This is a genomic window from Halorussus amylolyticus (assembly GCF_004143485.2).
Taxonomy (GTDB): Archaea; Halobacteriota; Halobacteria; order Halobacteriales; family Haladaptataceae; genus Halorussus; species Halorussus amylolyticus.
The window spans coordinates 1-93,254 of record NZ_ML974138.1; the positions used below are offsets into that span (position 1 = coordinate 1).

Here is a 93,254-nt window from a genome sequence, read left to right on the forward strand (position 1 = left end):
GGTCGAAAAACACCTTCAACCTCAACACCAAGCGCGCGCTCGTCGAGAAGGGCGGACGCATGGAGTGGGTTTCGGGCAGTATGGGGTCGAAAGCCACCATGCTCTACCCCTGCTCGATTCTGAAGGGCCCCGGAGCCTCTGCGAACCACATTTCGATTGCGTTCGCGGGCGAAGGCCAAGACATCGACACCGGTGCGAAGGTCTACCACAACGCGCCCCGGACGAAGTCCACCATCGAATCGAAGTCGATTTCGAAGGACGGTGGCCGCACGAACTACCGCGGGCTGGTCCACATCGCTGACGGCGCGGAACACTCCTCGACCTCCGTCGAGTGTGACGCGCTGATGTTCGACAACGAATCCACGTCCGACACCATGCCGTACATGGAAATCGAGGAATCGAAGGTCGACGTCGCTCACGAGGCGACGGTCGGGAAAATCGGCGACGAGGACGTCTTCTACCTCCAATCGCGTGGACTGGACGACGACGACGCCAAGCAGATGATCGTCTCCGGCTTCATCGAACCACTGACCGAGGAACTGCCCATCGAGTACGCCGTCGAGATGAACCGCCTCATCGAACTCGAAATGGAAGGCAGTCTCGGATAGTCCGACTCGACCGTTCGACGTCGAGTCGGCGTCTTTCCGACTTTTCGACTACCTGAAGCGGGTCTACAGCGACCCGTACCCTGACCATGCAGGGTATTTTTACGCCCTCGACCGTTCGAATGCGACAACCGTTTAGGGGAGAAAGAAGTGGACTCGAATATGTCAGACGATTCCGCCGCCGGCGACGACGGAAATATCGACCGCGGCGGGTCGGCCCTCGAAGTCGGCGAGGTCCTCGAACTCCTCAGCGAACGCTACCGACGACACGCCGTGGCGTGTCTCGACGGACAGCCCTGTCCGGTGCCCATCGAGCGACTCACCGACCAAGTGGCGGGCCGAGAGTTCCAACAGCCGCCGAACAACGTCTCGATGATAAAGCGAACTCAGATAGCGACCGCGCTCCACCACAGCCACCTGCCGAAGCTCGAGGCCGCCGGAATCGTCGTGTACGACACCGACAACGGGCAGGTCACGTCGGTCACGATAGAGGAGCCGCTCGAAAGTTTCCTCGACAAGATTCGGCGACACGAGGGCTGAGTCGCGGTATCAAGGCGTCCACAATCGTCGAGACGATTTTTTCGGGTCGCAGTTTCGAACCCGTTTGCGAAGCGTCACGCTCTCGATTCGTTCCGGAGCCGAGCGGTCCTGCGCAACCGATAAGTACATGAACGTTGTTGACAATTACCATGAGTTCGGGTGTCGGAGCGTCCGTCCCCGTGGGGGTACTCGTGGAGTCCGTCGGAATACCCGCACAGTCGGGAGGCGGACTCGTTCCGCGGGGGAGCAGGGTCGAAGTGTTCCAGCAGATATTCGAGGTGTTTCTGGTACTCGGAACGCTCGTCGGAGTGGTCGTCGTGGGCTACATGACGTACAACGCGTACAAGTACCGCGACCGAGACGACAGGGGTGACGCGGACGACGGCATCGACGCGCCGAGAGTCGGCGAACTCCCGACCGGGAGCGGCGGCGGGCGAAAGCTGTTCTACTCGTTCGGACTGAGCACGATACTCGTGGTGTCGCTCATCCTCTGGACCTACGGCACGCTGCTCTACGTCGAGCAGGACCCGCCCGGCGACGCCGAGGAGGACCTCGAAGTCGAAGTCGTGGGCTACCGATTCGGCTGGGACTTCGTCTACCCGAACGGCCACACCAGCGAGACCCTTCGAGTTCCGGAGGGTGAGACCGTCCACCTCGAAGTCACCTCCGACGACGTGTTCCACACGTTCGGAGTGCCGGAGTTGCGGGTGAAGACCGACGCCATTCCCGGCCAGCGCACCAGCACGTGGTTCGTCGCGAACGAGACGGGAAGCTACGAGGTGCGGTGTTTCGAACTCTGCGGCGCGGGCCACTCCTACATGACCGCCGACGTGGAGGTCGTCGAACCCAGGACGTTCGAATCGTGGTACGCCGACACCTCGAACGAGTCGGAGACCGCAAACGAGTCGAATAGCTCCGCGCGCCCGCCCGAGGAGGTGGTTGGATGAGCGCGGAAGCCGAGCAGTCCACCGACCACGGACACGGCCTTCCCCCGGCCTCCAGCGTGAAGCGGTGGCTGGTCACGACCAATCACAAGGACGTGGGCATCCTCTACACCGTGACCGCGCTGTTCTTCCTCGTGTTCGGGGGCGTGCTGGCGCTCCTGATGCGAATTCAGCTCTGGACGCCGGGGGAGGGGTTCCTCGCGGCGGTGTCGTACAATCAGGCCGTCTCGGCCCACGGTCTCATCATGATTTTCTGGTTCCTCTCGCCGTTCGCGTTCGGGTTCGCCAACTACGTGGTTCCGCTCCAAATCGGCGCGAGGGACCTCGCGTTCCCGCGACTCAACGCGCTGTCGTACTGGCTCTACCTCTTTTCGGGGATTCTGTTCGGCGTCTCGTTCTTCCAAGGCGGCACCTTCGCGGGCGGGTGGACGATGTACGCGCCGCTGAACATCCCGGTGTACACGCCGAACATCGGCGCGAGTACCGCGGTGCTCGCGCTGGTGCTGTTCGTCGCGTCGGTTACGGTGTCGTCGGTTAATTTCCTGACCTCGATGCACCGGATGCGCGCCGAAGGGATGACGCTCCGGCGGATGCCCTTGTTCTCGTGGACCATCCTGCTCACGGTGTGGATGATGCTGTTCGCGTTCGCCGCGCTGCTCGCCGCCCTGCTCATCCTCTCGTCGGACCGCCTGCTCGGGACTCAGTACTTCGCGGCGACCGACGCCGGCGGGTCGCTGCTCTGGGCGCACCTGTTCTGGTTCTTCGGCCACCCCGAGGTGTACATCGTCTTCTTCCCGGCGCTCGGCGTGATGGCCGAGACGTTCCAGACCTTCACCGGACGGCGAATCGTGGGGCGGAAGTGGTTCATCGCGGCGATGGTGCTGGTGGCGCTCCAGAGCTTCGTGGTGTGGATGCATCACATGTTCCTGACGAGCATCAATCTCCAGATAAAGACGCTGTTCATGGCGACCACCATCGGCATCTCGCTCCCGTTCGATTTGATGGTGTTCGCGCTCATCTACACCCTCATCAAGGGGCGAGTCCGGTTCACCACGCCGTTCCTCTTCTCGTTCGGCGCGCTGGTGCTGTTCATCATCGGCGGCATCACGGGCGTGTTTCTGGGCGCGGTCGTCCTCGACTACGAGTTCCGGGGCACCTACTGGGTGGTCGCGCACTTCCACTACGTGATGGTCGGCGGCGTCACGGCCCTCTTCGGCGGCCTCTACTACTGGTTCCCGAAGATGACCGGCAAGATGTACGACGAATTTCTGGGGAAGGTCCACTTCGCGCTCTACTTCGTCGGCTTCAATCTGCTCTACTTCCCGATGTTTCTCGCGTGGGAGACCCCGCGCCGGGACTTCGTCTACCCCGAGGCGTTCGTGTCGCTGCACCAGCTCTCGACGGTCGGCGGATTCATTCTCGGCGCGTCGTTTCTCGTGATGTTCTACAATCTGTCGAAGAGCCTCCTCGTGGGCGAGGAGGCGGGAGACAATCCGTGGGCCTACTCGGTCACGACCGAGTGGGCGCTCCCGTCGCCGCCACCGCTCGAAAACTTCCCCGGGCGACCCACGTTCGAGACCGGAATGCTGGAGTTCCGTCGCGGGCCGGGTGGGACCGAGAGATCCGGCGTGGAGGCCGCGGACGGCGGCGAACCCACCGCGGACGGAGGTGAACCGAGCACCGACGGCGGGGCCGCCTACGTCGCCGAAATCGAAGCCGAATCGGGCCACGACGAGGACCACGCGAGTCCGTGGCCGTTCGCCATCGGACTCGCGTCGTTCGTCGCGCTCCTCGGCTTCTCCGGGCTTCAGCAGGGCGGCTTCCCGACAGGTCTCAGCGGCGGCTTCTACGCCGGGCTAACGGGGGGCGGTCTCGTCCTGCTCGGGTGGACGCTCGTGCGACTGGCCCGCGAGCGATTCAACGGCCCGGTCGGACCGTTCGGCGAGAGTTGGCCGTTCGAGAACGTCGAAAACACCAAACTCGGCGTCTGGCTGTTTTTAGCCTCGGACGTGGTGCTGTTTGGCGCGTTCATCGGGTCGTACGTGTTCATCCGGGTCGCCCACGGTTGGACCGACTGGCACGACCTCATCCCTGAAGCCCACGTCGTGCTGCCGGGGCTGATAAACACCTACCTCCTGCTCACGAGCAGTTTCGCGGTCGTCCTCGCGCTGGTCGCCGCCGAGCGCGAGAGTCGGTGGGGACTGGTCGCGAGCCTCGGACTCACGTTCGCGCTCGGAGTCGCGTTCCTCGTCAACAAGGCCTTGGAGTGGCTCCACCTGTTCGACCTCCACGGCGGAGCGTTCGCGGGCGGGTGGCTCCCGAGCACGAACGTCGCGTCCTCGACGTTCTATCTCACGACCGGGCTTCACGGTCTGCACGTCATCGCGGGCCTGTTCATCTCGTTGTATCTCATCGCCCGCGCGTGGGGCGGCGCGTACCTCGACGACGAGCGCCCGGTCGAGTACTTCGGGCTGTACTGGCACTTCGTGGACATCGTGTGGCTGTTCCTGTTCCCGCTGTTCTACATCCTGTAACCATGAGCAAGCTCAAACTCTACACCGCGATTTACGTCGTGCTGTTCGTGCTGGCGACCGGCCAGACCCTCGTGGAGTTCGCGGGTCTCGACTACTGGGTCGGCCTCTGGGTGATACTCGGCCTGTCGTTCGTCAAGGCGCTGTTCGTGGCGGTGTACTACCAGCATCTCCGGTGGGAGCCGCGGTCCGTGTCGTTCGTGATGCTCGTGGGACTGCTGGCGGCGCTCGCGCTCACCATCGCGGCGTCGTACTCCATCCTCTAGCAATCGGAGCGACCTTTTGACCGCTAACTCCCGGCGAAGACCACAGGCGATAGCGATTCCATCGGTGAATCTGACTAGTCACATAATCGCTTGAAAGACGAGTATCAGACCGACCAGTACAAATTATCTACTTACCAACCAAGCCATTGTAGGCCTCGGTCTATGCAGTACCTTAGAAAGATTACTACGACACTCTGGGATCAAATTATTTTGGTGTAATAATAACTTCCGTACCGAGGGTGCCGTTTTTAGAGGATAAGTCATTTTCAAATCCATGTGGATTACTGAGTTCACGATCAGGGTCGTATACAAAAACGAATAATTTCTCACAGTCCGGGTGTTGTTTGTAATGCTCCTTGTCTTCTGATATTTCGTTCTTCAATTTCTTTTCTGTATGACCAGCATAAGCAATCTTCACTTCCAGTCCAATACTTTTCTTTTTGAGTAGGAAATCAATCCGAGAGGCACTACCAGCGTGGCTCGGAGCATTTTCTTCGTCTCGAATATCATCGAATTCTAGCCACAGTAATGAATGAAGAAGGTCTTGGACATCATGTTCGTCGTTTATTCTCAGAGTTTCACGGCTATTATGTCGATACTCCAGCTGTTGGGATACTAAGTAAAATCTATTAAATATGTTTTTCAGCTTATCGCCTATGGTAGCATCACCTGTATTTTCAGAATCATTTCTATCTGTGGCTTCGTTTTTTCCTAATTTTTCCCGTATATTATCGGGTAGATATGGCCGCGAAACTGAAAGTGACGCTTTAAACCAATCTTCGGGTCGTACAGTTAATTTACCGGGTCTCGGAAGAAGTATAAGACTGCCATTTCCTGTTCCTTCAATGCCCTCAAGTGCTACGCCACAAACTCTTCCCTGTTCCCCCCGTTGTATTAGCTCAGTGAGGGTGTCAAAATTGTGAGTATGATACGAAGGATAGCAGCTAGATGTATTTGCAATATTTATGTATTCGTGTAACCGATCTTCGTCAAAGACTGGTGTGCAGTCGTACTCGCGTAAATTGCCGATTTCAAGACTGACACCCACCTCTTTGAGCACGTCTCTATTATAAATATATGACCCTCCCTCATCTCTATAATTGGTGAAATAAATCGGTTCTGAGTTGAACGCAATTACAGCACCGTCTGATCTGAGAAACGGTTCAATGCTTTGTTTCGCATTATTTAATTGATCTGCAATGTCGGCGGCTTTATAATGAGAATAAGATGATTTGAATTCAAAGTCCAAGAATAGGAGATCACAATCGAAGGATATTGACGAACTGCTTTGCCATTTGGATAAACTCACGTCCCGATATGGAAGATTGATGTCACCCGCATACTCGCTAATTACTTTAACATTCATGTTCATTCCTATGCCCTATATATAGTGTTTAGCAGCATTTCAAATATAGGGTTTTAACTGAGGTAGGTTAGTTTATGCTTTATATTTGCATAACCCACTTACCAATTCGGCCGTGCCAGTTTCTCCCGTCATTCCGACTACAGAAACCGTACTACGGACTACTAAAACCGTATCACCGACTACTGAAGGTCGTTCCACGGTGCACCCTCGGAGTCAACTTTTTCGCTCCCGGCGCACACCGCCGGGTCGGTGTTCTCGTACGTGCCGATTCCGATGTCGGGGAGTTGGTCGGCCATCGCTCGACGGTTCGAACGCCCACGTGAAGGATTTTTCCGGCGGTGCGATTTTGCCGTCGTCGTCACCCCGGTGCCTGCATCAGCGACACCGCCATGTACGCGAACACGAAGAAGGCGTACAGTCCCACGAGCGCCGCGACCACCTTGAGGTGGTAAATGAACAGGTCATCGTCTTCGTCCTCGCGCGCATCGTCGTAGGCCGCGCGCTCGTCGCCGGTGCAGATTTCGGGGTGGGACTCGCCGAGGTGGAGCGCGCGCAGACGCTCGCTCCGGAACGGTCGCCCGCAGTGGGGACACCGCGCTGGCGTCTCGCCCTCCGGGATTCGTAGTTCGCGGTCGGAAAGCGCCATTCTCAGCCCCCCAGAACGAGGTTCACCGCGACCACGACGACGAACAGCGTGCCGAACACCCACGCGCTCAGGAGCGCGGCGTACGCGCTGTGAAGGCCCCGGAACCGAGCCGAGTGGTACGTCCCCCAGAGGAGGTACCCGAGCAGGAGGGCGACGAACACCCCGACCAAAATCGTCGCGTTCCCGGCGATTCCGGCCGCCAGCGTGCCCGCGAGCGCGCCGTCGCTGACGATTAGGACCGCGCCGCCTCCGGCCACGAACGCCGCGACGAGGAATGCCGCGGTCCACATCGCCGGCGATTGGGTGAGTCGAACCGTTCGGTCTCGACCGGCGAGGTCGCCGACCTCGCCGGTCGAGGCGTCGTTGTGCCGCCAGTTCGGACCGCGAGCGACGACCGTCCAGACCGCGAGCAGGAGGAGTCCGGTGACGAGCGCGCTGGCGAGGTATGCGGATTCGGCCATGTGAGCCACTCCGTGAAGGTATTGTTAGACAGTAACAATCATAAATGTTCGTTTGAGAAACGCGGTCTGGAGCAGTCTACGAGACTCGGTACCATCCTTCAGTCAGTTTTAATACATACCCGGCAGAAGGATGGGATACATCAGTCGCCCGGAACGGCCGGGCGCGAGGTGAACCCCATGAAGATGCCACTCGATTGGACCGGCGTTGTCGGCGTTTCTCCCGACACTGCTAGGTCCGGAGTTTCGGCCAATTGCGCCGAGCGGGTGGACTTCGTGGGGGCGATTTATCGCCTCAATCGGACCGCCCCGACCGCGTAAGGCGTTGACCGAAACGCCGGGTCGGCTCGCTTCCTCTCGAATCCAACTCGGAAGCGAGTCGCACGCGTCGGTCGGGGAGTCCCCCTTCTCCGGCGCACCGACCCGGTAGCTCGGCCCGTCTCGCGAGTCGGAATCAAACGACCAGACACATCTGCGCTCCCGACAGCGCCGCGTCTCGCGGCCTCGGGCTCAGACCCGCCGGGAGTACCACACCACCCATGACCGAAGCCACAATCGACGCGACCGCCGACCTCGAACTCCAGGTGCCTCGCGGGCGCGACGGCACGCTTCAGGACGGCATCGTCACCGTCCTCGGCAGAGCCGCCGCGGTTGACCAAACGGAAGTCGTCGCCATCTCGGGCGTCACGCCGACGCTGAACGACCTCCGGGTCGAGGCCTCGGTGCGCCTGCACGTCCACCGCGACGAATCGACCGACGACGCCGGAACCGCCGTCCGCGATGCGGTCGCCGACCAGTTCGGCGTCCGCGCCGTCACCCAGGTCGAGACCGACCGCTCGGCGTGACCGACCGCACCGACTCGAACCGACTGCACGCACCGCGCACGACCGACCGCGCTGTTCGGTTGGCTCGCGAACCGTACGCCCGCCCGAACCACGATGCGATATACGCTCTCCGCGTCGTCCCCCGAGTGGACGACACCGACCCGCCGAACCGCCTATCGAACCACCCGCCGAGCAGGCCGACGGCTTGCGAGGAGCGCCGCGCTCGCGAGCGCGGCGCTCCTCGCGGCCACCGCGGGCGCGACTGCGCTCGCGCTCGCGGCGGCCGCCACCGTCGCGTTCCTGCCCGCTCACCCCGCCGTCCTGCTCGCACTCGCAGCGGTCGGCACCGTCGCGCTCTACACGCTCCCGCTCGTCGCCCTGCGGGGTGTGGCGCGGGCGCTCGAAGCGACGACCGAAACCGAGTAAGCGACTCCCTACTGGCGCTCAAGCCCACCGTACACCCGTCTAAGGCTCACCATAACAATGAGAATGGAGTGTAGACGATACGGTGACGCATGGATTTACTCAAAGGCATCACCGAGGGACTACAGGGTCGCGGCGACCGCGATTCGGCGGGCGACCGCGATGGGAAACCGTCGAGTCGGGAGTCGAGTTCGAAGACCGAATCGGACACGAAATCCAAATCGAGTTCGACAGCCAAATCGACCGCGACCGAGTCGAACCGACGGGAACGAGCGCGCGACGACGAACACGTCTGCGATTTCTGTGGCACCGACTTCGACGCGAACCTCGGAGCGTGTCCCGACTGCGGCGCGGAGATAATCGTCCGTGGACGGCGCTGAAATCGTCCGCAGACGGCGCTGAGTCCGAACGCGCGGGTGCACTTCTCGCCGACCGCGACGGTTACGAGTGAGCCGCGAGGTAGACCACCGCGAGTTCGTGAAGTGCGGGATGGGGCATCGCGTGCGGCCGAGCGTCCTGAACGACCGCGAGCGCGTCGCGGAACGGCGTCTCTTCTTCGGCGGCGATTGCAGTCGCCGCGAGCGTAGTGCTGCGCGAAATCCCGGCTTTGCAGTGAATCAGCACCGACCCGTCCCGGCGGTACAGACGCCGGGCGGTATCGACCGCCGCCTCGAACGCGGACCACGCGTTCCCGCGGCCGTCGGTCAGCGGGCGGTGGTGCGTGGTGAGCGGGTGTTCCTGGCTCGTAGCCGACAGGACGTACTCGAAGGAGTAGTCGCCCTCCTCGGGGTGAGCCGCGAGTTCGTTGCCGAGGAAGAGATTCCGGTCGCCGAGACGGCGAACGATAGGCTCGTCTTCGACGTACCCCTTCGGACGGACGAACAGTTCCGAGTCGGGGTCTCGGTCCGAGTCGTTCCGGTCGCGCCGACGCATGTCGAGCGTTCGAGTCTCGAAGCTGATACGTCTTTCCGAATATCGCCGATAGTCCGGCCGAAATCGGCCATTACGGGCGGCGACACGGCCGACAAACTGCGAAACGTAAGTACACTTTTAGGGAGCGGTGCGGCGTGGCACGGTCAATGACGCGTCGGTACACGCGCCGACAGTTTCTGGGAGCCAGTTCGGTGGTCGGACTCGCGGGCGCGAGCGGATGTTCCCTGCTCGACGCCAGTCCGAGTCGGTCCGGCACGGACGGCACCCGGAAGCCAACGCGGCGCGAGACGAGCGAGGCGGAGACGACCGCCAGCGAAGAGATACTCCAGTCGAGCGCCGACCCGATAGACGTTCGGGGCGCGCTGTACGTCCCCTCGCGGGCGTGGAACACCTACCAGATGTGGGCCGACTACGACGAGTCGGTCGTCGAGCGCGATTTGGGCTACGCCGAGCGGGTGAATCTCAACGCGGTCAGGACGTGGGTGAGCTACGAGCGGTGGGAGGAGGACCCCGACACGCTCGAACGCGACATCGACCACTTTCTGCAGGCCGCCGACGACCGGGGGATTCGGGCGGTCCTCGGCCTGTTCGAGAGCGTCGGCAAGGAACCGACCGAGGAGAATCTGACGAACACCGACCCCCTGACCGCACCGCCCTGCCAGTCACCGTCGAGTACCATCATCAAGAACTCGGAACTCTGGGACGAACCCCGCGAGTACGTCCGGTGGTTCATGGACCGCTGGCGCGACGACGACAGACTGCTCGCCGTCGAGTCGATGAACGAACCCGGATGGCTCCCCGACACGAAATCGTTCGCGGGAGATATGTTCGAGACGATGGCCGAGGAGCGGGGGTCGGTCCCGCTGACCGTGGGTTCGACCAGCCTCGCGAACAACGCCGAGTACGTCGATTTGGGCTGTGACATCTTCCAGTTCCACTACAATTTTCCGAACGACACGGACATCTACCGCGACCTGTTCGCCGACGCGAAGCAGCTCGGCGACGACCTCGACGTGCCCGTCTGGCTGACCGAGTGGCAGCGCGTGGCGAATTACGGGTGGGGCGGCTCGGACACCGTCGAGCAGTGGCAACCCGACTACGCCTCGCTCGCGCCGACCATCCACGAACACGGCGTCGGGAACTTCTTCTGGTCGCTGATGGTCAAGCCCGCGTACGTCCGGTACATGCGCAAGCGCGGCATCATCAACGGCCTGTTCCACGAGGACGGCACGGTGTGGAACGCCGAGGACGCCAAGGCCATCAAGGCGATGTCCGGCGACCCCGAAATCGCGGTCGAACAGCGCCGCGAGTGGCCCCAGTGGGCCGAACCGGTCAGAGAACACGCCCACGGAAAATGAGTCGCAAGCGCGCGGGAACTCGGTACCGACCGCGCGAAACTCAGTAGAGTTCGCCACCCACCGGGACTTCGTCGTCCGGGCCGACGAGGACGGGATTCCCGTCCTCGTCGGGAACACCGACCGTCAGCGCCTCGGATTTGAATCCAGCAATCCGAACCGACCCGAGATTCGTCGCGCAGAGGACCTGCCGACCCACGAGGTCGTCGGGGTCGTAGTTGTAGCCGGTCTGGGCGACCGACTGGACCTCCTCGTCGCCCAAGTCGATACGGAGTTTCGCCATCTCGGGCTTGTTGGTCTCGGGGAACGATTCGGCGTCGAGCACCTCGCCGACGCGGAAGGTCGTCTCGAACGGACTCTCGACCATGACGGCGCTACGAACTCGCGGGTCTTAAAAGTCGAGCGACTCGGACGCTCCGATTCGAATCAGACAGCGCTCGGCCGACCAAATTGGGTGGAATGAAAGGGGCCGCCCGGTCGCGCGTGCCTTGGTCGTCTGACCGGCCCCTATCCGCGCCGGTGCGATGCAGTGCGGTAGGCGCGGATATGTCGGTCAGCGACCGTTTCGTGAGTGAAACGAACGAAACCTCGAAAGTCGCAGCCGAGGAGCGAAGCGACGAGGACCGTCTTTCGGTGGCGACCGGGCGGGGGCTTTCTGGCTGTTCAAAATTCTCGATTATCTGCTGTTCAGAACCCCCCAAACCACTCACACCGACTCGTTCTCGACGCCCCGCACCGAAATCTCGTTGCCCGACAGGTCGTTGTCCGAGACCGAGATGCTCCCCTCGCCCGTGGCTTGGATGCCCACGAGGTTGTCCTCGACGGTGTTGCCGGAGGCCGACGAGTCGGTCGCGTTCTGGAACCGGATGCCGTACGCGTTGGCCGAACTCGTCACCTCGACGACCGACGCCGACCCGTTCTCGACGACGACGCCCTCGTGCCAGTCGTGGACGTGGACGTTCCGAACTGTGACGTTCGTCGCGCCGACGACCGAGACCGCGCGAGTGTGGCTCTCGCCGCGGCCGCCGATTGCGTAGCCGTCGCCGTCGAAGGTCACGTCGTCGGCCCGGATTTCGATGCATGCCTCGGAGATGGCGGTGTTTCCGGCGTTCTCGATGTCGGCGGTCAGGACGTACGTCCCGGACTCGGTGATGGTTCGACACGAGTCGAGCGCGGTCGCTGACTGCCCAACCTGGACGGAATCGGTCGAAGTCGGTGCAGTTGCGGACGATGCAGTCGCGACCGCACCGACGGCGGCGACGAGCGCGAGCGTCAGGAGACCGGCGGCGACGGTGCGTCCGCCGTCGCGCGTGAGCGTGTCGCGAGGAATCATACCCCGACCGAACCACCGACAGGTAGTTATAGCCCGGTGGCGGTTCGACCGAGAACGGTCGCGAGCGAAAGGATAGGCCGGGGCTACCGCCGCGTAAGAAGTCGTAACGGCGCGCTCGAACGGCGTTCGAGCGCGGGTCCGACCGGGGTGTCGTCGGCTATCGCCGCACTGTCGGCGGCCTCCCACGCGCTCGGTGGCATCCGCCCGCATCGCATCGCGCCGTGTCGCTCGGGGGAGACGACTCAGCGACCGTCAGTTCGGCAGTCCTCGCAGACGGCCACCTCGGCGGCGATAGTCGCGTCACGGGGCGCGACTTCGACGACCGTAATCGGGACCCAGTCCCGACAGTACGCACAGCGTTCGATGGCCGCAATCTCCGTATCCATACACGCTCCCTCAAACCCATACTATTCAAAGCTTGCCCTGATTGTCAGGTACCGAATAAAAAACCTTGTGGCCGTTTTTCCCGCGGATTCGAGTCGGCGAATCGGAACGCAAACCGTTTGTCCGTCGCTCTCCTACCGCGATTCAGTGACCGACACCGAGAACGACGCTCCCGATTCGGACGCGAACGACGGCCCGGACCCGTCCCCGACCGGCGCGGTGGACGTGGAAGCGTTCCACGACGCGGTCGAATCGTTCGGCAGACCCGTCGTGACCGCCGAGGAGGTCGCGCGGGCGCTCGACCGCTCGCAGGCCGAGACCGCCGAAGCCCTCGACGGACTCGCGGACGGCGAGGGCGTCGAGAAGCTCGACGTGTCGGCCGACCCGGTGGTGTGGTATCCGACCGACTGGGCCGCGCTGGCCGACCGCGAGCGCGTCGTGGTGTTCCCGAAGCGCCGCGAACTGGTGGTGGACCAGCCGACCCAGTTCACCCGAGCGCAGCTCTCGCAGTTCGCCCACCTCGTGGACACCACTCGCTCGGGCGGCTACCTGTACGAGATTCGCCAAGAGGACGTGTGGGCCGCGCCTCACGACGATTTGGAGGGCCTGCTCGGCACCGTTCGCGACGTGCTTCCCGAGCGGTCGCCCCACCTCGAAGACTGGATAGAGAGCCAGTACAAGCGCGCCCGCCAGTTCGTCCTGAAGACCCACGACGACGGCTACGTCGTCCTCGAAGCCGCGAGCGAGGATTTGATGGGCAACGTCGCCCGCCAGAAGTTGGACGGCGGACAGCTTCGCGCCCCGATTTCTGACACCGAAAGCTGGGTGGCCGAGGAGTCAGTCGCCGAAGTCAAGCGCATCCTCTACGAGGCCGGATACCCCGTGCAGGACGACCGCGACCTCGAAACCGGCGAGGACCTCGACGTGAGCCTGAATCTCGACCTCCGGCCGTATCAGGCCGACTGGGTCGCGGAGTTCGCCGAGAAGCAGTCGGGCGTCCTCGTCGGTCCGCCCGGAAGCGGGAAGACGGTCGCCGGGATGGGCGTGCTGGAGGCGGTCGGCGGCGAGACCCTGATTCTGGTGCCGAGTCGCGAACTCGCGACCCAGTGGCACGAGGAACTGCTCACCCACACCACGCTCACCCCCGAGCAAATCGGCGAGTACCACGGTGGCACGAAGGAAATTCGCCCCGTCACGATTGCGACGTACCAGACCGCCGGAATGGACCGCCACCGGCAGTTGTTCGACAGTCGCGAATGGGGACTCATCATCTACGACGAGTGCCAACACATCCCGTCGAACGTGTTCCGGCGCTCCGCGGACCTCCAGAGCAAGCACCGACTCGGCCTCAGCGCCACGCCCGTCCGCGAAGACGACCGCGAGGAGGACATCTTCACCCTCATCGGGCCGCCCATCGGCACCGACTGGGACGCGCTGTTCGACGCCGGATACGTCCAAGAGCCAGAGGTCCAAATCCGATACGTCGCGTGGGACGACGACACCTACCGAAACGAGTACGGCACCGCCCACGGCCACGAACGCAGGCAGGTCGCCGCGAGCAACCCCGCGAAAATCGACGAGATTCGCCACCTGCTCGCCGAACACCCCCAGTCGAAGGCCCTGATTTTCGTGGAGTACCTCGACCAGGGCGACCGAATCGCAGCGGAACTCGGCGTGCCGTTCATCTCCGGCGAGATGCGTCACGTCGAGCGCGAGCGACTGCTCCGAGAGTTCAAGGCGAACGAACGCGACACCCTCGTCGTCTCGCGGGTCGGCGACGAGGGCATCGACTTGCCCGACGCCGAATTAGCCATCGTGGCGTCGGGTCTCGGCGGGTCCCGACGGCAGGGCGCACAGCGCGCCGGGCGGACGATGCGCCCGACCGGAAACGCCCGGATGTACGTGCTGGCGACCCGCGGCACGACCGAGGAGGACTTCGCGCGCCAGCGAATGCGCCACCTCTCGGCGAAGGGCGTTCGCGTGACCGAGCGCGACGCCGAGGCCGTCAAGCAGGAGTAAGCCGGGATTTCGGGCGCACCGAGTTCGCAAATCGCCGAATAACAATTCTACGAGGTGTGGAACGACGGGTATGCGCCCCGCGATTGGGAAGTCCCGAACGCTCCTCGCGATAGCTCTCACTGTAGTAGTCGTCGCGTCCGCACTCGCAGGTGCGTCTGCGCCCGCGCCAAGCGCGGGCGCAGACGCGGGCGAGGAGAGCGGGAGGATTGTCACAAACGAGGTGAGCGACGGCGAACACGCCGCCTCGGCGGTCGAGCAGAGCGAACCCACCCGAATCGACTCCTGTACCGAACTCTCCGAACCCGGCCGATACATCCTCACCGACGATATCGAAGCCGACGACGCGAGCCAGTGTCTCCGTATCCGAGCGAGCGACGTGGTAATCGACGGCGGCGGCCACACCGTGAACGGGACCGGCGCGTTCGGCACCGCGGGCGTGTCGGTCGGGACGTGGCAGACGGGCGTCTCGAACGTCACCGTGCGAAATCTGACGGTCTCAGGGTGGGACGACGGCGTTCTGATTCGGAACGCGACCAGAGGAACCGTCGCGAACGTGACCGCGACCGAGAGCCGAATCGGCGTGCTGGCGATGAACACCTCCCGAACGCGATTCGCCGGCGTTCGGGCGGTCAGCAACGCGGTCCACGGCGTCTCGCTCGCCGACGCCAGCCGCGGAAATCGGCTCGAAAACGTCACCGCCGCCGGAAACGCGCTGTTCGGCGTCCGTCTCGGGGCCGACGCGTCCGGGAACGGGGTTCGGAACGCGACCGCGCGCGGAAACGAGTACGGCGTGGTCCTCGCGGGCGCGAGCGGGAACCGACTCGTCGGCGGCGAAGCCACCGAGAATCGAATCGCGGGCGTCTGGCTCTCGCTCGCCACCGATAACCTCGTCGCCGACCTTCGAGCGTCGAATCGGTTCTACGGCGTCTTTCTGGCGGACGAGTCGGCGAACAACACCGTTCGAAACGTCTCGGCGGTCGGCAACGCGGTCGGATTTCGACTCCGGTCGGCCCACGAGAATCGCCTGCTCGACGGCGTCGCGACCGACGGCCGGGACGGACTGCTGCTGATTTCGAGCGACGGGAACCGAGTGGTCGGAAACCGCGTGACCGACAACGGTCGGGGCGTCTCGCTGTTCGACTCGGACGACAACGCGTTTCGCGGCAACGAAATCCGGGAGAACCGTCGGGACGTGACTGTGCGACGCGGGAGCGAGAACAACACGATTTCGGGTGCGACGGACCGCGAAAACGTCCCGCGTTCGGGAGACGCGCTCGAAGAATGAGCGGAGGTGTGACGGCCGAGGAGACCGGCGGCGAATCCCGACCGATTCGGGAACGGATTCGAGAGTCGATACTGCTCGACGGCGACCGACTCGCCGTGACCGGCCTCGCGCTGTTGGTCGCGTTCGTTCTCCGAACCGCGACCGTGACCCAGCGCACCGCCGCCACGCTTCCCTTCACGACGCCCGAGCAGTGACTCGTCCGAAATCGAGGAGCAGCGCGACGGACCCGCCTTCGAATCCGTCGCACGACCAAATTCCGGAGACAACGCGAAGCGACGGCGCGCGCCGTCGCTTCGCGGCCATCGCCGCAGCGTTGGCAACCCAAACGGCCGAAATCCGCGTCGAATAATAAGAGCTATTATTCGATGGATGCTTGATTAATACATGACGGTCGTCAGTATCTCGATGCCAGACGAACTACTTGACCGGGTGGACGAGTTCGCCGACGAACACGGCTACACCGGGCGGAGCGAAGTGTTTCGCGAGGCAGCCCGAAACCTCCTCGGCGAGTTCGAGGACAAGAAACTCGAAGACCGCGACCTGATGGGCGTGGTCACGGTGCTGTTCAGCTACGAGGACACCACCGTTGAGGAGCGGATGATGCATCTGCGTCACGAGTACGAGGGACTGGTCGCCTCGAACGTCCATAATCACGTCGGCGACCACTACTGCATGGAACTGTTCATCCTCGAAGGAAGTCTGGCGGACATCTCGACGTTCGTGGGGAAGATTCGGGCCACCCAAGACACCCTCACGGTGGACTACTCGGTGATTCCGGTGGACGGCGCGGGGCCGTTCGCGCGGGTGGAGTGAGACGGGTCGCCGGTCGGTTCGGACCGGCCGAATCAGTCGTCGGTCGCGTCGGATTTTCTGCCGTCCGCATCGGCCGCCTCGCCCTCGCCGCCGTCGGTAATCGCGGTCTCGCGCTTGCGCTCGAACCACGCCCACTCCTTCGAGAGCAGGCCGTCGTCTTCGAGGTCCCACGGGTCGCCGGACCCGACTTCGGGACCTTCGAGCCACGAGACCACGATGTTCCAGACGAAGATGAGTTGGCCGACGCCCATGAGTAACGCGCCGAGCGTAGCTACCTGGTGCATATCGGTGAACTGCGGGAGATAGGTCGCGTAGCGTCGGGGCATGCCGCCGTAGCCCAGAAACAGCAGGGCGAAGAAGGTCACGTTCGACCCGACCATCGTGAGCCAGAAGTGGATCTTGCCGAGGGTGCGCTGGTACATTCGGCCGGTGTAGAGCGGGAACCAGTAGTAGATGCCCGCGAACCCGGCGACCGCAATCGCGCCCATCACGATGAAGTGGAAGTGCCCGACCACGTAGTACGTGTCGTGGACGACCAGATTCACGGGGACTGACGCGAGGAAGACGCCGGTGACGCCGCCGATGATGAAGTTCTGGACGAATCCAATGCAGAACAGCATCGGCGTCGTGAGTCTGATGTGCCCGTTCCACATGGTGGTAATCCAGTTGAACGTCTTGACCGCGCTCGGCACCGCGATAGCGAGCGAGACGGCCATGAACGACGCTCGAATCCGCGGGTCCATTCCGACCGCGAACATGTGGTGTGCCCACACGCCGAAACTCAGGATGCCAATTGCCAGCGTAGAATAGACGACGAACTTGAACCCGAACAGCTTCCGGCCAGCGAATCTCGGGAGGATGAGACTCACCAGTCCCATCGGCGGCAGAACGAGGATGTAGACCTCCGGGTGGCCGAAGAACCAGAACAGGTGCTGCCACAGCAGGGGACTGCCGCCCTCGACCGCGAAGAACGCGGTGCCGAAGTTGCGGTCGAGCAGGAGCATCACGAGCGCACTCCCGAGCAGGGGAAACGCGAACAGAATCAGCCCCGACTGGGTTATCATCGTCCACGAGAAGATGTCGAGTTCCTCCCACCCAACGTCCTCGCCGCGCTCGGTGAACACGGTCGCGATGAAGTTTATCGCCCCCATCGTCGCCGAGACGCCGGTCAGGTGGAGTCCGAGGAGCATCAGGTCCACGCCGGGGTTCACCTGCTCGGCCGACAGCGGCGTGTACATCGTCCAGCTCGTCTGCGAGGGTTCGATGCCCACGCCGAGCGGCGCGAAGAAGAAGCCCGCCCAGATGAGAAGCGCTCCGGGCGGCAACAGCCAGAACGCGATGGCGTTGATGCGCGGGAACGCCATGTCGTTCGCGCCGATGAGCAATGGGATGAAGTAGTTCCCGAACGCCGCGATGATGGGCGTCCCGAACAGGAACAGCATCGTGATTCCGTGGGTCGTCAACAGCGAATTGTAGAAGTTCGCGCCGATGAGCGTGGATTCGGGCGTGGCGAGTTCGACCCGCATCAGGAGGACCGCGATGCCACCGAACGCGAAGGCGATGAGTCCGTAGAGACCGTACAGCATCCCGATGTCCTTGTGGTCCACCGTGGTGAGCCACCGAGCGAGACCGCCGGGTTTCTCCTCGTGGACGACATCCTCGGTCTCCCCGAATCCGCCCCCGCCCGCGGTAGACGTGTACGACCGCCAGTTCTCGGCGCGCGCGAGGAACGCCGCGACGCCGAGTAGGAGCACTCCCATGACGACCGTCAGCGCGAGCAGTTCGGCTTCGACCATGTGGGGACGAACGGCCGAGAGCTACGTGGGTTCTCGGTTGGCGTGCGCCGAAATCCGTCGCGCGACGGTCAACTTCGAAATCGCCCCGACGCCGTCGGGGCGATTTCGAGAGAGACCGCGCGACAGGTCTCTCCTTCGACGCGTCTGAGGTCGAAGCGTCGTCAGCCACCGGACATAACTCGGCGTGCGCCGAACGAGCGGTATGCGAGTCCTGTCGTTCGCCCTCGACTACGATTCGGGGGCCGACCCGGTGGCCGACGCGTTCGGAGCGAATCCGAACGCGTCGGCGCGCTCGCTGGCGTGCGCGGTCACGCCCGACCACTGCTGGCGCGTGGACCGAATCGTCGGCCCGGATGGGAGTCTCGACCGGGTGCAGGCCGCGGTCGAAGACCACGGCCACGCCGCCGACTGCCTCGGGGCAAGCGACTGCGAGACGGACCACCGGACCGCGGTCCTCCACCGCGACCCGACCAGCCGAATCCTGTTCACGTCGTGGGCGAAGACCGACCGATGCAGTTCGGTGCCGCACCTCGCGCTTTCGCACCTCGGGCCGGGCGTTCTGTTCGCGACCGAACGCCGCGGGCGTCGGTACGAGTGGCGCGTCCTGATGCCGAGCGGCGCGAACCTCGGGCCGCTGTACGACGCGCTCCGGGACGCCTGCGGCGAAGGCGTCGGTCTCGACCTCCGGCAGGTCACCGACGAATCGGCGTGGCTGTCGGCGTACACCGGTCGGCCCGCGCTTCCTTACGCCCACTACGAGACGCTCCGCGAAGCCGTCGAGCGCGGCTATTACGAGACCCCGCGCGAGATTACGGTCGAGGAACTGGCCGACGAACTCGACGTTCCGCGCTCGACGCTCTCGTACCGACTCCGACGCGCGGAGGCCGAACTGGCGACCGAGTTCGTCCGGCGCGAACGGTAGGAGAGTCTGGGAGAGTCGAGAAAACGACGTGCGATTCAGAGGCCCCGAGTGCCGCGAGCAGTGCGCCTTTAGGCGCGCACATCCAATTCGCGGGTATGAACATGCTCGTAAACGGAGAGTGGCGGGTCGGCGCGTACGAGAGCACGAACGACGAGGGGGAGTTCGACAGGCAGGAGACCACCTTCCGGAATCGAATCGAGGACGACCCGGACGCCGAGTTCCCGGCCGAGTCGGGTCGCTACCACCTCTACGTCTCGTACGCCTGCCCGTGGGCGCACCGGACCCTGCTCGTCCGGAGTCTCAAGGGACTCGAAGACGCGATTTCCGTCTCAGTCGTGGACCCGTTTCGCGAGGACGACGGCTGGGAGTTCAGCCCCGAGAAGGAGGGGTGTACCGAGGGCCACCTCCACGGCTACGAGTACCTCCGGGACGTGTACACCGAGGCCGATTCGGAGTTCACCGGGCGCGTGACGGTGCCCGTGCTGTGGGACAAAGAGCGCGAGACCATCGTGAACAACGAGTCGCGCGAAATCATGCGGATGTTGGATACGGAGTTTGACTCCGTGGCGAACTCCGATGTTACCCTCTATCCCGAGGGCGACCGCGACGAGGTAGACGAACTCATCGACAACATCTACGACCCCATCAACAACGGGGTCTACCGGGCGGGGTTCGCTGGCGGACAGGAGGCGTATGAGCGAGCTATCGACGACCTGTTCTCCGCGCTCGACCGCTACGACGACCTGCTCGAAGACCGGCGGTACCTCGCCGGGCCGGTCCTCACGGAGGCCGATGTGGCGATGTTCACGACGCTCGTGCGATTCGACGCGGTCTACTACACCCACTTCAAGTGCAACGTCCGCCGGATTTCGGACTACGAGAACCTCGGGCCGTACCTTCGCGACCTCTATCAGACGCCGAAGGTGGCGGAAACTGTGAACATGAGCCACATCAAGGAACACTACTACCGGAGCCACGCTGACCTGAATCCCAAGCGCATCGTCCCGGTCGGCCCCGAACTCGACTTCGAGGCGAGTCACGACCGGGACGAACTGCCGGGCGGCCCGCCCGAGGACGTGGAAGCCCCGGCGCGCTGATTCGCGAGTGTTTCGTAGCGAACGGCGACACAGGCCACCGACGGCGGGAATGAAAGGGGCCGTCCGGTCGCGGCCGAAGGCCGTGGTCGCTTGCGCAGGCAACTATTCGCGCCGCGCGGTGTGGAAGGCGCGAATATCCTGCGCAACGACCGCGACCACCGGAAGACAAACCGCGTCTTCCGAGGTCACGCTCGCTCCGCTTGCGTGACCGGGCGGGGGCTTTCTGGCTGTTAATAGCCCGTCGTGTTCTGCGGTTCGTTCCACTTCCACGGTCGCGTCGCCTGTTCGATTGCAATCCAGATTACCTGACGCCACCTCCACCACCCGAATCTATTTTTCCGACGCCGAACAACTCCCAGTCATGGTAATGAAAGAGTCCGAGGCCGAACTGGAGCGCGGCGACCCGGTGCCGAACTTCGAACTGCGGGGCACCGACGGCGAGACTCACACCCTCGCGGACTTCGCCGACTACGACGCCCTCTTGCTCGTGTTTACGTGCAATCACTGCCCGTACGCGCAGGCGAAGTTCGACCTGCTGAACGACATCGCCGCGGAGTACGACGACGCCTCAGTCGTCGGCATCAACCCCAACGACGCCGAGGAGTACCCCGACGACTCCTTCGAGAAGATGGTCGAGTACGTCGAGGACGGGACGATTCGGTACGACGCCTACCTCCGCGACGAGACCCAAGAGGCCGCCGAGGCCTACGGCGCGGTCTGTACGCCTGACCCGTTCCTGCTTCGCAACGAGGGCGACACCTTCACGCTGGCGTACCACGGCCGCCTCGACGACGCGATGAACCCCGACGACGAGGCGACCGAGTTCTACATCCGCGAGGCCATCGACTCGGTGCTGGCGGGCGAGGACGTGGACTTGGAGTTCATGCCCTCGCGCGGGTGTTCCATCAAGTGGAAGTGATCGAGGTGGAAGCGAGCGCGGCCGCCTTCATCGAAGCGTTCGGACACGACCCCGGATGAACAGAAGACTTTTTTCGGAACGGGACACACCGACACCTATGGCAGAGCCCTCCCCGTTCGACCCGGAGTCGAGCAAGTACAACATCTCCACGGTCGAACTCGACGACGACAGCTACGAGGTCAAACAGTCGGCGATTCGGAACAAGTACGCCGTCCGCGACAGCAACGGCGACGTGGTCCTGCGCGGGAAACAGAAGCTCTTCAAGATGAAAGAGGAGTTCCCGTTCGTCACCGGCGACGACCGAGAGGCGTTCACGGTGAAAGCTGGCGGTATCTTGGACGTGGCGGGGAACTACACCATCACGGACGCGGGCACCGGCGAGGAAATCGTCGTCCTCGACGAGGACTTCTCGCTGTTCGTCGAGAACTGGACGATTCGAGACCCCGACACGGGAGACGCCCTGGCGACTATTCACTCGAAGGGCAAAGTCCTCTCTGCGCTCCGACATCTCGTGAGTATCGCGAACATCTTCCCGAACAAGTACGAGATACTCGACGCGGACGGCAACCACGTCGGCGACATCGACGGACAGTTCTCGCTTCGAGACACCTACACCGTCAGCATCGACGACGCGAGCAACGTCCCGAAGGAAGCGGTGGTCGCCGCCGCGTGCATCCTCGACGCCCTCGAAAATCAGTAAGCCGAAGGCCGCTCCCGGAGATCGGTCATTCGGTCGCCGTTTACGCCTTCGTTTTCGATATCGTAAACGCTAGCTCGACCCGGAAAGTGAAACCTCCCCGGAATAGGCGGTCAGCGAGTCGGCGTACCCCATCAGCGTGGTTCCGAGGATGCTCATCAGCAGGACGTAGCCCACCGCGAACGCCGGAATCGTCGTTCCCAAGGCTCCCGTGCCGACGCTGGTGGCGAGCGCCGCGATGACCAGCGAGAACTCCCCGCGCGGGACGAGACCCACGCCGACCCGGAGCGAGCGCCGACGATTCAGACCGTAGAGAAATCCCCCGGCGGTCCCGCTGGCGAGTTTGGTCAGCGTGGTCGCCACGACTGCGACCGCGAGCAGGGCCGCGACCCCTGCGATGACCGTCACGTCGGTCGTGAGACCGATGGAGAAGAAGAAGACGGCGGCGAACAGGTCCCGCGCGGGAGCGACCACGGTCTCGATGCGGTGGGTGTGGCCGGTCGTACTGAATGCGGTGCCGACGAAGAACGCCGCGACCGCCTCGCTCACGCCGAGCGCGAGCGCCCCGCCCGCGACCAGCGTCGTGACGCCGAGGACCCGGAGCAAGAACAGTTCGTCCGAATCGACCGTGAAGGCGCGCTCGACGTACTCGGTGCCGTACCACGCGAGCAGGGTGAGACCGCCGAGGAACGCGAACGCGATGCCGACCGAGATTGCGGCCTCGTCGAGTCCGCCGCCGCCGAGCGCGACGGCCGAGAGGACCGCGAGATACACCGCGATGAGGATGTCTTCGAAAACGAGCGTGCCGAGAATCGCCTCGCTCTCGGGGTTGGCAATCCACCCGCGGTCGATGAGCGACTTGGTGATGACCGCGCTGGAGGAGATGTAGACGATGCCCGCGACGAACAGCGTCTCGATGAGCGTGAACCCGAACGCGAACCCGATTGCGATGCCGACGCCGAAGTTCAGCACGAAGTCCACGGTGCCGATGCCGACGAGCTTGTTCCAGCCCTCCACGAGGCGCTCGATGTTGAACTCCAGTCCGAGGAAGAACAGGAGGAAGACGACGCCGAGTTCCGCCAGCACGTCGATGAACTCGTGGTTCTCGACCAGCGTGAGCGGAATCGGCCCGAGCGCGGTAGGGACGTTCGGTCCGACGAGGATGCCCGCGACGATGTACATCGGGATGACCGACTGATTCACGCGGACCGCGAGCGCACCGCCGATTGCGAGCGCTGTGAGCGCGATGCCGACTTCGATGAGGATTTCTCCGGCCATCTACGCGGCGAGTAGGTCGTCCAGGGCCTGTTGTTCGTCGCGGGTCCCGAGGGTGACGAGGATGTCGCCCGCCCGGAGTTCGAACTCCGAGCCGGGATTGGCGACCGTCTCGTCGTCGCGCTGAACCGCGATGACAGAGGTACCCGTCCGCTGGCGGATTTCGGCGTCCCGGAGGCTCTCGCCTTCGAGCGACGAGCCAGCGGGAAGGTCGGTCCACTCGATGATGGACTCGCCGAGCGGCACGTCCACGCTGTCCAAATCGACTGGCTGGAAGTACGCGCCCTCCAGAATCGTGCCGAACTCGCGGGCCTGCTTGTCGTTGAGTTCGAACAGTTTCGTGCCGTCGGCGTCCTCGGAGGGTCGCCGGAACACCTCGCGCTTGCCGTCGTGGTGGATGAGCACGACGAGGCGGTCCTCGCCGTCGAGTTCGTACTCGAACTTCCGGCCGACGCCCGGCACGTCGGTTTCGTAGACTGTCATGGATGTGAAGAGGGCGAATAGGGTCTTAAACGTGGGGTGAGGCGAATCGGGGGCTGGAAGAATGAGGCTGCGATTGGTATCTCCGGTTCGCAGCAGCGAGAAACCACACCGGGGTTACTCTCCACGGTCGCCGTACGTTCCCTCACCCCAATCATACTCGGACGGTTCGTCGTTCCGTTCGAGGTAGTCTTCCAGCACCTCCTGCACCGTCCGGCCGAGGTCGTCTAACGAACCGTCAATCATCGAAACCGTGCTCGAATCGAGCGATTCGGTCGAATCTCGCTCCCGCCAGTCGTCCGGAATCGTCGGGGCGTCGAAGCGAAGCCTATCTTCGGTCGGGTCCCAGTAGAAGTCGAACGCCTGGAACAGGCCGAGGTCGCTGACGATTCGGACCTGCTCTTCGTCGAGATTCGTGTACTCGGCCCACTCGTTGAACCCCTCTTTCCACGCACCCTCCTCTAGCAGGTCTTCGATATCCTCGCGGTAGAAATCCTCCGACCCGAGCGTCTCTTCTTGCCACTCGAACTCGCGCGGCATCCCTCGGTTCGAGAGGTCTGGTGATTCCGGTACCGCTACATCGAGCGTCATACCAATAGTGCCACTGGGAACACAATAAAGCCTCAGACCAGTCCTCGACGAGGGAGATACTCTCTCAAAAGAACATCCCGTTTCTGAATAACGAATCTGTATTGCTGACTCCTGATAATGAGAAGCGAAAGCGGACGCAGAACGAGAATAGAAAGCAGACGCAAAACGAGAAACAAAAGCAGACGCAAAACTGTGGAGCCAGCTAGCTACTCCCGGTACCTATGAGGACCGCACCGCAACCGCGACGGCCACACACCTCCCCAACCGACTGCGGTCCTCGGTTAGTCGCTCCCTTCGGTCGCTCCTTCCTGCGGTCCTCATCCCTCGCGCGACTTGGGCGCGGCATAAAGCCGCGCCAGCACGCGCCGGGTGGACTGATTCGCCGTAGCTTTCCCCGAAAGTCCAGCCGAGACGTGGCTCTTGGATTTCGGGACAACGCTTTCCCCGAGGGCCGCCGAAGCCGAATCCGACGTGCCAGCACTCGAAGACTCGCTCGAAATCGGCGGTCTGATGGTTCCGAACCGGCTCTACCGCGCGCCGCTCCTCGAATGCGCGGGCAACGGCCCGGACGCGGTCGAAACCCTGATTCGGGAACTCGAACCCGCCGCGGCGGCCGGGGCCGGACTCGTCTGTCAGGGCGCGACCATCGTTCGCGAGGAGGGCGGATGCGCCGCGCCGGGGATGACGAGCGTGGCCGACCCCGAGTTCGTCGCCCGACTGTCTCGACTCACCGACGCGATTCACGACCACGGCGCGAAAATTTTCGTCCAACTCGAACACGGCGGTCTCCGGAGCATGGAGACGTGGCACGCCGAGTACCGCGAGGAGCATCCCGATTTGGGCCAGCTCGCGGTGTCCCGACCGCCGGGACTCCTGCGCGCGCTCGACCGACTCGGATTCCTGAGCTACGACGCCTGCGTCCTCTCGACCGACGAGGTGTACGACCTCGCCGCCGACTTCGGCCGCTCGGCGAAGTACGCCGCCGACGCGGGCTACGACGGCGTCCACATCGCCGGAGCGAACATGGGCATCGTCCAGCAGTTCCTCTCGCCGTTCTACAACCGCCGGGACGACGAGTTCGGCGACGGGGTGCGATTTCTCGAACTCGTCCACGACGAGATTCGAGCGCGAGCGGGCGACGTGCCCCTAATGGCGAAGGTGCCCGCCGAGACCGAAGCGCCGCCGTTCGTTCGGCAGAGACTCGGGACCGAGGACGCCGTGGAAATCTGCGCTCGCCTCGACGAAATCGGGTACGACGCAGTTGTGCCCGTGACGGCGTCGGTCTTCTGGGACATGAGCATCGTCCGCGGGGAGTTTCCGGAGGCCGCGTGGCGCGACGACCGCTTTCGCGCGGGCTACGCCGCGGCGTTCGGAAGCAGGTGGCGGGCCGGACTCGTCGCAGCGCTCAATCGACTCGAGGCGTTCGAGTACGGCTTCGAACCGGCGTGGAACCGCGACCTCGCGCGTCGAGTCCGCGAGCGCGTGTCGATTCCGGTGCTGCTCGAAGGCGGGGTTCGGACCCGCGAGCAAATCGACGGACTGCTCGGAAGCGATTGCGACGCGGTCGGCATGGGGCGGCCGTTCTACGCCGAACCTCGGCTTCCGGCCCGGATTCTCGGCGCGGACGACGCCGAAGTTGTTTGCGAGAACTGCAACAACTGCACCGTACCGCAGGTCACGGGCGCGCGCGGCGTCTGCCGGACGCCCGAAGTGCTGGCCGAGAAGGGCGAACTGGAGCGCGAGGGAGCGTACGAACGGGAGTAGCCAGCGTTACGTGCCGACCGGCCCAATCGCCGACATGGCCCGCGAAGTCACGCACGAAGCGACTGGCCCGGTGCGACTGGACGAGGACGACTTGGACGAGGAGTACGGCGACATCGCGGTCTGTCTGTGCGGCCTCTCCGAGGAGTACCCGTTCTGCGACGGCTCGCACCGAGCAACAGAGGACGAGGACGACGGGGCGGTCTACAAGTACGAGGACGACGATGCAAGCCGCGAACGCCGCGAAATCGAGGACATCGTCTTCGCCGACGAGTAGAATTTACGACGGCCAGGCTACTCCGTGAGCGCCCGGAGTCGCTCGGGAAGGTCGTCCAAATCGACCGTCTCCGGGTCGGTCCCTGCATCGCCGAGTTCGCGGAATCCGGTCCCGGTCAGGACCGCGACCGCCTCGTCGTCCGCCGCGAGGTCGCCCGATTCGGTGAGTTTGCGGATTCCGGCCAGCGAGGTCGCCGACGCGGGTTCGACGCAGAAGCCAGCGCCCTCGGCCAGTCGGGCCTTCGCGTCCAGAATCTCGTCGTCCGTCACCGAGAGAACCGCGCCGCCGGTCTCACGGGCCGCCGCGAGCGCGCGCGTGCCGCTCGGCGGGTCCGAGTTTGCGATGGAGTAGGCGACCGTTTCGTCCGCAGTGGTCGCAGTTACTTCGTCGGCCCCTTCGCGGTAGGCCTGCGCGATGGGGTCGCAGGCCGCGGCCTGTACGAAGTAGAGTCGCGGGAGCGAATCGGCGCCGAGCAGGCCCGCGGCTTCGAGTTCGCGAAGCGCCTTCCACGACGCGCTGGCGTGGCCGCCGCTACTGGTCGGGACGACGATGGCATCGGGCGCGGCGCGGTCGGCGACCGCGCCGCGCCGGGCGAACGCCTCGCAGATTTCGAGCGCGGTGGTCTTCTGGCCCGCGACTCGAAGCGGCGTGTCGGAGTTGACGAACTCGACGGGCGAGTCCGTTTCGAGCGTGTCGTAGTAGAGTCGGCCGTAGTCGCCCGCGATTCGAAGGACCTCGGGACCGTACTGCGCGATGGCAGTGAGTCGCTCGGTCGAGATGTCGTCGGGCACGAGGACGACGCACTCGGCGTCGGTTCCGGCGGCGTGGGCCGACACGCTGATTGCCATGTTACCGTGCGAGACGGTGCCGACCCACTCTCGGCCCGCCGCAGCGGCCCACGCTACGCCCACCGCGCTCCCCCTATCCTTGAAGCTCCCAGTGGGGTTCTCGCTCTCGTCTTTGAGCCAGAGGCGACACCCGGCGTAGTCGTCGAGTCCGTTCGCTCGGACGAGCGGGGTGTCGCCCGCGGCAGACCCGACGCCCTCGCGATGTTCGACCGGCAGGAGGTCGGCGTAGCGCCACGGGCCGGAGGTGCGGCCCGGCCCGTCGCCTTCCCGACCGACACTTTCGGGCCACCCGAAGTCTTCAGATTCGGTGTCGAACCAGAGCGGTTCGCCGCAGTCGCATCGCTTGCTGTCAGGGAATGTGGCGGTCGCGCCGCACCGATAGCAGGTCAGACCGAGAGTGTCAGTCATCGCATCGCGTCCTCGTACGTGGTGTGGGCGCGCTCGGCCCCTTCGGCGAGGTAGCCAGCGTCCACGCCGACGACCTGATAGTCGTAGCCGTAGTCGGCCCAGAGCCGAATCTCGTCGGTGTTGGTCGCCAGCGTGCCGACCGGCGTGTCGCTCGCGTGGGCCGCGTCGATAACGTCGGCCACCGCGTCGGCGAACGTCTCGGACTCGTACTCGCCGAAGGCGTCGAGCGACCCCGAGAGGTCGGCCGGGCCGACGAGCAGGGCGTCGATACCCTCGACAGCGGCGATATCGGCGGCGTTCCCGACCGCGCGCTCGGTCTCGATTTGGACGATGGTCGCGAGGTCGTCGCCCGCGGATTCGACGGCCGAGTCGAGTTCTCGGCCGTAGTCGTTCGCGCGCGACCCGGCGATGCCCCGGATTCCCTCCGGCGGGTAGCGGACGGCCTCGACCGCCTCGCGCGCCTCGTCGGCCGTCTGGACCATCGGGACGAGGACACCGGAAACGCCGGTGTCGAGCACGCGCTTGATTCGGACCGGGTCGTTCCACGCCACGCGGGCGATTGGCTCGGCGTCCCCGGCGGATTCGACGGCGCGCGCCGCGTTCGCGACCGATTCGGTGTCGGTCGTCGCGTGCTCGGTGTCCACGACGACGAAGTCGGCGTCCCGGCCGCAGAGTTCCGCCACGGTCGGGTCACCGATGGAGAGCCACTGGCCGACGACCGGTTCGCCGCTTCGGAGTTCGCGCTTGAAGTCCGTCATGGCAGAACCCTCGGGCGCACCCGGCAAGTAGGTTTCCGACGCGGCAGGCGAGCGCGGCGCGGTGCGCCGCGCTCGCCGCAACGGGGCGCTGGAATCGACTGGTGAGACAGTCCACCGGGAATCGGCCGGTGAATCGACCGAAGGGAGGGAATGAAAGGGGCCGCCCGGTCGCGTTTACTGTAGTCGTCTCACCGACCCCTATTCGGCGCGGGCGGTGGTCACGCGAGCGGAGCGAGGGTGACCTCGGAAGACGCGGTTTGTCTTCCGGCGCGGAGAGCGCCGAATATGTCGGTGAGCGACCGCGACCGGGCGGGGGCTTTCTGGCTGTCGTTGGTTCTATAATTTCCGCGATTCAGAGAGCACACCGGAGTTTTCTGGCTGTCGGGATGCTACAAGTCGTTGTCCGGGCCCGAGTGAGCAGACGAACGGTTCCGAATCGAGGTCAACGCACGTACGGGGAAAACGATTCCAAAAACGACCCCTAGTTCGCACGAACGCTGAAGACGATGAACAGATACCCCACAGTCGTCACGGCGTAGTTCACCGTCAACAGCGTGCGACTCTGCGAAAAATCGGTCATGAACGCGCTGAACGTAGTGGCGACCGCGGCGGCGACCACGAGCGAGAACCCGACCGCGAGCAGGAGCATCGACTTGCGCTCGGTCTCGACGTACGCGCGCGTCGCCATCGCCACCAGCGTCAAACCGACGATTACGAGGGCGGCGCTGAGGACGACGTAGACCGCTTCCATCGGTTGCATTCGATTCCCGGAACGCTACTCATTCCAGCAATTTAAAGATAGGTAGTTGTTATCAACAGGGATAATCAGCGGGCGAGCGCGGCCGCCAACCGTTCGACGGGATGGGCCGGTCGCTCGTCGTGGAGTTGCGACCGGCAGGATGCACCCGGCGCGACCACGGCCTCGGCGTCCGCGTCGCCGAATTGGTCGCGGAGAATCGAGCCGATAGCCTGCGAGAGGTCGTAGTGTTCGGCGTGGTAGCCGAAGCTTCCGGCCATGCCACAGCATCCCGAATCGAGCGCCTCGACCTCGTAGCCCGCGCGCCGAAGGACCGCGGCGGCGTGGGCGTCGGTGCCGACCGCCTTCTGATTGCAGTGGCCGTGGTACGCGAGTCGGTCGCCGGGCGCGTCGAAGTCGAGGCGGTCGTCGAGTCGCTCTCGGTCGATGTACTCGCAGACGCCGTAGGCGTTCTCGGCGACCGTCTCCACGTCGGGACCGTCCAACAAGTCGCGGTACTCGTCCTGCACCATCACGGCGTCGGAGGGTTCGACGTACACCACCGACCAGCCCTCGCGGACTCGGGGCGCGAACTGTTCGACGTTCGACGCGGCGCGTGAGCGCGCCGCGTCGAGCAGGCCCTCGGAGTAGGCAGGCCGCCCGCTCGATTCGGCGTCGGGCACCTCGACCCGGACGCCCGCGGCTTCGAGGACCTGCACCGCGGCCCGGCCCGCCGCCGGGTAGACGTAGTTGGTGTAGGTGTCGGGGACGAGCAGGACGCGGTCCGTCGCGTTCCCGACGGGAACGCGCGGACCGCCGCGCGCGTCGAACCACGATTCGAACGACTGGTCGGCGAACTCCGGCGGGTCGCGCTCGCGGGCGACCCCGACCACTTTTTCCGCGACGAGGCCGCTTCCGGGGAGGTCGGCCAGCCAGTTCGAGACGGGCGCGAGCGCGCTCCCAACCCGTGCGAGGCGGTCCACATCGGCGAACAGGCGCTCACGGAGACCGACGCCCTCGCGTTCGTGGTAGCGGTGTTTGACCTCGGCTTTGAGTTTGGCCAAATCGACGCCCGTCGGGCAGTCGCTCTGACAGCCCTTACATCCAAGACAGAGGTCGAGGACCTCCTGCTGGAATCGCTCGGAGTACATCTCGTCTTCCGAGAGTTCGCCGGAGATGGCGGCCCGGAGCATGTTCGCCCGGCCGCGTGTGGTCGCCATCTCCTCGTTCATCCCGCGATAGGAGGGGCACATCACGTCCGAGTCGGTCTGTCGGCAGGTGCCACACCCGTTGCAGAGTTCCACGAGATGCGAGAAGCCGCCCTCTTCCGAGAAGTCCTGCTCGGTGGTCGGTTCGAGCGACGAGTACGCTGGGCCGTACCGGAGATTTTCGCGCATGTCGGTGGGGGAATCGTCCCGAAACACCACCTTGCCGGGGTTCATCCGCCAGTCGGGGTCGAACACGGTCTTGAGTTCCCTGAACGCCGACCAGAGTTCGGGACCGTACATCTTGGGGTTGAACTGCGTCCGGGCGAGACCGTCGCCGTGTTCGCCCGAGAACGACCCCCGGTGGTCCAGCACGAGCGAGGTCACGTCCTCGGCGATGGACTGCATCTTCTCGATGCCCTCGCCGTCCTTTAGATTCAGTACCGGCCGGATGTGAAGCGTGCCGCTCCCGGCGTGGGCGAAGTAGGCCGCCGAGGTGTCGTGGGCTTTCAGCACGCCCATGAACCCCTGGACGTACTCGGCGAGTTCGTCCGGCGGGACCGACGCGTCCTCGATAAACGGGTAGGGCTTCGGGTCGCCCTCCATGCTCATCAGGAGCGGAATCGCGGCCTTTCGGAGCTTCCAGAGCTTCGCCTGTTCGTCGGGAGCGTAGGCTTCCAGCACGTCGAAGGCCGCGCCCGCGTGGACGAAGTGAGCCGAGGTTTCCGCGATGGCTCCTTCCAAGTCGTCGGTGCCTTCCGAGTCGAACTCCAGCATGAGCGCCGCGGCGGCACCCTCGGGAATAGGGTCGGCGTACTCGGCGTACTCCGACGACTCGCGGGCGAGTCGGAACACCTCCTCGTCCATGAGTTCGACCGCGCTCGGGTCGAATTCGAGCGCTTCGGGCACCGCCTCCATCGCGGTCACGAGGTCGTCGAAGCAGTAGAGCGCGAGCGCGGTCTCCTCGGGTCGCGAAACGAGCGAGAGGGTCGCCTCGGTCACGACGCCGAGCGTCCCCTCCGCGCCCACGAACAGCTTGGAGAGATTCACACATACGTTTCCGTTTGCGTTTTGGTAAACGACTTCGTGGAGGTTGTACCCCGACACCGACCGCTTGAGGTCCGGATAGCGAGACTCGATTTCGTCGGCGTTGGCCTCGACCAACTCCCGGACCGTCCGATACAGGTCGGCCTCGCGGTCGTCACCGGACACGATTTCGTCCCATTCGGGACTGTCGAGAACGATTTCGCGGGCGTGGACGGGCGTGCCGTCCGCCAGAACCGCCCGGACCTCCTCGACGTAGGCGTCCGTGATTCCGTACCGGACCGAGTGCGCTCCGGTGGAGTTGTTCCCGATGCCGCCGCCGATGGTCGCGCGATTCGAGGAGGCGGGGTCGGGCGCGAACTTCAGACCCCACTCCGCGAGGTGGGCGTCTAGATCGTCCTGCACGACTCCGGGTTGGACCGTCGCGCGCTCGGCGTCGGGGTCCACGTCCAGAATCGCGTCCATGTGCCGCGAGAAGTCGAGGACGACACAGCCCGGCCCCACCGTCTGGCCCGCGAGCGACGAGCCAGCGCCTCGGGGCAGGACCGGCGCGTCGTGGTCGGCCGCGACTTCCATCGCGGTTCGAACGTCGGCCGAATCGGTCGGGAACACGACGCCCGCCGGGCGGGCCTGATAGATGCTCCCGTCGGTCGCGTAGAGGATTTGGGTGTACTCGTCGAACCGAACCGCACCGTCGCAGGCGCTCCGGAGGTCGGCCGCGAGTTCGGCGTGGGCGGGGTCGTCGGGCGCGTCGATGTCGAGCGACTCTCGGAACGCCTCGAAATCCGGGGCGTCGGACCGGGAGGGAGAAGACATGGTACATTGTGGCACGCGAGAGGGCTTAAATCCGAGGTGCGAACCGAGAAACTGTGACCCGACTCGCGAGCGAACGACCGACTCGGCCACACGACGAAGCCAACGCGGCGGCTCTGTCGAAGTCCTCTTGTTCAAGAATAAAATCGGGTGAAACACCCGATTGATGGAGACTGCGAATTGACCGCGGAGAGTCCTATCAGTTACAGATGATGTTCGGACCGTGCACTATAGTTCCCCATCTCATTTATTGTCGGAAATTAATGCCGGTCAAGTGAACTCAGTGGTTATGAAATGAAATAAATGGCTACCGAGCAAATGTGTAGGTAGATGGGAAAGAGCAGTCTGGCGGGAGTTGTTAAAACGGCTCCCAGAGTGCTCAGAGAGTCCCGTGATTTCGTTTCTGGGTGCGTTCTGAACCTTGCGCTTATCCTTGGAGTGGTTGTATTCGAGTGGAGTCTTGTTGAAATCGCGTTCATATATATCATCGAGATAGCGATTATCAATGTCCTGTTCCTCTCTGTCGCGTTATTCACATCACAGTCGGTGGATGCTCTTGATGGGGACGCTTGGGATAACGACCCCACTCCACTCCAGCCGATTGCTCTAATACCGCCTATATACTGGCGGAATATCAAATTCGTTCTGAGAAGAGCGATTATCGCAGCTTTCCTTATTGGATTAATCATGAGACCTATCGTTTCCAGTTATGATTTGGATTCGGGACTTCCCCTCTCAGTTGGGCTCGCAATTGCCGGCACTGTTTTCTTTCAGCTGACGCGCGTCTGGCGCTACTTCATCGCCAACCGGTCATATCGAGACAAGTCACCGGCGGACGCGCTTGAATTTGCGTTTGTTCCAGTTGTTGAATTGTATCTGATGTTGGTCTATGTGGCCCCTCCAATCACCATCGTGCTTGCGGGTATCGTATTCGGCACAGATACCAATCTGACTTCACGGGCCTGGTTGTTACTCTATTTAGTTCCAATGGGGGCGATTAGGGCGTGGATGGGGAGTTTAGACCCCCGGACAGACGATTTTGAGATCAATGTCAACTGAGACAGGCGTAATTGCGTTTCTACTTTTCAACTCAGAAACTCAGCGACGGACCGAGCATATCAACGGATACACCGCTATCGAGATGACCAACGCGGCGTTTCTATCCAGACAGGCACACAGATACGTTTTCGTTTTCGGAAACGATTACGTAAACGAATTCGAAAACGAACTCGGCCGCGAGACGAAACCGGGCGCACAGGTCCGCGCTAAACGACTTACCCGCCGAACAGGAGGCGCGTAACAAAGGCCGTTCGCCGAGTTTGAACAGGCATGTCAGTCCGTAGCGCCGACCTGACCGAAAAGTGGTACGAGTACGTGTACCGCGATAGGGCCGAGTCGGTGCGTCAGTTCGTGGACGCGTACCCCGACCGGCGCGCGCTCTCGGTGAGTTGCAGTCGGTTCGGTCACGACTACCGGTTCGTCCGACCGCTGCTCGCCGACCCCGACGAGGTCCTTCGCGCGGGAAAGGCCGCACTCGGGCGGTTTCTCGGCGAAGCAGACGGCCGAGACTTCGAGGACGCCTACCTCCGCGTCACCGACTTGCCCGCGAAAAGCGACATCTCGCTGTCGGAGATTCGCGCGCGACACCTCAACGAACTCTACACGACCCACGGGATAGTCGCCGAAACGGGTCCCATCCGCCCGAAAGTCGTCCGAGCGGCGTTCCGGTGCGGGAAGTGCGAGGCGGTCACTCGCCACGTAGCCCAACCGGGGCGCGAACTTCGAACGCACGAGAAGTGCCCGCGGTGTAACTCCGTGGGCTACCTCTCGTTCGCACCCGAGGACAGCGAGTACGTCGATTCCCAGGAAATCGCGCTACGGGACCCCGACGCCAACGCAAACGGGGAGGGCGGGCCGACCCCGAAAGCGATGACAGTGCTGCTCGAACACGACCTCGCCGGGTCGGTGTCGAGCGGCGAGCGCGTCCAGGTGGTCGGCATCCCGCGGGCCGACAGGTCGGGAGATTCGACAGTCAGCGAGACGTGGGTCGAATCGGTGAGTATGGAACGCTTAACCGAGTCGAACGCGTAGCCTCCCGCGATTTTCGCGTTGTTCGGACGTGACACGTCCACCGAGGCCTGAAACGGCCACCACTCTTTTGTCGGTTCGATGACTTCCTTGTAACAGGGGAAACGATGTACGACTTGACGGGGTTCCAGCGCGACCTGCTGTACGTCATCGCGGGATTAGACGAACCGCACGGTCTCGCCATCAAAGCGGAACTCGAAAATTACTACGAGAAGGAGATTCACCACGGGCGACTGTACCCGAACCTCGACACCCTCGTCGATAAGGGGTTCGTCGAGAAGGGCCAGCGCGACCGCCGGACGAACTACTACACGCTGACCCGACGGGGGACCCGCGAACTCGAAGCCCGCAGGGAGTGGGAAGCCCAGTACGTCGATTCGGAGTCGCTACAGCCGACCGCGGAACCGTAGGACCGCGAGACCGCAGAACTACGGGTGGGACGCGGCGAGCGCCGCGCCGACGACCGCGGCGTCGGCCGACTGCACCCATCGCAACACGGGACTGTCCTGCACGAGAAGATACTCGTCGCCCGATTCTTCGAGCACCGAGAGCTCCACGAGCTGTTCGACGTGAATCCACACCGCCTTTCGAGAGACGCCGGTCAGCCGGTGGACGTCCTCCTGCGTGAGCGACCGGTCGGGGTCGGCCGAGACGAGCGCGTCCACCATCACGCGCACCGAGTCGAGTCGCGAGAGGTGACGGAATCCGGACTTGTCGTCGGGTGCGCCCGTGGCTTCGACCGCCGCCGAGAGCTTTCGAACCGCGTGGAGCACGACGCTGTGTTCGTTCACGCGATACGTCCCCTCGTCTGCGAACAGCACGCCGAGCGAGATGAGCGAATCGACGACCGAATCGACGGCCTCGGGGGTCCTGTCGGCCATCTCCGCGAGGTCGTCGGTGCCGTACCGGGCGTCGGTGTCGGCGTCGCGGAGCGCGTCCACGAGCGCGCGAATCGACTCGTCGCCGGTCAGCCAGAGCCAGCCGCTCGGGTAGGCCCGTCTGGCCTCCGAAACGTCGCTCTCGTCGGCTAGCTCCCACATCTCCGCCTCGGTGTCGGTCGTGCGCAACTGGCGGTCGTCGTCGGTCGTGGGGAGGCTCATTAGGTTTGGGGTATCGCGGAGGCGATAAAAAGCTAGCGGGCGATTAGTCGTCGGACGTTTCGCACTCGACGCGCCACGACCACTCGCTCTCCGCGCGAATCCGGTCGTACAGGGATTCAAGCGCCGCCGACGCGGTTTCGGGCAGGACGTGAAATTCGACCGTGCCGTACCGCACGACCACCCGGAACGCGGTGGCGTGGCGTTGGTCGTGAACGAGATACACCGGCTTCGGGAGTTCGAACCAATCACCGTAGGTGTACCGCTCGGCGGAAAGTACGCCTTCAACGAGCGCCGCGAGTTCGGAGTCCGGCGTCTCGACGTCGGGCGAGAGGTGGAAGACGGTTCCTCCCTCGTGCTCGACGCCGCCCTCGCGCGGATAGCTCCGCGTCGGGCGGCGCGGAATGTCGAACGTCGGCGCGTCGTCGGTCATCTGAACCGGATTACGTCGGCATCACTTATCAATGTCCGCGCCGCCCGAGCAACGGCCGCATTCGATTTCGACATCGTTTGCGTTTTCGTTTACGCAGACGTTTCCGGGGAACGGTGGCGAGTTTCCCCGGAAGGCGATGGCGTACCGGCGAGCGACTGCGAGTTCGCAAGCGAACTCGCAGTCGTGGTTGCGAACAGCGTACTCGAAAACGTATACGCAAACGTATCCGAAAACGCGTTCGTGTTCGAACGCGTTTTCGGATACGATTAGAATCGGGGGAACGAGATAATAGAGGACAGAATCGAGTCGAACGAAAACACTCGACGAGAGACCGGCGAGATAGCCGTTTACGAAAACGTAAACGCTAACGATAGCTCAAACGTTTCTGCGAGCGTGCTCGGCCGACGCGTCGGCGAGGAGGTCGAGATACGAAGGAGCCGCCTCTCGGAGGCCGAGTCGGACCGCGAGGCGCACGATTTCGCTTCGGTCGAGCGACGACGAGTCGATGTCGCGGCCGAGCGCCTGCTGGAGCGACGTGCCGACCTCCGCGAGTTCGTCGTCGTGGTTCGCGAGAACCGCCAGGAGTGCGGTCACCGATTCGTCGCGGGCGGCGAACGTCTTCGCCTGTTCGCCCGACTCGATTGCTTCGAACGCTTCGACCAGTTCCTCCACGAGGTCGTCGCCGTCGTCCTCGACGCGAGACTGGTCGAGGCGGTCGGTGCGCTGGGTCTGCTGGCGGAGTTCTTCGAGGTCGGGGTCGCTCACGCCGACTCACCCCGGTCGGTCGAGTCGCCGCCGTCGGGTCTGACCGCCCTCGCGTCGGCGAGTCGCTCGGCCAGCACCTCGGCGTTTTCTAGGAATGCTTCGCGTGCGCGCGCGGCGGTCGTGGACGGCTCTTCGAGCGCGAACGCGGTCCGGCCCTGCTCGGCCGCGTTTCGGATGTCCTGACTCACGGGGACGTGAGCGGGCGCGACGGCGTCGGGGTAGGCCTCCCGAAACGCTTCGAGGTACTCCTCGGCGAGCGTCGTCCGGGTGTCGACCTTGTTGGGGAGCACCATCGCGAGGTTCACGTCCACGTCGAAGTTGGCCGCGATTTTGTCGAGGTCCGCGCGGAGCGCCTCGGCCTGCTCGGACTCGAACGGTCCCATCTCGACCGGCGCGATGACGTTCCGAACCGCCCACAGACCGTTGTAGCTCACGTTGTTCGTCAGCCCCGGAAGGTCGATGAGAATCGCGTCGTAGCCCAGCGGTTCGATGTACTCGTCTAAGAACGAGTCGAGTCGCGAGTAACGGTCGTGGGCGTCGTCGATGTTCCCGAGTTCGGCGTCGAGGCTGTCGAGACCGGGATGGGCGGGGATGAGGTCCACGCCCTCGTCGGTCTGGAGGACGAGGTCCTCAACCGCGGCGTCGCCGAGCTTTTCGGCGATGGCGGCCCACTGGTCCTGAAACACGGTCGAGATGTTGGGCCAGTCGTTGTCGTCGGCTATCTGGCGTTCGACCGTCTCCCAGCACCCGAAGTGCTTGACGAGGTCGCCCTGCTTGCCCGCGAGGTCGATGAGCAACACGTCCTTGCCCTGCTCGGCGAGCGCCACGCCGAGGTGGGCCGCAGTCGTCGTCTTGCCCGTGCCGCCCTTATCGAGGAACGTACAGGCGCGGATGGACCGAGGCATGATTTGCGTTTGCGCAAACGCAAACGGGCTACTTAATCCTTCGTCAGACGCTCGCGCGAGAAATATATTTGCGTTTTCGTTTTCGAATTCGTAAACGGAAACGCAAATAGACTGGCGGAGAAGCCGCGATTTCGCGGGTCGCGGGACGCCTACTGGCCTGACGGGCAGCTTTTTGACCATCGGCGGAGTAGCAGACATCCATGAGACCGCACGCCGCGCTCCTGCTCGGGGCGCTGGTACTGCTCGGCGGCTGTCTCGGGGGCGCGGGAGTCATCGACGACGGCGTGGGCGACGAATCCGTGACCGATTCGGAGAGCACCTCGACGACCGAAGAGACGACGCTCCCGGCGACGACTGACGTGGAGGAGAACGTCACCGCCACGTTCGTCGTCGAGGGGAGCGAAAACCCCACCGTCTCGCTCGAAGTCGCCGACGAACCCGAGGAGCGCGAGAGGGGGTTGATGCACCGGCCGTCGCTTCCCGAGAACCACGGCATGGTGTTCGTTTACGACGACGCCGGTCCCCGGAGTTTCTGGATGAAGAACACCCTCGTCGCGCTCGACATCATCTTCGTCGCGCCGAACGGGACGGTCCTGAACGTCGAACACGCCAGGACTCAGCCCGACGCCTCCGACTCGGAGCTCGACAGCTACGCGAGCGAGGGCGACGCGAAGTACGTGGTCGAACTCGAACGCGGCTTCGCCAATCAAACGGGCGTGGGAGCCGGGACCGAACTGAAGTTCAACGGCTCCGCTCCGGAAGCCGAAAGCAGTGCGTCGTGAGCCGGTACGGATGGACGGCTAGAGACACCGCGCGTCCGGAGTTCCATCGGTGTTTGCTACCTTTTGGCAGTGAACTGTCGGCAAAATCCGGTTAGTAAGCACAAAGCATTTATGGAGTGGGTGAGACCGCAAAAATACCTCGGGTAGGGGTACGCGAGGTACATTCTTTCGAAGCCAATCGAGAGCCGTGGCTCTCTCGGGAAAAGAGTCGGGCGGGGGAAATCACAGCCTCCGTTTCCGGATTCGATATCGAATCCGGAAACGGAAGCGTAAACGCAAACGTAAATGCAATCTCGCAGTTCGTCCGACGGCAAAGCCCAAGACCACCGGGTTCCCAAACCGAAATATGACGCTTCTGCTCACCGGCTACGAACCGTTCGGCGACCACACCCGGAATCCGAGCGCGACTGTCGCCCGCGAACTCGACGGCAAGGAAATCGCGGGCCGCGAGGTCGTCGGGCGCGTCCTCCCGGTGGAGTTCGACCGGACGGGCAACGAAATGGAGGAGCTGATTGCGAAGTTCGAACCGGAGGCCGTCGTCGCCACGGGCCTCGCGGCGGGTCGGTCGGCAATCAGCGTCGAGCGCGTCGGAATCAACGTCGCTGACTGTGGGGGAACTCCGGACAACGCCGACGCTGAGCCGCGAGACGAACGGATTTGCGCCGGGGGTGACGACGCTCTCTTCGCGACGATTCCCGTGGTGGAAACCGTCTCGACGCTCCTCGATTCCGGGATTCCCGCACGCGTGTCGAACACCGCTGGGACCCACCTCTGCAACAACGTCCTGTACCGGACGCGGGCGCATCTGGAGCGCGAGGAGATGGACGTGCCGATGGGGTTCGTCCACCTCCCGCTGACGCCAGCGGGAGCCGCGGAGAAAGCCCAAGATGGGGAGGCGACGAGCGGCGGGAGCGTACAGCCGAGTCTCCCGCTTGCGATGCAGAAAGAAGCCGTGACGCGAGCGTTCGAGACGACGGTTGGGAACTGAACCGCGGGCGTCGAAGTGGGTTCGATTTCGAGACGGCGCGGTCAGTCCGACTCCGGACCGACGCAGTCAGTCCGACTCCTGCGGAGTCGAGCCGGTTCCGGCGTCGTCGGTGGCGGGACCGTCGTCCGCGACCGGGTCTTCGCCGACCGGGAAGTAGCACGCCGCCGACTGATTGGGACCGCCCGCCGCGTCGAGACCGGGTTCTTCTCTGTAGCACTCGTCTTGGGCCTTCGGACACCGCGGGGCGAACGCACATCCCGATGGGAGGTCCACCGGATTCGGAGGTTCGCCTTCGAGCAGTACCCGGTCGCGCGATACCGAGGGGTCCTTCTCGGGCGCGGCCCGGAGGAGCGACTCGGTGTAGGGGTGTTTCGGCGACTCCACGATTGCCTCGGTGTCGCCCTGCTCGATGATACGACCCAGATACATGATAGCGAGGCGGTCGGACACCTGCGTCAGACTCGCGAGGTCGTGAGAAATGTAGATGATGCCGATGTCCTCCTCGTCGGCGAGTCGCCGGAGGAGGTTCAGCAGATTCACCTTGAGCGACACGTCGAGCATCGACGCAGGTTCGTCGCAGACGAGGAAGTCGGGTTCGAGCACGAGCGCCCGCGCGATGGCGACCCGCTGGCGCTGGCCGCCCGACAGTTCGTGGGGATACTGGTCGAGGAACTTCTCGGCGGGCGTCAGCCCCACGCGTTCGAGCGTCTCGCGCACGCGCCGGGCGCGCGTGTCGCGGTCGCGGTCGTGGATTGCGAGCGGTTCGCCCACGAGTCGCCTGACCGTCTGGCGCGGATTCAGCGAATCGAACGGGTCCTGGAAGATAATCTGGGCCTTCTCGCGGAACGCCTTCATATTCCCGTCCTGATACTCCTCGATGTCGGTGTCGTCGAAGGTAATCGACCCGCCGGTCGGTTCTTCGAGGAGCGCGACGGTCTCGCCGAGCGTGGACTTGCCACACCCCGACTCGCCCGCGATGCCGAGGACCTCGGACTTCCGGACCGAGAGCGAGACCCCATCGACCGCCCGAACGTGGTTCGGTTCGTCGCCCCGGATTCGGTCGAGGAGCGACTGACTCTGGGTGTACCACTTTTCGAGGCCGTCGGTTTCGAGGATGACCTCGCCGCGCTCGTGGTCGCCGTCGGAGGCGGTGTCGGTTTCGATGCCCCACGTCCGGGGGTCGCCCGCGTCCCGGCGCATCTGGGCGGCGTTGTCCACGTAGTGACACGCCGACCGGTGATTGCGGTTCGGAAGGTCCACGAGGTCGGGATGGGATTCGTAACATTCCTCGTCTGCGAACGGACACCGGTCGCGGAACGCACACCCGGTCGGCGGTTCGCTCAGGTCGGGCGGCGACCCCGGAATCGAGACGGGGTCCTCGTCCACGTTGTCGATTTCGGGGAAGGAGTTCTTCAGCCCCATCGTGTAGGGGTTCGTGGGGTTGACGAGGACGTTGTCCACGCTCCCCTGCTCCATCACCTTCCCGCCGTAGAGGATGGAGAGTTCGTCGCACGTCTCGGCGATGACGCCGACCTCGTGGGTGATGAGCAACAGCGAACTGTCGATGCGGTCCTGAATCTCGATTATCTTGTCGATAATCTTGTCCTGAACGATAACGTCCAGTCCGGTGGTCGGTTCGTCGGCGATGATGAGGTCGGGGTCGAGCGCGAGCGCCATCGCGATAGTGACGCGCTGGCGCATCCCGCCCGAGAACTCGTGTGGGTAGTCGTCGATTCGGTCGGGGTCGAGTCCCACCATGTCGAACAGTTCCTGGACCCGGTCGCGGGCCTTCGACTTGGTGACGTTCCGGTGGGTCTGGATGGCTTGGCGAATCTGCGCGCCGGTCGTCATCACGGGGTCGAGCGCGTCCATCGCGCTCTGGGGGATGTACGCGATGTCCTCCCAGAGCACGTCCCTGCGCTCGCGTTCCGACAGCGCGAGCAGGTCTTGACCCTTGAACGTGACCGACCCGCTCTCGACCGTGCCGTTCTCGGGGAGCAGGCCGAGGACCGCCTCCGCGGCGGTCGATTTTCCGGACCCGCTCTCCCCGGCGAGACCGTAGTTGACGCCCTCGTCGATGTCGAACGAGACGCCGTTGATGGCGTGGACGGACCCGTCTCCGGTACTGTACGTGACGTGTAGGTCGTCGATTTCGAGCAGGCTCATTGTTCGGTCTGGATTTCGGGGTTGATGATTTCTTCGTAGGCTCTACCGATGAGGAACACCGAGGTAGTGACCGCCGCGATGCCGATTGCGGGCGGGAACACCCACCACCACGCCACCCGGATGTTGCCCGAGTCGAACACCATCCGGAGCATCCGGCCCCAGCTAGTGGTCGTCGGGTCGCCGAAGCCGAGGAACGCGAGGCTCGCGGCGGCCGCGATGGCCCACGCGACTCCGTACGCGGTGTAAAGGAAGCCGATTGGTAGGACGTTCGGCGCGACGTGGAAGAACATCGTCCGGAGGTGGCCCGCGCCGCTCGCCCGCGCGGATTTCACGAACGTCCGCTCGCGGAGGGTCAACACCTCCGCCCGGACGACCCGCGCGGGCATCTTCCAGAGGAAGCCCGCGATGATGACCGTGATGAGCCAGATGCTCGGCGTGACGAACGTCAGTAACAGCAGTGCCATCGGCATGAACGGCAGCGAGAACGTGAGGTCGGTCAGCCGCATCAGCACCTCGTCGACCCACCCGCCGTAGTAGCCGGAGACGAGACCGACCAAGAATCCGAGCACCCCGGTTCCCAAACCGCCGAACAGGCCGACGATGAGCGTCGGGCGAGCGCCCGCGAGGAACTGGCTCAGGATATCCTTGCCGTAGACTGTCGTCCCGAGCGGCGCGACCGAACTCGGCCCTTCGAGTCGGAGCAGGTCACCCTCGTCGTCGCGGATGTCGTCCTCGATGGGGTCGTGGGGCGCGAGCATCGGCCCGAAGACGCCGAGGAACACGAACGAGACCATGACGAGGACGCCGACGAGCGCCATCCGGTCGCTCAGCACGAACGCGAGTTGATTCTGTACCTTCTCGCCGACGGTCGCGGCGCGGTCGCGCCACGTAATCGTCTCGGTACTCATCACGCACCACCCCCGCTGACGCTGACCGTCGGGTCGAAGTAGGCGTACAGCACGTCGGCGACGAGGTTCATGATGATGACCGCGAGCGCCATGATGAACACCGACGCCTGCACAAGCGGGTAGTCCTGCTGTTGAATCGCCAGCACGAGCGCCCGGCCGATACCGGGCCACGCGAACACCACTTCGAGCAGGATGAGACCCTGGAATATCATCCCGAGTCTGAGCGCGAAGTACGTGATGACCGGGAGCATCGAGTTCCGGCCCGCTCGCATGAGCTGTTCGTTCTCGGACAGCCCCTTCGCGCGATGGAGTTTGAGGAACTCAGACCCCTTCTTCTCGACCACGCCGTTGCGCGCGAGCAGCAGGAAATCGCCGCTGTAGAACAGCACCGTCACGGTGAACGGCAGGATGTAGTGGTGCAGGAAGTCCATCGACATGTAGGTGTCGAGCAGGCCGTCAGGCGTGGCGGTTATCGACCGCATCCCGAACGCCGGGACGAGGTCGAGCGTGTACGAGAAGATGATGACGAAGAAGATGGCCGTGATGAACACGGGCGTCGAGCGCAAGAACGTCGTCCCGATGATGCTCGCGGTCTCGGCTTTCGAGCCGCGGTTCCAGCCGACGTACATCCCGAGCAGGGTGCTCACCACCGCGGTCGTCACGAGCGCCGGGACGAGCAGGATGAGCGTGTTCGCCAACTTCGGCGCGAGGATGTCCCAGACGGGCTGACTCTGGAGAATCGAGTAACCGAACTGGAACGTCAGGATGTTCCGGAGGTAGATGAGATACTGCTGCCAGATGGGCTTGTCCAGCCCGTAGAGCGCCATAATCTCGTCCACTTGGCCCTGCGTGAGATTCCCGGCCGTGATGAGCGACTCGAACGGGCTTCCGGGGAGCATCCGGAGCACGACGAAGATGATAGTCACCGCGATGAGAGTGAGTCCGATGGCGATGCCGATTCGCTTGGCGAGGAACCGCTGGAAGTCGCTCACGAACTCACCCCCGTAATCTCCTCGTGGCGAGCGAGAACGGTCTCGTACTGCTCCACGATGGCGGTGTCGAGAAACACCCCATCGACCACGATAGAGTCCTTCGGCGATTCGGCGAACGTCTCCACGAATCGTCTGGCCTGTTCGACTTCTTCGTCGGTAGGTGTGTACACGTCGTTTAGCACCTCGATTTGTGCGGGATGGATGGCCTTCTGGCCGACGTAGCCGATTTCGCGGGCGCGCTCGGCGGCCTCGCGAAGGCCCTCGGTGTCGCGGAAGTCCTGATAGACGGTCGCGAGCGGCGCGAGTCCCGCGCTCGCGGCCGCACCCACGACCTGCAGATTCGCGTGTTCTCGGACCCGGGCGGGGCGTCCCGTCGCGCCGATGGCGTTGGTGTAGTCGCCGAATCCGAACGAGAGCGCGGTGACTTCCGAGAACGCCGCGCCGCGGTCGGCGATGTCCTCGATTGCCGACAGCCCTCTCGGCGTCTCGACCGTGGCGACGAACTCGGGCGTCGTCCCGTCGGCCTGCCGGGCGACCGATACGAACGTTTCGAGTTCGCTCGGCGTCTCCAGCATCGGCAGAATGACGGTGTCGATTCCGGCTTCGACCGAACCCAGCAGGTCGTCGAGCCACATGTCGGTTCGGTAGCCGTTGATTCTGACGCACGTCTCCGTCCCCCCGAAGGAAGCGTCCGCGAGAACGTCGCCGACGTTCTCGCGGGCCCCGGGCACCGCGTCGTCGGGCACCGCGTCTTCGAGGTCGAAGATGACCGCGTCGGCGTCGGTGTCGGCGGCCTTCGCCATCATCTCGGGGTCGTCGGCGGGCGTGTAGAGGAACGACCGCCGGAGGCGGTCAGTCATCGGTCTCGCCTCCCTCGGCGGACGCCACCCCTTCGGGGTCGGCGTCCGCCGTGACGGCGGTGACGCCCTCCTCGGCCAGTCGCCGAATCTCGTCGGGCGAGCAGTCGGCGAGGTCGGTCAGAATCTCTATCGCGTGGTCGCCGAGGTCCGGGCCGGGGTGGTCGATTTTCCCGGGCGTCTCGGAGAACTTGGGGAAGACGCCGCGCATCGCCACCTCGTCGCCGTCGTCGTCCTCGACGTTCACGATGGCGTCCCGGGACTCGAAGTGGGGGTCCTCGAAGATGTCGGCCATGTTGTTGACCGGGCCGATGGCGGCCTCGTTCTCCTCGAAAGCGTCCACGATTTCGTCGCGTTCGTGGTCGGCCATCCAGTCGGCGATGATTTCGTCGAGTTCGTCGGCGTGTTCCAAGCGGTCGTCCATCGTCTCGAATCGGGGGTCCTCGGCGAGGTCGTCGCCGCCCACGATTCGGAGGATTCGGTCGGCGATGCTCGGGGCGCTTCCCGAGATGGCGACCCATCGGTCGTCTTTCGTCCGGTAGGCGTTCCGGGGCGAAGTCCGGCGGCTTCGGTTGCCCGACCGGTGGTGGTCGGTCCCCTTCTCGGCGTGTTCGATGACGTGGTCGCCGAGCAGGCCGAACATGTTTTCGAGGATGGCCGAGTCGATGTACTGGCCCGTGCCGTCGTTCACGTCGCGCCAGTAGAGCGCCATCATCGCGGCGTACACCGAGTGGAGCGCACACACCGAGTCGGCCATCGCCACCGGCGGAAGCGTCGGCGGGCCGTCGGGTTGGCCGGTCGAGTACGCGAATCCGCTCATCGCCTCGACCAGCGTGCCGAATCCGGGGCGGTCGCTGTACGGGCCGGTCTGACCGAACCCGGTGGTCCGGACCATGACGAGGCCCGGATTCACGTCCGAGAGCGTCTCCCAGCCCACGTTCCACTTTTCGAGCGTACCGGGCCGAAAGTTCTCGACCAGCACGTCGGCGTCGGCCGCGAGTTCGCGAAAGAGTCGCTGGCCCTCGTCGGTGTGGAGGTCGAGCGGGACGCTCTTCTTGTTGCGGTTGACCCACTTGTACGACAGCGATTCGTCGCCGTCGCCGAAGTCCCGGAGCGCGTCGCCCATCTGGGGGTGTTCTACCTTGATAACGTCAGCGCCGAAGTCGCCGAGCATCATCGCCGACAGCGGCCCCGCGTACAGCGAGGCGGCGTCGATGACGGTGATTCCGTCGAGCGGTTGGTCCTGTTTCGACATTCGTATGTAAATTGAAACGGTTAATCGGGAGTCGTTACGAGAAGTCGGGCTGGTCGAGCTCCTCGCGGCGGCTGTGAGTGTTCTCGGGCTGGATGCGCTCGACGAACGCGCCCCACGCCTCGCCGTTCGGGAACCGGAGGTTTCCGTCGTCGTCCCACGTGTATCCGGCGCGTTCGAGGATGGCGCGCGCCTCGTCCACGTCGTACTCGTAGGACTGGGTGTCCTCGTGATACCACTGGGTGAGTTCGGAGATGTAGTTCTCGGACGGCGAGACGGTCGCCCGGTCCTGCAGCACGTCCGAGACGAAGCCCTCCTTGTCGGTCGCTTTCGCCAGCGCGACCCGGAACTCCTTGTCCCGAATCAGCGGACACGAGTGCATGAGTTTGACCGCGACCGGCGAGAAGTTCTCCGCGACCCGCTTTTCGATGCCGCTGGTCGCGGCCGCGCGCTCGGCCTGCTCGTTCGAGAGCGTCGGGGTCGCGTCGATTTCGTCGTTCTGGAGCGCGCCGATGAGCGCGTCCACGTTGCCGACGTTGACCCAGACCACGTTCTCGATGCCGTCGCCCGACGTGGCCTGGTCGCCGAGCACGTCGGCGCGCCAGTCGTCGTCGAACATCCAGTGGTCGTCGTTCCGGGACGCCTCGAACCGCGAGCCCTGGTCCCAGTCCTCGAACTGGAACGGGCCGGTCCCGACGGGTTCGTCGGGGTTGTGTTGGGAGGGGTTGTCCACGTCCTCCCACTTGTGCTTGGGAATGATTGCGCTCCGCACGACCCGCTGAGTCATGAACGAAGCGTCGGGGTCCGAGAGATTGAACTGGACCTCGTGGTCGCCGAGTACCTCTGCGCTCTCGATGGGTTCGTAGAAGGTCGCCTGCGAGGTGGCGGAGTACTCGTTGTAGAGGTCCACCGTGAACTTCACGTCCTCGGCGGTGAAGTCCTCGCCGTCGTGCCACTGGACGCCTTCGCGGAGTTGGAACACGACCGTCGTGTCGTCGGTGAACTCCGCCTCGGTGGCGAGCGCGGGCACGACTTCGAGGTCGGGCGTCGCGTCGAACAGGCCGTCGTAGATGAAGGTGAGGCGCTTCTCCTCGATACCGCCCGCGGCCCACGGGAGATTGAGGGAGTTCATCGACGAGGTCGCACCCTTGACGTAGGTGGTCTCGCCGGATTTGGGCTGGAGGTTCACCTCGGTCCACGGGAAGGCGTCGCCCGTCGGGCCGTTGCCCGGCGTCATCACGTAGCCCTCGAACTTGTTGGTGTTGAGCGCGGTAATCACGTCGGGGAACAGCGTGATGAGGTCGCCCACGTCCTCGGCGTAAATCTCTTGGGCCTCGTTCACCAGTTCCTGTCGCGCCTCCTGGTCGCCGGTGAGTTGGGCCTGCTCCTGGAGAACCTCGCTCATCTCGGGGTTCCAGTAGTTGTTGTAGTTCGAGAGGTTCTCCTCCTGAAGCCGCATCAGGAACGGGTTCGGGTCGAGACCCCGCTGAGGGTCGGGACCGTGGGAACTCATCGACATCATGCGTTCGAGACCCTGCGTCGTCCAGCTCTCGGCGTAGAGCTGATTCAGCGGGCGGTCGGTGAGGTCCACCGACGCGCCGAGGTCCTGAACCGCGGTCTGAACCATGAGCGCGTGTTCGCGCATCCACGGTTCTGCCTCGCTGGAGAACTCCATCGTGATGGTGTCGAGCGCCGCGCCCGCACTCGCGGTGTAGTCCATCGGGGGTTCCTCCTCGTCGATGGTCGGCCAGTCGTTCCAGTACTGGGTCTCGACCTCCTCGGGGACGCCCTCCGGAACGTCTGCCTCGGCGTCCTCGGCGTCGTCCGCACTCGAATCGTTGGAGCTGTCCCCGACGTCCTCTGCATCGTCCGACGTCCCGCTCGACGAGTCGTCGCTGTCACCGCTACACCCAGCGAGCGCGGTCAGGCCGCCCGTACCCGCGAGCGCGGACGCCTGTAGATACCGACGCCGCGAGAGCGGCGAGTCGTTGGTTTGCCGGTCGTTCGTGTCGTCCGTCTTCCTGTTTTTCGCCATGAGCCATGTGGCCCAATAGCAAGTGATACAAAAGATATACTCCCGATGCCGGACGATACATATCGCGCTTTATAAGGACCCGAAGAGAGTCGTTCAGGAATCGGGGCGAGATACCGAGGCATCCACAAAATATAGAGATTTATTCGAGGATGAGTCAACGAAGCCGGTCTGAGGCCGTCACGGCGAAATCGTGGCGTCGCTCGACCCGTAAATCAAATCGAACAGTCGATGTTGGGCGGTTCGCAGGCGCTCGCTGAACGTCGATTGGCTCACCCCGAGGACGTCCGCGACTTCGGTCGCGGACGCCCGCCGCGGCACCTCGAAGTAGCCCATGTCGTACGCCGTCTCGATGGTCTCGATTTGGGTGGTGGTGAGCTTGGTGATGAGAATCTCGGAGAGCCGACCGCTGTCGAGGGGTTCGCCGGGACGGTCGATGTTGGTGACCTTTTCGAGGTCGAACTGGCCGAGCTTGTCCTGCACTTGGTCGGCGAGGCCCCGGAACTGGTCCCAGTCGCCGACGGTCGCGACGACCGAGAATCGGTCGTCGCGGAGGACGATGCGGTTCGGAATCGCCTCGTGACGAAGCACGATGCCGAGGATGAAGGGGTACGACTCGTTCGCCAACAGCGTGACTCTGCGAATCGCGGTCTCGGTCGGCCCGGTCGGGATTTCGTGCGTGTGAAACAGCGACGCGCCCGAAACCGACTCGACCGCCTCGGCCACGTCGAACGCGGCGTCCGAGGAGATTGTGAGCGATTCTATCCACGTCCCGTCTTCGACGTAGAAGGCGTTGTCGAGTTCGATGCTCCGAACGCTCCCGAGTTGGCGTTCGAGGCGTTCGAGAACCCCTGTCGGCTGCGTTTGGAACGCTATCCGAAGGATATCACATCACCAGACGTGACACAGTGGCAAAAGCATGCATAAGGAACTACCGCATTTCCGCGGCAGAACTCCGCGTTACTTCAGCGGGCCGCTTCCGGTACCGGAAGTGTCCGCGATTCGAAAGTTCGCCGAGACGCTCGTCCGCGACCCACACCATTACGTCGGTCGCCTCCCACTGATACGCCATGACAAGCCTCGTTGGACGATTCGAGTGCGAGGCGGCCGACGCGGGGTGCGAGGTCCGCCGGACGCTCGCCGCCGACTTCGCCGACGCGCTCGCAGAAAGTGTCGAGCGTCCCGCGGTTGGCGCGCCGCTCCCCTTTACGAGCGTTTCGCTTCCCGAGTACGTTACCACCGACCCGACGCCCTCGGACCTCGACGCCGCCGCGACCGGAATCACGCCCGCGCAGTTCGCGGTGGCGGAGTACGGGTCGGTCGCGATTCGGTCCACGGGCGGAAGCGACGAAGCCGCGAGCCTCTACCCCGAGCGTCACGTCGCGGTCCTCGCCGAGAGCGACGTGGTGGGCGACATGACCGCCGGAATCGAGCGAATGGGAAAAATCGTCCGAGCGGGCGGTGACGCGGTGTTCGCCACCGGGGCGAGCGCGACCGCCGACATGGGCGAACTCGTGGTAGGCGCACACGGCCCCCGCGAGGTCACAGTCGTGGTGGTGGAGGACCGATGAGCCGAGCGACCCGCGAGGGAAAAGAGACCCGCGAGGAGAAGGCGGCCCGGATTCGCCACCTCCTCGCGACCGAAGGCGAGAGCGTCGAGCGAAACACGAAGGGGTTCAACGCCGGGCGATACGACGCGGTCCGCGAACTGTCCGACTACGAGGAATTGAAAGACGAAGCGCGGGCCATCAAGGAGGACGCCATCTCACGCCTCCCGGAGCTAATCGAGCAGGTCCGCGAGACGGTCGAGGAGAACGGCGGGACCGTCTACCTCGCGGACGACGCCGCCGACGCAAATCGCTACATCCGGGAGGTCTGCGACGACGCCGACGCTGAAACCGTGGTCAAGAGCAAGTCGATGACCACCGAGGAAATCGACGTGAACGACGCGCTCGAAGCCGATGGCACCGAGGTCTGGGAGACCGACCTCGGGGAATTCGTCGTCCAAGTCGCCGACGAAGCCCCGAGTCACATCGTCGCGCCCGCCGTGCACAAATCCCGCGAGACCATCGCGGAGCTGTTCGAAGCCCGGTTCGACCCCGACCGACCGCTCGAAACCGCCGACGACCTGACCGCGTTCGCTCGGGAGTTTCTCGCCGAGAAAATCGCGGACGCCGACGTGGGGATGACCGGCGCGAACTTCGTCGCGGCCGACACCGGCACGCTCGCGCTGGTCACGAGCGAGGGCAACGCCCGGAAATCGGTGGCCGCGACCGACACCCACGTCGCGGTCGCAGGCGTCGAGAAACTTCTGCCCCGATTCGAGGACCTCTCGCCGTTCGTGGAACTCATCGCCCGGTCGGGGACGGGCCAGTCCATCACCTCCTACGTGACCTTCCTCACGCCGCCGGGTGACGCGCCGACCCTCGATTGGGACGCTGACACCGCGGGCGAGGGCGACCGAGACTTCCACCTCGTCCTGCTCGACAACGGCCGGACCGACCTGCGCGGGGACGACCAACTTCGGGAGACGCTCTACTGCATCAGGTGCTCGGCGTGTCTGAACTCGTGTGCGAACTTCCAGCACGTCGGAGGCCACGCCTTCGGCGGCGAGACGTACTCGGGCGGCATCGCCACCGGGTGGGAGGCGGGCGTCCACGGGATGGACTCGGCCGCGGAGTTCAACGACTTCTGCACGGGCTGCACGCGATGCGTGAATCAGTGCCCGGTCGGAATCGACATCCCGTGGATAAACACCGTGGTCCGGGACCGCCTGAACCGCGAGGGTGACGACCGAAACTTCGATTTCCTCGTCGAGGGGCTGACGCCCGACGAGGAATCGGGGCGTCTCGACCTCCAGAAGCGCTTCTTCGGCAACTTCTCGACCGTCGCGAAGTGGGGGAGTGCGACCGCGCCCGTCTCGAACTGGCTCGCGCGCACACCGGGTGTGCGCGCGCTGGCCGAGCGCGCGCTGGGGGTCGATTCGCGGCGCGACCTCCCCGAATTCAAGCGCGAAACGCTCCGAAAGTGGTTCGAATCGCGGGGCGGCACGCGCGTCGAGGGCGCGAACTCCGGCGGCACCGCCGCCGGAGTTCGCGAAGCCGTCCTCTACCCCGACACCTACACGAATCACGTCGCGGTCGAGCGCGGGAAGGCCGCAGTTCGGACGCTGGAGGCGCTCGGGGTCGCCGTCAGAATCCCCGACGTTCCCGATTCGGGACGCGCGGCGCTCTCGCAGGGGATGGTTTCGAGCGCGGAGGCGCAGGCGCGCGCCTGCGCCTCCGCGCTCGCGCCCCACCTCGACGCGGACCGAGACGTGGTGGTCGTCGAACCGAGCGACCTCGCGATGTTCCGCGCGGACTACCGAAAGCTTCTGCCCGAAACCGAGGCCGAGCGAATCGCAGACAACAGCTACGAACTGTTCGAATACGTCTACGGCCTGCTGGAGAACGGGGGCGACGCCGACGCGCTCCGAGGCGCGGAGAGGGAAACCGAACGAGGCGAGCAAATCGGCTACCATTCCCACTGCCAACAGCGCACGCTCGGACTGGAACGGTACACGACCGCGGTCCTCGAAGAACTGGGCTACGACGTGTCCACCTCCGACGCGGAGTGCTGTGGAATGGCGGGGAGTTTCGGCTACAAGCGCGAGTACTACGAACTCAGCATGGAAGTGGGCGAATCGCTCCGCGAGGAGTTCGCCGGCGACGCGCAGGTGGTGGCGAGCGGCACGTCGTGCTGTGAGCAACTGACCGCGCTCCGTGACGACGACGTTCCCCATCCAATCGAGCGAATCGCTCCTCGAAACTGAGTTCTCGAAAAGACTGTAAATAGAGTCTTATCCCGGATTACCCGTTAAATACACTTAGGTCTGTCGGTAACTCTAAACGCTACCCTGAGCCATTTTACCCCCGGAATTCAACGGAATATCGCAATGAGCCGAACAGTCCAAGACGTGCTTGCATCGCAGACGGACGACTTCGAAGTTCACCACAAACTCCACGACGTAGACCCTCACGCCGTGTACGAAGTCACGTTCGAAGGTCGGAAGGCAGTCTGTAAGGTCTCTCGCGGCCCCAGAGGGGCCGCGACAATCGAAGGGCGCGTACTTCGGTACGTCGGCCGGGAGACGACGATTCCGGTGCCGGAGATACTCACGGTCGGAGCCGAGGGATTCGTCGCAGCGTACTGCGACGATGCGCCCGAGGAACCCGACCCCGAGGAGCGACGTCTCGACTCGGAGTGGCTTCGCGTCGCCGGGCGCGCCCTCGCGCGACTCCACGACGAAGCGACCTTCGACCGCCCGGGACTGTTGACCGTAGACGGTGACTCGGCGGATACGAACACCGGAATCCGTGTCGATGCGGACGCGCGAGCGACGTGGAGCGATGCGTTAGACGACCTCCTCGCGGTGTACCACGGTGCCTTACGAGGGACCGAATACGCGACGACCGTCGCGGACGCACGCGAATTTCTCTCGAACCACGCCGACCGATTCGACGTATTTCAGTCCCAAGAGCCGAGTCTGTTACACGGGTGGTTCAGCCCGGACCACGTCGCAGTGTCCGACGGAGCAGTCAACCGCGTCATCGACTTCGAGCATGCGCTAGTCGGCAGCAGCGAGTGGGACTACTGGCGAACCGCGATGCCGTTGTTCGAGGGAGGCGGCTGGGAACAGCCTACAGACGCCCGAGAGGTGTTCCGGAGCGGCTACGAGTCCGTGCGTCCGCTCCCGGATGGATTCGAGGACCGAGCCGATGCGTACCGAGCGTTCGTGGCGGTTTCCCACCTCGACTCGTTACACACGCAACGAGGAATCGACGACGGCACGCGGGAGATTGCCGAATTCCTTCGGAGCTACGTCTCCGATGCGCTCGGCGAACTTCGAACCGAGTGGGATTGAGGTGTCTCACGACGGCGACAGAAAGCGGCTGAACACCACTACCTGACGAGAGCGAAGAAATCCCAACCGCGAATCACAGAATCAGAGGTCCTGGAACGCGCCCACGAAGTCTTCGTGGTCCGAAAGCTCGCTCCGGGTGGAATCGACTTCCGACCGGAGCGCCTCGATTTCGTCGGTGAGTTCGGCGTACTCCTCGCTCGCTTCGAGGGTTTGGGCGTCCTTCTCGGCTTCGAGGACCGCGCGCTTCGAGACGAGCGAGTAGAACTGTTGGAGCTTCGTGTCGTAATCGACGCGGGTGAGCATCCGGGAGACGATTTCGTGAAGGTCGTCTTTCGACACCGGCTTCACGATGTAGTCGTCGAACCCCATTTCGAGGATGTCGAAGTCGGGCTTGACCGCGGTGACCATCACGACGCGGCAGTCGAGGTCCTGTTCGCGGATTCGGGAGAGGACCTCGTCGCCCGACTGGCCCGGCATCCGGCGGTCGAGGAGGACCACATCGACGGACTCGTCGAGAACGTCGAGCGCCGTCTCACCCTCGTAGACGCTCTGGACTCGGTAGTCATCCTGCAGCCACATTGTGTACAGGTCAGCAACGTCTTGCTCGTCGTCCACGACGAGAACTGTCGATTGGGTGGGGGACATAATCGGGAGTCGGGCGCGGTTCTTGTAGCCTCTCAGTTAGTGAATGAATCATTCGACAAGATGACCTTATATCTTGTGATTATGGCAGGGAAAACAGGGTACTCGGAGAAAGCGCGTGTCACCGTACCAATCGGCGTCGTCGGGCGAATTCTCGGGATTTCGTGACGCCTCGTGTGAAATCTCACCGGAGGAATCGAGCGCCGGGCTGTGTGGTTCCCACATCTATATTTCATATCTCTCGCCTATCGAAACAATTAATTACGGGTGACGCATAGCCGCAGGTGGCTATGTCGAAGACCAGTGATCGCTTTTGTCACGGGCAGTGAGGCGGAAACGACTCCCGAGCAGCGATTCGAGCGACTTCTGAACCTGCCGCCGAGTTCGAAACTCGTCTACAGGGTGCTGGAGGAAGACGCACCGTTGACCCAACACCAGATACGGACGCGGGCGCTCCTCCCCGCGAGAACGACCCGGGACGCGCTGACGAAACTCAAAGACGAGGACATCGTCGAAGAGCGGATGTACGTCCCCGACGCGCGAAAGCGACTGTACGCCGCGCGGTCGGTCGCCGAACCCGACGACCGGGATTTCACCGCGTGAAGCGCCGCAGTGGCTTTTAAAGAGGTAGCTATGCCATGCAGTAAACCTATCCGGATATCGGACACATCTGCAACTGCCTGTAGGGAGCAGACAACCCGATACGCAGGCGAGGGAGTCGGAAATTCTGTGCCTCTGACAGCAGGGGCGGTGCGAACCTTGCCGCCCTGATTTCCGTCCGAACCGTTGCGGAGCCTCGCCGCTCCCGATACTTCCTCGCGGGAGACACGTAGCGATACACTTGCGACACGGTACCACGTAGAGGGTACCATGCCGACGAACACGCGCGAACGGCGACCCGACTCCGAGACCGAACGACTCGCCGAGCAGGTGGCGACCGTGAAATCGCGGCTTCAGTCGGTTCCCGACGAGCGGGAGTTGCAGGCCGAGTTGGCGGCGCTCCACCGACGACTCGACGAGGTGGAGAGCGCAATCGAATCGCTCCAGCGGCGGGTGCGGACGAGCGCCCGACGGTCGTCGCTCCGGGCGTGCGACCTCTGCGGGACGGTCTGTGTCAGGTACGACACGGGGAACGTCGCGAGATGTCCCGCCTGCGGAAACAACGGACTCCAAGTGCTGTAGTTCGATTTCGGCGGTCGGGGGGGGGGGGGGGGCGGCCAGCGGGGGGGGGGGGGGGCGCCGCCCCCCCCCCCCCGGGGGCCCCCCCCCCCCCCCCGCCGACAGAGCTACGACGCCAACAGAGTCACGATGCCGACCAAGCTACGACGCCGACAGTCCCACGACGTTCTGCTGGAGTCGAATCGTCGCAGTGATGAGGAACCCCGCCACCAGCACGACGAAAACGCTTCGAACCGCGTCCACGACGACCGGTGACGCGCCCACAAACGTCCCGAGGTCCACCACGCCGACCGCGCCGAGACAGACCAGCACCGGCACGAGATGTCGCCGGAGGGTGTCGAGCGAGGTCCCGCGAGCCACGGCTTCGAGTTTCTCGGCGAACACTACGCCGTACGCCGCGAACGCGAGGCTCCCCCCGGCCTTGACGAACTGCGCGACGACCAGTTGCTCGATGAGCAGGACGCCGAGCCACTCCACCGCGATGACGACGACGAAGGCGGTTTCGACCCGTCTGAGCGTATCGAGCGAGAACCGGCGTTCGTCCGGAGGAGGCGCGAGCGCCGAGTTGTAGTACACCTCCCGCATCGAGAAGGCGAGGAAGACGATGCACAGCAGGAGCGCGCCGTGACCGAACGCGGTCAGGAGTCGCGACTCGACGGCGATTTCGGCGACGCCGAGCAGGCCGTACATCGCGGCAGTCGCCCCGACGAGCGCGAGGTACCGCCAGAACGGTCCCTGCGATTCGAGCCGATTCAGTCGGAGGTTCGCGACCGCGTAGAAGCCGAAGACGAGCGCCGCCACCGCAATCAGAACCGACCCCAGAAACGCGACGACCGCGGCGCTAGGGTCGGAGGCGGGCGCGGCGAGCGGTGTCACGGCCATCCTCTTTTCTGACCGCAGGAATCGGAACTATATAAAACGCGTGCTACTCGGTCACGTCGTTCGGGACGGCCACTCGGTGCAGCGTCGAGACGATTCGCCACGGCATTGATACGGTTCGCACCCGAAGTAACGAACGAATGCACTCTCACGACCCGGACGAAGTCGCGTGTCCGGTCTGCGGACAGCCCTACGACGAGCGAATCGTGGTGGAGCGCGGCGACCGGTGGGCCGACGCGTTCGGCGGCCAACCGCTGTCGTTCCTCAAGCGATACCGGCGTCGGTGCGCGAGCAGGCAGGACGCCGAGCGCGAAACCACGCTCGGAGAGGGCGCACGCGTCGTCTACTTTCACGACGACGGCGGGGTCGCCGGGCGACAGTAGTCACCAATCGTCACGACCGTACTCGGCCACGAGGACCTCCAATTCGCGCTGGAAGTCCTCTGCGGTTTCGAACCGAGCGGGCTTGGACTTCGTGAGCGCCCGGTCGAGCAGGTCGGCGACAGCGTCGGGGACCGACGCGAACGCGGTGACGGGCGCGGGGTCGTCGTCGCGCACGCTTCGCGCGACCTCGCGGGAATCGCCGACGAACGGCGGTCGCCCGGCGAACACGGCGTAGGAGAGCGCGCCGAGTTGGTACACGTCGGTCGCGTGGTCGGGCGGGCCGAATCGCTCGGGGGCGACGTGCTCGGGCGCGGCGAATCCGGGCGGCGTCGGGAGCGACGCCGCCTCGGCCAGCACGTCGCTGAACCCCCAGTCGCGGACCTTGGGAACCGCCCACCCGTCGAGCGTCTGGGAGAGACCGACGACGCCGGGCCGGAGCGCGCCGTGAACCACGCCGCGACTGTGCGCGTGACACACCGCCTTGGTGACGCAGTGGAGACACCAGAGTGCGCGTTCGAACTCGAAGCCACCCGCCGACGCGAGCGTGCCGCCGTCCATGAACTCCGTAGCGAGCCACGGCCGAGGAACGTTCCCGCGGGCGAGGACGGGCGCGACGTGGTCGTGGTCAGACACCCCCGCCCACGCGCGGAGCGCGGTCTCGACCGTCTCCGGAGCCACGTTCGCCTCGGGTCGGAGCGTCCGGAGCGCGACGACGACGTGGTCGCCGCGAGCGGTCGGAGCGCGCACTTTCTCGGCGGTCGTCACCGGGTCCGAACCGAGTTCGGCGAGGCGGTCGAACTCCCGAAAGCTCGCGCGGACGTCCGGCGGTGACGGAATCCGGGCGGGCGGGGCGTCCCCGCCCTCGATTTCGAGGGGTCTGGCGGTCGAGAGTCCGCCGTCGGTCTCGTCGGCGTCGTCCGACTCGCTCGAGTCGTCGCCCACTCGGACCGCGGGCGCGTCCTCGTCGTCGGTCACCGTGACGACACCGGCGTCACCGGGAAGGAGGTCGGCGACGTCGGACGTCGTCTCGACGGTCTCGGGAAAGCCGCTCTCGTCGAGCGCGACCACGAGACTCCGGAGGGTCTCGGCGGCGTAGCGCTGGACGAGACCGTCACCGTCGCGGGCGAGGTCGGCGAGTCGGGACAGCGCGGGTTCGGCCGCGTGAGGGTATTCGGACGCCACCGACGCGAGCGCGATGACGTTGTTCTCGCGCACGAGCGGGTCGTCGTCGGTGAGTCCCGCGGTGACGTTCCCGACGGCGCTCCGGCCGCGTTGCGGGCGGTCCTCGGCGACGGTGGCGAGCGCCCACGACGCCCCGCGTCGGACCCATCGGTCGTCGTCTTCGAGCAGCGACGCGAGCTTCGTCTCGACCGGAAGCCGCCACGACCGGTCGGCGTCGCTCGCGCGCTCGGCGAGCGCCCACGACGCCTCGGCGCGCTCGTCGGCGTCCGGGCTGTCGAGCATCGCGACGAGTTCGTCTACGTCGGCGGTATCGTCGTCGCCCCACCGCTCGCGCGCCATCTCTCGAAGTCGTCGAAGTCGCTCCTCGTCGGCACCCGATTCGGCCATCGTACGACGAACTGATGTCGCGCGTTCGATAAAAATGTTCAGTTTGCAGGTCCGCACCGGGCGGAGACGTGACCGCTGGCGACGGACAACTGACGACGATTGGGGACCGCTAGCAACGGAACGCCCGAACAGTCAATCGGTTGTCCGACTACTCTCCGAGAGTTTATCTTAAATTGCCTAAATCATATTGAACTAAAATCGGAACGTTATTAGAGGGGTAGTGAGCGCCTTCCAACTGCATGGCACGCGACGAAGCGGCACGCGAGCAGAGAGTAGACCGCAGAACGTATCTCAAATTAGCTGGCGCCGGTGTCGTCTCGGCGGCGGCGGGCGGTGCGGCGACCCAGACCGTGGCCGCGGCACCCACCGCGGGGTACGGTGCGGGCGGATTCGGCGTCGGTGGCTACGGCGTGGCGGAGTCCACGCCCCCGAGTGTGACCGCGCTGAGCGCGTCGAGCGTCGAGCAGACCGAAGCGACCCTCGGCGGGTCGCTCGTTGACCTCGGCGGCGCGGACTCGGCGACGGTGTACTTCGAGTACCGGGCCACGGGCGCGAGCGGGTGGACCGAGACCGACGGCCAGACCCGGACCTCGACCAGAACGTTCTACCGGACGGTGGACGGACTGAACGCCGACACCGACTACGAGTTCCGCGCCGTCGCGGAAGCCAGCGACGGCGACATCGACACCAGCGAGTCCGAGACGTTCGCGACCGACTGGAACACGCTGGTCATCGACGGGAGCGACGCCCCCCAGTCCACGTCCTCGTACTCGTTCGCGGTTGACGGCGAGGTCGAAAAGAGCGGTTCGCTCGGGTCGATACAGAGCAACGACGTGATTTCGGACGGTAACGTCTCGGGCGAAGTTGGGGAAGGAACCGACGCCTACCGCTTCACCGGCGACATCGAGTGGTTCCACGTCTTCGGGTCGCCGAGCGTCTCGCTCAACGACGAGTCGGTGGACCTCGGCGACCTCGGTGACGAGCCGCCCCTGCCGAACAGCGTCGTCATCGACGGGAGCAACCGCCCGAACGCCAAGAGTTCCTACACGCTCGAATTCTCGGGCGCGGTCGCGAAGGCGGGCGAACTCGGCTCGATTCAGTCGGACGACGTCATCGACGGGAGCACCGTCACCGGCACCGTCGTCGGTGGGAAGGACGCCTACCGCTACTCGGGCGACATCACGCGAGTCGAAATCTCGGGTCCTGCGGTCTTCGAAATCGAGGACAACGACGGATAGCCGTTCCGCGGGTCTTTGTCATCGACGCAGGACATCTTTTTGCGTGAACTCCGCGCCGCAGTTCGAGCAGCGGTACCGCCCGATTCCGGCCTTTCGGACCGGGCGCTTTCGGCCGCAGTTCGGACAGCCGATGTCCACGACGAGCGTCATTACCGGACGTTCGGGAGTGGTCGTCTTGAACGTCGCGCCGGGGCGGGTGGCGCGCGAGGAGCGCGGGTTCGAACTGCGAGACGCCCAAGTAGAATCAGTCGTCGAATGGTCACAGAAAAGTTACGCCGCTTTTATGAAGTCCGGTCGGAGTTCCCACCTATGGGTCGATGGGGCGAACTCGCGACGCGATTCCGCGGGACCGACGCCAAGGCGGGACCGCCCTCGCTGGAGGAGTTCATCGAGTCGAACCACCAGCTTTTCACCATCATCGGGATGTTCGGCGCGCTCTCGGTGTATCTCATCGAGTTCCAGCAGTCGGCGGGCGTCTCGCGGGGGTCGGTCGGCGCGGTGCTGGTCCTGTTCCTGCTCACGTCGGCGCTCGCTGTCCGAAACTCGTATCTGTGTACCGAGCGCGCCCGCGACCACGGCGAGTACCTGCTCGTGTTCGGGTTCGCCGTCTTCATGTACGCGTTCGTGACGCTCGCGGTGTCGGTCACCCTCGTCATCGCGAGCAGGTACGCCGAGGGCGCGGAGAACGTCATCGGGTCGAGCCTCATCTACGCGCTGGTGTTCATCTACATTCCGTTCGTGTTCCGGGCCGACATCTTCACCGAGTTCGACGGGTCGGCACACGCGGCGGCCGCGATTCGATACGCGCCCCACCTCGGTGCGGGGGTGTTGTCGTCGTGGTACGCGGTGAAGTGGCGACTCGGCGCGCTCCCGGACGTGGAGTTCGGGAGCGCGGCGTACGGAATCGGCTTCGTGCTGAGTCTGCTCGGGAACCATCTGGCCGTCACGGGCGTCGTGTTCGGAGCGGTCTGGACGGCGGACAGGGTCGCGCGAGTCGTTCGTCGGATGCGGTAATCGCGGCCTGAAACGCTTCAGGACGCGCATAACAATACTCGTGGCGAGTCTACGACGAGATGCACCCGGCGGCCGGGTGCGAGCGACTCTCACCGCGCGCTGGTAGTGTAGCGGTATCACGCGAGCGTCCCACGTTCGCGACAGGTGGTTCGAATCCCCTCCAGCGCATTCCCGTCGCCGACAGCCATTTGTCAGCCGACGTTGGGACTACGGACGAATGTTCAGAGCACAGCTTTCGGACGGCGAACAGATAGACTGCACCGACTACGAATTCGGCGAGCGCGGCGTGACCCTCTCCGACGCCGACGACGACTTCCTCGCGTTCGTGCCGTACAATCACCTGTTGTGGCTCGGGATGGTGGACGACGACGGCCGGACGAAGTGGTGAGCGCGCATGGACTTCAGCGTCGTTCAGGGAGACATCGCCGAACAGCGCGCGGACGTGCTCGTGAACGCCGCGGGAACGAGTCTCCGAATGGGGAGCGGAGTCGCCGGGGCGCTCCGCCGAAGGGCGGGCGAGGCGATAAACGAGGCGGCGATAGAGCAGGGGCCGGTCGAACTCGGCGACGTCGCGGTCACGGACGCCTACGACCTCGACGCCGAGTACGTCGTCCACGCCGCCGCGATGCCCCACTACGGCGACGGCCGGGCCACCGCCGAGAGCATCCGGTCGGCGACCCGAAACGCGCTCGAAGCCGCCGCCGACCTCGACGCCGAATCGGTCGTGATTCCGGCGCTCGGATGCGGAGTCGCGGGGTTCGACCTGCGTGACGGTGCCGAGGTCATCTGCGAGGAGATACGCGCGTTCGACTCCGAGACGGTGACCGACGCTCGATTTATCACCTACACCGACGACGAGTACGAGGTGGTTCGTCGCGTCACGGAGCGAGCGTAGGTTTTGTGAGCAAATACCACTATTTTTAAGGACGCGGCGAGATACTCTCGACCGAGCCGTTATTTATGACGAATCGTGGGAGGAGAGTCGGTTCGAGACGCACGACACGCGAGTCGAGCCTCCCGCCAACGAATCTACCGCGACGATGGAGAAACATATTTTTAGGGTACACAGCGATTAATCACAACAGAGAGTGGCGGCGGGCGACGTCGTCGGGAACGAAACGAACACGAGGCCATGAACGACCAGCTACGTGAAGAAAAGCGAAAGATAGAGGAGCTACACGGAGTCGCGTCCGAGATGGAAGCGTGTCACTCCAGAGACGAGGTGTACCGCCTCGGTGTGGACGCCGCAGAGGGTATCCTGGAGTTCGACATCTGCGGTATCGACATCGCGGAGGGCGGCTATCTCGTCCCGAAGGCGACTTCGACCGAGATGCCGAACGACGGGTACGACGCGCTCGAAGTGGACGAGGGCCTCGCCGGTCGCACGTTTCAGAACGGCGAGTCGTTCGTCATCGCGGACGTGCGGACGATGGACGAGGCCGAACCCGTCCAGGAGCAGTATCGCTCGATTCTCAGCGTCCCGCTCGCGGATTACGGCGTGTTTCAGGCCGGGTCGCGCGAGGCCCACGCGTTCGACGAGGAGGACCTCGAACTCGCCGAACTCCTGATGTCCCACGTCACCGAAGTCATCTCGCGCATCGACTCCCAATCGGCGCTCCGAGAGAGCGAGGAGAAGTACCGGACGCTCGTCGAAGGGAGCCACGACGCGATTTTCATTCACGGCGGCGACCGCTTCCAGTTCGTCAACGACCGGACCGCCGACCTCACCGGCTACAGCCGCGAGGAACTCGTCGGGATGCCGGTGTGGGACGTGGTCCACGAGGACGACCGCGACCGGGCCCGGAACCTCATCGAGCGGAGAGAAGCCCAGGGCAAGACCCCCCACTACGAACTCCGCATCCGGACGAAGGAGGGCAACGTCCGGTACGTGGAGATGAGCGTGCAGGTCATCTCGTACGACGGCGAGGTCGCGCATCTCGGCTCCGCGCGGGACGTGACGAAGCGCCGCAAGCGCAAGCGAAAGGTCGAACGCCAGAACGAGCGACTGAAAGAGTTCGCCAGCGTGGTGTCCCACGACCTCCGAAACCCCCTCAACGTCGCACAGGGCCACCTCGAACTCGCACACGAAACGGGCGAGGACCGCCACTTCGAGAAGACCGACGCCGCGCTCGACCGGATGGAGTCGCTCATCGGAGACCTGCTGACGCTGGCCCGACAGGGCCAAGACGTGAGCGACACCGAGCCGACGGACCTCGAATCGGTCGTCCGACGGTCGTGGGCGACGGTCTCGACCGGTGGGTCGGCGCTACGCGTGGACGGCGACCTCGGGAGCATCGAGGCCGACGACGGCCGCCTTCAGGAGCTGTTCGAAAATCTGTTCCGAAACTCGGTCGAGCACAGCGACGGCGACGTGACCGTCTCGGTCGGCAGGTCCGGCGACGGTTTCTACATCGCCGACGACGGCCCCGGAATCCCCGAAGCCGAGCGCGAGAAGGTGTTCGAACACGGTCACACCACCGCCGAGAACGGGTCGGGTCTCGGTCTCTCCATCGTCAAGGGCATCGTCGAGGCCCACGACTGGGAAGTATCGGTCGGCGAGAACGAGGCGGGCGGCGCGCGCTTCGACATCACGGTCGCGTAACGGGGTGCTCGCGGGCCGGTCGAGTCGCTATCTGAAACCGCGCACGTCGGAGATAGCCAACGGACTCGCCGGGAGGTCGTCGGCCGGGTCGGGGTCGTTGTAGCCCGAGGGGGCAACGTCGTTCGGTGAGTCCGGGTAGAACAGCGACGCGAACAACTGAATCTGTCTGCGGCCCACGTCGAGTTCGAACTGCCCGCCGCCATACATCCGGATGTCGCGGGCCTCGCAGTGTTCGACGACTTCGAGCAGCGACGCGACCGACCCGAACCGCGACGGCTTGACGTTGAGCCACAGGGGTTCGAACGGGAGGTCGAGGACGCTTTCGAGGTCGGTGATGGGGTAGTCCCACGAGACGCGGTCGTGGACGGTCCGGAGTCGGGCGCTCGTTTCGTCAGTCCACGCGGGGTCTTCGAGAATCGCGTCGGGGAGTCCCTCGGCGACCCGGCGGTAGAGGTCGGCGTCGTCGCTCCCCGCCACGTCGCTGTCCTCGTAGTGAGCTTTGAAATCGACCACGCGCACGCCCCTCCCCGCGAGGTCGGCGACGAAGTCCGCCGACCACGCCTCGTCGGCGTCGAGTTTGAATTCGAGGTCCGGGGTTCGCTCCCGGAAGCGGTCGAGCGCCTCGACGCTCGGCGGGTCGCCGAGCGGCGGACTTACGACGAACTCGACCGGGTCGTACCTGCGGTCGAGTGCCGCGCCGAGATGGGTGTCGGCCTGCCGGAGCGCGAGGTCGAGCGCGGCGCTCTCGAATCCCCATCGCCGATAGTGGCGGAACGCCTCTCGTTCGGGGTCGGCGTCGGGAAACAGGTCGCGGTCGCCGACCGCGCTCGAAAATTCGTCGAGCGTGTACTCGCCCGCGAGGTCGAAGCTGTCGGGAATCGGGTGGAGGTCGGCGTCGTAGGTCACGTCCTCGCCCCGGCCGGTCTCGCCGTCGCCCGAGAGCGAAACCACGGTGGTCGCGCGGGTGAACTTCGAGGTCTCGCGCTCGCGGCGCTCGAACGTCACCGAGTCGATGGAAACTGAGAGGTCGGCGAGTCGGTCGTAGAGACTCATAGAATGTATGTGGAGCGCCACCGAGAAAGTCGTTGGCGTGTCGTGTCTGCGAAGCGAGAGCTATCGGCTTTCGAGCGGCGAAAAATCGAAGCGACGTGTCGAACCGCTACTCGGTGACGACCGTCACCGGCCCGTCGAAGTTGAGGATGATAGATTGGGTGAGGTCGCCGAACAGCGCCTTTCCGGTAGGCGAGCGCTTCTCACCGGCGATGAACAGGTGGTCGCAGTCGTGGTTCTCTGCGGTTTCGAGGATTTTGTTCTGCTCGTCGCCGACCGCGCCGACCGACTCGTAATCGACGTCGATGCCGTCGAGGACTTCGCGGCCGATGTCCTCGGCGAACTGCTTCGCGCCGTCGACCGCTTGGCTCGCGGAGTAGCGGACGCGGTCGTCGGGAATCTCCGCCATCATCTGACGCTTGTCCTCGTACTCCTTGTTGGTGGTGACGTGGAGCAAGACGAGTTCGGCGTCGACCGCCCCGGCGAGTTCGCCCGCCTCTCGGACGAGGGCTTTCGTTGATTCTTCGGCATCGACGACTGCAAGTGCTCTGTCCATACCCTGCCATGACACGAGAGCCAGATAAAGAATCCGGTTAGACGACTGAAAAGGCGTCTCGCGAGCAGGCTCACGAATCGCGGCAAAGCGGCGTGGCCCCGGCCGAAATCCGTTCGAACGTGTCGTCGGCCCACGCGAGCGCAGCGTGCGAGTCGTTACTGACGAACCCGAGGAGCGTGCCGTCGTCGTAGAGCATGACGCCAACCCGGCGGGACTCCTCGCGGCCGGTCACGACGAGACCGAACGGTCGTTCGCTGGCAGTTCGAGACGCCGAGACCGACTCGCACTCGACGAGCGCGGACAGGTCGGACTTCCGGTGGGTGAGAAGCCACTCGACCACCGCCTCCGAGAGCACGAGGTCGGCGGTCATCCCGCCGTCCGCGATGCGCTCGCGGTAGATATCGACGTACCGCGGGATGATGGCCGACGCGAACGCCCGCGCGTGGTCGGCGTCCGCGAGAAACGACGCGAGCGCTTCAACCGGTTCGTGGGGCGAGTGACGACTCGGGAACGAGGCGTCGGCGTCCGCGAACACCGCGGCGTCGAGCGCCGCGTCGGGCGACAGACGCGCGAGCGCCTCCCGAAACTCGGCGAGACCGTCGAGACGCTCGGCGTGGCGGTCGTACTCGGTGAGCGCGAGTTCGCCCGCGAGCGTCGTTCGATAGCCGTCGTCGCCGCGCGCGACGAATCCGGCGCGTTCGAGTTCGCGGAGCGCACGGTCGATAGTCGAGCGCGATTCGCAGAGGTCGCGAGCGAGTTCGCACTTCTCGGCCGGGCAACGAAGGTGCCGGAGGAAGTGGCTTCGATTTCGAAGACACTTCTGGAGGTCGGCGGACTCGGGGGACATGGAAAACGCTACCGACCGATTACATAAGAATTTACAGATACGTCTGACTTAATGTGGCGAAAAGGATTTATATCCCTTACTAACTTTCGAGTTAGTCGCTCAGAGGATGAGATAAAGGCCACCGGGGCACAACCGTCACGCGCTGGTGCGAACCAGCTGTGTGCCTCTGACGCACGCGATACCGTTGTCGTGTACCCGGGGAGTCTCTCTCCCCCACCCGTCGCCCGGCCGCCCGTCCCCGCGATTCTGCTTCGAGACCAACAAAATCGAGAGTCCGGGAGTCGAATCGCTCCCCGGCCGGATTAGTCCACTTCGGTCGTGTTGAACATCTGGCGACTCGGACCCGCCGCGCCGAACTCCGGCGGATTCACGTAGTCGTACCAGAACCGCTCGTCTATCTCGTGGTAGGTCGGCAGGAACGTCACGTCCTCCCAGTTGGCTTCCTCGATTTGGACGTAGGCCTCGTTACGCGCCTGTTCGGCCTCGTCGGTCGGCGCGGAGTTGTCTTGGACTGTCTGCCACGCCTGCTCGGCCTGACTCGCCGCCTCGGTGTCCGCCCAGTTCGTGTACGAGATGGGCGCGTCCTGCGACGTGTCGGTCTGTGGCGGGTTCAGCAACTGCAGGAAGTTGTCGGGCGCGGGCCAGTCCATGACCCACCCGAGCGAGTACGCCTGCAGATTCCCGTTTCGACCGCGTTCGAGCAGGGTCGAGAACGGCGCGCTCTCGACGTTCATGTCGATGAACGCCGACGCGAGCTGGTCGCGCAGGAGGACGGCCACGTCGCGCCACGTGTCCGACGACTCGTACACCGTCATGGTGAACGAGTAGCGCTCGTTCTCGCCGTACCCGGCGTCCTGCATCACCTGTCGGGCCTGGTCGAGTTGGGTCTCGTTGAAGCCGTACGGGTAGTTCTCCTCGGCGTGCTGCTGGTAGGCCTCCGCCCCGCCGGGGTAGATGCTCGGCGGCGTGAAGTGGTAGGCTGGTTCGCCCCGACCCTTGAAAATCTGTTCGAGAACGTCCTGTTGATTCATCGCGTAGGCCGCGGCCTGCCGCGCGGGCTTCTCGACCGAATCGGTGTTGAAGCCGACGTAGAACGCGTTGATGGTCGGCACGCCGATGTAACCGAGCGTCTCGCCGCCCGCCCGGTCGACCGGACCGTAAGTTCCGGTCTGGCGGCCCGAGTCGTCGGTGTTCTCGACGCTGAGGAGGTTCGGGTCGTAGAACTGCGTCGGAATCGGGAAGTAGTCGGCGTTCTGGTTCGTGATGTACGTCCACCGGGCGTTGGCGTCCTCCACGATGTTCCAGTGGATGCGCTCTACGTTCGCGACCTGCCCGTGGTAGTCGTCGAATCGCGTGACCGATGCCTCGTCGTTGGTGGACCAACTCTCGAACGCGAACGGTCCCGACCCCATCGGGTTCTCGGTGGCGAACTCGTCTTGGCTCACCTCGCCGTCGTAGCCCTCGATGTCGCCGACGAACCCCTCGGGAACGGCGGCGAACGACGTGTACGCCAGCATCGGGAGCGTGGCGTGGAACGGTTCGGCGAGCGTCATTTCGAGGGTGTAGTCGTCAGTCGCCTCGACCGCCATCGTACCGGGCTGATAGGTCCCCTCGTCGTCGGTCTCGTGCTGAATGCCGATGGATTCGAGGATGAAGTACGCCCTGCTCGAATTCTCCGAGGCCGCGAGGCGTTCCCACGCGTACACGAAGTCCTGTGCGGTCACTTCGTCGCCGTTGTGATACGACGCGCCCTCCTTGAGCGTGAACGTGTACGTCGTGAAGTCGTCGGACGCCTCGTAGTCGGCGGCGAGAAGCGTCTCGACCTCGACCTCGCCGAACGGATAGTTCATCAGCGCGTCGAACAACTGCTGAATCACGACGCCCGACGCGGTGTCGGTCGCCTCTATCGGGTCGAGCGTGGTCATCGTGCTGTTGACCAGATTCAGCGTGCCGCCGTCCCCACCCCCCGCTTGACCGGTGGTGGTCTCCTGACCGTCCCCAGCAGTTTCGTTTCCGCCCTCGGTCGTGTCCTGTCCGACCGCGGTACCCGTGAGCGCTACAGCCGATGCCGCCCCGCCGGTCGCTTCGAGGAAGCGACGGCGAGACATGTTGGATTTCTCTGACATCCCGATGAAACGACGACGGAGAGATATATGTATCTAATTATTTATAATGTGGTTTGTAGTTATTGGTAAAACTAGACGACGGTGTCGTGTGTTTTAGGTAACAGTTTCGAATAGAAAGGCGTTCGGGCCGTGAACGGACGAGCGAGCGGTTCGAGCGCGGCGAAATCGAGAATACGCCGCTGTGATTAGGGCTTGCAGTCGGTGGTCGCCGCGCCGAGGGGTTTCCGAGTGCGGGGAACGGAGCGTGATTCAGTCCACGTACAGACTGTACGTGATGACTGCGAAGCCGAGCGCGGTCAGGCCGCTCTCGATGACCAGCACGAAGCTTCGGTCGATTCCTGTGGCCTGGTCGGCGATACCCGCCAGAAACGCGCCGAGCGTGACGACCGCGAAGCCGAGCGAGAGCGCCCGGAGGGCGGGCGACCCGGTCCGGCGGTAGGCCTTGAACGCGAAGTAGGTGATGAGACCGCCGAGTAGCAGCGTGATGGTCTTCAACGCGACGACGAGCGTGGTGATGTCGTGAGTCATGTCTGTTTTCGCACCTCCGACCACATGTCCGCGAGGCGCTCCTCGGCCGACCGGGAGGGCCGCGAGACCCCGACTTCGAACTCGCGGGCCTCCGTGATGGCGAGTCGAACCTCCTCGAAGTCGAGGTCGTAGCGCGTCGTGTGGTGGCCGTCGCTCCGGACCTCGGTGAGTTCCCGGAGCAGGGACGCATCGCTCAGCAAGTCGAGTTTCCGGTACACCGTCGAGAGCGGGATGTCGGTCGCGTCCGAGAGTTCGCTCGCGGTCATGGGTTCGTCCAGTCGTTTGACGATGGCCCGGCAGTCGGGGTCGTCGAGCGCGCCGAGGACCGCTTGGAGGTCGGGTGCGTCCTCCACTCTGACCGGGTCTCGTACCATCCGTCCAACTCTTACCCCACACCATACATAATTCGTTCGACCTGCGCGCGGTCCGGGCGGGTCGCCCGGACCGCGCCGGGGTCGGACCACCTCGACCTGGAGTTTCGCCTGACTCGGACCGCACCGAACATGTTCGCTCTCGTTTTCACCGGCCGGGAATCAGCTTCTCGTCCTTTATATAGAGGGTGTAAATCACCGAATGTACCATGACCACTTTCGGCGCACCCGGAAACGGACCATCTCGGCGCGACTTTCTGAAAGCGACGGGCGCTGGCGGACTCGCGACCGCCGCTGGCTGTACGGCCCCGAGCGCCCCCGACCAACGGGCACAGACCACCAATCAAGAGGCGATGCAGAGCGACGACGACTCGCTCCCGACCACGAGTCCCCCCGAAATCGTGAACGTGGACGAGCAGGGCGGGAAGGTCACGCTCCAGTCCACGCCCGCACGCCACGACGTTCATCCCGGCGAGTCGATGGGCGGCCCGGTCGAACTCCCGCAGGTGTGGGCGTTCAAGACCGAGGACGGCGAACCGAGCGTTCCCGGACCCATCCTCCGGACCACCGAGGGCGAGGACATGGAAGTGACGTTCGACAACTCCGAGGGCGCGCGCGCCCACACCGTCCACTTCCACGGCGTCCGGAAGACGTGGGAGAACGACGGCGTGCCGACGACCACGGGAATCACGGTAAATCCCGGCGAGAGCCACACCTACCAGATTCCGGCCAACACGCCCGGGACACACGTCTACCATTGTCACTTCCAAACCCACCGACACATAGACATGGGGATGTACGGCATCTTCCGCGTGGACCCGAAGGGCTACGAAGAGGCCGACAAGGAGCACTTCCTCACGTTCAAGGACTGGGACTCACGGCTTCCGCGACAGATGGCGGGCGAGGACGTGAACTACAATCCGCGCGACCGCCACCCCGACGTGTTCACCGTCAACGGCAAGAGCGCGCCCCGAACCCTCCACCCCGAGGACGGGTCGCCCATCATCGTCCAAGAGGGCGACACGGTTCGCCTCCACCTCGTCAACGGCGGCTACATGTCCCACCCGATGCACATCCACAATCACCGCTTCCAGGTGATTGCGAAAGACGGCGGGACGATTCCCGAGGGCGCGAGACACGAGGAGGACGTGACCAACATCGCGCCCGCCGAGCGCCACACCATCGAGTTCGAGGCCGACGCCGACCCCGGAATCTACCTGATGCACTGCCACAAGGTCAACCACGTCATGAACGGCCGGAGCTACCCCGGCGGGATGCTCACGGGACTCGTCTACGAGTCGGTGATGGACAGCGACATCTTCGCCGACCTGATGGAGTACGCGGGCTACGAGGGGTGATTCCGATGAGAGACTCCACCACCCGGCGCGACTTCCTCAGGGGCACGGCCACGGCGACCGCGGCCGCCACAGCGACGGCGGTTGGAGCGAGCGCGGCCGCGACCCCGGCTGCGGCCCAGTCCGAGACCGACCTCGACGCGTGGTTCGACGGCGTGGAGAACTACGACGGCGTTGAGGACATGACCGGCGAGGACGAGGTGACAATCGAGGTCGGCGCGCAGGGCAACGGCGGCGGGTTCGCGTTCGGTCCGGCGGCGGTCCGCATCGACCCCGGAACCACGGTCGTCTGGGAGTGGACCGGTGTAGGCGGGAGCCACAACGTCGCGACAAAAGACGGCGCGTTCGAGAGCGAGATGACCGACGAAGAGGGCCACACCTTCGAGTACACCGCCGACGAGGAGGGCGTGTTCCGGTACGTCTGCGTGCCCCACGAGTCGATGGGCATGAAGGGCGCGCTCGTCGTCGGTGACACAGAAGTCGGGGCGGCCGCGTCGGGCGGGTGGTCGGGGACCGAAATCTCGCCCGGACTCGCCGCGGTCGGCGGGAGCGTCCTGCTCGGGATCCTCTCGCCCATCGCGTTCGCGGCGTTCCTGTTCGGCCGCGGTAGCGAGGAACCGGCGACCGACGCCCACCGACCTGAACTCCCCACGGAGTAGAACCGGAGTCGATAGGTCGATTTCTCCGGCTTCGAGCGGCGTACACCTCGTTTTGGCCAACTGTCCTCCCATCGGACAGAACATCTATACGGTTTCCGTGAGTAGATATACCATGATATCGAGTACCACGAAGTCGCCGGTAGACGACATCGGGTACCTCGTGCGGTCCGACCATCGCGTTCCGACGCTCGTCGCGCTGACCGAGCGCCCGCGGAGTCGGTCGGAACTCTGGGAGCTGACCGGGGTTTCGTCGTCCACGATTCGACGAACGCTCTCGGAGTTCGAGGAGCGAAACTGGATTCGAAAGTGCGGATACCGGTACGAGGCGACTCAGTCGGGCGCGTTCGTCGCAGACGCGATGGAGGACCTCCTCGAACGGGTCGAAACCGAGCGAAAGCTCCGGGACGTGTGGCACTGGCTCCCGGACGAGGAGACCGGGTTCACCATCGACATGTGCGCCGACGCGGTCGTGACGACCGCCGAGGCCGACGACCCGTACCGACCGGTGAACCGATTCGTCTCCCTGCTCCGGGCGACCGAGCGGTTCCGGTTCGTCGGCGTCGATATCGCCTTGCTCGAACCCTGCAAGGACGAGTTCCGCGAGCAAATCATCGACGGCATGCGAGCCGAGATAATCGACCCGCCGAGCGTGGCCAGATACGTCCTCTCGGCGTACTCGGACCACTGCGCCGAACCGCTCGAAAGCGACAATCTCACGGTTAAACTCCACGACGACCTGCCGCCGTACGGAATCAGCATCTTCGACCACCGAGTGGGAATCTGCTGTTACGAACGCGACACCGGGACGGTGCGCGCGTTCATCGACTCGGACGACCCGAGGGTGCGCGAGTGGGCGAAATCGACCTACGAGTCATACCGACGCGAGGCACGACCGCTCGCGCTCGAACCGGCGGCGGAATGAGTAGCCGACTCCGGGACGAGACGGAGTGCGGGTTCGCTCCGTTCGGAGCGAACCCGCACTACTCGGTGAGTCGAATAGCGGACGGTTTCCCGTATCTGGACGGTTTCTCGTATCTGGACTGCCTCTCGTTTCCGGACCGTCTCTCGTATCTGGACTGCCTCTCGTTTCCGGACCGTCTCTCGTATCCGGACGCGGTCGCCTTCCACCGACTGCACGGGCGGCAGTGACTGCCGAACCGTCACCAGATAGCTATCTACCCCTCGGAATCGTCACGTCTCACGCCGAAAGGCGAGGAGTACTCATGGCGCAAGCGCACAAACTCGATTGCGAATCGGTGTCGGCAGAGTGCCGATTCATCGTCCAATCGGAAGACGAATCGGAAGCGGTCGAACTGGCCACGAAACACATGAAGGAAGTCCACGGTCAGGACGTCACGGCCGAGGAACTCCGGGCGGAGCACCTCCAAGTCGTCTGACGGGGCTTACCTTCGATTTTTGCCGTCCGGTCAGCGTTCGAGAGCGGTTGCGACGGGGGTTCACTCAGGTACGTCATCGACTGCAACCGGGACCCGGTTGCAGTCGATGACCGCGTTCCAGCCGCTGCGCGGACGGCACCGACTGGAGAAACCGCACCAAATAGCTACCTACGCTTCGCGCTCGAATCCCTCCTGCGGAATGGTGAAACAGAACCATGACGAACGAACCACAAATCAGCCACGGCGTGGAGCTCGGCGACCTCGAAGCGTTCGCCGAATTCGCGACCGAAAATCCGGACGCAGTACAGCTCGGACTCGGGGCGCGCTCGACCTACGAGGGGACGTGCGCCCACAGCCTCGCGCAGATGGACTCGTACACGCTCGGCGACGAGACGATAGAGCGCGAGACCCGCGAGTACACGATTCCGTACGGCGGATGGAAGGAAGTGTTGGGCACGGCGGGGTGGGTCGGCGCGACCGACCGAATGGAGCCGATAGAAGTCGCGCTCTCGGCGCTCGCCTCGTGCATCAACGTCGGCATCACCATCAACGCGGTGGCGAACGGCGTCGATATCGAGCGACTCCAGACGCGCGTCCGAACCGACTGCGACCCCGGCGTCCTGTTCGGTCTCGAAGACCTCGGCGCGGCCGAGTCGGTGTTCGAGAATCTGACCGCCGAAGTCGAAATCGAGTGCGAGGACGCCGACGAGGACCAAATCGACGAGTGGGCGCGGCGCGCACCCGTCTACACGCTCGTCTCGCTCGGCCAGGACGTGGAGATGAGTATCAACGCGCTCGCCCCGGCGAACGCCGACGACTGAGGAGAACACGATGGGAGTAGAACAGTCGGTCGCGGACGAGCGGAACGAACAGATAGAGAGCGAAACGAAGCTCCGAAACGGTTCGGCGCTGATGGCGCTCGCGGGCGTCGGATTCATCGGCTACGGAGTCGTGTTCCTCGCGATGAACTTCGTGGGAAGCGGCTTCGAAATCGGTGTGAGCACCCTCGGCGGACTGACGAGAGCCGAACTCGACCCGACAGTGGCGTACTACATCAGCCACCTGCACGTCGCGACCGCGGCGTTCATCATCTCGACGGGAATCGCGGTCACCGCGCTCTCGTGGTTCGGGGTGCGCCAGCGACTCACGTGGGCGTGGGCGACCGCGGTCGTCGCCGCCGTCGTCGGCTTGGCGCTCGCGTTGCCGATGCACTACACCGCGGACGCGTTCACCCACAACTGGGTCACCCACCTCGGACCCATCTACGTGGCGACGGTCGCGTTCGTAGTCGGCGTCGTGCTGTCGTACCGGGGAATGCGAGCGTCGTAGCGGTGGTCGATTTTCCGTGATTCCGCTATCGCTTGTCGTCTTGCACGGCGGTCACGGTGCGGAGATGCACCTGCTGGAGTACCTCTATCGCGTTTTCGTATCTCTCGTGGCTATCGGAGGAACCGCCGTTTTCGTGTTTTGGGGACTGATCGGGGTACGAAGTGTGCGGTCGGCGTTCTCGGCGCGGCGGCAAGATAGCGAGGACCTTTAATATAATTCTGAGTACGTTTTCGCATGGCCGACAGTCGAACGTTCGCCGGAACCACCATCGCAGTCGGTCTCGCCGCGCTCGCTCTCCCGTTCTTTTGAACGGCGCACCCGTCTCACTCGATACCGGCGGACTCCCTCACTCGGAGTTCGAGAATCTCCTTCGCGGTGTCGCCGAGCCGCCGCATGTCCTCGGTCGTCAGATGGAACTTCGGCTCCCAGTCGGAGAGTCCGAGGTAGTCGCTTATCACGAACATCGCGGCCGCGTCCGCCCCGCGGTGGGCAGCGACCGCGAACACCGCCGCGGCCTCCATCTCGACGGTGAGAACGCCCTCGTTCGCGTACGTTTCGACCTCTCGAACCGTCTCCTGATAGATGGCGTCGGTCGTCCACGAGGAGCCGACGTGAAACCGCTCGTCGCGCTCGTCCAGTGTCCGGGTCACGTCGGCGACGAGCGACTCGCTGGCGCGGACGTACTTTTCGGATTCGACGTAGTGGTGTGACGTGCCCTCGTCGCGGATGGCATTCTCGCAGACGATGAACTCCCCCATCTCGACCGACTCTTGGAGACATCCCGCGAACCCGATGGAGAGGAAGCTCTCGACGCCGTCGGCGATGAGCTCGTCCATCAGCATCGCGGTCGTGGGCGCGCCGATGCCGAAGTGGCCGAGCACGCCGACCGCGTACCCCGAGTCTTCGAAGACGTAGAGCGTGCCGTAGTAGAGGTCCACCTCGCGGCCGTCGTAGGTCTCGATGAAGTAGTCCATCAGCTTTCGACTGTAGCAGATGACGACCGCGTCCGGTAGGGCCTGGTCTTCGGAATCGGCCTCCTCGCGCCTGTACTCTGCGTGTCGCTCGGGCGTGATAATCGGCTCCGAGTCGCGCTTTTCGGGGAGGTTCGGAAACGGCATTCAAGTGAGAGTTCAGATAGCGAGGTAAAATGTTTTGCCCAGGCGAGAGAGGTGGTATCAAGACTCAGACATCGGTCGAATCGTCTCAGAGTCACTCGTACACGTCGCTACCCTCCGCCTGAAGCTCCCGGAGCCGAGCGATTCGCTCCTCGGTCGGCGGGTGGGTCGCCACGTCGAGGGGCAGGTCCGCGAGCGGGTCGTCGGAGTTCGTCTCGTCGCCGCCGATTCCGTGCGGGAGGAAACACAGCTCTCGAACCCCGGCGGCCCGGAAGTCAGTCTCGGGGCGGTCGGCCGTCTCGTCGTCGAGCGTTTCGAGCGCGGACGCCATCGCGGCGGGGTCGCCCGACAGGACCGCCCCGGCGCGGTCGGCCCCGAACTCCCGATAGCGCGAGAGGCGGCCGCTCAGAACGACGACCGGGGTCGCGAGCAGGCCGAGCGCGACCCCGCCGAAGACGAGCGTGAAGGCGGCGAAGCCGCCGAACGCGAGGAGCGATTCGAGGCTGAACGGCGGGGCCGAAACGAGCGACGTGCTGGCGGCGTAGCCCACGACTGCGGCGACACCCAGCGCGAGACGGCGGGCGGCCGAACCCCCGAACGCGCTGGCGAGCGAGGACTCCTCGCTCGCCAGCGCGGGGAGGAAGGTGGCAAGCGTCATGACTGTAGCGTCCCGATTTCGGAGGTGAGCGAGTTCGTGGGCCAGCACCGCGTCGAGTTCGTCCTCGGAGAGCGCGTCGAGCAGGCCGGTCGAGACGACGACGGTGGCGCTCCGCGGCCCGCCGACCGTGAGGCTGTTGGGCACTTCGGTGTCGGCAATCGCGAGCGCGGGCGTCCGAACGCCGGCGGCCTGCGAGAGTCTGCGGAGACGCGCCGAGAGGTCGGGATACTCCGAGTCGGAGACGGTGCGAGCGCCCGCCGCGGCGAGCGTCTCGCGGCGGGCGTATTCGAGTTGCGCCCACGCGAGCGCGGCCGTGGCCGGGACGACGAGCGCCGCCCACCCGACGACGCCGGGGTCGGTCCCGACGAACGGGACGACCCACGGCGCGAGGAGGTACGCGACGACGGCGACGAGGAGGGCGTCTGCGACGAGCACGAGCGCGAGCGTGGCGGCGACGCGCCGAGTCAGGTCGGTGTTGCTGGTCATAGCGCGGGGGGCGTTTCGTGCTACGGAGAGAGGGAAGATATATTTGATGAAAGGTTTATCATTCTCGTAGTGGCACACGAACGCCGTCGCGCCGCCCTCGCCGCCCTCTGCGTGTTCGCGGTCGCCCTCGCCGCCGCCCTCTTCCCCGCGGGCGGGTTCGGCACCTACCCCTCCGGGGTCGGGACCGGCGGAGGCCCCGACGCGCCAGCGGACGGCGGAGCGGCCTCCGACCCGCCGACCGACTCGCCCGATTCGAACACCCCGACGGAGACGACTGTCGAGGAGACGACCGACGAGACGACGGACTCGACCACGGCCGAAACGACCACGACCGAAACGACCACCGAGGAGGAGACGACGACCGCCACGAGTTCGAACACCGACGGCGGCGGCCCGGACCTCTCGGGCGTGTTCGCCGTGCTCACCGGTCTCGCAACCGCCGTCGTGGCTCTCGGCTTCTGGTCGGGCGTCCTCGGTCTCGCCGAAACGAGCACCGGGGGACTCCCGTTCACCGTCACGGTGGGCGGGAGGCCGGTCGGGTCGCTCGTCGGCACCATCCCGTCGCGGACGATGGGATTCGTCGTCGGACTGTCGGCGTCGGTCCCGCGCCTGCTCGACGACGCCGCCAGCCTCGCGCGCGAGGTCGGCGGCGGCCTCTCGACGGTGACTGGCGCGCAGGGCCTCGGGACGACGTTCGCCGCGATTCCGCGAGCGTTCGCCGGTCTCGGGGCCGGAGCCAGCCTGCTCTCGGGAATCGGCGGGTCGGTCAGCCTCCCGAGTTTCGGCGGACGCGGCCGAGAAAGCGGCTCGGGTGGCTCCGCCCCGACGCCCGACTCCGAACCCGAGGAGACCGGGCCACCCTCGGTCGAGGACGCGTGGCAGGCCATGTCCGAACGCGTCCGCGTCCGAAACCGGAAGGCCCGCACCCCCGAGGAAGTCGCTCGGGCCGCAATCGACCGGGGCTACCCCGACGACGCGGTTCGACGGCTGACCGACGCCTTCCGGGAGGTCCGGTACGGCGGCCTCTCGCGGTCGAATCGCACGCCCGTCGCGCGGTCGGCACTCGACCGCCTCCGGCGATTCTGGGAGGGCGACGAATGATTCCGCGACTGGCCGGGCGGGCGGTCGCGCACCTCCGGCGCGACCGAAGCCTCGTCGGAATCGGGGCCGGGGCGCTTGCCCTCGCGTTCGGTGTCGTCGCCCTCCCGCAACTGTTCCCCGAATCAGCGTTCCGGCCGCTCTCGGAGTTGCTCGCGGGACCGGCGATGGTCGTGCTGTTCGGACTGGTCGCGGGCGCGCTCGCGATGCTCGCGCTCAGACGCGACGCGACCGCCGACGAGGAGCGCGAGGACCTGTGGCTCCCGACCGTGGTTCCCGAGCGCGCACACTACGACGAACACCGAACCGTGGGGGACGCGGTGGACTCGGTGTTCGGCGAGGACGCGGACATCGAGAACCGAGACACCCGGCGCACGAGCGCCACGGGTCGAATCCGCGAGACCGCAATCGCCGTTATCGCGGCCGAGGAGAACTGCAGTCGAGCGAACGCCGCCGACCGAATCGACGCCGGGACGTGGACAGACGACCCGCGCGCCGCGGCGTTCCTCGGCGGTGCGAGACACGCGCCGCTCCGGGTTCGAATCCGCGACTGGGCCAGCGGCCAGCGGTTCGAACGGTGGGCGACCCACGCGGTCGAGGAAGTCGAAGCGATAGCCGAGGGGGGTCGGCGATGAGCGGCGAGATAGTAGACTTCGGTTCGGTGGCTGCCTTCGGCGGCCACCATCCGTACCCGAACGACGTGTCGGATTCGGACGACGACGACGCCGACGATTCGGGGCGCGACGACACGGACGACTCCGACGACTCCGAGGGGCGCGTCTTCACCCCGGGAGCCGAGTGGGACCCCGGCGTCACGGTGGCGCTCCTCGCGGGCGCGGTCGGACTCCTCACCGGCAACACGACGACGTTCCTCGCCGGAACCGTCGGCTTCGCGTACGCGGCCTACCGCTACGCGACCCGCGTTCCCGACCCCGAGGTGTCTGTCGAGCGAGACATCGACGACCGTTCGCCGCTCCCGAGCCGTGAGGTCGAAATCACCCTCACAGTCCGGAACGACGGCGACAGCGCCGTTCCCGACCTCCGAATCGTGGACGGCGTTCCCGACCGCCTCGAAGTCGTTTCGGGGTCGCCGCGTCACGCCACCAGCCTCCGACCCGACGAGAGCGAGCGGTTCTCGTACGTGGTCCGGGCCAGACGCGGCGCTCACGAGTTCGGGCCGACGACGCTCGTCGCGCGGTCCATCAGCGGGACCGCCGAGCGCAGATTCGAGCGCCGGGTCGCGGGGTCGATTACGTGCGAGACCCGCGCCGAGGACTTCCCGCTCCCGGCCGAGACCTCGTCGTATCCGGGCCACATCACGACCGATTCGGGCGGTGAGGGCGTGGAGTTCTACGCCACCCGCGAGTTCCAGCCCTCGGACCCTATGAGCCGAATCGACTGGAAGCGGTTCGCGCGCACGAGGGAACTCACGACCGTCGAGTTCCGCGAGACCCGGGCGGCGACCGTCGTAGTCGTCGTGGACGCCCGGACGGCCGCCCACGTCGCCCGCCGGGACGGCGAACCCGACGCGGTGGCGCTGAGCGAGTACGCCGCCGAGCGACTCGCGGCCGCGCTCCTGCGCCGGAACGACCGGGTCGGTCTCGCGCGCTTCGGTCCCTCCGAACGGTATCTCAGACCGGGCGGCGGCGACGAGCAGGCCGCCCGCATCCGGGCCGAACTCGAATCGACGGCGCCGCCGGACGACCGTGGCGTCGGCCTGTTCACCGAGAGCCGCCGTGAGCGCGCCAACGAGTCGCGATTCGACACGCTCCGGAAGCGACTCCCCGACTCGGCGCAAGTACTGTTCCTCTCGCCGCTGGCCGACGAGCAGGCCGTGGACGTGGCCAAGCGGTTCCGAGCCTACGGTCACGCGATTACGGTCGTCTCGCCCGACGTGACCGGCACCGACACGCCCGGCGGCGCGGTCGAGCGAATCGAGCGAAACGAGCGCATCGCCGAGGTGAGGGCGGGCGAGGTCAGAGTCATCGACTGGTCGCCCGACGACCCGATTCGGGTCGCGGTGTCGGCCGCCACCACGAGGTGGTCGAAGTGAGCGCCCCGGAGCGACGGGCCACTCCCTTCGGCGGGACGCTCGCGGTGCTGGTCGCGGCGCTCGCGGGACTCGCGCTCGGAATCGCAGACGGAGCGACCGCTGCGACCGCGGCGAGCGTCGGCGGCGGCGTCGTCGCCGCGCTCGGCGTCCGGGCGTTCCAGTCGGAGGCGAACGCCCGCCGGGCGGTCGGGAGCGTCGGCGTCGTCACCGGCGCGCTCGCGTTCGCGGGCGTGGCCGGGTTCGAAGCCGGACTCGTGGCGGTCCTCGCCGGCGTCGCGGTCGCGGCGGCCGCGGTCAACGCGGCCGCCGCTGTCGATTCGGACCTGGTGGACCCGCTCGGGAGCACGGTGTGGCGCTCGGCGAGCGTCCTCGTGGTCGGGGGCGGACTCGCGCTCGGCGTCTCGGTCGGCGCGTTCGCGGCGTTCGGCCGGGTCGCAATCGGCGGACTCGTGAGCGCAGCCACGCAGAACGACCTCGTTCGACTGGTCGTCCTCCAAATCGAGATTCTGCTCGTCTTCGAACTCGTCTACTGGGTCGTCCCGATACTCGACGACTGGCTCCCCGAGGACCGCGACCTCCGGGCGAAGACCCTCGACAGATTCGGCTACCGAATCGAGGACGTGTCCCGAGGCTACTGGCTGTTCTTCGTGTTTCAGCTCGTGCTGGCGCTGACCGCGTGGGGACCGCGGTGGTTCGACGCCTTCCTCGGGTCGCTGTCGGTGTTCGGAACCGCGATTCGGTTCGCCCTGCGCTCGGGCGTTCTCCACGGCCTGTTCGCCGGGATTCTGGCCGCGCTCGTCGCGGTGCTGGTCGGCCGGGGGGTTCAGATGGCGTGCGTCGTCTGGGCCGGGCGCGACCCGCCGCGCGCGCTCGCTCACGCGACCGGCGGACTGGTGATGCTCGCGGTGGCGGCGGTCGTCGCGGTGTCGCCGCTCGCGGACGCGCTCGGCGCGGCCGCGGGACCGAGCTGGGCCCTCGCGTTCGAGTCGCTCGGAGCGACCGCCACAATCTCGGGAACAGTCGCGGTGGCGCTGTTGGCGGTCGCGGCGGGCGGGACGGTCGTCGGCCATGCGGTCCAACCGTGGGTCGCCGACTCGGCGGCAACCGGGTTCGCGGTGGCGTCGAGCGCGCTCGTCGTCGCCGCGCTCGTCGCTTCGGACGGCGGCGCGTCGGCGCTCGCGGTGTTCGTCGGGGTCGCGGGCGCGCTCGTCGTCCTCGACGTGGGAACCAACGGGGTCGAACTCGGCACCCAAATCGGCCGAGTCGCCGAGACGCGAGCGGGCGAGGCGACCCACGCGGTCGGGAGCCTGCTGGTCGCCGCGGGCGGCGTGGCGCTCGCGCTCCTGACCGCGTTCGTGATGGGGTCGGCGACGATTTCGGTTCCGGCGTGGCGGGCGCGGTTGGCGGTCGTGCTGTCGCTGGTGGCGGTGCTGTGCTTCGTGGTGTTGCTCGGCCGGGAGTAGCCCGCCAGTCGTCGAAATCCGGTCTCCTCGCGCCCCGAAACCGCCGTGATGCGTCGAGAAGGACGGAATCAACCATATCAAATAAAATTAGGCGATAAAATGAATTTCAAAATTATTTACCAGATTTGAATTACGTTTTCAGATTTAATGGGTGTAAACGCAAACGTTATTGAACACAGTATTCTAAAATCGGATATGTCACTGTCCGGGACGCGGAGCGACCGCCAGCGAGTGAACAGTCGCTGGTGGTTCCACGCGAAGCGACTCGTCTGGGAGTGGGAGTTCACGCCGCTCCGTGCCACCGTCATCTACTTGATTTTCGGTTTCAGCGCGCTCGCGGTTTCCGACATCGTCATGGTCGCGCTGTTCGCGGAGCCGCTTCTCAGCACGCTCCAAGTGCTCAAAGGCTTCGCCGAGGTTCTGCTGACCGGCGGCTTCATCTACTTGTTGACCCGGCGGAGTCGGGCCACCGTGGAGGCGCGCAACGACCGACTCAAGCGACAGCGAGAGGAACTCAGCGTCCTCCACCGCGTGTTGCGACACAATCTCCGAAACCACCTCAACATCGTCGTCGGACACTGCCAGCAGCTACGCGAACGCGCCGACGGAGACGCCGAGCAACGGAGCTGTGAGGCAATCGAGCGAGCGGGCGAGGAAATCCTCGAATACACCGAATCCGCCGAGCAGATTCGGCGCGTCACCGAGAGCGAGGAGGAAGTTCGGGTGGACCTGAGCGAAACGATTCCGGAACTCCTCTCGGACGACGACCTCCCGACCGACGCGGCGGAGGTCCGAACCGAGATACCTGACCGCGCAACGGTGACGGTGAACAGTCAGTTTCCGGAGGCCATCCGCGAAATCGTGGCGAACGCGATACAGCACGGCGATTCGGAGCGCCCCGAACTCTCGATTACCGTGGACCCGGCGGCGGGGCCGCCGCTACTCACGAAAGTCGAAATCACGGACGACGGGCCGGGCGTGCCCGACCACGTCCGGGAAGTGATTCTGAACCAAGAGCAGGACCAGTTGCTACACCTCGACGGGATGGGCCTGTGGTTCGTCTACTGGACGGTCGCCGCGTCGGGCGGCGAGTTCGACATCACCCAACGCGACTCGGGCGGAACCGCCATCCAGATGTTCGTCCCGACTCGATTTCCGACCGCAGTCGAGACGCTCGGCGTCGCCGTCGCCGGAATCACGAGGTGAGCGCGAGTCGGGGTCCCGAGCGACTCACTCCCTGTCGGTTCCCAACACCATCACTTTCACTCGCGCGACCGCGTCGAAGTCCCGGAGTCGGTACACCAAGCCGCGCACGTCCGCGGCCGGACCCCGACAGAACGCGGTCTCCAGACACCACTCGCCCTGATGAACGTGACTCGTCGCGGTAATCACGTCGCCGAACTCGTGCTGGACGACGTGGAGGTCGCCGATGACCGCCTCGTGTTCGTAGTCGTAGGCCAGCACCGCGGTCACGTCGCCCGTGGCGGCTTCGAGTTCGTCGTGGGACTCGACGTACTCGCGCATGGCCTCCCGGACCGCCCGCGAGCGCGAGTCGAGACCTTCGGCCCGCCACGTCTCGTCGAACGCCGCGAGCACGTCGTCGGGGACGTTGAGACTCGTTCGCATGTGGACTCGTGGTTTGCGAGGGAGATTGGGTGTTGCGAAATCCGGCGCGACCTCGAAGTGAAAGCATTTTAACACCCGCGCGAGACGGGGGCGACATGTCCCTCCAGACGAAACGACTGGCCGCCGAAGGCGCTCCCGTCGCCGCGACACTGTTCTTCTGGCACCTGCTCGCCGTGTTCGCCGGGTTCCAGAACGTCGGAGGTCCAGTCCGAACCGCCGGAGTCGTGATGGCCGTGGCCTACGTCACGCTCCGCGGGGTGGCGCTTTCGACGAAAACACAGCCGCTTTCCACCGAGGACGCGCGCGCAGTCCTCTCCGAGAACGTCCGGGTTGCGGTTCCCGCCGGACTGTGGTTCGTCGCGGCGATGGCAGTCGGCGCGCTCGAAGTGTACGTCGCCGTGTTCACCGGCACCATCGCGGCCGCCGAGAGCGCACTCGCTGGCGCGGGTCTCGGCGTCGTCGGTCTGTACGCGGTCGCGGCCGGATACGCGGCGATTCGCGAGCGCCGACCCATCGGAGCGACCTCGACCGACGACTGAGGGTCGAGAATCGATTCGCGACCTCGACTACTCCCCGGCGGGCGCTTCGGGTCGCGCGTACTCGTCTATCCACGGCGGGGCGCTCCGGCCGCCCGACCACTCGAACAGGTGGCGTTTCTCGTTGGCATAATAAAGCCGATACGCGTCCACGTAGTCGTCGGCGTGCCACCCGCCCGTGACCTGCGGCGGGTCGCTCGGTTCGCCCGGCCAATCGAGCGCCGCGACGGCCTCCGAGTCCAGCGACTCGACCGTTTCCCAGCTTCCGTGAACCTTCTCGGGCGGGTGGTCCCACCGGCGCTTCCACTCGTCGTGGGCGAACTCGGTGTACTCCCGGAGGGCGTCCCAGTTGCCGCGGTGGGCCGCGGCCCACCGCGTGAGCGGGTGGTTCGGGTGGGTGAAGTAGAGGTCGTCGCGGGCGTCCGGGTCGTCCTCGGCGTAGCCGTTCTGCTGGGCCGCGGTGGTCAACACCATCGAACACTCGAACACCGACGAGAGGACGTGGCGGTCCACCAGCCACCGGGCGGTCAGGTCGGGGTCTCGGTCGAGCCAGAAGGCGTTGACCATGCGAGACGTAGGGGTCGTGCGGATTTAGGAGCGTTGGCGAGTCGCGTCTCCGCTGTATCGTGGCCCCGTTTCCGAACGGTCTCACCGGTCGTTTTCAGTCCACCCCCAATCGTCCGTGACTCCGAACGCCTCAGTCGAGTTCCTCGGCGAGCGCCACGGCCTCCTCGACCGTCAGCTCCTCCTCGACCGCCCCGAGGCGGTCGAGGAGCGCCGCGATTCGGTCGCCGGTCGGTTCCCGACCCGCCCGTTCGAGCAGGCGTCGGGCCGCGCCGCGGCCCGACGCGCTCCCGAACAGGAGTCGTCGCTGGCCGCCGAACCGGGCAGGGTCGAACGGTTCGAACGTGGCCGGGTCGTCCAGCATCGCGGCGGTGTGGAGTCCGGACTCGTGGGCGAACACCTCGTCGCCGAGGAGCGACTTGGCCGACTCCACGTCCTCGTCGAGCGCGTCGAGGACCGCGTGAGCGACCGGGAGGAGGTCGTTCGCGTCGAGTTCGACTTCGACATTCTCGTCGCCGACGGCGGCCGCGGCGACGGTTTCCTCCAGTGAGGCGTTTCCGGCGCGCTCGCCGATGCCAGCGACCGACACGTCGGCCTTGGCGACCCCGAGACGCGCGGCCGCCAGCGTGTTCGCGGTAGCGACTCCGAGGTCGTCGTGGAAGTGGACCCCGACCGTCGAGAGGTCGGTGTCGAGCGCTTCGAGGTGGTCGGTCACGCCCGCGGGCGTTCGGCTTCCCACGGTGTCTGCGACAGTGTAGCAGTCGGCGTCCACCGCGTCGAAAATCGCGTCGAGGTCGGCGGGGTCGGTCCGGAAGCCGTCCATCGCGCTGAAGTGGACCTCGGCCCCGGCGTCGCGCGCGAGGTCGGCCGCTTCGACCGCCGCCTCGGTGAGTTCCGCGCGACCCTTTCCGAGGACGCCGTCGAGTTGGCGGTCGCTGGTGGGCGCGAACAGGTCCACCACGTCCACGCCCGCGTCGAGCGCGGCCTCCACGTCGCCCGGGACCGCGCGGGCGATTCCCGTGATTCGGGCGTCGAGGTCCACGCGCGCACAGACACGAGCGGTCCGGTCGTCGGCGACCGGGAAGCCGACCTGCACGTACTCGACGCCGAGCGAATCGAGTTCGCGGGCGGCTTCGACTTTCTGGTCCACCGAGTAGCTGACGCCGGGGCGCTGTTCGCCCTCCCTGAGCGTGAGGTCGAGGAGCTTCACACCACGTCCTCCGCGCGGAGTCGGGAAATCTCCTCGGCGTCGTAGCCGAGCGCGCCGAGTACCGCGTCGGTGTCCTGTCCGAGTTCGGGCGGGTCGGTCGATTCGACGCGGTCGAAGCCGGTCGCCTTCGCGGGGAATCTCGGCGTTCGAATCCGGTCGCCGTCCCCCTCGGTGGCGCGGATTTCGGCGAGCGCGTCGGTCTCGCGGAGGTGGGGGTCGTCACAGACCTCCTCGGTGTCGTTGACGGGTGCGACCGGGACGCTCGCGTCTTGGAGGCGCGCGACGATTTCGTCGGCGTCGAGTTCGGCGCAGGTGGCCGACACGATTTCGTTAAGCTCCTCGCGGTTGTCGAGTCGGCTCTGGAGTTCGGCGAACCGGTCGTCCTCCGCGAGGTCGAGGTCGAGCGCGTCGCAGAACCGCCGCCACTGGCGGTCCGACGAGGGACCCACGAACACCCACCTGTCGTCGGCCGATTCGAACACGTCGTAGGGTGCCCACCCGGGGTGGCTCGCGCCCATCGGTTCGGGCACGTCGTCGTAGGCCTGCGTGTACGCCAGCCAGTAGCCCATCAGCGCGACCGTGCTCTCGAACAACGGGACCGTGATGTGCTGGCCCTCGCCGGTCGCGTCGCGCTGGCGGACCGCGCCGAGAACCGTGACCGCGGCGTAGAGCGACGCCGCCATGTCCGAGAGGCTGGTCCCGCTTCTGACCGGTGGCTGACCCGAGTGGCCGGTCACGCTCATCACGCCCGAGAGGGCTTCGGCGACCGGGTCGAGCGCCGGGAACTCCTCGTACGGCCCGGGGTTGAACCCCTTGATGGAGCAGTAGACGAGTCCGTCGTCGATTTCCCGGCAGTCGTCGTAGCCCACGCCGAGGCGGTCGGCGGTCCCGGCCGCGAAGTTCTCCACCAGCACGTCGGCCTCCCGGACGAGGTCGGCGAAGATGGCGTGGCCCTCGTCGGATTTCAGGTCGAGCGAGACGCCGAGTTTGTTCCGGTTCACGTAGTTGAACGAGCTGTTTCCGATGGGGCTCGTGTCCCGGACCGCGTCGCCGTACTCGGGGTGTTCGACCTTGATGACCTCCGCGCCGAGGTCGGCCAGAATCATCGAGCAGAACGGCCCGGCGATGATGTGGCCGAGTTCGAGGACGGTCACGTCCGAGAGCGGGCGGCCGTCGCCGCCCGGCAGGAGTTCGGGCGCGACTCGGCCGCCGTCGGTTCTGACGCGGGGGTCCTCCCTTCGGACCCGAGCGCCGGGACCGCGCCGTGCGGCGCGGTCCCGGCGCTCGTCGCAGTCGCTACGGTCGTCGTCTGGCTGGCTCTTCGTGGGGCGAGTGTCGTCGTCGTGCATCGTTTAGTGTGACTGCGGTGGGGATTTCGTGAGGTCGTCGCCGTGGCAGAGGGTCTGGCCCTCGGCGTCGAAGACGAACAGGTCCGCCGGGTCGAAGCCGACCCGGAGTTCGTCGCCGTGTTCGACGCCGCCGAACTCGGTCGAGACCACGTCTACCGCGGTGCCGTCGGGCGTGTGGCCGTGAACGACGAACTCGGTGCCGAGCTGTTCGACCACTTCCGCGACGACGGTGAGTTCGTACTCGCCGCCCTCCGAGGAGAGGTACTGCGGGCGAACGCCGACGGTAATCGACTCGCCGACTCTGTCCGCGAAGATGTCGGCGGGAGCCGACACCGCGAAGCCGTCGCCTTCGAGCGCGTAGGCGCCGTCGCGCTCGCCGACGACGGCGGGCAGGAGATTCGTCGAGGGCGTGCCGATGAACCGGGCAACGTAGTCCGACACCGGGTAGTCGAACAGTTCGCCCGGCGGGGCGAACTGTTCGAGTCGGCCCTCGTTGAGCAGGATGACCTGGTCGCTCATCGTCATCGCCTCGGTCTGGTCGTGGGTGACGTAGAGGACCGTCGCGTCGAGTTCCTGATGGAGTCGCTGGACTTCGACCCGGAGCTCGGCCTTGAGCTTCGCGTCGAGGTCGCTCATCGGCTCGTCGAGCAAGAGTACGTCGGGGTCTTGGACGAACGCCGAGCCAAGCGCGACGCGCTGTTGCTGGCCGCCCGAGAGCTCCGACGGCATCTTTTCGAGCTGTTCGGTAATCTGGAGCGTCTCGGCCGCCTCGTCTATCTTGGGGTCGCGCTCTGCCTTCGGGACGCCCTGAACCTTCAGCCCGTAGCCGATGTTCTGGCGCACCGTCATGTGCGGGTAGAGCGCGATTGACTGGAACACCATCGCGCAGTTGCGCTGTTGGGGCGCTTGGTCGGTCACGTCCTCGTCGCCGAACGCGATTTCGCCGCTCGTGGGCGTCTCCAGCCCTGCGACCATCCGGAGGGTGGTCGTCTTTCCACAGCCGGACGGTCCGACGAGCGTCGTGAACGACCCCTCGGGAATCGTGAGCGAGAGGTCGTCGACCGCGACGTGGACCGAGCCTGCCGTCCGATACTCCTTCCGAATCGAATCGAGGTGAATTGCGCGTGCCATTTATTCGAGACCTCCGACGTTGAACCCCTGAAGCAGGTAGTTCTGGAGGAACACTGCGATGAGGAACGGCGGGATGCTGATGAGCAGCGACACCGCCATCGTTTCGCCCCACCCGATGGTGACGCGGTCGAGAAAGAGGCTCGCTCCCACCGTGATGGTGTACATCTCGTCGCTGCTCATCACGACGCGAGCCATAGTGAAGTCGTTCCACGCGACCGCGAACGAGAAAATCGCGGCCGAGATGTAGCCGGGTCGCGCGACCGGCAGCACCACGTCCCAGAGGGTGCGAGTCCGACTCGCGCCCCGAATCCACGCCGACTCTTCGAGCGAGATGGGAACCGTCTGGAAGTACTGCCACATGAGCCAGATGGTGAACGGCGCTGAGATGGCGGTCAGCGCCATCGTCAGCGCGAAGTAGCTGTCGAGCAGGCCGAGCGAGTAGAAGATGACGTAGAGCGGAATCGCCAGCACGATGGGGCTGAACATGTACGCGAACAGCACCGCGCGCGCCGCGAGCGTCTTGCCGGTGAACTCGAACCGGGTGAGTCCGTATCCGGCCGCCACCGCGAGCGCGGTGGACATCGTGGTCGCGCCCGCAGTCACGATGAGGCTGTTGATGAAGTACTGGACCGTGTTGGTGTCTTCGAGCAGGACCCGGAAGTTCCGGAACGTCAGGGTGTCCACGATGAGGTGGACGGTGCCGCCGCGGAACACGTCGGCGGGCGACTGGACCGCGATGGCGACCATGATGTACACCGGAATCGTCACGAAAATCGCGACGAGCGCCGCGGTGAGAATCACCGCGATTCGCTTGAGTCGGGTCTGGAGCGACTGGGGGAGTATCGACCCCGCCGCGCCTTCGCCGAGCGCCATCAGGGGGTCACCTCCGTTTCGAGAACTGTCGGAAGTCCGGCCAGTTCGACGGGCATCAGTGAGCCACCTCCTTCTCGGGTTCGAACACCTTGAAGTAGACGACCGCCACGCCCGCGAGCAGGAAGAACATGATTCCGGCGAGCGCGGTCGCGCCGCCGAAGTTCGGCCCGTTGAACGCGAGTTCGTACACCCGAATCGGGAGCGTAGTGGTCGCGTTCAGCGGCCCGCCGCGGGTCGAGAGGTAGATGATGTCGAATTTGTTGAACATCCAGATGCCCCGAACGAGCAGGATGATGAGGATAGCTCCCCGAAGGTGGGGAATCGTGATGTCGCGGAACGCCTGCCACGTGGACGCGCCCTCGACGCGGGCGCGCTCGTAGAGGTTCGGGTCGATTGCCTGCAGTCGCGCGAGCAGGATGAAGAAGGCGAACGAACCGAACTTCCAGACGCTCGTGACCGCGACGGCGGCCATCGCCCACTGGATGGTCGAGAAAAAGGCGATGGGTTCGGCGATGACGCCCCACTCGACCAGCCACTGATTCAGCACGCCGATGTTGGGGTCGAGGATGAACTTCCAGATGAAGATGACGACGAGCGTGGGCAGGAGGTAGGGGAAAATCATCATCGTCCGCAAAACGTTCCCGCCTCGAATCTTCTGATTGACGACGAGCGCGAGACTCAGGCCGACGAGGAGGCTCAGCACGGTGGTCGAAACCGCGTAGAGCACGCTGTTCCAGAGGAACAGCAGGAACTCCTCGCCGGTCAGAATCTCGACGTAGTTCGAGAGTCCGACGAACACCGCGTCGGCGGTCGGATTCTGAAACAGGCTCATCCCGAGCGCGTACCCGATGGGGATGACCCACACGAGCGTGAAGAACGCCGCAAACGGGACGAACGTCGCGAGCAGCAAGAGCCGTCGCTCGTCCAGTTTCCCGAACGAGGACTTGACGGATTGTACCGTACTCATGGAATGTTGTAGTGGAAGTTGAGATGGGTGTTAGTCCTGCAGACTCCGGAGTTCGTCGGCGACCCAATCGACGGTTTCGTCGGGCGAGAGTCCGCCGACTATCATCTGCTCGGCGGACTGACCCATCACCTGCTGGCCGTAGGCGTCGGCCGCGACGATGTTGGGCGCGCCGTCGTCGCCGGTCGCCAGAATCGACGTGAACGAGTCCCAGTTGTCCCGGACGAGGTCCATCACTTCGGGATGCTGTTGAATCGTCTCGTTGTTCTGGACCGCGTCGCTGTCGAGTCCCTCGCGGGTCGGCGGGAACTGGAACAGCGGCGCGGACAGCACGAAGTCCATGAATTTGTCGGACTTGCTGAAGAAGTCCACGAACTGCTTCGCGCCCTCGGTGGCACTGCCGGAGTTCCACACGACGTGGCCCTCCATGTACGCCCACCACTTGTCCTGTCCCTTGCCGTCCGGGACCGGGAACGCGGTCGGCGTGAGCTTTTCGACGAGGTCCGGGCGGTTGGCCTGGATGGTGAGAATCGGCAGACCGCCCACGCTCATGGCGGCCGCGGCGTTCTCCTGCTGGAGCGCCGAGATGCCGTCGCCCCACTCCCAGCCAGCGCCGTTGGGCGCGGACTCGGCCATCGACTGTATCCACTCGTAGGTCTCGACCGCGGCCGCGCGGTTGTCGTCGTCGTCGATAGTGACTTGGATGTCGTCGGACGGTCCCGAATAAATCTGCACGTCGTTCTGCCAGTGGTACTGGGTAATCGACGTGTCGGCGTTGTTGGTCTGGCCGGTCTGGACCACGTAGCCGTCGATGTCCTCCTCCTCGGTCACGCGTTGGGCCTCGGACTGCCACGTCTCCCACGTCGTGGGGTTCTCGTCGTAGAGGTCGTTCCGATACCACCCCATCAGCGGTTCGACCATCGTCGGCGCGAAGTAGGATTCGCCGTCGACGTTGACCGGGTCCGGGAGTCCGGTACCCTGGACCGCGTCGCTGACCGGCGCGGCGTCGCCGTCGCGCTGGTATCGGTAGGCGTCCGAGGAGGTGTCGAAGATGATGTCCGGCGGATTCCCGGCGGCGCGCATCTTCTCCAACTGCTCGTCGGTCGAGGTGCCTTTCGAGGTGTAGGTGACTTCGACCGTGTAGTCGTATTCGTCCTCGAACTCCGCGATTATCTGGTCGATGATTTCCTTCGAGTCGCCACGGTCCGAGAGGTACGTGATGGTGTCGGAGGTGTCACCGCCGCTCGAATCGTCGGAGGTGTCCGAATCGTCGGAGCCGTCCGATTGCGTGGTGTCCTGTGAACCCTCGCCCGAATCGCCCATACATCCCGCAGCGGCCACCGTCGTCGCGACTGCGGCCGAACGGAGAAATCGTCGTCTCGTCGATGAGTCGTCCCTCATGGGGTTGAATAACCATACCAAACGATGATGGCCTTCTCCCCTTCACACGTTGGTTCTTTAAATACTCCGTCTCAATCGTCGGCGTGCGCCCCGGACCCGAGCATGAACTGTCGGTCCTCCGGAGACGAGACGCCGCTTCGGTTGTTCTGATTGAGCGCGGTTTCGAGCAGGGTTCGCTCGGCCTTTCGGAGGTGTTCGAGGAAGGTGGTGTGGCTGATATCGAGGTCGGCCGCGAGCGTCTCGGCGTCGGCCTCGCGCGGCCACTCGTAGTAGCCGCCCTGAAGCGCGGTCTCCACGACTTCGGCCTGCCGGTCGGAGAGCAGGGTTTCCGAGGCGCGATACGGGGTGAGTTGGGCGAGATGGACCGACCCGATTTCCCGGAGTTCGGCCACGATGTTCCGGAGGTCGCTCCGTCGAAACACCACGATGTCGAACACGCGCTGGGTGCCGTTGACCTGGTCCCACCACTCCATCATTCCGTGATTGCTCCGGATTACCGGGAGCGCGCCGCACGCCCGCTTGGTGATTTTGAGGTGGGTCTCGTCCACTCGCTCGACGCTCGACACCTGCGCTGCGGTCTCGAACGAATCGACGAACTCCTCGACCTTGTCCTCGGCGTCGATGACGAACGTGATGTGTTCGTCCTCGATGACCTCCTCGTGGCTCACCGCGAACGTCGTGTTCCACCGGTTCGTGACCTCGCTCAAGACGCAGTCGGTCTGGAGATCTAGGTAGAGTTTGGCCCGGAACATCTGACAACAGTTATCATACGGAGCGCAATAACTGTTGGTATTCGATTTTTCAGCCCACACATCCATAGGATTACAAAAGAAAACCGTGTTGGAGTGTGATTTGGCAGTCGTATGTAAATTCGGCATTTCGGTGAGGGGTTGAACGAGCTACTTCGACACGAATCGGACGGTTCCACACCGATTCGGCGCGGACGCCGCCCGGCGTGTTCGAGACGGCTTGGAAAGTGAGATACTAGACAAATTCCCAATACGACCAGAAGTATAACAATAAGTTGTTACTTATCCTACCGAGACAGGGAAAACAGGACGCGGGCGAATCGTCACGGCCAGGGCATAAGCATCATTTGAATGCTAAGTTCACCGGAATTATCACACGTATCCTCCGAAGGACAAGTATTATAAATGAACTCCGTGAAAGGGAGTACCAAGAGAGCTAATGGCGACGGACAGCAGCGACGGACGCGGGCAGAGCGAGACCACATCCGACGACGAACTCACCGAGTTTCGAAGCCACTTGAATCGACTGAAGCAGACGGGCTGTACGATTCTCGTGGTCGGAGACGCACCCCGCCGTCTGTTCACGCGGACCAGCGCGCAGTTGCTGGGCGACGACGACACCGTCCGCTATCGGCTCGTCGCCGCAACCGACGCGACTATCGAGAGCATCGTCGAGCGCCTTCCCGCGGCCGAGCAACTGCCGTGTCCGCTCGCCGACACCGTCCACATCCTGAATCACGCCGGAGCGCCGCGCTCGATGACGGCGGCGAGCAACCCCGACGCGCCGCCGAGTTTCGCCGACGTTCGAGAGACGCGCATCGCCGACCCGGAGTTGGCGGGGCTTCAGTCGGCGCTAATCGATGGCATCGAGGAGTTCGCTCGGGGCACCGACCTCCGACCCGCCGACCTCCGCGTCGGCGTCGATTCGCTCAAGCCGCTCGTGGACCACTACGGCGAGGACGTCGTCCGGCGATGTCTCAGAATCGTGGGCGGACACGTCCGCGACCACGACGCGATGGCCCACTACGTCCTCCCCGGAGCCTACGAGAGCGACCGCGTGCAGGCGCTCGTGGACGAGGTGGACCTCGTCATCGAGGTCCGGGGCGTGAACCCCAACGAGTACGACCACGGCGCACAGCAGCGGTGGCGGGTCCCGAGTCGCGACCTCACGATGGACTGGACACCGCTGTAGGCGGGTCGGAATCACCCCGCCGACGTCCGCAAATATTTGCGAGCGGACTGAAACACTGGAAGACGATTCGACTCGGCTCTCACTATGTACCCCGAATTTACGCGGCTATCCGACGCCGCCGGACTCGAAGTCGTAGACCCCATCGAGACCCGGCGAATGACGTTCGCCACCGGCAGGTCGGTCGAGCCGACGCCCGCCGACCCCGGCCGGTTCACCTTCCCGGTCGATTCGGCGTGTCGGATTCGGACCGACCGGCTTTCGCTCCGGTACGCGATTCCGGTGGACGTTCGCGCGCCGGACGGGACTCACCGGGAGTCCATCGACCCGCCCGCCGCGAGCGAGTTTCCCGCGGGCGAGCACCTGCTGGAACTTCACGGGCCGATAAAGGTGTACGTCCGGGTCGCGGGCGCGGTCGGCGTCGGGACCGACGCCGACTCGCTTCACTTCGAGTTCGGCGAGCGCACCGCGGTCGAAATCGGCGCGCGGTCGTACCACAGTTCGCCCGCCGCGACGGTCACGGTGCCCGACGACCCCGAGGCGATGATGGAGGCGATTTCGGCGTTTTCGTCCTCGCTCAAGACGACGTCGCCCGAGCGCGCGTGGCCGACCCTGCGGGGCCATCCGCCCCGCGTCGAGCGCGGCGACGAACTCATCGTTCCGAAGGGTCTCGAATCGCCCGAGACGGGCGTCGAAATCCGACTCCCGCCGGAGTACGGCCACGTCTACACGGTCGCGCCGTTGGCGTACTACCTCGGTGCGGAGGTGGTGGCGGGCGAGACGGCTCGACTGACCACCGAATCGGGGGCCTCCCACCACCTCGGCGACGACCTCTCGGCAATGGCCGACGAGACCGAACGTCTCCTCAAGCGGACGGTCCTCCTCGACTGCGTGACCCGAACCGAGGGCTACTACCCCGACGACCTCCACGAGCGCGAGGTCCTCGAATCGCGGGTGGACCTCGACTTCGCCGCGCTCTACGACGCGCCGTTCGGCGAGCGACTCGCGGCCTACCTCGCGGTGCCCGACGACGCGCTCGACGACGTGCTCCCGACGTGGCACCGGGTCACCCACGTCGAGACCGACCCCGGACCCGAGCCGGTCGAACTCCTGCCGTACGTCGTCAACGACCTCTCGGTCGTCCGGGTGAACGCGGTCGGCGACGACGCGTGGACCCCGAGCGAGACCCAGCGCCGGACCGGCGAAGCGACCGGCGACTTCGTACGGTCGGTGGGAGTCCGAAGCCCGGAGCTGTCCCAGAGCGGGACCGAAGACGGCGGGAACTCGGCGCGCGGCGTGCCCGGCGACGGCGGCTACACCCCGCTTCCGGAGACCGACGCGCTCGAACAGGCGTGGATTGGCGACCGGACACCGATTCAGGGCACCAAGCTCCTTCCCGCGGCGTTCGCGAACGAGACGCCCGCGCCGACCGACGGCGTGGTCGAGATTACGGTGGTCTGCAACGACGAGGAGATGCGCGAGGAGTGGGAGACGGTGTCGGAAATCTACGCCGACCGCGACGACGTGCAGGTCAGCGCGACCTGCGAGTTCGGAGTCACAACTGACGACCTCCGGGACCTGCTCGCCCGCGAGAGCGACATGTTCCACTTCATCGGCCACATCGACGGCCGGGGGTTCCAGTGCCCGGACGGCGTCCTCGACGCCGAGGAAATCGACGAGACGGGCGCGACGGCCGTCCTCCTCAACGGCTGTCGGTCGCACGACCAGGGAATCGCGCTCGTGGAGGCCGGAGCGAACGCGGCGGTCGTGAGCCTCGCGGACCTGTGGAACTCGGGCGCAATCGAAGTCGGCGAGACGCTGGCGAGACTGTTCTATCACGGCTTCAGCATCGGTCACGCGATGGAAATCGTCCGGGAGTACACGTCGCTCGGGAATCAGTACGTGGTGATGGGGGACCCAGGAATGGAACTCGCGCAGTGTAATAACGGGATTCCATTTATTTATCATCTAACAGAGGTTTCAAACAGGGCAGGTGAATGGGAAGCAGAATTCTATACCTACCCCCTACGGACTCACAGCATTGGTACAATAGTTATTTCATACGCAGAATATATAGATAAATACTATATCGCAAGTGGTAAATGCAATAAAAGGACAATAAATAAAGAAGAGTTGGAAAAAACAATTCCAAAATGGTCAGCACCGCTAGTATTAGACGGTGAATTAACGTGGGGAGAGCTTTTATTGGATGAAGATTAGGGACCGCTTTTCATACCACCATCAGCGAGCACGGGCATAGACACTGTCAGAAGTAGTATCAGTAACCAAAGCGCGCTCAGTAGTTTTGGGTGTTCGACAATCCAGTTCGTACAGTCTGACTTTTTCGACATCACAGATAATACTCACGGATGTGTAACTATCTAATTTTCTAAATATTGTCAATAAGAAAAATTAAGTATAAAGTCCAAAAACACTACTTCTTTAAGATGTTCACCCGTGTGTCACTTAAACTCTCGCACAGCGTCGGGGTGGGGCCCCCCCGGCCGAAACCCCCCCCCGCCCCCCCCACAACCAAAAGAGGGCC

Annotated in this window: 96 protein-coding genes and 1 tRNA gene; 50 read left to right on the forward strand and 47 right to left on the reverse strand. The window is 64.8% G+C overall.

What is annotated here, in order from left to right:
• The 5 genes from EKH81_RS14740 to EKH81_RS14760 form a co-directional block, all read left to right on the forward strand.
• The coding region (locus tag EKH81_RS14740; protein ID WP_202935160.1) for a SufD family Fe-S cluster assembly protein at positions 1 to 608 on the forward strand (608 nt) is incomplete at its 5' end.
• A 159-nt stretch (positions 609 to 767) separates the two neighbouring features.
• Entirely contained in the window at positions 768 to 1,145 is a 378-nt protein-coding gene (locus EKH81_RS14745) for a DUF7344 domain-containing protein (RefSeq protein ID WP_132058736.1), read from the forward strand.
• A gap of 149 nt (positions 1,146 to 1,294) precedes the next feature.
• On the forward strand, positions 1,295 to 2,092 hold the full coding sequence (coxB, locus tag EKH81_RS14750; RefSeq protein WP_132058737.1) for a cytochrome c oxidase subunit II: 798 nt from the start codon (positions 1,295 to 1,297) through the stop codon (positions 2,090 to 2,092).
• Positions 2,089 to 4,623: a cbb3-type cytochrome c oxidase subunit I gene (locus EKH81_RS14755; protein ID WP_132058738.1), complete on the forward strand. Its 2,535-nt coding sequence runs from the start codon at positions 2,089 to 2,091 to the stop codon at positions 4,621 to 4,623. Before coxB ends, EKH81_RS14755 begins: the two co-directional genes overlap by 4 nt.
• Before the next feature lie 2 nt (positions 4,624 to 4,625).
• Positions 4,626 to 4,886: a cytochrome C oxidase subunit IV family protein gene (locus EKH81_RS14760; RefSeq protein ID WP_132058739.1), complete on the forward strand. Its 261-nt coding sequence runs from the start codon at positions 4,626 to 4,628 to the stop codon at positions 4,884 to 4,886.
• Positions 4,887 to 5,091: 205 nt separating this feature from the next.
• On the opposite strand, the gene EKH81_RS14765 is transcribed toward EKH81_RS14760, so the two are convergent.
• From EKH81_RS14765 to EKH81_RS14775, 3 genes are all read right to left on the reverse strand, one after another.
• Positions 5,092 to 6,135: a PD-(D/E)XK nuclease domain-containing protein gene (locus EKH81_RS14765; protein ID WP_238392205.1), complete on the reverse strand. Its 1,044-nt coding sequence runs from the start codon at positions 6,133 to 6,135 to the stop codon at positions 5,092 to 5,094.
• 475 nt (positions 6,136 to 6,610) lie between these two features.
• Complete coding sequence (locus EKH81_RS14770) at positions 6,611 to 6,898, reverse strand: DUF7410 domain-containing protein (RefSeq protein WP_132058740.1); 288 nt, start codon at positions 6,896 to 6,898, stop codon at positions 6,611 to 6,613.
• A 2-nt stretch (positions 6,899 to 6,900) separates the two neighbouring features.
• The gene (locus EKH81_RS14775) at positions 6,901 to 7,359 is read right to left on the reverse strand and encodes a hypothetical protein (protein ID WP_132058741.1); all 459 of its coding nucleotides are present in this window, start codon (positions 7,357 to 7,359) and stop codon (positions 6,901 to 6,903) included.
• Positions 7,360 to 7,895: 536 nt separating this feature from the next.
• On the opposite strand from EKH81_RS14775, the gene EKH81_RS14780 reads away from it, so the two are divergent.
• The 3 genes from EKH81_RS14780 (at position 7,896) to EKH81_RS14790 (ending at position 8,983) form a co-directional block, all read left to right on the forward strand.
• Positions 7,896 to 8,201 carry a hypothetical protein gene (locus EKH81_RS14780; RefSeq protein ID WP_132058742.1) on the forward strand — a complete coding sequence of 102 codons (306 nt, stop codon included), beginning with the start codon at positions 7,896 to 7,898 and terminating at the stop codon, positions 8,199 to 8,201.
• Between the two features lie 93 nt (positions 8,202 to 8,294).
• Positions 8,295 to 8,606, forward strand: coding sequence for a hypothetical protein (locus EKH81_RS14785; protein ID WP_132058743.1), 312 nt, complete (start codon positions 8,295 to 8,297; stop codon positions 8,604 to 8,606).
• A gap of 89 nt (positions 8,607 to 8,695) precedes the next feature.
• A complete protein-coding gene (locus EKH81_RS14790) occupies positions 8,696 to 8,983 on the forward strand; it encodes a hypothetical protein (protein WP_132058744.1) in 288 nt (95 codons plus the stop codon).
• A gap of 61 nt (positions 8,984 to 9,044) precedes the next feature.
• Here the strand turns inward: EKH81_RS14790 and EKH81_RS14795 are convergent, their stop codons facing one another.
• Positions 9,045 to 9,536 carry a protein-tyrosine phosphatase family protein gene (locus EKH81_RS14795; protein WP_132058745.1) on the reverse strand — a complete coding sequence of 164 codons (492 nt, stop codon included), beginning with the start codon at positions 9,534 to 9,536 and terminating at the stop codon, positions 9,045 to 9,047.
• Between the two features lie 146 nt (positions 9,537 to 9,682).
• On the opposite strand from EKH81_RS14795, the gene EKH81_RS14800 reads away from it, so the two are divergent.
• Entirely contained in the window at positions 9,683 to 10,894 is a 1,212-nt protein-coding gene (locus EKH81_RS14800) for a twin-arginine translocation signal domain-containing protein (protein ID WP_132058746.1), read from the forward strand.
• 40 nt (positions 10,895 to 10,934) lie between these two features.
• On the opposite strand, the gene EKH81_RS14805 is transcribed toward EKH81_RS14800, so the two are convergent.
• From EKH81_RS14805 to EKH81_RS14815, 3 genes are all read right to left on the reverse strand, one after another.
• The gene (locus tag EKH81_RS14805) at positions 10,935 to 11,258 is read right to left on the reverse strand and encodes a tRNA-binding protein (protein ID WP_132058747.1); all 324 of its coding nucleotides are present in this window, start codon (positions 11,256 to 11,258) and stop codon (positions 10,935 to 10,937) included.
• Between the two features lie 339 nt (positions 11,259 to 11,597).
• Positions 11,598 to 12,224, reverse strand: a complete 627-nt coding sequence (locus tag EKH81_RS14810) for a right-handed parallel beta-helix repeat-containing protein (RefSeq protein ID WP_132058748.1) — start codon at positions 12,222 to 12,224, stop codon at positions 11,598 to 11,600.
• Between the two features lie 242 nt (positions 12,225 to 12,466).
• Positions 12,467 to 12,610 carry a hypothetical protein gene (locus EKH81_RS14815; protein WP_162224642.1) on the reverse strand — a complete coding sequence of 48 codons (144 nt, stop codon included), beginning with the start codon at positions 12,608 to 12,610 and terminating at the stop codon, positions 12,467 to 12,469.
• Between the two features lie 145 nt (positions 12,611 to 12,755).
• Here EKH81_RS14815 and EKH81_RS14820 point away from each other — a divergent pair, with 145 nt between their 5' ends.
• The 4 genes from EKH81_RS14820 to EKH81_RS14835 all read left to right on the forward strand — a co-directional run bounded on the left by EKH81_RS14820 (position 12,756) and on the right by EKH81_RS14835 (position 16,725).
• A complete protein-coding gene (locus tag EKH81_RS14820) occupies positions 12,756 to 14,627 on the forward strand; it encodes a DEAD/DEAH box helicase (protein ID WP_449405110.1) in 1,872 nt (623 codons plus the stop codon).
• 70 nt (positions 14,628 to 14,697) lie between these two features.
• On the forward strand, positions 14,698 to 15,912 hold the full coding sequence (locus tag EKH81_RS14825) for a right-handed parallel beta-helix repeat-containing protein (protein WP_132058750.1): 1,215 nt from the start codon (positions 14,698 to 14,700) through the stop codon (positions 15,910 to 15,912).
• Complete coding sequence (locus tag EKH81_RS14830; protein WP_132058751.1) at positions 15,909 to 16,106, forward strand: hypothetical protein; 198 nt, start codon at positions 15,909 to 15,911, stop codon at positions 16,104 to 16,106. The genes EKH81_RS14825 and EKH81_RS14830 overlap by 4 nt, the downstream gene beginning before the upstream one ends.
• Positions 16,107 to 16,296: 190 nt before the next feature.
• A complete protein-coding gene (locus EKH81_RS14835; protein ID WP_132058752.1) occupies positions 16,297 to 16,725 on the forward strand; it encodes a CopG family ribbon-helix-helix protein in 429 nt (142 codons plus the stop codon).
• Between the two features lie 32 nt (positions 16,726 to 16,757).
• On the opposite strand, the gene ctaD is transcribed toward EKH81_RS14835, so the two are convergent.
• Positions 16,758 to 18,485, reverse strand: coding sequence for a cytochrome c oxidase subunit I (gene ctaD / locus EKH81_RS14840; protein ID WP_132058886.1), 1,728 nt, complete (start codon positions 18,483 to 18,485; stop codon positions 16,758 to 16,760).
• Positions 18,486 to 18,723: 238 nt separating this feature from the next.
• On the opposite strand from ctaD, the gene EKH81_RS14845 reads away from it, so the two are divergent.
• The 4 genes from EKH81_RS14845 (at position 18,724) to EKH81_RS14860 (ending at position 22,159) form a co-directional block, all read left to right on the forward strand.
• Complete coding sequence (locus EKH81_RS14845; RefSeq protein ID WP_132058753.1) at positions 18,724 to 19,443, forward strand: helix-turn-helix domain-containing protein; 720 nt, start codon at positions 18,724 to 18,726, stop codon at positions 19,441 to 19,443.
• 95 nt (positions 19,444 to 19,538) lie between these two features.
• The gene (locus EKH81_RS14850) at positions 19,539 to 20,540 is read left to right on the forward strand and encodes a glutathione S-transferase family protein (RefSeq protein ID WP_132058754.1); all 1,002 of its coding nucleotides are present in this window, start codon (positions 19,539 to 19,541) and stop codon (positions 20,538 to 20,540) included.
• Positions 20,541 to 20,901: 361 nt separating this feature from the next.
• Positions 20,902 to 21,459 (forward strand): thioredoxin family protein, encoded by a 558-nt coding sequence (locus EKH81_RS14855; RefSeq protein WP_202935163.1) that lies wholly within the window; start codon positions 20,902 to 20,904, stop codon positions 21,457 to 21,459.
• 97 nt (positions 21,460 to 21,556) lie between these two features.
• Complete coding sequence (locus tag EKH81_RS14860; RefSeq protein WP_132058755.1) at positions 21,557 to 22,159, forward strand: LURP-one-related/scramblase family protein; 603 nt, start codon at positions 21,557 to 21,559, stop codon at positions 22,157 to 22,159.
• A gap of 69 nt (positions 22,160 to 22,228) precedes the next feature.
• Here the strand turns inward: EKH81_RS14860 and EKH81_RS14865 are convergent, their stop codons facing one another.
• The 3 genes from EKH81_RS14865 to EKH81_RS14875 all read right to left on the reverse strand — a co-directional run bounded on the left by EKH81_RS14865 (position 22,229) and on the right by EKH81_RS14875 (position 24,451).
• On the reverse strand, positions 22,229 to 23,434 hold the full coding sequence (locus EKH81_RS14865; RefSeq protein WP_132058756.1) for a cation:proton antiporter: 1,206 nt from the start codon (positions 23,432 to 23,434) through the stop codon (positions 22,229 to 22,231).
• On the reverse strand, positions 23,435 to 23,914 hold the full coding sequence (locus EKH81_RS14870; RefSeq protein WP_132058757.1) for a cation:proton antiporter regulatory subunit: 480 nt from the start codon (positions 23,912 to 23,914) through the stop codon (positions 23,435 to 23,437).
• A gap of 114 nt (positions 23,915 to 24,028) precedes the next feature.
• Positions 24,029 to 24,451 (reverse strand): DUF7992 family protein, encoded by a 423-nt coding sequence (locus EKH81_RS14875; RefSeq protein WP_132058888.1) that lies wholly within the window; start codon positions 24,449 to 24,451, stop codon positions 24,029 to 24,031.
• 522 nt (positions 24,452 to 24,973) lie between these two features.
• Between EKH81_RS14875 and EKH81_RS14880 the strand changes: the two genes are divergently transcribed.
• Together EKH81_RS14880 and EKH81_RS14885 are read left to right on the forward strand one after the other, a co-directional pair.
• Positions 24,974 to 26,266, forward strand: coding sequence for an oxidoreductase (locus tag EKH81_RS14880; RefSeq protein WP_132058758.1), 1,293 nt, complete (start codon positions 24,974 to 24,976; stop codon positions 26,264 to 26,266).
• 34 nt (positions 26,267 to 26,300) lie between these two features.
• Positions 26,301 to 26,540 (forward strand): CDGSH iron-sulfur domain-containing protein, encoded by a 240-nt coding sequence (locus EKH81_RS14885; protein WP_132058889.1) that lies wholly within the window; start codon positions 26,301 to 26,303, stop codon positions 26,538 to 26,540.
• Between the two features lie 17 nt (positions 26,541 to 26,557).
• Here the strand turns inward: EKH81_RS14885 and thrC are convergent, their stop codons facing one another.
• The 4 genes from thrC to EKH81_RS14905 all read right to left on the reverse strand — a co-directional run bounded on the left by thrC (position 26,558) and on the right by EKH81_RS14905 (position 32,355).
• Positions 26,558 to 27,796, reverse strand: a complete 1,239-nt coding sequence (thrC, locus tag EKH81_RS14890) for a threonine synthase (RefSeq protein ID WP_162224643.1) — start codon at positions 27,794 to 27,796, stop codon at positions 26,558 to 26,560.
• Positions 27,793 to 28,554 carry an HpcH/HpaI aldolase family protein gene (locus tag EKH81_RS14895; protein ID WP_132058760.1) on the reverse strand — a complete coding sequence of 254 codons (762 nt, stop codon included), beginning with the start codon at positions 28,552 to 28,554 and terminating at the stop codon, positions 27,793 to 27,795. The genes thrC and EKH81_RS14895 overlap by 4 nt, the downstream gene beginning before the upstream one ends.
• 481 nt (positions 28,555 to 29,035) lie before the next feature.
• The gene (locus EKH81_RS14900) at positions 29,036 to 29,314 is read right to left on the reverse strand and encodes a DUF7521 family protein (protein WP_132058761.1); all 279 of its coding nucleotides are present in this window, start codon (positions 29,312 to 29,314) and stop codon (positions 29,036 to 29,038) included.
• Between the two features lie 65 nt (positions 29,315 to 29,379).
• On the reverse strand, positions 29,380 to 32,355 hold the full coding sequence (locus EKH81_RS14905; protein ID WP_132058762.1) for an FAD-binding and (Fe-S)-binding domain-containing protein: 2,976 nt from the start codon (positions 32,353 to 32,355) through the stop codon (positions 29,380 to 29,382).
• 327 nt (positions 32,356 to 32,682) lie between these two features.
• On the opposite strand from EKH81_RS14905, the gene EKH81_RS14910 reads away from it, so the two are divergent.
• The 3 genes from EKH81_RS14910 to EKH81_RS14920 all read left to right on the forward strand — a co-directional run bounded on the left by EKH81_RS14910 (position 32,683) and on the right by EKH81_RS14920 (position 34,850).
• The gene (locus EKH81_RS14910) at positions 32,683 to 33,411 is read left to right on the forward strand and encodes a DUF6498-containing protein (protein ID WP_132058763.1); all 729 of its coding nucleotides are present in this window, start codon (positions 32,683 to 32,685) and stop codon (positions 33,409 to 33,411) included.
• A gap of 270 nt (positions 33,412 to 33,681) precedes the next feature.
• A complete protein-coding gene (locus EKH81_RS14915; RefSeq protein ID WP_132058764.1) occupies positions 33,682 to 34,443 on the forward strand; it encodes a minichromosome maintenance protein MCM in 762 nt (253 codons plus the stop codon).
• Between the two features lie 104 nt (positions 34,444 to 34,547).
• Positions 34,548 to 34,850, forward strand: coding sequence for a PadR family transcriptional regulator (locus EKH81_RS14920; RefSeq protein ID WP_132058765.1), 303 nt, complete (start codon positions 34,548 to 34,550; stop codon positions 34,848 to 34,850).
• A gap of 18 nt (positions 34,851 to 34,868) precedes the next feature.
• Here EKH81_RS14920 and EKH81_RS14925 read toward each other — a convergent pair whose 3' ends face one another.
• The 4 genes from EKH81_RS14925 to EKH81_RS14940 form a co-directional block, all read right to left on the reverse strand.
• Positions 34,869 to 35,540, reverse strand: coding sequence for a helix-turn-helix domain-containing protein (locus EKH81_RS14925; protein WP_132058766.1), 672 nt, complete (start codon positions 35,538 to 35,540; stop codon positions 34,869 to 34,871).
• 43 nt (positions 35,541 to 35,583) lie between these two features.
• The gene (locus EKH81_RS14930; protein WP_132058767.1) at positions 35,584 to 35,970 is read right to left on the reverse strand and encodes a hypothetical protein; all 387 of its coding nucleotides are present in this window, start codon (positions 35,968 to 35,970) and stop codon (positions 35,584 to 35,586) included.
• A gap of 375 nt (positions 35,971 to 36,345) precedes the next feature.
• On the reverse strand, positions 36,346 to 36,735 hold the full coding sequence (locus EKH81_RS14935; protein ID WP_132058768.1) for a DUF8115 family protein: 390 nt from the start codon (positions 36,733 to 36,735) through the stop codon (positions 36,346 to 36,348).
• A complete protein-coding gene (locus tag EKH81_RS14940) occupies positions 36,732 to 37,640 on the reverse strand; it encodes a ParA family protein (protein WP_132058769.1) in 909 nt (302 codons plus the stop codon). The genes EKH81_RS14935 and EKH81_RS14940 overlap by 4 nt, the downstream gene beginning before the upstream one ends.
• A 200-nt stretch (positions 37,641 to 37,840) precedes the next feature.
• Here EKH81_RS14940 and EKH81_RS14945 point away from each other — a divergent pair, with 200 nt between their 5' ends.
• On the forward strand, positions 37,841 to 38,422 hold the full coding sequence (locus EKH81_RS14945) for a DUF192 domain-containing protein (RefSeq protein WP_132058770.1): 582 nt from the start codon (positions 37,841 to 37,843) through the stop codon (positions 38,420 to 38,422).
• A 346-nt stretch (positions 38,423 to 38,768) separates the two neighbouring features.
• Entirely contained in the window at positions 38,769 to 39,410 is a 642-nt protein-coding gene (locus EKH81_RS14950) for a pyroglutamyl-peptidase I (RefSeq protein WP_132058771.1), read from the forward strand.
• Positions 39,411 to 39,476: 66 nt separating this feature from the next.
• Here EKH81_RS14950 and EKH81_RS14955 read toward each other — a convergent pair whose 3' ends face one another.
• The 7 genes from EKH81_RS14955 to EKH81_RS14985 all read right to left on the reverse strand — a co-directional run bounded on the left by EKH81_RS14955 (position 39,477) and on the right by EKH81_RS14985 (position 48,493).
• Positions 39,477 to 41,576, reverse strand: a complete 2,100-nt coding sequence (locus EKH81_RS14955; protein WP_132058772.1) for a dipeptide ABC transporter ATP-binding protein — start codon at positions 41,574 to 41,576, stop codon at positions 39,477 to 39,479.
• Positions 41,573 to 42,484 (reverse strand): ABC transporter permease, encoded by a 912-nt coding sequence (locus tag EKH81_RS14960; RefSeq protein WP_132058773.1) that lies wholly within the window; start codon positions 42,482 to 42,484, stop codon positions 41,573 to 41,575. The genes EKH81_RS14955 and EKH81_RS14960 overlap by 4 nt, the downstream gene beginning before the upstream one ends.
• On the reverse strand, positions 42,484 to 43,476 hold the full coding sequence (locus EKH81_RS14965) for an ABC transporter permease (protein WP_132058774.1): 993 nt from the start codon (positions 43,474 to 43,476) through the stop codon (positions 42,484 to 42,486). The genes EKH81_RS14960 and EKH81_RS14965 overlap by 1 nt, the downstream gene beginning before the upstream one ends.
• Complete coding sequence (locus EKH81_RS14970; RefSeq protein ID WP_132058775.1) at positions 43,473 to 44,336, reverse strand: HpcH/HpaI aldolase/citrate lyase family protein; 864 nt, start codon at positions 44,334 to 44,336, stop codon at positions 43,473 to 43,475. Before EKH81_RS14970 ends, EKH81_RS14965 begins: the two co-directional genes overlap by 4 nt.
• The gene (locus tag EKH81_RS14975; RefSeq protein ID WP_132058776.1) at positions 44,329 to 45,588 is read right to left on the reverse strand and encodes a CaiB/BaiF CoA transferase family protein; all 1,260 of its coding nucleotides are present in this window, start codon (positions 45,586 to 45,588) and stop codon (positions 44,329 to 44,331) included. The genes EKH81_RS14970 and EKH81_RS14975 overlap by 8 nt, the downstream gene beginning before the upstream one ends.
• Before the next feature lie 34 nt (positions 45,589 to 45,622).
• Positions 45,623 to 47,620 carry an ABC transporter substrate-binding protein gene (locus tag EKH81_RS14980; protein WP_132058777.1) on the reverse strand — a complete coding sequence of 666 codons (1,998 nt, stop codon included), beginning with the start codon at positions 47,618 to 47,620 and terminating at the stop codon, positions 45,623 to 45,625.
• 177 nt (positions 47,621 to 47,797) lie between these two features.
• Entirely contained in the window at positions 47,798 to 48,493 is a 696-nt protein-coding gene (locus tag EKH81_RS14985; RefSeq protein ID WP_132058778.1) for a helix-turn-helix domain-containing protein, read from the reverse strand.
• Between the two features lie 194 nt (positions 48,494 to 48,687).
• Here EKH81_RS14985 and EKH81_RS14990 point away from each other — a divergent pair, with 194 nt between their 5' ends.
• From EKH81_RS14990 to EKH81_RS15000, 3 genes are all read left to right on the forward strand, one after another.
• A complete protein-coding gene (locus tag EKH81_RS14990; RefSeq protein WP_132058779.1) occupies positions 48,688 to 49,188 on the forward strand; it encodes an LUD domain-containing protein in 501 nt (166 codons plus the stop codon).
• Positions 49,185 to 51,428: an LUD domain-containing protein gene (locus tag EKH81_RS14995; RefSeq protein ID WP_132058780.1), complete on the forward strand. Its 2,244-nt coding sequence runs from the start codon at positions 49,185 to 49,187 to the stop codon at positions 51,426 to 51,428. Before EKH81_RS14990 ends, EKH81_RS14995 begins: the two co-directional genes overlap by 4 nt.
• A 123-nt stretch (positions 51,429 to 51,551) precedes the next feature.
• Positions 51,552 to 52,520: a phosphotransferase family protein gene (locus tag EKH81_RS15000; RefSeq protein WP_132058781.1), complete on the forward strand. Its 969-nt coding sequence runs from the start codon at positions 51,552 to 51,554 to the stop codon at positions 52,518 to 52,520.
• 81 nt (positions 52,521 to 52,601) lie between these two features.
• On the opposite strand, the gene EKH81_RS15005 is transcribed toward EKH81_RS15000, so the two are convergent.
• On the reverse strand, positions 52,602 to 53,165 hold the full coding sequence (locus tag EKH81_RS15005; RefSeq protein ID WP_132058782.1) for a HalX domain-containing protein: 564 nt from the start codon (positions 53,163 to 53,165) through the stop codon (positions 52,602 to 52,604).
• Positions 53,166 to 53,465: 300 nt separating this feature from the next.
• Between EKH81_RS15005 and EKH81_RS15010 the strand changes: the two genes are divergently transcribed.
• Complete coding sequence (locus EKH81_RS15010; protein ID WP_132058783.1) at positions 53,466 to 53,765, forward strand: hypothetical protein; 300 nt, start codon at positions 53,466 to 53,468, stop codon at positions 53,763 to 53,765.
• Positions 53,766 to 54,032: 267 nt separating this feature from the next.
• Complete coding sequence (locus EKH81_RS15015; protein WP_132058784.1) at positions 54,033 to 54,344, forward strand: hypothetical protein; 312 nt, start codon at positions 54,033 to 54,035, stop codon at positions 54,342 to 54,344.
• A 138-nt stretch (positions 54,345 to 54,482) separates the two neighbouring features.
• Here the strand turns inward: EKH81_RS15015 and EKH81_RS15020 are convergent, their stop codons facing one another.
• Entirely contained in the window at positions 54,483 to 55,223 is a 741-nt protein-coding gene (locus EKH81_RS15020; protein ID WP_132058785.1) for a hypothetical protein, read from the reverse strand.
• 137 nt (positions 55,224 to 55,360) lie between these two features.
• Here EKH81_RS15020 and EKH81_RS15025 point away from each other — a divergent pair, with 137 nt between their 5' ends.
• A complete protein-coding gene (locus EKH81_RS15025; protein ID WP_132058786.1) occupies positions 55,361 to 55,603 on the forward strand; it encodes a hypothetical protein in 243 nt (80 codons plus the stop codon).
• Here the strand turns inward: EKH81_RS15025 and EKH81_RS15030 are convergent, their stop codons facing one another.
• Positions 55,604 to 57,172: a protein kinase domain-containing protein gene (locus EKH81_RS15030; RefSeq protein WP_132058787.1), complete on the reverse strand. Its 1,569-nt coding sequence runs from the start codon at positions 57,170 to 57,172 to the stop codon at positions 55,604 to 55,606. It lies immediately after the preceding gene.
• 239 nt (positions 57,173 to 57,411) lie between these two features.
• Between EKH81_RS15030 and EKH81_RS15035 the strand changes: the two genes are divergently transcribed.
• Entirely contained in the window at positions 57,412 to 58,410 is a 999-nt protein-coding gene (locus tag EKH81_RS15035) for a fibronectin type III domain-containing protein (RefSeq protein WP_132058788.1), read from the forward strand.
• 18 nt (positions 58,411 to 58,428) lie between these two features.
• On the opposite strand, the gene EKH81_RS19775 is transcribed toward EKH81_RS15035, so the two are convergent.
• Entirely contained in the window at positions 58,429 to 58,560 is a 132-nt protein-coding gene (locus EKH81_RS19775) for a hypothetical protein (protein WP_274380511.1), read from the reverse strand.
• 159 nt (positions 58,561 to 58,719) lie between these two features.
• Here EKH81_RS19775 and EKH81_RS15040 point away from each other — a divergent pair, with 159 nt between their 5' ends.
• The 5 genes from EKH81_RS15040 to EKH81_RS15055 all read left to right on the forward strand — a co-directional run bounded on the left by EKH81_RS15040 (position 58,720) and on the right by EKH81_RS15055 (position 62,026).
• On the forward strand, positions 58,720 to 59,424 hold the full coding sequence (locus tag EKH81_RS15040) for a hypothetical protein (protein WP_132058789.1): 705 nt from the start codon (positions 58,720 to 58,722) through the stop codon (positions 59,422 to 59,424).
• A 96-nt stretch (positions 59,425 to 59,520) separates the two neighbouring features.
• Positions 59,521 to 59,592 (forward strand) — tRNA-Gly (locus EKH81_RS15045).
• 49 nt (positions 59,593 to 59,641) lie between these two features.
• Positions 59,642 to 59,812 (forward strand): hypothetical protein, encoded by a 171-nt coding sequence (locus EKH81_RS19420; protein WP_202935165.1) that lies wholly within the window; start codon positions 59,642 to 59,644, stop codon positions 59,810 to 59,812.
• Between the two features lie 6 nt (positions 59,813 to 59,818).
• A complete protein-coding gene (locus EKH81_RS15050; RefSeq protein WP_132058790.1) occupies positions 59,819 to 60,319 on the forward strand; it encodes a macro domain-containing protein in 501 nt (166 codons plus the stop codon).
• 237 nt (positions 60,320 to 60,556) lie between these two features.
• Complete coding sequence (locus EKH81_RS15055) at positions 60,557 to 62,026, forward strand: PAS domain S-box protein (protein ID WP_132058791.1); 1,470 nt, start codon at positions 60,557 to 60,559, stop codon at positions 62,024 to 62,026.
• A gap of 27 nt (positions 62,027 to 62,053) precedes the next feature.
• On the opposite strand, the gene EKH81_RS15060 is transcribed toward EKH81_RS15055, so the two are convergent.
• The 6 genes from EKH81_RS15060 to EKH81_RS15085 all read right to left on the reverse strand — a co-directional run bounded on the left by EKH81_RS15060 (position 62,054) and on the right by EKH81_RS15085 (position 67,507).
• The gene (locus EKH81_RS15060; RefSeq protein WP_132058792.1) at positions 62,054 to 63,079 is read right to left on the reverse strand and encodes an enolase-like domain-containing protein; all 1,026 of its coding nucleotides are present in this window, start codon (positions 63,077 to 63,079) and stop codon (positions 62,054 to 62,056) included.
• Between the two features lie 106 nt (positions 63,080 to 63,185).
• Positions 63,186 to 63,632 carry a universal stress protein gene (locus tag EKH81_RS15065; protein ID WP_132058793.1) on the reverse strand — a complete coding sequence of 149 codons (447 nt, stop codon included), beginning with the start codon at positions 63,630 to 63,632 and terminating at the stop codon, positions 63,186 to 63,188.
• 70 nt (positions 63,633 to 63,702) lie between these two features.
• Entirely contained in the window at positions 63,703 to 64,479 is a 777-nt protein-coding gene (locus EKH81_RS15070; RefSeq protein ID WP_132058794.1) for a helix-turn-helix transcriptional regulator, read from the reverse strand.
• Positions 64,480 to 64,781: 302 nt separating this feature from the next.
• Positions 64,782 to 66,605 carry an ABC transporter substrate-binding protein gene (locus EKH81_RS15075; protein ID WP_132058795.1) on the reverse strand — a complete coding sequence of 608 codons (1,824 nt, stop codon included), beginning with the start codon at positions 66,603 to 66,605 and terminating at the stop codon, positions 64,782 to 64,784.
• A 249-nt stretch (positions 66,606 to 66,854) separates the two neighbouring features.
• Complete coding sequence (locus tag EKH81_RS15080) at positions 66,855 to 67,133, reverse strand: DUF7521 family protein (RefSeq protein WP_132058796.1); 279 nt, start codon at positions 67,131 to 67,133, stop codon at positions 66,855 to 66,857.
• A complete protein-coding gene (locus EKH81_RS15085; protein WP_132058797.1) occupies positions 67,130 to 67,507 on the reverse strand; it encodes a winged helix-turn-helix domain-containing protein in 378 nt (125 codons plus the stop codon). The genes EKH81_RS15080 and EKH81_RS15085 overlap by 4 nt, the downstream gene beginning before the upstream one ends.
• A gap of 206 nt (positions 67,508 to 67,713) precedes the next feature.
• Between EKH81_RS15085 and EKH81_RS15090 the strand changes: the two genes are divergently transcribed.
• The 6 genes from EKH81_RS15090 (at position 67,714) to EKH81_RS15115 (ending at position 72,244) form a co-directional block, all read left to right on the forward strand.
• On the forward strand, positions 67,714 to 68,862 hold the full coding sequence (locus EKH81_RS15090) for a multicopper oxidase domain-containing protein (RefSeq protein WP_132058798.1): 1,149 nt from the start codon (positions 67,714 to 67,716) through the stop codon (positions 68,860 to 68,862).
• A 5-nt stretch (positions 68,863 to 68,867) separates the two neighbouring features.
• Positions 68,868 to 69,518, forward strand: a complete 651-nt coding sequence (locus EKH81_RS15095) for a halocyanin domain-containing protein (RefSeq protein WP_132058799.1) — start codon at positions 68,868 to 68,870, stop codon at positions 69,516 to 69,518.
• Between the two features lie 112 nt (positions 69,519 to 69,630).
• Positions 69,631 to 70,440: a helix-turn-helix transcriptional regulator gene (locus EKH81_RS15100; protein ID WP_132058800.1), complete on the forward strand. Its 810-nt coding sequence runs from the start codon at positions 69,631 to 69,633 to the stop codon at positions 70,438 to 70,440.
• 301 nt (positions 70,441 to 70,741) lie between these two features.
• Positions 70,742 to 70,915: a DUF1059 domain-containing protein gene (locus tag EKH81_RS15105; protein WP_132058801.1), complete on the forward strand. Its 174-nt coding sequence runs from the start codon at positions 70,742 to 70,744 to the stop codon at positions 70,913 to 70,915.
• Between the two features lie 215 nt (positions 70,916 to 71,130).
• Positions 71,131 to 71,736 carry an OsmC family protein gene (locus EKH81_RS15110; protein WP_132058802.1) on the forward strand — a complete coding sequence of 202 codons (606 nt, stop codon included), beginning with the start codon at positions 71,131 to 71,133 and terminating at the stop codon, positions 71,734 to 71,736.
• A gap of 10 nt (positions 71,737 to 71,746) precedes the next feature.
• Positions 71,747 to 72,244, forward strand: a complete 498-nt coding sequence (locus EKH81_RS15115) for a hypothetical protein (RefSeq protein ID WP_132058803.1) — start codon at positions 71,747 to 71,749, stop codon at positions 72,242 to 72,244.
• A 323-nt stretch (positions 72,245 to 72,567) separates the two neighbouring features.
• Here EKH81_RS15115 and EKH81_RS15120 read toward each other — a convergent pair whose 3' ends face one another.
• Entirely contained in the window at positions 72,568 to 73,362 is a 795-nt protein-coding gene (locus EKH81_RS15120; RefSeq protein WP_132058805.1) for a nucleoside phosphorylase, read from the reverse strand.
• Between the two features lie 91 nt (positions 73,363 to 73,453).
• On the reverse strand, positions 73,454 to 74,503 hold the full coding sequence (locus EKH81_RS15125; RefSeq protein WP_132058806.1) for a M48 family metalloprotease: 1,050 nt from the start codon (positions 74,501 to 74,503) through the stop codon (positions 73,454 to 73,456).
• 69 nt (positions 74,504 to 74,572) lie between these two features.
• Between EKH81_RS15125 and EKH81_RS15130 the strand changes: the two genes are divergently transcribed.
• The 5 genes from EKH81_RS15130 (at position 74,573) to EKH81_RS15150 (ending at position 80,323) form a co-directional block, all read left to right on the forward strand.
• On the forward strand, positions 74,573 to 75,604 hold the full coding sequence (locus EKH81_RS15130; protein ID WP_132058807.1) for a DUF4129 domain-containing protein: 1,032 nt from the start codon (positions 74,573 to 74,575) through the stop codon (positions 75,602 to 75,604).
• A complete protein-coding gene (locus EKH81_RS15135) occupies positions 75,601 to 76,236 on the forward strand; it encodes a DUF7269 family protein (protein WP_132058808.1) in 636 nt (211 codons plus the stop codon). The genes EKH81_RS15130 and EKH81_RS15135 overlap by 4 nt, the downstream gene beginning before the upstream one ends.
• Positions 76,233 to 77,654, forward strand: coding sequence for a DUF58 domain-containing protein (locus EKH81_RS15140; RefSeq protein ID WP_132058809.1), 1,422 nt, complete (start codon positions 76,233 to 76,235; stop codon positions 77,652 to 77,654). The genes EKH81_RS15135 and EKH81_RS15140 overlap by 4 nt, the downstream gene beginning before the upstream one ends.
• On the forward strand, positions 77,651 to 79,117 hold the full coding sequence (locus EKH81_RS15145) for a DUF7519 family protein (RefSeq protein WP_132058810.1): 1,467 nt from the start codon (positions 77,651 to 77,653) through the stop codon (positions 79,115 to 79,117). Before EKH81_RS15140 ends, EKH81_RS15145 begins: the two co-directional genes overlap by 4 nt.
• Before the next feature lie 195 nt (positions 79,118 to 79,312).
• Entirely contained in the window at positions 79,313 to 80,323 is a 1,011-nt protein-coding gene (locus EKH81_RS15150) for a sensor histidine kinase (RefSeq protein ID WP_162224644.1), read from the forward strand.
• A 24-nt stretch (positions 80,324 to 80,347) separates the two neighbouring features.
• On the opposite strand, the gene EKH81_RS15155 is transcribed toward EKH81_RS15150, so the two are convergent.
• Complete coding sequence (locus tag EKH81_RS15155; RefSeq protein WP_132058812.1) at positions 80,348 to 80,743, reverse strand: CopG family ribbon-helix-helix protein; 396 nt, start codon at positions 80,741 to 80,743, stop codon at positions 80,348 to 80,350.
• A 95-nt stretch (positions 80,744 to 80,838) separates the two neighbouring features.
• On the opposite strand from EKH81_RS15155, the gene EKH81_RS15160 reads away from it, so the two are divergent.
• Entirely contained in the window at positions 80,839 to 81,282 is a 444-nt protein-coding gene (locus tag EKH81_RS15160) for a hypothetical protein (RefSeq protein WP_132058813.1), read from the forward strand.
• Positions 81,283 to 81,309: 27 nt separating this feature from the next.
• Here EKH81_RS15160 and EKH81_RS15165 read toward each other — a convergent pair whose 3' ends face one another.
• The 8 genes from EKH81_RS15165 to EKH81_RS15200 all read right to left on the reverse strand — a co-directional run bounded on the left by EKH81_RS15165 (position 81,310) and on the right by EKH81_RS15200 (position 89,523).
• A complete protein-coding gene (locus EKH81_RS15165; RefSeq protein ID WP_132058814.1) occupies positions 81,310 to 81,846 on the reverse strand; it encodes a hypothetical protein in 537 nt (178 codons plus the stop codon).
• A gap of 130 nt (positions 81,847 to 81,976) precedes the next feature.
• The gene (locus EKH81_RS15170; protein WP_132058815.1) at positions 81,977 to 83,053 is read right to left on the reverse strand and encodes a LeuA family protein; all 1,077 of its coding nucleotides are present in this window, start codon (positions 83,051 to 83,053) and stop codon (positions 81,977 to 81,979) included.
• Positions 83,050 to 84,402: a CaiB/BaiF CoA transferase family protein gene (locus EKH81_RS15175; protein ID WP_132058816.1), complete on the reverse strand. Its 1,353-nt coding sequence runs from the start codon at positions 84,400 to 84,402 to the stop codon at positions 83,050 to 83,052. Before EKH81_RS15175 ends, EKH81_RS15170 begins: the two co-directional genes overlap by 4 nt.
• Positions 84,403 to 84,405: 3 nt before the next feature.
• Entirely contained in the window at positions 84,406 to 85,533 is a 1,128-nt protein-coding gene (locus EKH81_RS15180) for an ABC transporter ATP-binding protein (protein WP_132058817.1), read from the reverse strand.
• Positions 85,534 to 86,406, reverse strand: a complete 873-nt coding sequence (locus tag EKH81_RS15185; RefSeq protein ID WP_132058818.1) for a carbohydrate ABC transporter permease — start codon at positions 86,404 to 86,406, stop codon at positions 85,534 to 85,536.
• A gap of 55 nt (positions 86,407 to 86,461) precedes the next feature.
• Positions 86,462 to 87,373, reverse strand: a complete 912-nt coding sequence (locus EKH81_RS15190) for a carbohydrate ABC transporter permease (RefSeq protein ID WP_132058819.1) — start codon at positions 87,371 to 87,373, stop codon at positions 86,462 to 86,464.
• A 30-nt stretch (positions 87,374 to 87,403) separates the two neighbouring features.
• The gene (locus EKH81_RS15195; RefSeq protein WP_132058820.1) at positions 87,404 to 88,771 is read right to left on the reverse strand and encodes an ABC transporter substrate-binding protein; all 1,368 of its coding nucleotides are present in this window, start codon (positions 88,769 to 88,771) and stop codon (positions 87,404 to 87,406) included.
• Between the two features lie 71 nt (positions 88,772 to 88,842).
• Complete coding sequence (locus EKH81_RS15200) at positions 88,843 to 89,523, reverse strand: helix-turn-helix domain-containing protein (protein WP_132058821.1); 681 nt, start codon at positions 89,521 to 89,523, stop codon at positions 88,843 to 88,845.
• 436 nt (positions 89,524 to 89,959) lie between these two features.
• Between EKH81_RS15200 and EKH81_RS15205 the strand changes: the two genes are divergently transcribed.
• Both EKH81_RS15205 and EKH81_RS15210 read left to right on the forward strand, forming a co-directional pair.
• Entirely contained in the window at positions 89,960 to 90,712 is a 753-nt protein-coding gene (locus EKH81_RS15205; RefSeq protein ID WP_132058822.1) for a DUF7504 family protein, read from the forward strand.
• An 84-nt stretch (positions 90,713 to 90,796) separates the two neighbouring features.
• The gene (locus EKH81_RS15210) at positions 90,797 to 92,929 is read left to right on the forward strand and encodes a CHAT domain-containing protein (protein WP_132058823.1); all 2,133 of its coding nucleotides are present in this window, start codon (positions 90,797 to 90,799) and stop codon (positions 92,927 to 92,929) included.
• The last annotated feature ends 325 nt before the right edge of the window (positions 92,930 to 93,254 follow it).

Excerpts from the sequence above, each read along its gene's own strand:
- EKH81_RS14745 (WP_132058736.1), top strand. The coding sequence starts at position 768 with ATGTCAGACGATTCCGCCGCCGGCGACGACGGAAATATCGACCGCGGC.
- coxB (WP_132058737.1), top strand. The coding sequence starts at position 1,295 with ATGAGTTCGGGTGTCGGAGCGTCCGTCCCCGTGGGGGTACTCGTGGAG.
- EKH81_RS14755 (WP_132058738.1), top strand. The coding sequence starts at position 2,089 with ATGAGCGCGGAAGCCGAGCAGTCCACCGACCACGGACACGGCCTTCCC.
- EKH81_RS14760 (WP_132058739.1), top strand. The coding sequence starts at position 4,626 with ATGAGCAAGCTCAAACTCTACACCGCGATTTACGTCGTGCTGTTCGTG.
- EKH81_RS14770 (WP_132058740.1), bottom strand. The coding sequence starts at position 6,898 with ATGGCGCTTTCCGACCGCGAACTACGAATCCCGGAGGGCGAGACGCCA.
- EKH81_RS14775 (WP_132058741.1), bottom strand. The coding sequence starts at position 7,359 with ATGGCCGAATCCGCATACCTCGCCAGCGCGCTCGTCACCGGACTCCTC.
- EKH81_RS14780 (WP_132058742.1), top strand. The coding sequence starts at position 7,896 with ATGACCGAAGCCACAATCGACGCGACCGCCGACCTCGAACTCCAGGTG.
- EKH81_RS14785 (WP_132058743.1), top strand. The coding sequence starts at position 8,295 with ATGCGATATACGCTCTCCGCGTCGTCCCCCGAGTGGACGACACCGACC.
- EKH81_RS14790 (WP_132058744.1), top strand. The coding sequence starts at position 8,696 with ATGGATTTACTCAAAGGCATCACCGAGGGACTACAGGGTCGCGGCGAC.
- EKH81_RS14795 (WP_132058745.1), bottom strand. The coding sequence starts at position 9,536 with ATGCGTCGGCGCGACCGGAACGACTCGGACCGAGACCCCGACTCGGAA.
- EKH81_RS14800 (WP_132058746.1), top strand. The coding sequence starts at position 9,683 with ATGACGCGTCGGTACACGCGCCGACAGTTTCTGGGAGCCAGTTCGGTG.
- EKH81_RS14805 (WP_132058747.1), bottom strand. The coding sequence starts at position 11,258 with ATGGTCGAGAGTCCGTTCGAGACGACCTTCCGCGTCGGCGAGGTGCTC.
- EKH81_RS14810 (WP_132058748.1), bottom strand. The coding sequence starts at position 12,224 with ATGATTCCTCGCGACACGCTCACGCGCGACGGCGGACGCACCGTCGCC.
- EKH81_RS14815 (WP_162224642.1), bottom strand. The coding sequence starts at position 12,610 with ATGGATACGGAGATTGCGGCCATCGAACGCTGTGCGTACTGTCGGGAC.
- EKH81_RS14825 (WP_132058750.1), top strand. The coding sequence starts at position 14,698 with ATGCGCCCCGCGATTGGGAAGTCCCGAACGCTCCTCGCGATAGCTCTC.
- EKH81_RS14830 (WP_132058751.1), top strand. The coding sequence starts at position 15,909 with ATGAGCGGAGGTGTGACGGCCGAGGAGACCGGCGGCGAATCCCGACCG.
- EKH81_RS14835 (WP_132058752.1), top strand. The coding sequence starts at position 16,297 with ATGACGGTCGTCAGTATCTCGATGCCAGACGAACTACTTGACCGGGTG.
- ctaD (WP_132058886.1), bottom strand. The coding sequence starts at position 18,485 with ATGGGAGTGCTCCTACTCGGCGTCGCGGCGTTCCTCGCGCGCGCCGAG.
- EKH81_RS14845 (WP_132058753.1), top strand. The coding sequence starts at position 18,724 with ATGCGAGTCCTGTCGTTCGCCCTCGACTACGATTCGGGGGCCGACCCG.
- EKH81_RS14850 (WP_132058754.1), top strand. The coding sequence starts at position 19,539 with ATGAACATGCTCGTAAACGGAGAGTGGCGGGTCGGCGCGTACGAGAGC.
- EKH81_RS14855 (WP_202935163.1), top strand. The coding sequence starts at position 20,902 with ATGGTAATGAAAGAGTCCGAGGCCGAACTGGAGCGCGGCGACCCGGTG.
- EKH81_RS14860 (WP_132058755.1), top strand. The coding sequence starts at position 21,557 with ATGGCAGAGCCCTCCCCGTTCGACCCGGAGTCGAGCAAGTACAACATC.
- EKH81_RS14865 (WP_132058756.1), bottom strand. The coding sequence starts at position 23,434 with ATGGCCGGAGAAATCCTCATCGAAGTCGGCATCGCGCTCACAGCGCTC.
- EKH81_RS14870 (WP_132058757.1), bottom strand. The coding sequence starts at position 23,914 with ATGACAGTCTACGAAACCGACGTGCCGGGCGTCGGCCGGAAGTTCGAG.
- EKH81_RS14875 (WP_132058888.1), bottom strand. The coding sequence starts at position 24,451 with ATGCCGCGCGAGTTCGAGTGGCAAGAAGAGACGCTCGGGTCGGAGGAT.
- EKH81_RS14885 (WP_132058889.1), top strand. The coding sequence starts at position 26,301 with ATGGCCCGCGAAGTCACGCACGAAGCGACTGGCCCGGTGCGACTGGAC.
- thrC (WP_162224643.1), bottom strand. The coding sequence starts at position 27,796 with ATGACTGACACTCTCGGTCTGACCTGCTATCGGTGCGGCGCGACCGCC.
- EKH81_RS14895 (WP_132058760.1), bottom strand. The coding sequence starts at position 28,554 with ATGACGGACTTCAAGCGCGAACTCCGAAGCGGCGAACCGGTCGTCGGC.
- EKH81_RS14900 (WP_132058761.1), bottom strand. The coding sequence starts at position 29,314 with ATGCAACCGATGGAAGCGGTCTACGTCGTCCTCAGCGCCGCCCTCGTA.
- EKH81_RS14905 (WP_132058762.1), bottom strand. The coding sequence starts at position 32,355 with ATGTCTTCTCCCTCCCGGTCCGACGCCCCGGATTTCGAGGCGTTCCGA.
- EKH81_RS14910 (WP_132058763.1), top strand. The coding sequence starts at position 32,683 with ATGGGAAAGAGCAGTCTGGCGGGAGTTGTTAAAACGGCTCCCAGAGTG.
- EKH81_RS14915 (WP_132058764.1), top strand. The coding sequence starts at position 33,682 with ATGTCAGTCCGTAGCGCCGACCTGACCGAAAAGTGGTACGAGTACGTG.
- EKH81_RS14920 (WP_132058765.1), top strand. The coding sequence starts at position 34,548 with ATGTACGACTTGACGGGGTTCCAGCGCGACCTGCTGTACGTCATCGCG.
- EKH81_RS14925 (WP_132058766.1), bottom strand. The coding sequence starts at position 35,540 with ATGAGCCTCCCCACGACCGACGACGACCGCCAGTTGCGCACGACCGAC.
- EKH81_RS14930 (WP_132058767.1), bottom strand. The coding sequence starts at position 35,970 with ATGACCGACGACGCGCCGACGTTCGACATTCCGCGCCGCCCGACGCGG.
- EKH81_RS14940 (WP_132058769.1), bottom strand. The coding sequence starts at position 37,640 with ATGCCTCGGTCCATCCGCGCCTGTACGTTCCTCGATAAGGGCGGCACG.
- EKH81_RS14945 (WP_132058770.1), top strand. The coding sequence starts at position 37,841 with ATGAGACCGCACGCCGCGCTCCTGCTCGGGGCGCTGGTACTGCTCGGC.
- EKH81_RS14950 (WP_132058771.1), top strand. The coding sequence starts at position 38,769 with ATGACGCTTCTGCTCACCGGCTACGAACCGTTCGGCGACCACACCCGG.
- EKH81_RS14955 (WP_132058772.1), bottom strand. The coding sequence starts at position 41,576 with ATGAGCCTGCTCGAAATCGACGACCTACACGTCACGTACAGTACCGGA.
- EKH81_RS14960 (WP_132058773.1), bottom strand. The coding sequence starts at position 42,484 with ATGAGTACCGAGACGATTACGTGGCGCGACCGCGCCGCGACCGTCGGC.
- EKH81_RS14970 (WP_132058775.1), bottom strand. The coding sequence starts at position 44,336 with ATGACTGACCGCCTCCGGCGGTCGTTCCTCTACACGCCCGCCGACGAC.
- EKH81_RS14975 (WP_132058776.1), bottom strand. The coding sequence starts at position 45,588 with ATGTCGAAACAGGACCAACCGCTCGACGGAATCACCGTCATCGACGCC.
- EKH81_RS14980 (WP_132058777.1), bottom strand. The coding sequence starts at position 47,620 with ATGGCGAAAAACAGGAAGACGGACGACACGAACGACCGGCAAACCAAC.
- EKH81_RS14990 (WP_132058779.1), top strand. The coding sequence starts at position 48,688 with ATGACAAGCCTCGTTGGACGATTCGAGTGCGAGGCGGCCGACGCGGGG.
- EKH81_RS14995 (WP_132058780.1), top strand. The coding sequence starts at position 49,185 with ATGAGCCGAGCGACCCGCGAGGGAAAAGAGACCCGCGAGGAGAAGGCG.
- EKH81_RS15000 (WP_132058781.1), top strand. The coding sequence starts at position 51,552 with ATGAGCCGAACAGTCCAAGACGTGCTTGCATCGCAGACGGACGACTTC.
- EKH81_RS15005 (WP_132058782.1), bottom strand. The coding sequence starts at position 53,165 with ATGTCCCCCACCCAATCGACAGTTCTCGTCGTGGACGACGAGCAAGAC.
- EKH81_RS15015 (WP_132058784.1), top strand. The coding sequence starts at position 54,033 with ATGCCGACGAACACGCGCGAACGGCGACCCGACTCCGAGACCGAACGA.
- EKH81_RS15020 (WP_132058785.1), bottom strand. The coding sequence starts at position 55,223 with ATGGCCGTGACACCGCTCGCCGCGCCCGCCTCCGACCCTAGCGCCGCG.
- EKH81_RS15025 (WP_132058786.1), top strand. The coding sequence starts at position 55,361 with ATGCACTCTCACGACCCGGACGAAGTCGCGTGTCCGGTCTGCGGACAG.
- EKH81_RS15030 (WP_132058787.1), bottom strand. The coding sequence starts at position 57,172 with ATGGCCGAATCGGGTGCCGACGAGGAGCGACTTCGACGACTTCGAGAG.
- EKH81_RS15035 (WP_132058788.1), top strand. The coding sequence starts at position 57,412 with ATGGCACGCGACGAAGCGGCACGCGAGCAGAGAGTAGACCGCAGAACG.
- EKH81_RS19775 (WP_274380511.1), bottom strand. The coding sequence starts at position 58,560 with ATGACGCTCGTCGTGGACATCGGCTGTCCGAACTGCGGCCGAAAGCGC.
- EKH81_RS15040 (WP_132058789.1), top strand. The coding sequence starts at position 58,720 with ATGGGTCGATGGGGCGAACTCGCGACGCGATTCCGCGGGACCGACGCC.
- EKH81_RS19420 (WP_202935165.1), top strand. The coding sequence starts at position 59,642 with ATGTTCAGAGCACAGCTTTCGGACGGCGAACAGATAGACTGCACCGAC.
- EKH81_RS15050 (WP_132058790.1), top strand. The coding sequence starts at position 59,819 with ATGGACTTCAGCGTCGTTCAGGGAGACATCGCCGAACAGCGCGCGGAC.
- EKH81_RS15055 (WP_132058791.1), top strand. The coding sequence starts at position 60,557 with ATGAACGACCAGCTACGTGAAGAAAAGCGAAAGATAGAGGAGCTACAC.
- EKH81_RS15060 (WP_132058792.1), bottom strand. The coding sequence starts at position 63,079 with ATGAGTCTCTACGACCGACTCGCCGACCTCTCAGTTTCCATCGACTCG.
- EKH81_RS15065 (WP_132058793.1), bottom strand. The coding sequence starts at position 63,632 with ATGGACAGAGCACTTGCAGTCGTCGATGCCGAAGAATCAACGAAAGCC.
- EKH81_RS15070 (WP_132058794.1), bottom strand. The coding sequence starts at position 64,479 with ATGTCCCCCGAGTCCGCCGACCTCCAGAAGTGTCTTCGAAATCGAAGC.
- EKH81_RS15075 (WP_132058795.1), bottom strand. The coding sequence starts at position 66,605 with ATGTCAGAGAAATCCAACATGTCTCGCCGTCGCTTCCTCGAAGCGACC.
- EKH81_RS15080 (WP_132058796.1), bottom strand. The coding sequence starts at position 67,133 with ATGACTCACGACATCACCACGCTCGTCGTCGCGTTGAAGACCATCACG.
- EKH81_RS15085 (WP_132058797.1), bottom strand. The coding sequence starts at position 67,507 with ATGGTACGAGACCCGGTCAGAGTGGAGGACGCACCCGACCTCCAAGCG.
- EKH81_RS15090 (WP_132058798.1), top strand. The coding sequence starts at position 67,714 with ATGACCACTTTCGGCGCACCCGGAAACGGACCATCTCGGCGCGACTTT.
- EKH81_RS15095 (WP_132058799.1), top strand. The coding sequence starts at position 68,868 with ATGAGAGACTCCACCACCCGGCGCGACTTCCTCAGGGGCACGGCCACG.
- EKH81_RS15100 (WP_132058800.1), top strand. The coding sequence starts at position 69,631 with ATGATATCGAGTACCACGAAGTCGCCGGTAGACGACATCGGGTACCTC.
- EKH81_RS15105 (WP_132058801.1), top strand. The coding sequence starts at position 70,742 with ATGGCGCAAGCGCACAAACTCGATTGCGAATCGGTGTCGGCAGAGTGC.
- EKH81_RS15110 (WP_132058802.1), top strand. The coding sequence starts at position 71,131 with ATGACGAACGAACCACAAATCAGCCACGGCGTGGAGCTCGGCGACCTC.
- EKH81_RS15115 (WP_132058803.1), top strand. The coding sequence starts at position 71,747 with ATGGGAGTAGAACAGTCGGTCGCGGACGAGCGGAACGAACAGATAGAG.
- EKH81_RS15120 (WP_132058805.1), bottom strand. The coding sequence starts at position 73,362 with ATGCCGTTTCCGAACCTCCCCGAAAAGCGCGACTCGGAGCCGATTATC.
- EKH81_RS15125 (WP_132058806.1), bottom strand. The coding sequence starts at position 74,503 with ATGACCAGCAACACCGACCTGACTCGGCGCGTCGCCGCCACGCTCGCG.
- EKH81_RS15135 (WP_132058808.1), top strand. The coding sequence starts at position 75,601 with ATGATTCCGCGACTGGCCGGGCGGGCGGTCGCGCACCTCCGGCGCGAC.
- EKH81_RS15140 (WP_132058809.1), top strand. The coding sequence starts at position 76,233 with ATGAGCGGCGAGATAGTAGACTTCGGTTCGGTGGCTGCCTTCGGCGGC.
- EKH81_RS15150 (WP_162224644.1), top strand. The coding sequence starts at position 79,313 with ATGTCACTGTCCGGGACGCGGAGCGACCGCCAGCGAGTGAACAGTCGC.
- EKH81_RS15155 (WP_132058812.1), bottom strand. The coding sequence starts at position 80,743 with ATGCGAACGAGTCTCAACGTCCCCGACGACGTGCTCGCGGCGTTCGAC.
- EKH81_RS15160 (WP_132058813.1), top strand. The coding sequence starts at position 80,839 with ATGTCCCTCCAGACGAAACGACTGGCCGCCGAAGGCGCTCCCGTCGCC.
- EKH81_RS15165 (WP_132058814.1), bottom strand. The coding sequence starts at position 81,846 with ATGGTCAACGCCTTCTGGCTCGACCGAGACCCCGACCTGACCGCCCGG.
- EKH81_RS15175 (WP_132058816.1), bottom strand. The coding sequence starts at position 84,402 with ATGCACGACGACGACACTCGCCCCACGAAGAGCCAGCCAGACGACGAC.
- EKH81_RS15180 (WP_132058817.1), bottom strand. The coding sequence starts at position 85,533 with ATGGCACGCGCAATTCACCTCGATTCGATTCGGAAGGAGTATCGGACG.
- EKH81_RS15185 (WP_132058818.1), bottom strand. The coding sequence starts at position 86,406 with ATGGCGCTCGGCGAAGGCGCGGCGGGGTCGATACTCCCCCAGTCGCTC.
- EKH81_RS15190 (WP_132058819.1), bottom strand. The coding sequence starts at position 87,373 with ATGAGTACGGTACAATCCGTCAAGTCCTCGTTCGGGAAACTGGACGAG.
- EKH81_RS15195 (WP_132058820.1), bottom strand. The coding sequence starts at position 88,771 with ATGAGGGACGACTCATCGACGAGACGACGATTTCTCCGTTCGGCCGCA.
- EKH81_RS15200 (WP_132058821.1), bottom strand. The coding sequence starts at position 89,523 with ATGTTCCGGGCCAAACTCTACCTAGATCTCCAGACCGACTGCGTCTTG.
- EKH81_RS15205 (WP_132058822.1), top strand. The coding sequence starts at position 89,960 with ATGGCGACGGACAGCAGCGACGGACGCGGGCAGAGCGAGACCACATCC.
- EKH81_RS15210 (WP_132058823.1), top strand. The coding sequence starts at position 90,797 with ATGTACCCCGAATTTACGCGGCTATCCGACGCCGCCGGACTCGAAGTC.